General features: G+C 69.1%; 97 protein-coding genes, 1 tRNA gene and 5 pseudogenes. 67 read left to right on the top strand and 36 right to left on the bottom strand.

The features are described 5' to 3' along the window. Positions 1-298 precede the first annotated feature (298 nt). Genes ACWDNY_RS08180 through queC form a run of 4 tightly spaced genes read right to left on the bottom strand, consistent with a single transcriptional unit; the run spans position 299 to position 2763 of the window. Complete coding sequence (locus ACWDNY_RS08180) at positions 299-1072, bottom strand: GTP cyclohydrolase, FolE2/MptA family (RefSeq protein ID WP_451644900.1); 774 nt, start codon at positions 1070-1072, stop codon at positions 299-301. Between the two features lie 4 nt (positions 1073-1076). Continuing rightward, complete coding sequence (queD, locus tag ACWDNY_RS08175) at positions 1077-1433, bottom strand: 6-carboxytetrahydropterin synthase QueD (protein ID WP_451644899.1); 357 nt, start codon at positions 1431-1433, stop codon at positions 1077-1079. Then, entirely contained in the window at positions 1433-2068 is a 636-nt protein-coding gene (queE, locus tag ACWDNY_RS08170) for a 7-carboxy-7-deazaguanine synthase (RefSeq protein ID WP_451644898.1), read from the bottom strand. The genes queD and queE overlap by 1 nt, the downstream gene beginning before the upstream one ends. Then, entirely contained in the window at positions 2068-2763 is a 696-nt protein-coding gene (gene queC, locus ACWDNY_RS08165; RefSeq protein WP_451644897.1) for a 7-cyano-7-deazaguanine synthase QueC, read from the bottom strand. Before queC ends, queE begins: the two co-directional genes overlap by 1 nt. A gap of 123 nt (positions 2764-2886) precedes the next feature. Between queC and ACWDNY_RS08160 the strand changes: the two genes are divergently transcribed. From ACWDNY_RS08160 to dpdD, 12 genes are all read left to right on the top strand, one after another. Beyond that, on the top strand, positions 2887-3783 hold the full coding sequence (locus tag ACWDNY_RS08160) for a hypothetical protein (protein ID WP_451644896.1): 897 nt from the start codon (positions 2887-2889) through the stop codon (positions 3781-3783). Continuing rightward, entirely contained in the window at positions 3780-4913 is a 1134-nt protein-coding gene (dbpB, locus tag ACWDNY_RS08155) for a DGQHR domain-containing protein DpdB (protein WP_451644895.1), read from the top strand. Before ACWDNY_RS08160 ends, dbpB (ACWDNY_RS08155) begins: the two co-directional genes overlap by 4 nt. After that, a complete protein-coding gene (dpdA, locus tag ACWDNY_RS08150) occupies positions 4910-6130 on the top strand; it encodes a tRNA-guanine transglycosylase DpdA (RefSeq protein WP_451644894.1) in 1221 nt (406 codons plus the stop codon). The genes dbpB (ACWDNY_RS08155) and dpdA overlap by 4 nt, the downstream gene beginning before the upstream one ends. Before the next feature lie 22 nt (positions 6131-6152). Then, entirely contained in the window at positions 6153-7271 is a 1119-nt protein-coding gene (gene dbpB, locus ACWDNY_RS08145) for a DGQHR domain-containing protein DpdB (protein ID WP_451644893.1), read from the top strand. Between the two features lie 1084 nt (positions 7272-8355). Further along, a complete protein-coding gene (gene dpdE / locus ACWDNY_RS08140) occupies positions 8356-11814 on the top strand; it encodes a protein DpdE (RefSeq protein ID WP_451644892.1) in 3459 nt (1152 codons plus the stop codon). Continuing rightward, the gene (gene dpdF, locus ACWDNY_RS08135; RefSeq protein WP_451644891.1) at positions 11811-14417 is read left to right on the top strand and encodes a protein DpdF; all 2607 of its coding nucleotides are present in this window, start codon (positions 11811-11813) and stop codon (positions 14415-14417) included. The genes dpdE and dpdF overlap by 4 nt, the downstream gene beginning before the upstream one ends. Beyond that, positions 14417-15340 carry a protein DpdG gene (dpdG, locus tag ACWDNY_RS08130; protein WP_451644890.1) on the top strand — a complete coding sequence of 308 codons (924 nt, stop codon included), beginning with the start codon at positions 14417-14419 and terminating at the stop codon, positions 15338-15340. Before dpdF ends, dpdG begins: the two co-directional genes overlap by 1 nt. Next, positions 15337-18414 (top strand): protein DpdH, encoded by a 3078-nt coding sequence (gene dpdH, locus ACWDNY_RS08125; protein WP_451644889.1) that lies wholly within the window; start codon positions 15337-15339, stop codon positions 18412-18414. The genes dpdG and dpdH overlap by 4 nt, the downstream gene beginning before the upstream one ends. Further along, complete coding sequence (locus tag ACWDNY_RS08120) at positions 18411-19121, top strand: hypothetical protein (RefSeq protein WP_451644888.1); 711 nt, start codon at positions 18411-18413, stop codon at positions 19119-19121. The genes dpdH and ACWDNY_RS08120 overlap by 4 nt, the downstream gene beginning before the upstream one ends. Further along, positions 19118-23599, top strand: a complete 4482-nt coding sequence (dpdJ, locus tag ACWDNY_RS08115) for a protein DpdJ (protein WP_451644887.1) — start codon at positions 19118-19120, stop codon at positions 23597-23599. The genes ACWDNY_RS08120 and dpdJ overlap by 4 nt, the downstream gene beginning before the upstream one ends. After that, positions 23596-24108 carry a phospholipase D-like domain-containing protein DpdK gene (gene dpdK, locus ACWDNY_RS08110; RefSeq protein ID WP_451644886.1) on the top strand — a complete coding sequence of 171 codons (513 nt, stop codon included), beginning with the start codon at positions 23596-23598 and terminating at the stop codon, positions 24106-24108. Before dpdJ ends, dpdK begins: the two co-directional genes overlap by 4 nt. After that, positions 24105-26324 carry a protein DpdD gene (dpdD, locus tag ACWDNY_RS08105; RefSeq protein WP_451644885.1) on the top strand — a complete coding sequence of 740 codons (2220 nt, stop codon included), beginning with the start codon at positions 24105-24107 and terminating at the stop codon, positions 26322-26324. Before dpdK ends, dpdD begins: the two co-directional genes overlap by 4 nt. 389 nt (positions 26325-26713) lie before the next feature. Here the strand turns inward: dpdD and ACWDNY_RS08100 are convergent, their stop codons facing one another. Together ACWDNY_RS08100 and ACWDNY_RS08095 are read right to left on the bottom strand one after the other, a co-directional pair. Beyond that, entirely contained in the window at positions 26714-27259 is a 546-nt protein-coding gene (locus tag ACWDNY_RS08100; RefSeq protein WP_451644884.1) for a hypothetical protein, read from the bottom strand. A gap of 24 nt (positions 27260-27283) precedes the next feature. Next, entirely contained in the window at positions 27284-28537 is a 1254-nt protein-coding gene (locus ACWDNY_RS08095; RefSeq protein WP_451644883.1) for a HEPN-associated N-terminal domain-containing protein, read from the bottom strand. A gap of 763 nt (positions 28538-29300) precedes the next feature. On the opposite strand from ACWDNY_RS08095, the gene ACWDNY_RS08090 reads away from it, so the two are divergent. The 4 genes from ACWDNY_RS08090 to ACWDNY_RS08075 all read left to right on the top strand — a co-directional run bounded on the left by ACWDNY_RS08090 (position 29301) and on the right by ACWDNY_RS08075 (position 32702). Continuing rightward, positions 29301-30539, top strand: a complete 1239-nt coding sequence (locus ACWDNY_RS08090) for an IS30 family transposase (RefSeq protein WP_451644882.1) — start codon at positions 29301-29303, stop codon at positions 30537-30539. 64 nt (positions 30540-30603) lie between these two features. After that, positions 30604-30906 carry a hypothetical protein gene (locus ACWDNY_RS08085; protein ID WP_451644881.1) on the top strand — a complete coding sequence of 101 codons (303 nt, stop codon included), beginning with the start codon at positions 30604-30606 and terminating at the stop codon, positions 30904-30906. Positions 30907-30924: 18 nt separating this feature from the next. Beyond that, the gene (locus tag ACWDNY_RS08080; protein WP_451644880.1) at positions 30925-31143 is read left to right on the top strand and encodes a hypothetical protein; all 219 of its coding nucleotides are present in this window, start codon (positions 30925-30927) and stop codon (positions 31141-31143) included. A 356-nt stretch (positions 31144-31499) separates the two neighbouring features. Further along, positions 31500-32702, top strand: a complete 1203-nt coding sequence (locus tag ACWDNY_RS08075; protein ID WP_451644879.1) for a PIN domain-containing protein — start codon at positions 31500-31502, stop codon at positions 32700-32702. Positions 32703-32759: 57 nt separating this feature from the next. On the opposite strand, the pseudogene ACWDNY_RS08070 reads toward ACWDNY_RS08075, so the two are convergent. Next, positions 32760-33988 (bottom strand): annotated as a pseudogene (locus ACWDNY_RS08070) (IS256 family transposase). Between the two features lie 270 nt (positions 33989-34258). On the opposite strand from ACWDNY_RS08070, the gene ACWDNY_RS08065 reads away from it, so the two are divergent. Continuing rightward, positions 34259-34624, top strand: a complete 366-nt coding sequence (locus ACWDNY_RS08065) for a hypothetical protein (RefSeq protein ID WP_451644878.1) — start codon at positions 34259-34261, stop codon at positions 34622-34624. Between the two features lie 324 nt (positions 34625-34948). Here the strand turns inward: ACWDNY_RS08065 and ACWDNY_RS08060 are convergent, their stop codons facing one another. The 3 genes from ACWDNY_RS08060 to ACWDNY_RS08050 form a co-directional block, all read right to left on the bottom strand. Continuing rightward, positions 34949-35272, bottom strand: coding sequence for a hypothetical protein (locus ACWDNY_RS08060; RefSeq protein WP_451644877.1), 324 nt, complete (start codon positions 35270-35272; stop codon positions 34949-34951). Positions 35273-36694: 1422 nt separating this feature from the next. Further along, complete coding sequence (locus ACWDNY_RS08055; RefSeq protein WP_451644876.1) at positions 36695-37357, bottom strand: hypothetical protein; 663 nt, start codon at positions 37355-37357, stop codon at positions 36695-36697. 628 nt (positions 37358-37985) lie between these two features. Continuing rightward, positions 37986-38294 carry a hypothetical protein gene (locus ACWDNY_RS08050; RefSeq protein ID WP_451644875.1) on the bottom strand — a complete coding sequence of 103 codons (309 nt, stop codon included), beginning with the start codon at positions 38292-38294 and terminating at the stop codon, positions 37986-37988. Positions 38295-38387: 93 nt separating this feature from the next. Here ACWDNY_RS08050 and ACWDNY_RS08045 point away from each other — a divergent pair, with 93 nt between their 5' ends. Then, complete coding sequence (locus ACWDNY_RS08045) at positions 38388-38741, top strand: hypothetical protein (RefSeq protein ID WP_451644874.1); 354 nt, start codon at positions 38388-38390, stop codon at positions 38739-38741. 1499 nt (positions 38742-40240) lie between these two features. Here the strand turns inward: ACWDNY_RS08045 and ACWDNY_RS08040 are convergent. Continuing rightward, on the bottom strand, positions 40241-40414 hold the full coding sequence (locus tag ACWDNY_RS08040) for a hypothetical protein (RefSeq protein WP_451644873.1): 174 nt from the start codon (positions 40412-40414) through the stop codon (positions 40241-40243). 357 nt (positions 40415-40771) lie between these two features. After that, positions 40772-41275, bottom strand: coding sequence for a hypothetical protein (locus ACWDNY_RS08035; RefSeq protein ID WP_451644872.1), 504 nt, complete (start codon positions 41273-41275; stop codon positions 40772-40774). A gap of 627 nt (positions 41276-41902) precedes the next feature. On the opposite strand from ACWDNY_RS08035, the gene ACWDNY_RS08030 reads away from it, so the two are divergent. Then, the gene (locus tag ACWDNY_RS08030; protein WP_451644871.1) at positions 41903-42193 is read left to right on the top strand and encodes a hypothetical protein; all 291 of its coding nucleotides are present in this window, start codon (positions 41903-41905) and stop codon (positions 42191-42193) included. A 330-nt stretch (positions 42194-42523) separates the two neighbouring features. Here ACWDNY_RS08030 and ACWDNY_RS08025 read toward each other — a convergent pair whose 3' ends face one another. Beyond that, a complete protein-coding gene (locus ACWDNY_RS08025) occupies positions 42524-43237 on the bottom strand; it encodes a GNAT family N-acetyltransferase (protein WP_451644870.1) in 714 nt (237 codons plus the stop codon). An 83-nt stretch (positions 43238-43320) separates the two neighbouring features. Between ACWDNY_RS08025 and ACWDNY_RS08020 the strand changes: the two genes are divergently transcribed. The 4 genes and pseudogenes from ACWDNY_RS08020 (at position 43321) to ACWDNY_RS08005 (ending at position 45942) form a co-directional block, all read left to right on the top strand. Then, the gene (locus tag ACWDNY_RS08020; protein WP_451644869.1) at positions 43321-43905 is read left to right on the top strand and encodes a replication initiator; all 585 of its coding nucleotides are present in this window, start codon (positions 43321-43323) and stop codon (positions 43903-43905) included. Next, positions 43905-44075 carry a helix-turn-helix transcriptional regulator gene (locus tag ACWDNY_RS08015; protein ID WP_006134823.1) on the top strand — a complete coding sequence of 57 codons (171 nt, stop codon included), beginning with the start codon at positions 43905-43907 and terminating at the stop codon, positions 44073-44075. Before ACWDNY_RS08020 ends, ACWDNY_RS08015 begins: the two co-directional genes overlap by 1 nt. Continuing rightward, a pseudogene (locus tag ACWDNY_RS08010) lies at positions 44072-45445 on the top strand (tyrosine-type recombinase/integrase). The gene ACWDNY_RS08015 and the pseudogene ACWDNY_RS08010 overlap by 4 nt, the downstream one beginning before the upstream one ends. A gap of 74 nt (positions 45446-45519) precedes the next feature. Further along, positions 45520-45942 carry a hypothetical protein gene (locus ACWDNY_RS08005; RefSeq protein WP_451644868.1) on the top strand — a complete coding sequence of 141 codons (423 nt, stop codon included), beginning with the start codon at positions 45520-45522 and terminating at the stop codon, positions 45940-45942. Between the two features lie 98 nt (positions 45943-46040). Here ACWDNY_RS08005 and ACWDNY_RS08000 read toward each other — a convergent pair whose 3' ends face one another. Together ACWDNY_RS08000 and ACWDNY_RS07995 are read right to left on the bottom strand one after the other, a co-directional pair. Then, a complete protein-coding gene (locus ACWDNY_RS08000; RefSeq protein WP_451644867.1) occupies positions 46041-46511 on the bottom strand; it encodes a GNAT family N-acetyltransferase in 471 nt (156 codons plus the stop codon). An 855-nt stretch (positions 46512-47366) separates the two neighbouring features. Then, positions 47367-47438 (bottom strand) — tRNA-Arg (locus ACWDNY_RS07995). 207 nt (positions 47439-47645) lie between these two features. Here ACWDNY_RS07995 and ACWDNY_RS07990 point away from each other — a divergent pair. From ACWDNY_RS07990 to ACWDNY_RS07870, 25 genes are all read left to right on the top strand, one after another. Continuing rightward, complete coding sequence (locus ACWDNY_RS07990) at positions 47646-48137, top strand: response regulator (protein WP_451644866.1); 492 nt, start codon at positions 47646-47648, stop codon at positions 48135-48137. Positions 48138-48495: 358 nt separating this feature from the next. Beyond that, complete coding sequence (gene nrtL, locus ACWDNY_RS07985; protein WP_451644865.1) at positions 48496-49647, top strand: ArgS-related anticodon-binding protein NrtL; 1152 nt, start codon at positions 48496-48498, stop codon at positions 49645-49647. A 19-nt stretch (positions 49648-49666) separates the two neighbouring features. Further along, entirely contained in the window at positions 49667-51058 is a 1392-nt protein-coding gene (lysA, locus tag ACWDNY_RS07980) for a diaminopimelate decarboxylase (protein ID WP_451644864.1), read from the top strand. Positions 51059-51409: 351 nt separating this feature from the next. After that, on the top strand, positions 51410-52735 hold the full coding sequence (locus ACWDNY_RS07975; protein ID WP_451644863.1) for a homoserine dehydrogenase: 1326 nt from the start codon (positions 51410-51412) through the stop codon (positions 52733-52735). Positions 52736-52741: 6 nt separating this feature from the next. After that, positions 52742-53800, top strand: coding sequence for a threonine synthase (gene thrC, locus ACWDNY_RS07970; RefSeq protein WP_451644862.1), 1059 nt, complete (start codon positions 52742-52744; stop codon positions 53798-53800). Positions 53801-54579: 779 nt separating this feature from the next. Further along, positions 54580-55497, top strand: coding sequence for a homoserine kinase (gene thrB, locus ACWDNY_RS07965; RefSeq protein ID WP_451644861.1), 918 nt, complete (start codon positions 54580-54582; stop codon positions 55495-55497). A 424-nt stretch (positions 55498-55921) separates the two neighbouring features. Then, positions 55922-57946, top strand: a complete 2025-nt coding sequence (gene rho, locus ACWDNY_RS07960; RefSeq protein WP_451644860.1) for a transcription termination factor Rho — start codon at positions 55922-55924, stop codon at positions 57944-57946. Between the two features lie 449 nt (positions 57947-58395). Then, the gene (locus ACWDNY_RS07955) at positions 58396-59538 is read left to right on the top strand and encodes an LCP family protein (RefSeq protein WP_451644859.1); all 1143 of its coding nucleotides are present in this window, start codon (positions 58396-58398) and stop codon (positions 59536-59538) included. A 248-nt stretch (positions 59539-59786) separates the two neighbouring features. Then, complete coding sequence (gene rpmE, locus ACWDNY_RS07950) at positions 59787-60011, top strand: 50S ribosomal protein L31 (protein ID WP_018571447.1); 225 nt, start codon at positions 59787-59789, stop codon at positions 60009-60011. 108 nt (positions 60012-60119) lie between these two features. Then, positions 60120-61187 carry a peptide chain release factor 1 gene (gene prfA, locus ACWDNY_RS07945; protein ID WP_451644858.1) on the top strand — a complete coding sequence of 356 codons (1068 nt, stop codon included), beginning with the start codon at positions 60120-60122 and terminating at the stop codon, positions 61185-61187. An 84-nt stretch (positions 61188-61271) separates the two neighbouring features. Then, positions 61272-62111: a peptide chain release factor N(5)-glutamine methyltransferase gene (prmC, locus tag ACWDNY_RS07940; RefSeq protein WP_451644902.1), complete on the top strand. Its 840-nt coding sequence runs from the start codon at positions 61272-61274 to the stop codon at positions 62109-62111. A gap of 52 nt (positions 62112-62163) precedes the next feature. After that, positions 62164-62811: an L-threonylcarbamoyladenylate synthase gene (locus ACWDNY_RS07935; protein ID WP_451644857.1), complete on the top strand. Its 648-nt coding sequence runs from the start codon at positions 62164-62166 to the stop codon at positions 62809-62811. Next, positions 62808-63485 (top strand): arsenate reductase/protein-tyrosine-phosphatase family protein, encoded by a 678-nt coding sequence (locus ACWDNY_RS07930; protein WP_451644856.1) that lies wholly within the window; start codon positions 62808-62810, stop codon positions 63483-63485. The genes ACWDNY_RS07935 and ACWDNY_RS07930 overlap by 4 nt, the downstream gene beginning before the upstream one ends. 397 nt (positions 63486-63882) lie before the next feature. Further along, positions 63883-65130, top strand: coding sequence for a serine hydroxymethyltransferase (locus ACWDNY_RS07925; protein ID WP_451644855.1), 1248 nt, complete (start codon positions 63883-63885; stop codon positions 65128-65130). Positions 65131-65250: 120 nt separating this feature from the next. Beyond that, positions 65251-66678, top strand: coding sequence for an undecaprenyl/decaprenyl-phosphate alpha-N-acetylglucosaminyl 1-phosphate transferase (locus tag ACWDNY_RS07920; RefSeq protein ID WP_451644854.1), 1428 nt, complete (start codon positions 65251-65253; stop codon positions 66676-66678). 300 nt (positions 66679-66978) lie between these two features. Continuing rightward, complete coding sequence (locus ACWDNY_RS07915; protein ID WP_451644853.1) at positions 66979-67413, top strand: hypothetical protein; 435 nt, start codon at positions 66979-66981, stop codon at positions 67411-67413. A 225-nt stretch (positions 67414-67638) separates the two neighbouring features. After that, positions 67639-68460, top strand: coding sequence for a F0F1 ATP synthase subunit A (atpB, locus tag ACWDNY_RS07910; protein WP_451644852.1), 822 nt, complete (start codon positions 67639-67641; stop codon positions 68458-68460). A gap of 74 nt (positions 68461-68534) precedes the next feature. After that, positions 68535-68765, top strand: a complete 231-nt coding sequence (gene atpE / locus ACWDNY_RS07905; RefSeq protein WP_451644851.1) for an ATP synthase F0 subunit C — start codon at positions 68535-68537, stop codon at positions 68763-68765. 42 nt (positions 68766-68807) lie between these two features. Further along, a complete protein-coding gene (locus tag ACWDNY_RS07900; RefSeq protein ID WP_451644850.1) occupies positions 68808-69353 on the top strand; it encodes a F0F1 ATP synthase subunit B in 546 nt (181 codons plus the stop codon). After that, entirely contained in the window at positions 69350-70165 is an 816-nt protein-coding gene (locus ACWDNY_RS07895; RefSeq protein WP_451644849.1) for a F0F1 ATP synthase subunit delta, read from the top strand. The genes ACWDNY_RS07900 and ACWDNY_RS07895 overlap by 4 nt, the downstream gene beginning before the upstream one ends. Positions 70166-70306: 141 nt before the next feature. Continuing rightward, a complete protein-coding gene (atpA, locus tag ACWDNY_RS07890; RefSeq protein ID WP_451644848.1) occupies positions 70307-71899 on the top strand; it encodes a F0F1 ATP synthase subunit alpha in 1593 nt (530 codons plus the stop codon). Between the two features lie 21 nt (positions 71900-71920). Next, positions 71921-72838, top strand: a complete 918-nt coding sequence (locus tag ACWDNY_RS07885; RefSeq protein ID WP_451644847.1) for a F0F1 ATP synthase subunit gamma — start codon at positions 71921-71923, stop codon at positions 72836-72838. Next, on the top strand, positions 72838-74274 hold the full coding sequence (gene atpD / locus ACWDNY_RS07880; protein ID WP_451644846.1) for a F0F1 ATP synthase subunit beta: 1437 nt from the start codon (positions 72838-72840) through the stop codon (positions 74272-74274). The genes ACWDNY_RS07885 and atpD overlap by 1 nt, the downstream gene beginning before the upstream one ends. A gap of 111 nt (positions 74275-74385) precedes the next feature. Beyond that, a complete protein-coding gene (locus ACWDNY_RS07875) occupies positions 74386-74763 on the top strand; it encodes a F0F1 ATP synthase subunit epsilon (RefSeq protein ID WP_451644845.1) in 378 nt (125 codons plus the stop codon). A 155-nt stretch (positions 74764-74918) separates the two neighbouring features. Then, the gene (locus tag ACWDNY_RS07870; RefSeq protein ID WP_451644844.1) at positions 74919-75365 is read left to right on the top strand and encodes a DUF2550 domain-containing protein; all 447 of its coding nucleotides are present in this window, start codon (positions 74919-74921) and stop codon (positions 75363-75365) included. A gap of 86 nt (positions 75366-75451) precedes the next feature. Here the strand turns inward: ACWDNY_RS07870 and ACWDNY_RS07865 are convergent, their stop codons facing one another. The 3 genes and pseudogenes from ACWDNY_RS07865 to ACWDNY_RS07855 form a co-directional block, all read right to left on the bottom strand. Further along, positions 75452-77290, bottom strand: coding sequence for a glycosyl hydrolase family 18 protein (locus tag ACWDNY_RS07865; RefSeq protein ID WP_451644901.1), 1839 nt, complete (start codon positions 77288-77290; stop codon positions 75452-75454). A 171-nt stretch (positions 77291-77461) separates the two neighbouring features. Next, positions 77462-77775 (bottom strand): annotated as a pseudogene (locus ACWDNY_RS07860) (response regulator transcription factor); the annotation flags it as partial. After that, positions 77772-78134 (bottom strand): annotated as a pseudogene (locus ACWDNY_RS07855) (hypothetical protein); the annotation flags it as partial. The pseudogenes ACWDNY_RS07855 and ACWDNY_RS07860, both read right to left, overlap by 4 nt. Here ACWDNY_RS07855 and ACWDNY_RS07850 point away from each other — a divergent pair. Beyond that, positions 78080-78259: pseudogene (locus ACWDNY_RS07850) on the top strand (hypothetical protein); the annotation flags it as partial. The pseudogenes ACWDNY_RS07855 and ACWDNY_RS07850 sit on opposite strands and share 55 nt — an antisense overlap. On the opposite strand, the gene ACWDNY_RS07845 reads toward ACWDNY_RS07850, so the two are convergent. Genes ACWDNY_RS07845 through ACWDNY_RS07835 form a run of 3 tightly spaced genes read right to left on the bottom strand, consistent with a single transcriptional unit; the run spans position 78256 to position 80387 of the window. Then, positions 78256-78828, bottom strand: a complete 573-nt coding sequence (locus ACWDNY_RS07845; RefSeq protein WP_451644843.1) for a cob(I)yrinic acid a,c-diamide adenosyltransferase — start codon at positions 78826-78828, stop codon at positions 78256-78258. The pseudogene ACWDNY_RS07850 and the gene ACWDNY_RS07845 overlap by 4 nt on opposite strands. Positions 78829-78841: 13 nt before the next feature. Then, positions 78842-79591 (bottom strand): ABC transporter permease, encoded by a 750-nt coding sequence (locus ACWDNY_RS07840; RefSeq protein WP_451644842.1) that lies wholly within the window; start codon positions 79589-79591, stop codon positions 78842-78844. A 10-nt stretch (positions 79592-79601) separates the two neighbouring features. Then, positions 79602-80387 (bottom strand): ABC transporter ATP-binding protein, encoded by a 786-nt coding sequence (locus ACWDNY_RS07835; protein WP_451644841.1) that lies wholly within the window; start codon positions 80385-80387, stop codon positions 79602-79604. A gap of 79 nt (positions 80388-80466) precedes the next feature. Between ACWDNY_RS07835 and ACWDNY_RS07830 the strand changes: the two genes are divergently transcribed. The 4 genes from ACWDNY_RS07830 (at position 80467) to ACWDNY_RS07815 (ending at position 85449) form a co-directional block, all read left to right on the top strand. Next, complete coding sequence (locus ACWDNY_RS07830; RefSeq protein WP_451644840.1) at positions 80467-81108, top strand: TetR/AcrR family transcriptional regulator; 642 nt, start codon at positions 80467-80469, stop codon at positions 81106-81108. Between the two features lie 174 nt (positions 81109-81282). Further along, positions 81283-82131, top strand: coding sequence for a 3-hydroxyacyl-CoA dehydrogenase family protein (locus tag ACWDNY_RS07825; protein ID WP_451644839.1), 849 nt, complete (start codon positions 81283-81285; stop codon positions 82129-82131). Between the two features lie 147 nt (positions 82132-82278). Further along, a complete protein-coding gene (locus ACWDNY_RS07820; RefSeq protein WP_451644838.1) occupies positions 82279-82602 on the top strand; it encodes an STAS domain-containing protein in 324 nt (107 codons plus the stop codon). Between the two features lie 279 nt (positions 82603-82881). Beyond that, positions 82882-85449: an ATP-binding protein gene (locus ACWDNY_RS07815; protein ID WP_451644837.1), complete on the top strand. Its 2568-nt coding sequence runs from the start codon at positions 82882-82884 to the stop codon at positions 85447-85449. Positions 85450-85635: 186 nt separating this feature from the next. Here ACWDNY_RS07815 and nucS read toward each other — a convergent pair whose 3' ends face one another. Continuing rightward, on the bottom strand, positions 85636-86307 hold the full coding sequence (nucS, locus tag ACWDNY_RS07810) for an endonuclease NucS (RefSeq protein WP_451644836.1): 672 nt from the start codon (positions 86305-86307) through the stop codon (positions 85636-85638). Positions 86308-86623: 316 nt separating this feature from the next. Here nucS and ACWDNY_RS07805 point away from each other — a divergent pair, with 316 nt between their 5' ends. After that, positions 86624-87016 (top strand): SCO5389 family protein, encoded by a 393-nt coding sequence (locus tag ACWDNY_RS07805; RefSeq protein WP_317445441.1) that lies wholly within the window; start codon positions 86624-86626, stop codon positions 87014-87016. Positions 87017-87116: 100 nt separating this feature from the next. On the opposite strand, the gene ACWDNY_RS07800 is transcribed toward ACWDNY_RS07805, so the two are convergent. Continuing rightward, positions 87117-88145, bottom strand: coding sequence for an LLM class flavin-dependent oxidoreductase (locus ACWDNY_RS07800; RefSeq protein WP_451644835.1), 1029 nt, complete (start codon positions 88143-88145; stop codon positions 87117-87119). Between the two features lie 221 nt (positions 88146-88366). Here ACWDNY_RS07800 and ACWDNY_RS07795 point away from each other — a divergent pair, with 221 nt between their 5' ends. Beyond that, positions 88367-88699, top strand: coding sequence for an ATP/GTP-binding protein (locus ACWDNY_RS07795; RefSeq protein ID WP_451644834.1), 333 nt, complete (start codon positions 88367-88369; stop codon positions 88697-88699). Between the two features lie 6 nt (positions 88700-88705). Here the strand turns inward: ACWDNY_RS07795 and ACWDNY_RS07790 are convergent, their stop codons facing one another. From ACWDNY_RS07790 to mce, 7 genes are all read right to left on the bottom strand, one after another. Beyond that, a complete protein-coding gene (locus ACWDNY_RS07790; RefSeq protein ID WP_451644833.1) occupies positions 88706-89578 on the bottom strand; it encodes an ABC transporter permease subunit in 873 nt (290 codons plus the stop codon). Next, positions 89575-90846, bottom strand: a complete 1272-nt coding sequence (locus tag ACWDNY_RS07785) for an ABC transporter ATP-binding protein (RefSeq protein ID WP_451644832.1) — start codon at positions 90844-90846, stop codon at positions 89575-89577. Before ACWDNY_RS07785 ends, ACWDNY_RS07790 begins: the two co-directional genes overlap by 4 nt. 112 nt (positions 90847-90958) lie before the next feature. After that, positions 90959-91729, bottom strand: coding sequence for an ABC transporter permease (locus ACWDNY_RS07780; RefSeq protein ID WP_451644831.1), 771 nt, complete (start codon positions 91727-91729; stop codon positions 90959-90961). A gap of 5 nt (positions 91730-91734) precedes the next feature. Then, on the bottom strand, positions 91735-92685 hold the full coding sequence (locus ACWDNY_RS07775) for an ABC transporter ATP-binding protein (RefSeq protein ID WP_451644830.1): 951 nt from the start codon (positions 92683-92685) through the stop codon (positions 91735-91737). A 107-nt stretch (positions 92686-92792) separates the two neighbouring features. Next, positions 92793-93728 carry a cellulose-binding protein gene (locus ACWDNY_RS07770; protein WP_451644829.1) on the bottom strand — a complete coding sequence of 312 codons (936 nt, stop codon included), beginning with the start codon at positions 93726-93728 and terminating at the stop codon, positions 92793-92795. A 182-nt stretch (positions 93729-93910) separates the two neighbouring features. Continuing rightward, positions 93911-97759 carry a polarized growth protein Scy gene (gene scy, locus ACWDNY_RS07765; RefSeq protein WP_451644828.1) on the bottom strand — a complete coding sequence of 1283 codons (3849 nt, stop codon included), beginning with the start codon at positions 97757-97759 and terminating at the stop codon, positions 93911-93913. Positions 97760-98004: 245 nt separating this feature from the next. Beyond that, on the bottom strand, positions 98005-98445 hold the full coding sequence (gene mce / locus ACWDNY_RS07760; protein WP_451644827.1) for a methylmalonyl-CoA epimerase: 441 nt from the start codon (positions 98443-98445) through the stop codon (positions 98005-98007). A 148-nt stretch (positions 98446-98593) separates the two neighbouring features. Here mce and ACWDNY_RS07755 point away from each other — a divergent pair, with 148 nt between their 5' ends. Then, on the top strand, positions 98594-99793 hold the full coding sequence (locus tag ACWDNY_RS07755; RefSeq protein WP_451644826.1) for an acetyl-CoA C-acetyltransferase: 1200 nt from the start codon (positions 98594-98596) through the stop codon (positions 99791-99793). Between the two features lie 91 nt (positions 99794-99884). Further along, positions 99885-100841 (top strand): methylmalonyl Co-A mutase-associated GTPase MeaB, encoded by a 957-nt coding sequence (meaB, locus tag ACWDNY_RS07750; RefSeq protein ID WP_451644825.1) that lies wholly within the window; start codon positions 99885-99887, stop codon positions 100839-100841. A 131-nt stretch (positions 100842-100972) separates the two neighbouring features. Here the strand turns inward: meaB and ACWDNY_RS07745 are convergent, their stop codons facing one another. The 4 genes from ACWDNY_RS07745 to ACWDNY_RS07730 all read right to left on the bottom strand — a co-directional run bounded on the left by ACWDNY_RS07745 (position 100973) and on the right by ACWDNY_RS07730 (position 103629). Further along, positions 100973-101449: a MarR family winged helix-turn-helix transcriptional regulator gene (locus ACWDNY_RS07745; RefSeq protein ID WP_451644824.1), complete on the bottom strand. Its 477-nt coding sequence runs from the start codon at positions 101447-101449 to the stop codon at positions 100973-100975. Positions 101450-101544: 95 nt separating this feature from the next. Further along, the gene (locus ACWDNY_RS07740; RefSeq protein ID WP_451644823.1) at positions 101545-102342 is read right to left on the bottom strand and encodes an AIM24 family protein; all 798 of its coding nucleotides are present in this window, start codon (positions 102340-102342) and stop codon (positions 101545-101547) included. Then, positions 102339-102989, bottom strand: coding sequence for an AIM24 family protein (locus tag ACWDNY_RS07735; RefSeq protein ID WP_451644822.1), 651 nt, complete (start codon positions 102987-102989; stop codon positions 102339-102341). The genes ACWDNY_RS07740 and ACWDNY_RS07735 overlap by 4 nt, the downstream gene beginning before the upstream one ends. Position 102990: 1 nt before the next feature. Next, positions 102991-103629: an AIM24 family protein gene (locus ACWDNY_RS07730; protein WP_451644821.1), complete on the bottom strand. Its 639-nt coding sequence runs from the start codon at positions 103627-103629 to the stop codon at positions 102991-102993. Positions 103630-103829: 200 nt separating this feature from the next. Here ACWDNY_RS07730 and ACWDNY_RS07725 point away from each other — a divergent pair, with 200 nt between their 5' ends. Then, the gene (locus tag ACWDNY_RS07725; protein ID WP_451644820.1) at positions 103830-104174 is read left to right on the top strand and encodes a DUF3817 domain-containing protein; all 345 of its coding nucleotides are present in this window, start codon (positions 103830-103832) and stop codon (positions 104172-104174) included. Further along, positions 104171-104464, top strand: a complete 294-nt coding sequence (locus ACWDNY_RS07720) for an MTH1187 family thiamine-binding protein (RefSeq protein WP_451644819.1) — start codon at positions 104171-104173, stop codon at positions 104462-104464. Before ACWDNY_RS07725 ends, ACWDNY_RS07720 begins: the two co-directional genes overlap by 4 nt. Before the next feature lie 112 nt (positions 104465-104576). On the opposite strand, the gene ACWDNY_RS07715 is transcribed toward ACWDNY_RS07720, so the two are convergent. After that, positions 104577-105566 (bottom strand): DUF5937 family protein, encoded by a 990-nt coding sequence (locus ACWDNY_RS07715; RefSeq protein ID WP_451644818.1) that lies wholly within the window; start codon positions 105564-105566, stop codon positions 104577-104579. 74 nt (positions 105567-105640) lie between these two features. Here ACWDNY_RS07715 and ACWDNY_RS07710 point away from each other — a divergent pair, with 74 nt between their 5' ends. The 4 genes from ACWDNY_RS07710 (at position 105641) to ACWDNY_RS07695 (ending at position 109738) form a co-directional block, all read left to right on the top strand. Further along, the gene (locus ACWDNY_RS07710; RefSeq protein WP_451644817.1) at positions 105641-106939 is read left to right on the top strand and encodes an MFS transporter; all 1299 of its coding nucleotides are present in this window, start codon (positions 105641-105643) and stop codon (positions 106937-106939) included. A 22-nt stretch (positions 106940-106961) separates the two neighbouring features. Next, positions 106962-107471 (top strand): MarR family winged helix-turn-helix transcriptional regulator, encoded by a 510-nt coding sequence (locus ACWDNY_RS07705; RefSeq protein ID WP_451644816.1) that lies wholly within the window; start codon positions 106962-106964, stop codon positions 107469-107471. A gap of 131 nt (positions 107472-107602) precedes the next feature. Next, positions 107603-107941, top strand: a complete 339-nt coding sequence (locus ACWDNY_RS07700) for a DUF3817 domain-containing protein (protein WP_451644815.1) — start codon at positions 107603-107605, stop codon at positions 107939-107941. 96 nt (positions 107942-108037) lie between these two features. After that, on the top strand, positions 108038-109738 hold the full coding sequence (locus ACWDNY_RS07695) for an acyl-CoA mutase large subunit family protein (protein ID WP_451644814.1): 1701 nt from the start codon (positions 108038-108040) through the stop codon (positions 109736-109738). A gap of 58 nt (positions 109739-109796) precedes the next feature. Here ACWDNY_RS07695 and ACWDNY_RS07690 read toward each other — a convergent pair whose 3' ends face one another. Continuing rightward, entirely contained in the window at positions 109797-110444 is a 648-nt protein-coding gene (locus tag ACWDNY_RS07690) for a TetR/AcrR family transcriptional regulator (RefSeq protein WP_451644813.1), read from the bottom strand. A 402-nt stretch (positions 110445-110846) separates the two neighbouring features. Between ACWDNY_RS07690 and ACWDNY_RS07685 the strand changes: the two genes are divergently transcribed. From ACWDNY_RS07685 to ACWDNY_RS07670, 4 genes are all read left to right on the top strand, one after another. Further along, positions 110847-111818: a tetratricopeptide repeat protein gene (locus tag ACWDNY_RS07685; protein WP_451644812.1), complete on the top strand. Its 972-nt coding sequence runs from the start codon at positions 110847-110849 to the stop codon at positions 111816-111818. Positions 111819-112462: 644 nt separating this feature from the next. Further along, complete coding sequence (locus tag ACWDNY_RS07680) at positions 112463-113107, top strand: DUF6230 family protein (protein ID WP_451644811.1); 645 nt, start codon at positions 112463-112465, stop codon at positions 113105-113107. A gap of 193 nt (positions 113108-113300) precedes the next feature. Continuing rightward, positions 113301-113879 (top strand): DUF6114 domain-containing protein, encoded by a 579-nt coding sequence (locus ACWDNY_RS07675; RefSeq protein ID WP_451644810.1) that lies wholly within the window; start codon positions 113301-113303, stop codon positions 113877-113879. Next, a complete protein-coding gene (locus tag ACWDNY_RS07670; RefSeq protein WP_451644809.1) occupies positions 113869-115224 on the top strand; it encodes a hypothetical protein in 1356 nt (451 codons plus the stop codon). The genes ACWDNY_RS07675 and ACWDNY_RS07670 overlap by 11 nt, the downstream gene beginning before the upstream one ends. The last annotated feature ends 113 nt before the right edge of the window (positions 115225-115337 follow it).

The raw sequence follows: 115337 nt of genomic DNA, 5'->3' as shown, positions 1-115337 counted from the left end.
AACGCGATCCCCGTAACTACCTGGCCTTTCTCGGCCTCGCCGCCGCCCTGTGTTGCTACAAGCGACTGCTCCGCCTCACCACATAGGACACGGTCTAAGCCACGCGGGTGGGTCCCTCAACGGCGGGCGCGCCAGACAGCGTCGCGGGTGCCGGCCTGCTGTACGGGCCGGTGGGCGTGCGCATAACCGGCAGTCGACGCCGCGCGGGCTCAGGCGGAACGAGGCGCCTTGCCGCCGCAGGCATGGGGTAGGGAGGGGGATGGCATCCCCCTTCCCAGCCTGGGGCGCGTGCGTGGGCTCAACTGGTGTAGGTCAGGCTGGCGATGGCGTCGTGGCTGTGAATACTTTCCAGGTTCTTCGCCTGGATCGCATGATTCAGCCCCTTTTCGCGGCATGCGAGGCTTATATCACGGATGATGTCTTCGGCGAAAACAGGATGGTCGTAAGCCTGCATGGTGACGACTCGCTCGTCGGGCCGCTTGATGAGCGGGAAGACAGGGGCGGAGCCGACGTTGCGCAGCAGGTCGACGATTTCGTGGATCGCCAGGGGGTAGGGCGCGTCGGTGGTCCCGGTGACCGTGAGGGTGATCTCGCTGCGCTGGTTGTGGGCGCCGTAGTCGGAGATGGCCTTGGAGCACGGGCACAGGCTGGTGACGCCGGTGGTCACCGTGGTGGCGACGGTGCAGGTGTCGGCGGTGATGCGGCCGGTAATGGTGACGTCGTGGGTTTGCCACGACTGTCGCTTACTGGCGGGTGCGGTAACGGTCGTGGCGATGGGCAGGGACAGCGTCAGTGCCAGGGTGGGGGCTTCGAGCAGTTCGAGCCCTCGTTTGAGGGCGATGGGCAACTCCTGCGGGGCGAGGGTGGCCACTTGCTCGTGCACCAGGGCGATCATGCGGCTCATGTGGGTGCCGCGCCGGTCGGCTTGCAGGCCGACGGTGACGCTGATGTCGGCGATGCCGTTCTGGCGCGTGTGGCCGTCATCGAAGGTGACGGGGTAGCGCAGGCCGCTGATCCCTACTTCGTCGATGGCGATGCCGCGGGGGTCGGCCTCGTTTTGGATGTCGTGCATGCTGCTACTCGCCTCGGTAGGTGCAACCGGAGGTGCAGGTCTCGCGCACGGTGATCGCTGACAGGGCGGGGAGTTCGGCGATCATCCGGTCCCAGATCCAGCGGGCCAGGTTCTCGCTGGTGGGGTTTTCCAAGCCTTCGATGTCGTTCAGGTAGTAGTGGTCTAGTTGTGCGTCGATGGGCTTGAATGCACGCTTGACGTCGCCGAAGTCCATCACCCAGCCTGCTTCCGCATCCACTGGCGCTTCGACCTGTACGGTGATCTTGTAGGAGTGGCCATGGAGGCGGGCGCATTTGTGTCCTTCGGGGACACGTGGCAGGCGGTGGGCTGCTTCGAAGGTGAACTCGCGAAAGATTTCCATTACTGAATTCCCAGATACTTGTGCGTCTGGAGGGAAAGTGTCCAGCGCGGGTTCTCCATGCAGTACTCGACGGCGGCGCGAGTGTGGGCCTCGCGATGAGCGTCGTCCAGGGGTTGCAGTCTGAAGTGGCGGAAGTTGAGGTCTTCGAACTGGGCGGGGTCGCCGCCGGCCTGGGGATACACCAGCTTGAGTTCGTCGCCGTGAGTGAGGACCAGTGTGGAGCCGATCTTGGGGCTTACGCACAGCCAGTCGATACCCCGGGGTGCCGGGCGGGTGCCGTTGGTTTCCACTGCGACTTCGAAGCCGCGGTCGTGGATGGCGTTGATGGCCTTCTCGTCCAACTGCAGTAGGGGTTCTCCTCCGGTACACACCACGAACCGGTGTGCGCGATCGGCAGTGGGCCAGGCAGCTTCCACGGCGGCGGCCAGGTCGTCGGCGGTGGTGAAGCGGCCGCCGCCTTCGCCGTCGGTGCCGACAAAGTCGGTGTCGCAGAACTGGCAGATGGCGCGGGCGCGGTCGCGTTCGCGGCCGGTCCACAGGTTGCAGCGAGAGAAGCGGCAGAAAACTGCAGGGCGGCCTGCGTGACTGCCTTCCCCTTGGAGGGTGTAGAAAATTTCCTTGATCAGGTAGGTCATCAGGCGCTCTGGTACTGGACCGGGTCCTTCACGCCGGCCTCGGCGAAGCCTTTCAGGCGCAGCAGGCACGTCTCGCACTTGCCGCAGGCCCGTCCCTGTTCGTCGGGGTCGTAGCAGGAGGAAGTCAGGGAGTAGTCCACACCCAGACGCAGGCCCTCGCGGACGATGTCGGCCTTGGACAGTGCGATCAGGGGAGAATGCAGTGTGATCTTGGAGGTGCCTTCGACGCCGGCTCGGGTGGCCAGGTTGGCCATCGTGGCAAAGGCCTCCATGTACTCGGGGCGGCAGTCGGGGTAGCCGCTGTAATCCACGGCCGTGACCCCGGTGAAGATGTCGCTGGCGCCGACAGTCTCGGCGAAGGCCAGTGCGAACGACAGGAAGATCGTGTTGCGGGCCGGCACGTACGTGATCGGCACCCCGGACTGGGGCGTGTCCTGGAGCGACTCGTGCTTGGGCACCTCAATGTCGGCGGTCAGGGCAGAGCCGCCGAAGACCCGCAGATCGATGTCGGCGATGACGTGCCGGGCCACCCCCTGTGCCTGGGCGACCCGATGGGCTGCCTCCAGTTCGATGGAGTGGCGCTGACCGTAGCGAAAGCTGAGCGCGTAGGGAGTGAATCCCTGGTCCTTCGCGATGGCCAGCACCGTGGTCGAGTCCAGGCCGCCGCTCAGCAACACGATCGCGGGACGATCCATGCTGTCACTCCCTTGTCTGATGTCCAGTTTCCTCAGTTGAGGCAGGCGAAGCCTACCCCGGTAACTACCGGCTACAGTAATCACGACAAGAGACGAGTTAGAGAAGCCAGAGGTCGATCCGCAGTGAACGAGTTGCCCATCGTGGTCACGTGCACGGACCGGAAGGCTTCACCACCCGTGACCGCCCTGCGGGCCCGCTATCTGCCCGCCGCGGATCTGCCCGAGAGGGCCGCGGAATGGGAACGCCGCCTTCGAACCGCCTCCGAGGCGCGGGTGGAGTTGGCGCATCTCTACCAAGGGGACCAGTGGCGGCGTGCTCAAGCCCTGGCTGCCGTTGCTACCCATGCCGGGTTCGCGCCCCGCCTGTATGTGGCCTCGGCCGGACTGGGTCTGCGATCAGTCTCCAGTCTCGCCCCCTCCTACGCGGCCACTTTCACGTCCCGACACGCAGATTCCGTGGCTTCCTCCACATCCCAGGCGGCCGACTGGTGGGATCGCCTGCAGTGCATGGACGAAAGTCACAACTTGTCCGAGATTGCGGCTTCTGTCGGACGAATCCTTGTGGTGCTGTCCGAGACGTACGCCCAAGCCATGCACCGCGACCTGCTCGCCCTGGCGGCCAGTGGAGCCGACACAGTGCTCATCGGAGGCGCCTGCGACCTGGACGGCGTGCTGCGCATCCCAGCCAACGCCGCCCTGCGCAACGCCCTGGGCGGCACCCTCACCAGCCTCAACGCCCGCATGGCGGCAGCCTGGCTGCAGCACTGCACACCCGGCCGCCTCATCACCCCTGCCGCTAAAGAGCGTTGGACGGCCTGGGTCGGCCAGGCGGCCTGCCCAGAACGCTACGCCCGCACCCCGATGTCGGACGCTGCAGTGATCGACTTCATCAAAGACATGAAAAGCCGCTACCCAGACTCGTCCCGCACGCGCCTGCTACGCCTACTGAGAGACAAGGGGATGGCCTGCGAACAAAAGCGCTTCGCAGGCCTGTACTCGTCAACGATTGGCCAACGATGACCTCCACTGTGCTTAAGCGTCGGGCTCTGCGGATCGATCAGCACCCCACGATCCCGCTGTATGTGTTCACCTTGGCGGCGGAAGAGGTCCACCAGGTCGCCGACGTCGCCCGAATCTCCCGAGACGAAGCGGGCAAACTGATCGGCTACCAACGCCCCGAGAAGAAGCAGCACGTGAAGCAGATCCTCGAGTACCTCGACGGCGAGGAAGTCCTGTTTCCCAACGGGCTGATCATGGCGCTGCCCTCCAGCGTGCGGTTCAAGTCCAGCCCGGGCCCGGGCAGCAGCGACGGCCTGTGCACCTCGGGCACGCTGGAGATCACCCTGCCCGATGCCCCCGACGCCCCCCGGCCGGCCTGGATCGTCGACGGTCAGCAGCGCAGCCTCGCCCTGGCTCGCACCCGCAACACCCGCCTGGCTGTGACCATCGCCGGCTTCGTTGCCGAAGACCTGGAGACCCAGCGCGACCAGTTCTTGCGTGTGAACACGGTGTCCCCGCTGCCCACCAATCTCGTGACCGAACTCCTCCCGGAAGTCGGCACCCTGCTGCCGACCAAGCTCTCCGCCCGCAAACTCCCCGCCGTGCTGGTCGAGGCCCTCAACCACGACAAGGACTCACCCTTTCGGGGCCTGGTGCGCCGCCCGTCCACCGCGGCCGAGCAGAAGACGGACGCCGTCGTCACGGACAACAGCCTCACCACGGCCATCCAGGAATCCCTCAACTCCCCGTCAGGCGCCTTCTTTCCCTACAAAAATCTGTCCAATGGCACGGTCGACACGGCCACCATCCGCCAGATCCTCGTCGTCTACTGGACCGCGGTGCGCGACACCTTCCCCGACGCGTGGGGGTTGCCAGCGACCAAGAGTCGGCTGATGCACGGCGTCGGCATCCGCTCCATGGGACGCTTGATGGATCGCGTCATGATGGCCATCGACCCCGCCTCACCCCATGCCGTGGAGTTGGCGCGGGACGAACTTGCCTTGATCGCACCGCACTGCCGCTGGACCCAGGGACGCTGGCCCGACCTGAACACCCCCTGGAACGAACTCCAGAACAACCCCCGCCACATCAGCACCCTGTCGAACTACCTCCTCCGTATCTATGTGCAGGAAAAGGCAAAGGCCGCGTGAAATTCTATTTCCCTGACAGTCAGGACCTGGTGAGCCCCACGTACGACTTCATTAACGATGAGTACTCGCCCTACCGAGTCCGTCAGCGCGATGACGTCTACGCCCACCAGGCCGTGACGCCGATCCCCTACGACGGGATCCTTGTCAGCAAGGCGGTTGTCGACGGATCCATGAAGGGGGCAGGTAAATACTCTGCCCCCCAGCGCGAGCGCTTTTACCGCCTGGGCGTGAGGAACTTCTTCCGTCTCCCCGACGAATGCTCCACCATCGGAGACTGCGGCGCCTTCAACTATATCGACGAAGAGCGCCCACCCTACGAAGTCGACGAAGTCCTTGACTTCTACGGCCGATGCGGTTTCGACGCTGGCATCAGCATCGACCACATCATCTTCGGCTACATCCCTCAAGAATCCAACACGGAACCAGAAGCGGCGTGGGTGGAACGCCAGCAGATCTCTCTGGAACTCGCTGAGAATTTTCTCGTCGCGACCAAAAAGCGCGGCGCCCGCTTTGAACCCGTCGGCGCCGCCCAAGGTTGGGGACCCGACAGTTACGCCCACTCCGTCGCGCAACTGCAGAAAATGGGATACCGGCGTATCGCCCTCGGCGGCATGGTCCCCCTCAAGTCCCACGAGATCCTGGCCTGCCTGCGAGCCATCGACGAAGTACGCAAACACGACACCGAACTACACCTGCTCGGCATCAATCGCGTCGACAGCATGGAGCAGTTCGCCCGCCACGGCGTGACCAGCTTCGACAGCACCTCCGCCTTCCGTCAGGCCTTCATGGACGACCGCAACAACTACCACACCGCTACCGGTGCCTATACCGCCATCAGGGTCCCCCAAGTCGACGGCAACCCCGCACTCAAACGTCTCATCCTGTCCGGAAGTGTCTCCCAGGCTCAGGCCATCACCGCAGAGCGGGCCTGCCTGCGCGCACTGCGGGAATTCGACAGCGGAGAGAACTCGCTCGAAGAAGTACTCGACGCCCTCGCTGCCTATGAGTCGCTCGTCCTCGGCCCGAAGAAGAAGAGCTACCTCGCATACTACGAGCGCATCCTCAGCGACGCTCCCTGGCGCGCCTGCCCCTGCGCCCTGTGCAAGAAACACGGCGTCGAGATCGCAATATTCCGGGGAACCGAGCGGAACAAGCGCCGAGGGTTCCACAATCTGACCGTGCTCGAGGCCAAGATGCGCTCCCTCACCTTCGGGTGAACCCCACTTTTCTTCTTTTGACATGTCTGGAGATGCAATGGCCGACCGATACGAACTCAGGCTCCCGGCGCTCGAGATCCGCCAGGGTGGTAGAAAGATCTACTGCTTCGCCGTAGACGGCAAGAAGGTTCACAGCTTCGCCGCGGTTTCCCGCGTACGCCGCGACGACGACAGCAACCTCCAGGGCTACCAGCGCCCCGAGGTCCTTAGCCACATTCGCGGCATCCGCCGCTACCTCGAGTCCGACAACGCCATGCTCCCCAACGCCCTGGTCCTGGCCTTCGACGAAAGTGTCAGGTTCGAGAGCGGGGCGCGGCGGGTCGCCGGCGTCAACTACTCCGTCCCCGGCGAGTTGGTGATTCCCGTCGATGAGTCCCTTTCCGACGAGGACAAGCCCGCCCTGATCGTCGACGGCCAGCAGCGCAGCGCCGCCATCCGCGACGCCGACCTGGTCGAATTCCCCGTCGCCGCCGTCGGGTTCATCGCCGACAACCACGACGATCAGCGCTCCCAGTTCATTCTGGTCAACTCCACCAAGCCGCTACCCAAGGGCCTGATCCACGAACTCCTGCCCGAGACCAGTGGCCACCTCCCGCCCACCTACGCCCGCAAGCGTTTGCCCGCCCAGTTGATGACCCGTCTCAACACCGACGGCCAGGGCCCCTTCTACGGTCGCATCGCCAGCCCCACCTCACCCGACGGCAACATCAAAGACACTGCCGTTCTCCGCATGCTGGAGCACAGCCTCTTCGAGGGCGCTCTCTACCAGTACCGCAACCCCGAAGACGGCTCCGGCGACATCGACCGCATGCTGCTGCACCTGCGCTCCTTCTGGGCCATCGTCAAGGACACCTTCAGTGACGCCTGGAAACTCCCGCCCCGCCAGTCCCGCCTCACCCACGGCGCCGGCATCCAGGCCATGGGCTTCGTCATGGACAGCCTCACCGATGGCATGCCTGCCGAAGACGTCGACTGCGACGCGGTGCGCAACGCTGTTCTGGGCCTGATGCCGATCACTGCCTGGACCTCCGGCATGTGGCGCTTCGCCGACGGCGAGCAGCGCCGCTGGAACGGTCTGCAGAACACCCCCAACGACGTTCGCCTCCTGACCGACCTGCTGGTCCGCGCCGTACACAGCTGATCTGACCGTTCCTCGGGCCCTGCCTCCGGGGCACGGCAAATGACGATAATTCGCCCGCCGCCGGCATCCGGTGGCGGGCGAATCCGTTTTCGGGGTCGCAGTAGCCGGCCGCTTGCGCGGTGCTGCTGCCAGCGCGTGTCGGCCCGGGCCGCTGACGGGACCGAGGCCCTGGTCGCTGGTGTTGATAGACCTGCAGCAGTACCCGGTAGCAGTCGTCAACGCGATGATGAGCAGCGGGCTCACTCGAACGTAGCCGCTGGCGGGTTCACGTCCCGTCCGCCACACTTGCATCCGTCCGTGCGGCAACTTTTGCGCCGCACCTTCTCCTTCCGGTCCCGTCAGGCGGGGCAGGTTGGATCTCTTCTTCGGCCCGGAGTGCCTGCAGCGTCCCGAAGCCGTGGGCATCGCTATGTTCCTGCAGCGTCAGGTACTGATCGGTTGCGCTCAGTATTGACCGGCCTGACTGCATGGGTTATGAAACTAGATGATCATCCTTATCGTGATCTCATCCCCGATGTCTGTGCGGGGTGGCGCGAAAGGATGGCGGGGTGGCTGCAGGACGGCGCTGGACGGGGCGGCGGTGAACCGGCCCGAGTTACGACTTCGGTGCGGTGGCCTAGCGTCATTGAATCGTGATCACCCAAGATCCCCACCCGGCGGGGGGCGTTGTCGGTGGCACGGTTTACGCTTCAACCGGCTGGATGTGTGCATCTTGTGAAGGAAGTGCGATGTCGGGGCTGAGGGTGGGGGATTTCGTCCGTTTCGCCAGCTGTTTGGTGTTCGGGTGCAACGCAATGCCCGAGGGAGGGAAGGGCATATTCATCCACTTTGAGGTGATGGCGGAATATCTGAGGCGGTGGCGGCGCGCGCTTCTCCATGGGGGATTGGCGATGCAGAGCTGCCACATGCCGCTGTCCCCGAAGGGGCCGCCGTGCGCCGCGTCAGGCGGCAGGCTGCACGCCGGGGTCGGCCCGTGCTCAACGGCCCTGCTGTCGCGGTCCGCAGGCAGCACCTTGAGCCTCTGGGGTCGAGCTCACCTGCCGGTACTGTCGCTCTGCACCGCCGGCCGACAGGGGGGTGCAGCATGACGGACGAACCAGCCGCGTGCCCTCGGTGCGGCGCCAAAATGGTCCTGCAGTTCGCCTCGCGGGGATCCAATGCAGGCAACTGCTTTTGGGGCTGTTCGCGGTTCCCGCAATGCCGCGGTTCACGGGCCATCGATGGCAGCGTCGGCAAGGAGGCGTCGACCCGGCCCCGCACGCCGAAAGCTAGCCGTCCGGCGCGCAGCAGTGACACCTCCCGCGGCCTGTCGCTGCGCCGGGGCGACCTGCTGGTATCCAGCGCCAACACGCTCGGGGCCGGGAAACTCGTCGGCAAGGACGGTGGCGGCCTGGTCCTCGAGTACTTCGACACCCCCGGACAGAAACCGGGCGAGCGCCCTCGTCACACCGTCCCCAGGGACGGTCTCCGGCGGCTCACCCTGTCACCCGAGATGCGGGTGTTCTGGCTTGCGGGCACCACCTGGCGTTCAGGACGCGTCATCGAGACCACCGCTCAGCGGGACATCTATGTGCGGGCGCGCAACTGGGAGGGACACCTCCCTGAAAAGGATCTGTATGTCCGCTGGGACCAGCCGCTGACCGACCCCGTCGGCTTCGCCAGCGCCGGACTGATGGAATCGCCTCTGCTGGCAGACATGCGGCGCCCCTTCCTGCAGAGCACCCTGACGCAGCGCTCGGCGGCACATGGCATGCGCGGTGCACTCTCGAGCGGTATCGAGTTGTATGAGCACCAGGTCGAGACCGTGTGGCGCGTGCTGCAGGACCCGGTGCAGCGCTACCTCCTGGCCGATGAAGTCGGTCTCGGCAAGACGATCGAGGCCGGCCTTGTCATCCGGGAGCTCCTGCTGGACCAGCCCGACCTCACCGTGCAACTGATTCTCCCGCCGTTCCTCCTGGAGCAGTGGCGCCGCGAACTGTCGGGCAAATTCCGCACCGGTGACTTTCCGGGCGCCCGCATCGCGTACTCCCGCGACGACGCACCCGACACGTGGGAACCGGCTGATCTCGTCGTGGTCGACGAGGCACACCATCTGGCCCGCCTGGCGCACAGCGAGCAGCCCGAACTGTCCAGCCGCTACGCGCGCCTTGCCGAGGTTGCGACAGCCAGTCCGCGTCTGCTGCTGCTGTCGGCGACCCCAGCGCTGCACAACGAACAAGCCTTCCTGGCCATGCTCAAACTGCTCGACCCGGCCGTGTACCGGGATACGACGGCCGAGGACCTGCGCCAGCGCATGGAGGCACGTTCCGCGCTGGGCCGGCTGTTCCTCGGACTCCAACCCCACTTTCCCGGCGTCCTGCTGAACAAGCGCCTCACGGAGATCGGCGCCGCGTTTCCTGAAGACGCCGAAGTCGCCGCCCTGATCAGTGAGGTCCGGCAGGCAGTCGGAGGACCGGACCGGCAGGCGTTGACCGTGGCGATCGGCGCGCTGCGCACCTATGTCTCCGAGGTGTACCGGGTCCACCGCCGGATGCTGCGCACCCGCCGTACCGCTGCGCTGCACCAGTCGTACCGGGTCACCGGGCGCCTGCGCCCCCAGCAGGTTGTTCTTCCCTCGTCCGCTTTTGCCGGCCTTGCCTCCCTTTTGGACAACTGGCGCCAGGAGGCCCTTGCCGCGTGCGAGTTCGACGAGGAGGCCCGCCGCGAGGCAGCCTCCGCCTTCGCGACGGCCGTGGCGTTGTCTTTGGACCCGGACTCCCTGCGCGCGTGGACGCAGTCCCGAGCGGCTGCCACGCCGGGCGAGCAGGAAGCGCTCGATCGCATCGAGAGCGACCTGCGGTTCGTCGACCGTCGCCGCGACGTGGCACGCCCGCTGGCCGATGTACTGACCTATCTGTTCAAAGCACGTGAGCGTGTGGTTGTCTTCTGCCCGACACCGCAGTTGGCAGCGGAGTTGGCCGGCGTATTCAAGGAGCTGCTGCCGGGGGCGGTCTACCAGCACCTGGCGAGTGACTCGCCCGCAGTGTCCGAGCAGGCAGTCCGATCTTTTGAGCAGAGCCGGACAGCAGCCGTCCTCGTTGCTGACCACTCAGCGGAAGAAGGACGCAACCTTCAGTTCGCCGATCTCCTCATTCACGTGGGCCTGCCCCCCAGGGCAAACCGCCTCGAGCAGCGGATCGGCCGATGTGACCGGTGGGACGCGCATCGCGAAGGCGGCGCTTGGCGCTCCTACTCGGTGGCGGAGACGACCGACACGCAGTCGTTTGCCGCAGCATGGATGCGGATCCTCAGCGAAGGGTTCGCCGTCTTCGACAAGTCCGTAGCCAGCCTGCAGCACGCGGTGGACGCCGCCACAGACGCCGCCTGGGACCAGCTGTTCGAGCACGGTGCCGCGGCGGCACCCGATGCCATCCGCATGGTCCACACCATGCTCGAGGACGAGGTCAAGCGCGTACAGGAACAGGACGCCCTGGACAGCATCGAAGCACCTGCCGACGAGCGCTCCGTGTACGGCCGGATGATGGCCTCGGAGGGCGAGGCAGACTCGTTTGCTGACGTCACAGATGCGCTGCTGTCCGCGCGGCGGGGGGCGGGGAACCTGCGGTTCGCGCCGGTCGGCGACCCCGCCCATGCGATCGGCGGCTACGAACCCGTCAGCCGGTCGTCAGGTGGAGGCGGACAGGCCCAAATCCCGCTGATACCCGCTGCGAGACTGCAGCGTGACTTTGTGCCGCTTGCAGGACATCGCGGCACCTTCGTGCGCAAAGTGGCCGTCGAGCACGAAGACGTCCGCCTCTACCGCTACGGCGATCAGTTCATCGATGCCGTGTCCGACTTCCTGTGGAACGACGACCGAGGCAGAGCCTTCGGCATGTGGCGGTGGATCCCCACCTGGCCCTACGCAGAGCGCCTCGCCTACCGCTTCGACTACGCCATCGAAGCGCAACCGCTCCAGGTCAGCACGGAAAGCGACCTACTCGACCAGTTGACTGCAGCCTGGACCAGCGACCTGGTGGACCTGCCGTCCCTGCGACGCCGGGCCGACGGGCTTTTCCCGCCGCTCATCGTGACCGTGTGGACCGACGCAAACGGCACCCCCATCACCGACGAGCGTCATCTCGACGCCCTGCAAGCACGCTACGCAAAGCCCGCACCCGGACAGCCCGGAGGCGACTACTCACTCAACTCAGAGCGCATCACACACGCATACGAACTCATCCCGGCCGCCCAATGGGGGACGCGCTGGCGTGCTGCTGAGCATAGTGCCCAGCGCCTGGCCCACAGCGACGACGCCGTAAGCGAGACCCGCACACGAGCCCTGGCCCTCGCCGAGACTGACATAGCCACCCGACTGCGGCAGTTGCGACTGCGGGCCGCACGCTCGGAGGGGAACGAGCGCGCTGAACTGGAGGAAGAAGTGGAAACGGAAGCGCTGGCGGGCCAGGAGTTGCTGACGGCCCTCCAAACGCCTTCGCTCCGCCTGGACAGCACCGGTGTGGTCGTGGTCTCAGGCCGCAGCCTTGAGCAGGACGGGTGCGCGTGACCGCTCAACTCGACATCGTTCAGCGCATAATCCTGGGCAAGGAGGCATCGGCAGAACAGCTCACCGGCCCGCACCGGCGGTTCGTCGATGCCTGGCGCTCCGGCCTTGCCGGGCCCGCCCTCAGCGGCGACATCGCCGCTCTCCTGGCTCAGATGCTTCGCCATCAAGCTGGCGTGACGGGCCAGCGCCACCACGAACTGGAGATCAACCTCCACGAACGCGGAATCGACCTGCAGGCGCTCGAGCGAGCGCACCTGCGTGTGGAACGGTTCGGCGCCACACGGCACACCGTGCGCCTTGGCGACGCCTGGACGCCTGACTGGCTCCACGGCGACCCCCGCTGGATCGATCTCGCCTGCGCAAGCCCCGGTCCGTTCGTCTTCGCCGACAACACGACGGTGGAGACCAGCGCTCGCCCGAACAGTCCGGTGCCCGTCGATCCAGCCCTGCACGCGATCGCTCCCGACATCGACCACTACCGCTCACGCAGCCAAGCCAGCGCAGTGCGGACCGCCTCCCTGGCCGATCCAGCCTCCACCCTGCACGTCGTCCTGCCCACCGGCACGGGCAAATCCCTCGTCGGTCTGGCCCCTGGGCTGCTCCGGCAGCGCGGAACCACCATCGTGGTGCTGCCCACCATCGCCCTGGCGCTCGACCAGGAACGCCACCTGCACAAACGATTCCCGACGTCCGTGCTCCCTCGCGAACTGGCCTATCACAGCGACCGCGTCAGCGAGGAACGCGCAGCCATCAAGGAACGCCTGCGCGAGGGAACTCAGCGGATCCTTCTCACCTCACCCGAAGCCCTCGTACGCGGATTCACCGCGACGCTGCGCGCCCTTGCGACATCTGGCCAACTCACCAGCCTGGTCATCGACGAGGCGCACCTGGTGCGTCTGTGGGGCTTGAGCTTCCGTCCGGAGTTTCAGATCGTCGCCTCACTCGTAGGGGAACTGCGAGAACTCGCCACCGGGGCCGGGTACCCCCCGCCACGCATCACACTCCTGTCTGCAACGCTGTCGGCACCCAGCCTCCAACTCAACGATCGACTCTTCGCAGGCAGCGCCGAGTCACTGTTCGTCGGATCGACCTTCCTGCGCTCCGAACTGCGCTACCTCCTGGGCGCCACCACATCAGCCGACGTCCGGTTGGACCGTCTTACCGAGGCGATGTACCACCTTCCGCGGCCTGCGATCATCTACACCACCAAGAAGGAGCCCGCCAGGATCATCGCTGAGCGCCTGCGGGCTGCCGGGTTTGCACGCACCGCCGTCTTCCACGGAGACCTCGGTCCTGCCGAGCGTCTGGGCATCATGCGCGGATGGTCCGGCGACGACGGACCGACCACGACCGACATCGTGGTTGGCACCAGCGCCTTCGGTCTGGGGGTAGACCAGAGCGACGTCCGGACCGTGGTGCATGCCTGCGTCCCGGCCTCGGTCGACCGCTTCTACCAAGAAGTCGGCCGCGCGGGACGCGACGGCCACGCGGCGCTGTCGGTCTGGCTTCCCGCCGTGCCTGACGCGGCCGAAGGCCAGCAAGTCGAAAACGCGACCGTGATCGGGGACGTCAAGGCGTGGAACCGGTGGGAAGCCATGCGGGATCAGAACCTGTCCCCGAAGCAGGCGGGTAACGGCCTGGTCCTGGACACCACAGTGGTACCCGGGCACGGCGACGAGCCCTCGGACGCCAACGAACTGTGGAACCGCAACACGCTCGTCCTCATGGAACGCGCTAACCTCATCACCATCGAGAGGCTGGATCCCCCGGTGGTCGAACGCATACCCGGTGAGCCCGAGCAGGCCTGGCAGGCACGGTTCAGCAAGGAGTGGACGGCCTTCGTAAGCCACGTCCCGATACGGCTCAGACCGCACGTGGCCAACCTCGACCGGCAGACCCTCGAGGCCGCCCTGCAGCGCACCCGCGCAGAGATCAAAAGCGCCGAAGCCGCCTCAACGGCGCGCATCACCCGCCTGCTGGCAAGAAGAGAATGCTGGGGGCGCGTACTGAGCGAGGAGTACACCTACACGGACATAGGCGCCATGCGGGCCAGCCAGAACGTGGCGCCCGCGTGCTCCGGATGCCCTGCAGAGGGGCACATGCACCAGCCCGCCTTGCACACCGCGCGTCCCCTCGTCGCAGAAGCGCTCATGCCCGATCTCGGCAGAAGCCCCAGCGCAGCCCTGGCGAACCTGGCCGCCGGCCACCGCAGCATCGTGGTCACCTACCCCAGCGGACGCCTCAGAACCGCCCTGAGCAACCTCATCCAGTCATGCATCACCAACGGCGTACGCGGCATCGTCGCCCCGGCCGCGCTGCTCGGCCTCCCAGCCATCCGTGCAGCCTCACGGTTCGCCGACGAGGGCATGGTGGCCGTGGACCCTCTGCGGACCCGCGGGGTACCTGCGCGCCTCTCGGTGCCGAGTCTGGTCCTGATGGACCACGGGCAGACGCCGCCCCTCTCATGGCTCGCCCCCACCAGCGGACCGCTGCGCGTCGTAGTCGTCCCGGAAGACATGCCCGACCCGGCCTATCCAGATGCCCTCATCAAGAGCATCCGCAGCCCTCACTGGACCATTGACGACTTCCTCAGGAGACTCTGATGGCTGTCCTGAACCCACCGCGAAGCCTTCCGGCCCTTGGCCGCTCCATCGTCAACTTCCTCGCCGGGTCCCGACGGGCCTGGACCGAGGAAGAATTGATCGAGGCGTTCAGACCGCCAGGCCTGAACGAAGACAGTTCCTCCTTCGAAGGCGTCGCGCACACCGTGTACACCTTCCGGGCGATCGGGATGCTCTGCAGCGACACGGACGGCGTGATCACCGTGAGCGACACCGTCGCTGCCACGGGAGACACCCTGTCGCCGACGGCGTTCCGCCGGGCACTTCAAAAACATGCCCTCGATCTGGACCGTGACGGCGACCCGTGGCAGACCGGCCCGGGAGAGAGCCTCACCGGCGGGGCGCGTGATCTACTGAGAGCGATGTCGTGGTTCCTCGCGCAGGATGCGCTCGGACGTCCCCTGTCGTGGATCAGCGGCGTTCAGGCCCTCCAGCACGCGCAGTTCCCGGACGCGGACAATGACACCTGGGCCATCACCAACGACACCCGCTGGGGTGCCGTCACCCGATGGGGACCGGCACTTGGCCTCACGGCGCCCTCACTCGTACAAGCCAAATCGGGGTTGATGCCCCTCCCCGTCGTGGCGATCAACGACGTCTTGGACGAACTGCCTGCCGGACAGGTACCCATCGGCGACTTCCTGGGCCAGTTGGCGGCCAAACTGCCTGTACTGCACGGCGGTCTCGTCCGCGCCTCCCTCGTGGCCTCCCTTCCCGACGGAGACCCCGATCCGGGCATCGCACAAGACTGCGCCGACAGTTCGGTAGGCCAGGCACTGCGCATCCTCCAGGACCGCGGCCGGCTCGTCTTCGACACCCTTCCGGACGCCGACGGCATCCGGCTGTCGCGATTCGACAGCCAACGCCAAACGCATGTCACCCTGGTTCAAGGAGGAAAGCGATGACCTGGCGGGGCACTCTTCCTGCTGCATGCTGGGAGGCCCGTGAGGCCCCGGCCATCATTCCGGTCGAGGCAGAGAGCACCTCTAACGGGGTCTTCCTCGCCACGCATACGTCGATCCCGATTCTCCTGCGCGACCGGGTGGAAAGCGCTGTCGGCGGCACCGTCGTCGACGAACACAGCCTCCGGCGCGCCGTTGAAGAACTGCCGGCGGACCAGCCCATTATCCCCATCCTCGGGAAGTCGGGCACAGGCAAGTCGCACCTGATCCGCTGGCTTCGCATCAACCTGAAGCCCAATGACGCGACCCGGCTGATCTTTGTCCCCAAACACCGCATGTCGCTGCGCGGGATCCTCGAACTCATCCTGGAACACGCCACCAGCGAACGCGCCGCAGAGTTGCGCGCCAAGGTTGCTGCTGCTTCGGATGCTGCTGCGGACGAGACCACAGCGCAACTCCGCCTGCGCAACGAGTTGGCTGTCCTGGTCGAGACCCGAGGCGCAGACAAGGACGGCCCGGCCGAGGAGAACGATTACCGCGCCTTCCTTGCCTCTGCGGAGGGTCTGCCCGCATTGCTGGGGGACCCCGTCTTTCGCAGGCGGTTGCTCGCCGACAACGGCCCCATCGCGCGTCTGGTCCGGGAAAAGCTCTCCGGCAAGGGGTCGGAGGACAAGGAGGACGCGTTCGGTTTCACCGCGGCAGACCTGGACCTTTCGGTCGACGATGTCAGCAAGGCTGGCGCCGACGCCGCCAGCGTCGCCAGCGCACTCGTCAGCGATGCTTCCCTGCGGGACCTGGCAGCGAAGATGCTCAACGAGCAACTCGGGCCGGCGGTCAGCGAGGTCTTCGGGGTCGGGGGAGACGACCTCAAGCAACTCCTCGTCGAACTACGCCTCGACCTGCATAGGCAGGGACTGGAGCTTCTCCTCCTGATCGAGGACTTCTCGATCTTCCAAGGCATCCAGGGCGGCCTCATCGACGCAATCACCCTGCTGCCCACCGAGACGCTCGACCTGTGCCCGATGCGTGTCGTCATGGCCGTCACCACTGGTTACTTCGTCAACCAGATGCCGGAGACGGTGTACACGCGGACCTATAAGGTCTTCGATCTCGAACTTCCCGCGGACAAGACAGCACCGTTCGACCCCGCACGGTTCGCCGCCCGGTACCTCAACGCGGTACGCGTCGGTTCCAAAGAGATCGACAAGCACCGCACGGACGAGCGCCCGGCGCCCAACCACTGTCTGCGATGCCCCGTCCGGGACACGTGCCACCAGGCATTCGGGGAGGTTGAAGGCGTCGGTCTGTTCCCGTTCAGCAGGACGGCACTCGACCGGGCCATCCGCAGCCAGTCCAAAGGCGATGCCTTCGTCGCCCGCGACGTGCTGACCCGCGTCCTGCGCCCCGTTCTGCACCGCGACCAGACCGAACTCGACGAAGGTCGCTTCCCCAGCACCGGATTCGAGAACGACTTCCACAGCGGTGCGCTCGACATCCTCGACAACGTCGAGGACCAGGTCCGGCTGCGCACGCCAGGTGACCCCGCACTCTCCGAGCGTCGGGTCCGGATGGTGCGTTTCTGGGGGCAGGGCAACGGGCCGCAGAACCTTCACCCGACGATTCACGAGGCATTCGCCATCCCGCCCCTGCCTGACCTCGTCACCGAGCAGCAGACCCTCCCGCATCAGCCGTCAGTGCAAGAGCCCGTCCGGCCCTTGGACACTACGCAGACACCCCTTGTGGTGGATCCGCTGACGCCGCCCCTGCTCAGGCCACCACCCGCGCGTCCGGCCCCGGCGGCTTCGAAGCCGCCTCTGGTTCAGGCGGTCGACGAATGGCACCAGACCGGCCAGCTTGTGCAGAGCCACCGCAACGAGCTCCGGAAGATCGTGCACACCGCCGTCATAGGTTGTCTGGGGCTCGAAGACGGATTCGGAGGTGACAGCGGAGACTGGGTCAGGGGAAGAGCGGAACTTGCGCCGAGCTTTGATGCCAACACCTCGATCGCGCTGGACGGCAGCGGCCTGCAGACCGCGCTGATCTCGATCGACCACCGCAACGTGGAGGACGTCCGCGTTCTTCGTGCCCTCGCCTGGGTGAACGCGAAGGAGTCCTGGGAGAACGTGGAGCAGGGCGACGCCCTGCAGAGCCTGTGCGTTAACAAGGTCCAGGAATGGGCGGACAGCGTGTCCGCTTCCCTCCTTCCTGCGCAAGGTGACGACGCCGAACTGGCCCTGCTTGTGCACGCCCTTCTGTCCGTCAGCAGAGCCCTGGGGATCGCCGACTCGTACAAGAGCGACGCACTCAGCCGGGTCAAGGCGCTCTTTGCCAAGCCGTCGAAGCTGGCCAATCCCGAGCAACGGCCCCACACGCGACGACTGCAGGACCGCTTCACCAGCGCTGAGCCGAAGGCGGATCGCAACCTCCTTCAGCGGCGACTGCTCCGCTTGACGTCCTACCGCCAGGGCACCGGCAAGCCGCTGGCCATTGACCTACCGCGCCTTGTGCGCGCAATGCGCGACGACGCGGCTGAGGTGCCCTGGCCCGAGCACGTCCCCGAACAGATCAGAAAAGTGGTGGACGACATCAAGAAGCGAACCACCATGCTGGATCCGATGCGCGACGAAACCCGCCGGCTGGTACCCGACGTGAGCGATCTCGGCGGTGACGTTGCGGATGTGGCTCACGCCCTCAACACCCTGCTCTCCGACCTGGCGGCGCTTGGCCAGTCAGCCAACTCGATCAACCCGTCCGCCCTCTACGGCGCGGCGAAGTCGGTGAAAGCCAGTGATCTGAAGAAGGTGACGGACCTGAACGTGGGCCTCGACGCCTGGCCCACCCTCACCGCCGACCAGCGCCTGCGCCTGATGACTCTGGACGAGGGGCCGGCTCTGCGTATCCGTGCCTGGCTCGACCCTGCACTGGAAGCCGTGGAGGTGCTGGAGCAAAAGCTTCAGGCCGGACCCGCCTCGGAAGCTCAGCGTGAGTACGACGAGACCCTCCAGCGGCTCGTGACCGGGCTGGAGATCTTGAGCCGCGAGGTCATGGACGTGGCCGGACCCGAGGGGGGCGCATGACGCTCATCGAACAAGTTCAGCGTCTGCGTGTGGCAGCGGTCGCTGCCCACGACGAGGACAAGATCAACCGCCGCACCGGCGAGTTGGCCGGACAGGCCGAGAACGTCGAGACCCTCATCAAGACGATCCAGCGCCTCAGCCGGGGCGTCGCTGAACTGCGCGCAGCTCATGCTGCCTTGGACACGAACCTCGGTCCGCAGGCCGCCCAACTGGCCGCAGACCTGCACGCGCTCGCCGAAATGCTCCCCAGCCAGGACGCCGATGCCCCACTGCAAGCACTGAAGGCTCAGGTCAAGGCAGCCGATGGCTTCGTGAAGGGCCTTCGTAAGTCCGTTGAGCAGGCATGGACTGCTGAACGCAACCGTGAAGTGCCGGTGATCAATGAGGATCTCGTCGCTACGCTGAGCAAGAGCGGGATTGACGTGGAAGAGATCCGCATCAAGATCGAGAAGGCGCAAGGCGTGCTCAATGTCCTGAACAACCGCGCCGTCCCCGAGTCGGGTGACGTCGCCAGGCTGACCGCGGCGCTGGAGAGCCTCCAGGCATGCGGCAAGCAAATCTCCGTACTCGTTGACCCTGTTCTCGCCCGAGTGATCACGGGCGCCCAGGAAGCCACCGGGGCGCCCTTGAACTCCTTCACCCCCGAGGTCCTCGCCGGGCTGTCGAGGCTGGGAATCCTGGACCGCTTCTGGGTGAGGCTGCGGTGACTCCTGAGACCGAGAGTGAAATCGTCGGCGTCCTCGAAGCACATGAGGACCCCCTGCTGTCCTGGGGCGTTGTCGACGGCGGATTCACCCAAGATGAACTGCACACCCACGTCGATGACGTCCTCATGGAGCGCGGCGAACTCGACACTGCCCAGGAAGCCATCGAGGCCCTCGAGGACAAGGGCCTGATCATCCGCGATGATGCGGTCTCGCCGTCACGGTGGCGTACCCGCAACGGCGAGACGCTGCGTCTGCTGGCCCGGCTGCGCCAGATCTTCCCCTCCAACGACCCCGCGGCGTGGCGCCAAGGCGCCGCGCTCGTCTCGGACTTCCGCTACGCGCGGCGCCCGCGTGCCTACCCCCGGCGCGACCAGTCCAGACACGCAGTCATCGACGGCACCGATGCGCTCCACGATCTCTACCGCCAGGTCATCGATGCCATGACGCGCCGGGGACCCCAACACGCAGACCTCAGCGGGTTCCAGGTCCGTGCCAGCCGCCAGATCTTCACGGCCCTGCAGTCCAACATCACCACCGCCACCGTCGTGGGTGCCGGCACCGGTAGCGGCAAGACACTTGCCTTCTACCTGCCAGCCTTCGCCTACCTGACGGGACTCCAGGACAAGTCGGCATGGACGCGTGCGCTGGCCGTCTACCCGCGCAACGAACTCCTCAAGGACCAACTCAACACCGCTTTCGCGAACGCCAGGCGACTCGACCACCTGTGGACGAAGACCAACGGCCGGCCCATGACCATCGGAGTACTCAACAAGGACACCCCAACCAGCACGAAGAGCCTGACGGCCTCCTATTCCGCATGGACGAAACGGGCCGAAGGCTTTCAGTGCCCTCACTTCACCTGTCCCGGCGACGGATACACCGTGTGCGGGGGCACACTTTTCTGGTCCGAGCAGGACGCCAGGGCCAGAACGGAACGCCTGACCTGCAGTACCTGCAAGCGCGTGTTCGACGACTCCATGCTGGTCCTGACCCGGAACCGGATGAGCCAGCGGCCTCCGGACGTGCTGTTCACCACCACCGAGATGCTCAACCGCGGTCTGTCCGACCTGTCCCTGGGCACACTCTTCGGCGTCGGCGCGGTCAAGAAGCCCCGCTTGATGCTGCTCGACGAGATCCACACCTACAGCGGCACTACCGGCGCCCAGGCAGCCCTCGTCCTGCGACGCTGGCGCCACTCGCTGCGCAGTCCGGTCACCTTCGCCGGCTTGTCCGCGACGCTGTCGAACGCCGTTCGCCACATGGCCGATCTGACGGGTGTTGACGACGGACTCGTCACCAACATCGAACCGGGCGCGGACGAGATGGAGTACGAGGGCGCCGAATACATGGTCGCCGTGCGCAGCGACCCCACCGGCGGTGCCTCTGTGCTGTCCACCACCATCCAGACGGCAATGCTCCTCCCGCGCGTCCTCGACCACCCGGCAGGGCGCACATCCCAAGGACTTCTGGGCACCAAGGCGTTCGTCTTCACGGACGACCTCGACGTCACCAACCGGCTCTTCTTCTACCTCCTCGACGCGGAAGGCCAGCGCTACCGCGCCCCCCGTACCCAGCAGTTCAAAGACCCCTTGGCATCCCTGCGACGTCCCGTACAAGACGGCGTCATCGACCAGCGGCGCGCTGGCCAGGTCTGGGACCTGCCGGTGAAACTGGGCCACAAGCTCGACCGCCCAGGCCTCAACGTGAGCCGGACCACCTCGCAAGACGCGGGAGTCGACGCCGCCTCCCAACTCGTCGTCGCAACTGCCTCGCTCGAGGTCGGCTTCGACGATCCGGACGTCGGTGCCGTGCTGCAGCACAAGGCGCCCCGAGGGGTCGCCGCATTCCTGCAGCGCAAGGGCCGAGCCGGGCGAAGCCGTCGCATGCGCCCGTACACCGTGGTGGTGCTCTCCGACTACGGACGCGACCGTGCCACCTACGAGGCCTGGGATGCACTGTTCGATCCCGTCCTGCCCGAACTGGTGCTTCCTATCCGCAACCGGGCGGTTCTGCGCATTCAAGCCACCCTGGCGATGCTTGACTGGCTGGCAGTACAACTGCAGTCCGATCACCGGTACGCAAAGCTGTGGCGTGATTTGCAGGGTCTCGCAGATCCGGAGTACCCGGACAACCGCAAGGTCCAGAAGACTGCCGTCGCCGTTCTGCGCGACCTGCTGCGCGATCCCGGCCGTCAGCGCAGCCTCCGTCTGTGGATCGAAGGCGCACTCCAGGTCTCTGAGGAGTTGGCCGCCGAGATCCTGTGGCACCCCCCTCGCCCGCTCATCCTGGCGGCCGTGCCCACGCTGGCCCGACGGCTGGACAGCGAGTGGGCCGTTGCGGAGGACCACACGTACGTCAAGGGCAAGGATTTGATGGGCAAGAACCCGCTGCCCGACTTCTTCCCCGAGAACCTCTTCAGCGAGCTCGCGCTTCCCGAAGGGTACGTGGTCATACCCCCGCAGCAGCCGTGGGAGAAGGAACCTGAACTGCAGGCCATGGGCCTGGCTCAGATGCTGCGCGAGTACGCGCCAGGACGAGTGTCACGGCGCTTTGCCACCCGCAACCTCGAGCACCGGCACTGGATCTCCGTTCCCTACGGGGAGCGCGATACTGTCATGGATCTCGCCCCTGTCCTGCAGGCGCACCATAGGGAGGAGACCGCCACCGTTGAAGTCGGCGGAGTCCCCACCCTCATTCCCATCGTGCGCCCCGACAGGGTGGAACTCCAACTCGCACCGCCAGAACTCAAGGATGCTTCCAACGCGGCCCTGGTCTGGCGATCCCAGTTCCTGGAGAGGGGCCTCGGCCTGGTCGCCCGCCTTCCCCTGTCGGACCTCATCGGCGGCCTCATCGATGAAGCACGCTTCTTCCTGCACGCTCAAAACGCCCACATCGAGGTCCGCCGTCTTGCCGTCCAGAGCGAGGCCAGTTTGGTCTTCGCCCGCGGCGGTGAAGCCCGGGTCAAAGCGCAGTTCTCGCTCGATGACGAGCGGGTCGGTCTCGGAGCCACCTACGACGTCGACGGCCTGCGCCTGACCGTCACGGTGCCGGACGTGATTGCTCCATCCGGCGACCTCGACCCGGCCCTGCGCAGCGCCTGGTTCCAGCACGTTCTTACAAGCGACCCCGAACTGCTTGAACAGATGAACAAGTTCCAGTTGGAATGGCTGCACCAGACGATCGAATGCATGCTGCTGATGTCCGCCGTGAGTGACGGCACGTCGCTTCCCCACGCCTACCAGACGGTGCGGGAAAGCTTCGCCGACCGGTTGACGGACACACTGAGGGCAATGTTCCGCAGTTCTGACGTCGAGGAGAGCGAAAGCGCCACACTCGGCCGAGTGGGTGAGCGACTGCGCCAACTTCTTGCCGACAAGGACATCATTGCTCGCTTGGACCACCTGACGGACCAGGTCTGGAACCCTGACTCGGCACAATTCCAAGCCTGGCTGCGCCAGCGTGTCCTTGCCACCCTTGGACAGGCGGCCCTGTGGGCTGCCCGGGAGATCTGCCCCGAGCACGACCCCGAAGGCGTCATCGTCGACATAGAACCCGGCTACGCCCTCGACGGCACATGGCGTCGTGGCCAGGTCTGGCTCACTGAAGCCTCTATCGGCGGCGGCGGCTTCATCGAGGCGCTGGCGACGCGCGTACGTCCCGACCCGCGGCGGTTCTTGCGGCTGATCATGAGAGCCGTCCAGCCCTCCACCAGTGAACTGGTCGACGCGCACATGCGGCGGATCGTGCGCTACACCACCGAGCGCAGCGACTGGCTCGACCTCGTTGCTGAATACCGGGGCTCGGCGACACAGGCGGACCGGGTGAAAAACCTTGACCGCATACGAGCACAGTTGCGTGACTCAGGCATCCACGGCGCGGAGCAATCCGTCGTCTCGAGCCTGGCGAACCGCCTGCTCCGGCCCGGATCGACCGCACAGACGGACCAGGCACTACGTACCCTTATTGACGAGTGGGAGATCCAAGAGCAACGCCTGGGTCTTGAAATCTCGCCGCGTACCTGGGCTTACCTGATGCGTCAGAGGCACGACCTGGACGCCGGACTGAACCTGTCCGCGAACTCCTCGGACCGCCAGCGCATCGACGCCATCCAAAGCGCACTCTGGCCACGCGGATGGGCCATACGCGCCGGAGCACTGCAGTCGTGGAACCCCTACTGCGACAATCCGCCGGCCGCACCCGAGCTCATCCGGGGGCTGTTCACGTCCACAGACGACCTCATCAGCGTGACAGATCTCGACGCAGACAACCTGGTGCGCACGCGCCTGGCCCAACAGGGATCCGCCCAGCTCATCGCGCCTCCCGAGGACGTACCCGCCCTGGCAGACATGCTGGTGGACCTGTCGATCCGCGCCATCGAAACGGACTTCCTCCAAGTGTTCCCACGAGTCGTCGAGATCGACCACCGCACCGAGGGCAGCGTCGTGGCCACCCTCGAACTTGCCGAGGTGTCCGCATGAGAAGGATCACCACCGTCGGGGCCGGTGAGACCCGGCAACTCACCGATCTGCTGCAGAACCTCCTGGTGTCCGAGTTGCTGGCCCCGTCAAGTCGCCTGTGGGTACTGTCCCCGTGGATCTCCGACATTGTCGTCATCGACAATGCATCCGGACAGTTCAAGAGCGTGCTCCCCGCCTTGCCGGCCCGGCCCATCCGGCTGACCGAAGTACTCATCGAACTCGCCCGCCGTGGCTCGGACGTCCGAGTGATCATGCGAGATGAGCCGCGCAACGCCGTCACAGGGCAACGCCTTACCGACCTCGCCCCGGTGGGGCCACGGCCGACCCTGCTCATCCGGAACACCCTGCACGACAAGGGCATGGTGAGTGACAGATTCCACGTTCACGGTTCGATGAACTTCACCTTCTTCGGCCAGAGAGTGAATGAGGAAGGCGTCACCGTCGTATCCGACCCCGACCAGATCGCCCGCGCTTGGGTCGAATACCAGAACAGGTACCAATTGCCATGAGCGTTGACTTCAAGGAATTCTTCGGTCCAGGCAACGACATCACGCCCACGCGGGTAGAACCGAACCTGCAACTCATCCTCGAGAACTTCATGGCAGGCATCCAGCAACGCCAGGTCGGATTCCTGCCGCGAAGTTCCGGCGGCCGTCTGTGGTGGTACGGCTTCGCTCCCACCCCGCGCCAACGGCGCGAGACACTCGCCATCCTCGACAGTTGGATCGGCCCCACCTTCAGCGACCTGCCCCGCCACCGTGGTGCCCTCAACCCGGCTGATCCCTTCGACGCCGCACTGGCACAGGCACCTGTCAAGCCACTGCGCTTTGAGGTGCTGCCCCGTCCGTCAGCAGGTTCGAAGGCTGCGGGACACGCGCGAGGCCAGGTACGCGACGCCCTGTTGGTGCTCAGCAAACTGCTCAACGGCCGGCCGCCCTCGGAGTTCGACGCCCCCCGGACCACCGTCGAGGTCCTCGACGACCTCGGACACGCCATCGCTGCCCGCGACCGTACTGTCGCCTTGGCCTGCCTGCGCGAACTTGAGGCCACCGCTGATCTCGACCAGGCGAACCTGGCCTTCCTGCGGCTGCGGCTCTTCGCCGGGCTTGAGGATTGGAAGGCCGTTCTCGGGGACCGGGATCTCGACCACGTCCTCGCCATGCGTCGCCCCTTGAGCGTCACTCAAGTGATCCAGCAGGCGGTCTACGCCAGATGGTTCGCCCGGCAGGACGCAGCAGGCAAAGAGGAAGAACTGCTCGGTGCCGTTGCCGCGCTCCCTGCGGCGTTCCGGCCGCTGTTCTCGGGCACACCGACAACGAGTCGGGCGCAGGCCGTCGTGGAATTCCTCATTGCGGTCGAAGACGACGCGGGAGACGACACACTCAACCGACTCCTCGACGAAGCCGGAACGATTGAACCCGGCCTCCCCGCCCACCTGCGCAACGTGCTCCACCTGCACCGGGAACAAACTCCTCAGCCCACCGCCCCGTCGGAGCCGCCCGCCCCCCTGGATCAACTCGGCTCCGCGAGCGAATCGCCCCTCGAGCGCGCGACCGGGATGATGGCCCGGGGCGAACTTCAGGCAGCCATCGACCTCGTACTGACGCTCGAACCGAGCCTGCACGCGGTATACCTGCTCCTGACCTGTACACGCGACCTGCAGTCACCACAGCAAGCAGCGTTGGCACTTGAGTACATCTCCACGCATCACCTGCGTAACTTGATCGACGGAGCGAGTGCACGCCTGCGCGATGATTTTGCGTGGCTGGAGCAGTTCACCCAGGATGGAGTCCGCCTGGACTGGCACACTTGGCTGGACGCTCTGGACGGAGACCAGGGCAGTGCAGCGTTGGCTGCCAGCCCCGAAATCACTGATACCTGGACGCCACTGAGCAGCAAAGCACTGACCACATGGCTTCACGATGCCTCCGACGAGGTACTCGGCAGACTCGGTGAGAGCGGAGGCCAGTTCATGGCGGCGCACCGCGATATCTTCACTGAAGATGGAGCGGCCGAACTCAGTGAACGTGTCCTAGCCGGTCTCGCGCTCAGCGGCAAGAATTCGGCCGGCGTTCGAGTGCAGACCCAAGCCCTACTGGACTATCTGCTGTCCGCCAACCCCACATCCGAAGTGTTCGCCTCAGCACTCGAGTGGATCGATCTCATCATCTCCGCGAACGTCTCGGCCGTGACCACGACGTGGGCGATCGACGTACTACAGACGGCGACAGCTACATCGGCAGCGGCAACGAGCCCCGCCACTGTCGAGTTCTTCTACAAGATCACCAATACGGTAAGGCCGTTCAAGACGGCACTGGACCCAACCGACCTTGAGGCCATCAAACTCATAGCCGGCGAACTGGGAATCGGTGTCCCGGAAGACCTGCTTGCCGAGCAGGTAGAGGACTCTGACCCCGGAGCGCCGTACCGGTACCTGCAGGACTCAAAGGTGGTGCTGTACTCCCTCACCGAGTCGGCCACCACCCGGGCTGCACAGATACTGCGCATCCTGGTACCCAAGATCGACATCGAGACCAGCGCCGAACACGACGGCAGCAGCAAACTTGCCGCACAGGCAGCCAACGCTGACGTCTTTGTCGTGGTAACCGCATCGGCAAAGCATGCCGCCACTGACTTCATCACTGCCAAGCGTGGGACACGACCAGTCGTGCTCGTCAACTCGCGTGGCTCATCGGCGATTTTGCGTGAACTGGCGGAAGGATGACGTCCACAATGCAGCAGGCTAACGCTTCTCTCGCAATGATCAAGGGCTGAAAAGATGCGGCAAGCCGTGGTGAGCCGGTCCGATTGCCCTATGGCAGCACTGTGTCGGGTCGCGGAGTGCCGCTGCCGTCCGCGGTCGTTGCCGTCAGCAGTGAAGTCACTGCCGTCGGCGACGCCGGAGTGTGACCACCGCATTAGGAGTTCGGTCTGTTTGGGGGCTCCTCCTCGTGAGGATTCATGTGGATCCAGCGTCCCGCCACCCTCGTGTCGCATGTTCATGCCCGCATAGGCTGCCGGGGTCTTGCTGGGCTGACGGGAGCCGTGCTGATCTCTCTCAGCGCTACTGCGCTGAAGATCAGATGACCAGCCGGGAATCCCGTCATGGTAGCTCTACGGAACAATTCCTAGGTCGTGTCGCATTACCGTTCGCATCGCGGACAACAGATCCCAAGTTTGCACGCGCATCTCTGCGGCTACCCCAACGGTCTCTCCCGGCTCGGGGGCCCCGAGGTCGAGTCGCCGCAAGACCCCATACAGGTTGCTCAGATGACTGTTCACCGCACCGGCTGCAGTCAACACAGCGTCGGGAACGAGCATCTGAGCCTCCGCGTGACGAGCTCTGTGATCTCGCCGCATGTCGTCTACGTCGGTGCGTATCTCATCGGTCACGACACCGGCGCGAATGGCAACAAGGTAGTTGGTCAGTGCTGTCTGGTATAAGCGAGCGGCTATGTTGAGGGCGACATAGCAGGTGCGTCGGGTCTCGATAGCCGCTTTTTCGGTTTGGTAAGCGCGATCTTCTTTTCGTTGCTGATCGGCCCGTTCAAGTTCTCGTATCTTGCTGTTGTTAGCGCTGCGTTGAGTTAGAAGCCCCGAAGCGAGCGTCCCCGCAATACCCACCAGGGCAATGACCAGAGCACTTGTGGATGAGCTCATATTTCTTCCTCGAAGTTCAAGCGGCTATGCGAACGGATCGCCGCCGGCCGGCGGCAATGGCACGTACTCTCGCTTGATCTTGAATGTGGATAGTGATGAAGCGTCCATCCTCAAGTGAAGCTTGTCACCTGCCAAGCGATAGATCTCGTCATCCCGATCAATACATCGAGTGTTAGGTACGTCAAGCACTACGCAGGTCTTGCCCGTCACGGCAGAGGTGTACATCAAGCCACCGATGTCACCTTGCTCACCTTGGTGCACCTTTAGGAGGTGCTCAGTCAGTATCTGAGTCGGCACGTAATCGATCTGCTCGTAGGTTTCTCGGATTGGTTTAGTTAGATCCTTGATGAAGTCTCTCAGGAACAAAATGCGATGCCGCTCGGAAAACCGTTCTGTGTCGAATTCTGAGGGCACTGTCGGGATATTGCTTCCAGTTAGGTCCACTACAGTGAATCGTTGTGTTGCCTGGAATGCAGCAACACTGACGTGGGTGTCGGAGGTTCGGACGAGACTCTCTCTGACCGCAGTGTCTGAATCTTCGGCACCGTAGAACATGGGGATACCGGCAGGGCTCATGCGATTCGCTTGCTTAGCATGCTCCCGTCCGGCTGTTCCCACGTCCTTTGCCCCCCAGGAGACTTCAGGACTTGTATGTGTGCGGGCTCGCCAGAAGGTATCGCCTACTTCGAAGGTGTGGTACAAGTCGTGCTTGTCGACGTACTCACTCACGGCTTGCAGGACCTTAGCCGGATGAACACCATCGGCATCTTGGTCCCGATCCTGCCAATCTTTACGCAGCCAGAAAACGTACCGAGACTCGTACATAACGGCTTCGCGGAATCGCTCCCAGCCAGCGCCAAGCGCTTCGCTTGGCGAGTGATACCAGTAATGATTATCGGTCCATATTTTAAAAACAACGGATTCTCGTACTGCCTCAACTAGTCCAGGGCCAACGAAAATTTCTCCGTATTCATCGCTAATGAGATCCCATGTGTCGAAGGTGCGACCCAGATAACCTATCTCTGAGTCATAGCGGTGTTCGATATCGGCATCCTCGTATCGAAGTTGAACCCCGTCCATAAACGCCTCGATGAGCACGTCGAGTTCAGCCGCCGGGCTTTGGCTGCAGAAAGTGCAAGCTTCTTGAGGATCGGATGCCTCATCCACCTTCTTTGCAAGGAAAGGCTCGTTAATACACTGCTCACACACCCACTTGTCACCGGTAGGACGCCAGCCTTGTGCTTCTACTTCTTCCATGTATCGCTTGGCCAACCCCACGCTTTCCCCCGGTGATCTGCAAGTATGTGTGTTATTTCGCGGTGTCTTCGGCCTCTGGAGCAGCGAGCCCGCACACTAGCTCTGCTGGTGGGGCCGACGAGCCTTCCGGCTCCACAACGATTCATGGTGGCTAATCCGAACACGGTCAACAGGGCTGCGTGACCCTGTCTCCGCATCCACGTTCTGTTGAGCAGCCGGGGACGGCCCAGAGACGGCCCAGCTGGTCACGCCTGAGGCTTGGCGGCGTCGAAGCTTCGCAGTCTCCGAAGACTTCGACGTGACGTCGTGGGCCCAGAGAGTGCCGACCGATGACACCGGTGGCTTGCCAGTCGATACCCAGCGCTTTCGGCGCTTGGCCACCAACCTTGGTGGCACCGGATCGCGGGGCGGCTGGGGTCTCACAGCTTTCAGACAGAGAAGACACCACCCCTTGCCTGCGATGGCGCTGGTGGCACCCTCCTCGCACCCGATGCCCCTTGCGGCCCCGGTGGCGTTGGTTGCACTGGCACTTCCAGCCCCCAACCCTCGCGGCTGATAGCCACAACGGAAGCTCCCTTGTACCACCGACCGGACTCGCATGGAATGAGATCGGTGGAGTCTCAGCGGCCGAGTCAAGCGATCGACGACCTTGAAAACCGTCGTGGCAGCGATGTCACCGTGGGTTCAAATCCCACCGCCTCCGCACGATGAGCAGTGAGAACGGCCCCTGACCTGGTAACTTCCGTTCTAGTGGTCGTCGCAACACCCCAGCTCGGGGAGTGCGATGGAATTCAAGATCCGGGAGGACCGGGGGCAGGCGCCAGGCCGAAAGGCCCTGGTCCGTGAGCGGGAGGAATACTTCCGGCTCATGGACCAGGGCGTCAGCAGCATGGAGGCTTGCCGGATCGTCGGCATCAACCGGCGTACCGGGAAGCGGTGGCGCAACGGCCGCCAGGCCACGGGAAGCACACGTGGTGCGCCGCCGGTCCGCCGGCCGCTCAGCTCTGCCGGCCCGGCGCGGTATCTGCGCGAGGCCGACCGCATCCACATCGCCGACCGTCTGCGGGAGAAGACGTCGATCCGGCAGATAGCCTCCGAGCTGGGCCGGAGCCCTTCCACCATCAGCCGGGAGATACGCCGCAACGGCATGCCACTGCGCGGGGACGCCTCCCGCTGGGCCTACCGCCCGCACGCCGCCCAGTCCCGCGCCGATGCCCGCCGGCCCCGGCCGAAGCCGGGAAAGATCGGCCAGGACCCGGAACTGCGGGACTTCATCCAGCACCACCTCACGATGCGGTGGAGCCCCGAGCAGATCTGCCAGGCTCTGCGGACACGCTTCCCCGACCGGCCGGAGATGAACGTGACCCACGAGACCGTCTACCAGGCCCTCTACGTCCAAGGCCGCGGCGAACTGCGCCGGGAGCTGGCCAAGGCACTGCGCACGGGCCGCACGATGCGCAGGCCGCACCGCCAGTCCTACCGGCGCCAGCCCCGCATGGCCAAGGACATGGTGATGATCAGTGACCGGCCCGCCGAGGCCGCCGACCGGGCTGTCCCCGGGCACTGGGAGGGCGACCTCATCATCGGCAAGGTCCACAAGTCGGCCATCGGCACGCTCGTCGAGCGCTCCAGCCGCTTCGTCACCCTGATCCACCTGCCCGATGGCCGCCGTCCCTCACAGATGCGAGACGCGCTCACCCAGACCGTCTCGACCCTGCCCGCCCAGCTCAGACGCTCCCTCACCTGGGACCAGGGCTCCGAGATGCACCTGCACAAGGACTTCAGCACCGCCACCGACATGCCGGTCTTCTTCTGCGACCCCGGAAGCCCCTGGCAGCGCGGCTCGAACGAGAACATCAACGGCCTGCTGCGGCAGTACTTCCCCAAGGGCACCGACCTGGCCCGCTACACCCGCGAGGACCTGGACGCCGTCGCGGCCGAGCTGAACAGCCGACCACGCAAAACGCTCGGCTGGGAAACCCCAGCCGAGCGTCTCGCTAAGCTCCTGGCATCAGCCAGTTGATCAACTTGTGTTGCAACGACCCCTGGAATTCGCCTAACTCGGTCAGGGGCCGTTCTCGTGAGCCTTGTCCGCCAGCGACCGCGGTTCCTCGCTGTTTCCCGACCGAACGGGCACCCGCCCCTTCCTGGCTCAGCGCCTGCGGGAGTGGTCGCTGTGCCGCGCCGTCACGCGCAAGCTGCCCTGGCAGCCGGACGACCTGCTCGCATCATCCAACTGGCTCCAGCTCAAGACCGCCGCCGGAACGAACACCGAGGCCATCGGGATCATCCTCGCCGACGCCGGCCGCACCAAGCGGATCCGCAACACCGCGGGCCACCCTCAGCCACCGAAGCGAGAGCTGAAGAATCGGCTCTCCCATAGCTCTTGACTATTGCTCAGCGCCACATTGGCAGATCAGCTCGTCCTCCTCGACCTGGACTCCGACTTTCCCGGCCTCGTGGCTGACGTGAACGTCTTCGGCGACGGATTGGTGCAGCTCGGGACCGTTCACCCCGAGACGGCCGAACTGCTGGCGATGCTGATCACTGCTGGACTGGACGCGGAGATGCACAGCGAGACGGCTGATGGACTTCCGACTGGTCGGCACCAGGCACCTGCTGCCTGAGCTGCTCCCGGACGGCCGGTCGGCCGCGGTCGAGCATGCTGCCCGAGTCACCCGGCCTGGCCCCGTAAGACAGCGTTTCCCAGCGCTGCCGCACGGGGCTGACTGCTGTCTCGGTGCGCTTGGTTGGCCTGCCGCTCGGCCGGGACCGGCGCCCCAGCGCCGCAGCCCGGACGAAGCGGCAGGTCCACGCGTGACATCAGCTTGGGAAGCTGCGAGCTCCTCGCAGCGGTTGATCCACCGATCGATTAGCCACGGTTACACCGCCTGCCCGTGCTTCAAATTCCCGACGGATGAACCGACTTCCTGGAAGCCTGGGCCCTGCCTACGCAGCGCCGAGGGAGACGGAGCCAGCCGCCTTGATCATCTTGGACACAAACATTCTCCACAGCTTCGCGCTCGACAGCGTCAGCACGGACCTGCTCACGACTATCCGCACGTCCGGCGTTGAGGACGTCGCCGTGCCGTGGGTTGTCCTGGAGGAGCTGACGTCGCATCGGGCAGTGCCGTACCGCAAGAAGTACGAGGCGGCCCAGCAGATCCTACGGAGCGTCAGGAGCTCTACGCCGTGGCCGGTAAGCGCCGAGCTCGTGCCGCTGGACCTGGAGCGCTTCCAGGATCATTGGCGCGAGAAGTACCGTGCGATCGTCGACGTGATCCCGACGAGCGAGAGGGCGCTCGCTGAAGCTGTGGTCCGGGAGGCAAACGCCCTCGCACCTTGCAAGTCCATCGCCATCAACGACGGTGGTGACGAGATGAAGATCGGCGGCCGGGACGCTGCAATCTGGCTGACGGCCATCGAGTACGCACGCGAGCACCCAGGCGAGACGGTCTACTTCGTCAGCCGGAACTGGAAGGACTTCACGAAGGGAGCATCGTATCCGTACCCGATGGACAAGGACCTCGAAGGCATCGAGGACCGGTTCGTGCACCTGACATCCCTGGAAAAGGTCGTTGCGAGGTTCGCGACGCAGACCGAGGTTGATGAGGATCAGGTGCGCGCGATCCTCTCGGCCCCGGAGACCCGCGAGATGGTCAGTCGGGAAGCGTGGAGTGCGATGTCGGCCGTGGCCTCAGACACTCTTCCCTCACGCTTCGAGTGCACGACGACCTCGCTCGGGGACGTCTCGGAAGAGACCTTGACGGCCGGCACCACGTCGACCGCCATCGCACAGGGGTGGCTGATTCGTCCGACTGCGCTGTTCGACTCCATGAGGGAGGTGAAGGCGTACCGTATCGGTGATCACGTGTGGTGCACGGCTACTGTGCGCTGGTTCCTCGGCGGCCCTGCGTTCATCCATATCCACAATCGGGCTGCTCCGGTGGGGTGCGCATGGGACACCCGTGTGCTCGTCAGCCCGACCAATGCGGAGACACCGCCCACCCTGCTCAGGTCTCAAGGAACACAGGCGATCACTGCCACGGCATTTGCCACGCTTCCGGTGCCCAATATTCCGCCCGACCTAGAGATTACCGTGCCTCGCGCGGTGCGCTGGGCCAACCTCCGGGCTGCGTTGGAAGCAACGGCATTGCCACGTTGGAATACTGGGTCAACTTGGTGATGGCAGAGCAGGTGGCCGGGGGTCTGTCAATCGAGTGGTGTAACTGGGGTGGTTGGGTTAGTGGCGGGCTGCTGAGAGCCGGCCGTCGAAGGTGATGTCGAAGGCGTTCAGTGCGGTCTTCCAGCGCATGGTCCAGCGGGCCTGGCCCTTGCCGGTGGGGTCGAGCGACATGATGGCCATGTAGACGCACTTCAGGGCGGCCTGCTCGTTGGGGAAGTGGCCGCGGGCCTTGACCGCTCGCCGGATCCGGGCGTTGACCGACTCGATCGCGTTGGTGGTGCAGACGATGCGGCGGATCTCGGTGTCGAACCACAGGAACGGCGTGAACTCCTCCCAGGCGTTCTCCCAGAGTTTCACGATCGCCGGATACTTCCGGCCCCAGGCGTCGGCGAACTCGGCGAACCGGTCCAGGACGGCCTCCTCGGTCGGTGCGGTGTAGACGGGCTTGAGGAGGCGGGCGATCTTGTCCCAGTCCTGGCGGGCGGCATAGCGGAAAGAATTCCGCAGCAGGTGGACGACGCAGGTCTGCACGATCGTCCTCGGCCAGACCGTCTCCACCGCCTCGGGCAGGCCCTTGAGCCCGTCGCAGACGAGCATCAGCACATCGCCGACACCGCGGTTCTTGACCTCGGTGAGGATGTGCAGCCAGTGCTTGGCGCCCTCACCGCCGTCGCCGGCCCACAAGCCCAGGATCTCGCGCCGGCCTTCGGTGGTGACGGCCAGGGCCACATAGATGGGCCGGTTGGCGACGGCGCCGTCGCGGATCTTCACGTGGATTGCGTCGATGAAGACCACCGGATAGACGGCGTCGAGGGGGCGGCTCTGCCATTCGGCCATGCCCTCGAGGACCTTGTCGGTGATGGTGGAGATGGTCTGGCGGGAGACCTCGGCGCCATAGACCTCGGCCAGGTGGGCCTGGACCTCACCGGTGGTCAGGCCCTTCGCCGCCAGCGAGATCACCATCTCGTCGACGCCGGTCAGGCGCTTCTGCCGCTTCTTGACGATCTTCGGCTCGAAGGAGCCGGCCCGGTCGCGGGGCACGGCTATCTCCACCGGCCCGACCTCGGTCAGGACGGTCTTGGAGCGTTTGCCGTTGCGAGAGTTGCCGCCATCCCAGCCGGATCGTGCTTGTCATAGCCGAGGTGGTCGGTGATCTCGCCCTCCAGGGCGGACTCCAGCAGCCGCTTGGTCAGCTGCTGCAACAGTCCGCCCTCGGCCTGAGCCCGGCTCACCAGCTCGTCGATCAGCTGGTCGTCCACGGCCTTCGCCGACACAGCCGCTGCCAACTCGACAGTCTCCTGCTCGGCTACGTTCTCACTGGTCATCGATGCACCTTCCATGATCGGGAGTTACACCGAACGATTTACAGTCCCGTGGCCGGCCACCAGGATGACGAGCAGGAGTAGCGCCTGGCCGGGCGATGCGTGGCCTGCAACGTTCCCCCGTGCACTGTGGCCGACTTCTGTTCCCCGGGGCTCCCCTGTGTAAGGGCACGCAAGGGGCACGACGCCCGGGCTTCTCCCTGGCATCATCACTGTGAGGCTGAGGGGGGATGGATGCTTGAGCTGCTGTTGTGGTTCACCTGGGCAGGCCTCTGGTTCTGGGCGTTGGAGAACCTGCCGTTTCGGGAGTCCGTACGTCGTGTCTCGTGGGTGATGACGGCTATCGGCATACCCCTTGCCTGGGCTGTGTCGCAGTTGCCCCCGCAAGAGCGTGTGGTCCTCGGGATCTTCGGCGGCATGGCGATGGTGGTCTTCGTGATCATTGCGTGGCTGAGCTCTGATCCGCCAAAGGTTGAGCACCCTGCCGAGACCGTCACTCACAGCCCGCGATCGGCGCCTATCTGCTACAGGGAGCAGGTGCCCGGTCGGTGCTCGTGGGAGATGTGCCGTCAGCGCTGCATGTTCGCTCCGGAAACGTGAGGTCGACGGAGTCTCAACGGGTGAGTCGATCAGTAGCTTGAAGAACTACTTTCAGTCAGTGCCCAAGTCGATCGACGTGGTGGGGCGTTGAGCTGACCTGCGCTGACGTCTCCGCTGCCTGTCGTCGCTTGTCGATGTTGGTCAACGCCGGACGGCCCAGAGACGGCCCAGCCCTCAGGACGGAGCCCTTGGGACCATGGCTGCCAGACAACACCTGCGCCGGCGTTTAGAAGATGCGGGCACGCCCCAGAGGCCTGGCCCAGCACATCCGTGCCACTTCCGCGACAAGCTGCCAGGTGCTGGCGCCGTCCGTGCTCGTTGCCGTCATTCGAGGGTGCGAAGACCGCGCGTCCGAAAGAAGCGACGCCCCGCCCGGAGGGCCAAGATCAGCACCGTGACCGCCAGCACAACGTTGAGAGTGTCCACGATCATGACGACGGAGTGGGGCGCGAGCAACAGGCTCGGCACCTTTCCGCCGATCATCCCCAGGCCCATGAGGAGAGGGAGCCATGCCCGAAAGAAGCGCATGTCCTGATCGGGACTCGCTCCCTTCCGAACCTTGGTCCGATCCCACCACCGGCTGCCGATACTCGCGAGGACCAGCGCGCACCCCATCGCGACTACGGACCAGTCCATGAACCGCAGCATCACATCTCCTTGATCGGCAGACGGATCTTCCTCCCGCGGGTGATCGCGGTCAAGGGGCCGGCGTCCCACCGCAGCCCGGGCCCTTTTGAGTCCTGGAGCTGTGCGCGGCACCCCGGGCACGCTCAGACCCTGTGACACTCGCTTTAGGAGTTCGCTCCGCGTTGGGCCTGATCGGGGTCCACCTCGGGCACTGACGCCACGACTGGCTGCCGCTTGTTGCTGCGGTCCGGGGTCGTTGATGTCAGCGGAACAGTTCCAGTACCGGGCAGACCTCGAAAGGTTCGTCCGGCCGATCAGCCCAGCGCCACCAGACGTGCCGACCGCTGCACCTCCACAGCGTCGGGCAGGTCCGCCGGCCATCGTCCTGCCGCTGAGAGAGAACGAAGCCGCCGGATCTCATGGGCTGGCCGCACTTGGGACAGGCGGCGACGTCGGTCAGTACGACGTGGACTCGGTGGTTCGCCATGAGTCGGGCGGCTTAGCTCACGAGTCCGAGCGTAGCGACCGCAGCTGGTGGAGGCGTCGGCGCTCTCGGAGCACCGCTTTAGGGGAGAGCTGAGGCTGTGAAGGGAGCCACACCGTTTATCTCTCGCCGGGCAGCAGCATGGTCCATCATGGTTAGTAGCAGTATTTCGGGACCGGTGCAGGACGACAGGCGTGGGGGGAAGTAGTGCCACACGTTCGCGGCTATTACCGTGCCGATGGCACCTGGGTTTCACCGCACTGGCGTTCGGGCCTGGCCCAGGACTACGGAGATCTCTCTCTGGAAGGCGATGGGGTTACCGCCCTCGTGTTCTGGATCATCTGCCTCACCCCGCTCACTCTGCTGTCTATCGGTCTCGGGTTAACCGCTCACGACGTTGACTACTACGGTATGGCGCTAATGTTTGGTGCCGTCGACGCTGGCTGCCTTTTCATGGTCTGCAGAAGGTGGCGACTACAGCGCGCGCAGGATGCAGCCCGCATCCGCCAGGAGCTCCAGCAGGCACTGGATGCGGCACGTCAGCGGCGCGAAGGGCCGCCCATCGAAACCCGCTCCGCACCGAACTCTTCGTCGTACCAAATCAATGAGTGGCTACAGTGGCAGACTCTTGACGGCAGACCTGGTCCCTACGCCCCCACAGCCCGCCCGCGCCGGCCTAGCTGCGCCCGCTGCGGCACGCAGAAGTATGGTCACCCTGGAGCGGAAGTCTGCTTCTGGTGCGGAGCATGACATCACCCGGCCGCGTGTGCACTGGTGTTACGGCAGGATTCGAACCTGCATGAGCTGCAACCAGCGTGTCTCTTGTTCGCACGCATAAAGCCGTTGACCTGCTCGGTTATGTGGCTTGACGAAGCCCTGCATGCCGACTTTGACACGTTTCGACACAGGGCGTGCGAACGTCCCACAGCGGCCGCCTCCCAGGATGACCAACCGGGCGGCTAGCTTGGAGGAGCCGGCGGCTGGGGAACTAGTGACTGGCCGTTCAGCTCGTGGCCGGCCATGAAGCGTCCAAGCAATGCCCACACGACGGCACAGCTCTCCACGTACTCCAAGGCTGAGATGCCAGACACGTCATGTGAGTGAGCCGCTCGATTCCGGAGACTGACAAGCTCCGCGATGATTTCTGCGACGTCTGCATCCAGACCCGCGGCGACGAGGTCTTCCGTCCACCGGCGGGGAGTGATAGGGAAGACGCGACGGGCCGCCACGTTGTTCCATGAGGTCCCTCGCACCAGACAGTGCGCTTCAGAAAGTCTTAACTCTACGCGCCGCCATGCGGCCATGATTGCCGCGTCTGGTGCTGACGCCGCGACATCGCGTAGAGCGTCAAATGCGCCGAGATCTTGTCCGTCGTACCGAACACCTGAACGTGAGTCACCCGGATTCTGGCTAGAGTTCTGTTCACTCACGGCCTCGACAACCGCATTGTGGACCTGGTTCACGTCGGCGGCAAATTCAAGATCTCCGGCGGGTGTGCTGATCATGCTGAGTCTTCCGATGAGCCCCGCTAGGTGGGTCCGCAATAGATAGACCAGGCCCACAACCATGACGGGCCACGTTAGTGCCTCCACGTACGCAAGCACGATCTTGGCAGTCTCCACTCTCATATAATGCGCAAAGTTGTAGATCGCTACGCGCGGCGTTGAATGGAAGTGGTCGCATACCTCTTGCGTCTCCTGCGGGGTCCCTGTCGGAGTGCAGGAGGCCAGCAGAGTCGCAATGGCTGAGTCAAGGCCCTTCTTCTTGCCCTGGGTCTTGCCGGGGATCTTGGTGACCTGCGCTTTCGCTGCTCAGAGACGGTAGGCCCGTGCGCCTGGTGGTCGTCGTTGGTCGTCATTGGCCACTGTCGAGCGCCCTCGGACGGCCCAGCTTTGTCTCGCTCGGCCGACGGGCGGCATCTTCGATGCGCCCCTGTCTGAACCTCAGCCCGATGACAGTCCGCCACGACGGCGGGTGTGCCAACCGATCACGCGCGCGTGTGCCTCGCTGCGCCCCCACTAGCCTCAGCCATGCGGCCTGTGCCGTCGACCAGAGCAGGTGCCCACGGCCAGCGCCTGACGACGACGGCCGGCCGAGCCCTCAGCTTGGGAAGCTGCGGGCATTCGCTGCCGGTTTTGGCACTGACCTGGGCGAACAGCTTCGCTGGGGCCTCGCCCGACCCGATGGCTTTCACCCGTGGTTCCCCGCTACTCCCCGCTCGTTCTGGTGCGCTTGTGGTGCGGCGGTCGCTTACGGGCGTTCTAGATGCTTCCCTACGACACGGCCGCCGTGCTCGACGGCGTCCCGGCCGATGTCCGACCAGGCGAGCGTCTCGTCCCCGGCCCGGCTCTGTGTAGCCGTTCGGGTTGCGCAGGTACTCGCTGCGGACTTCAGGGTGAGCGTGTTCACCAGGCGGGGCGCGGTGTCCTCGGGCCAGTCGCGGCCGTAGGTGGCCGCGAAATCCGAAGCGTCGTCCAGCGCCCCCACCGCGATGCGCAGCTCGTTGTCGAGATTCCAGTCGAGGCGGCCCTTCAGCTCGTCGAGAGTGGCATAAGGCACGCAGTCTCCTTCCTGTAGCGGGGCCGATGAACCGTGATCGCAGATCCTTCAACCCACCTGACAGGGTGCTGATCTTCCTGAACGATGACGGCCATGAGCCACAACGTGTTCAGTCGGGAAGTGCAGCGGCGTACCAGTGAGGGGATGAGCTATGACCAGATGGAGGCCATGACACGGAAGATAGGAGGTAAGGAGGGAACCTTGACAGCGGCATGGTGGAACAAGGTGGCCCTTGGCGAGTCGGCCCCTCCACCTGAGCCGAAGTGCATTCCTGGCGTCGCCGGGGTGCTGGAAGTTCACGATCGCAACGTGGCCCTTCTCATCTGCCAGCAGTGGTATGAGGTGAGTCCAGAAGATTTCATCCGAGAACTGTTGGAACGGGCCGTGGACAAGGCGGGGTCCTGGCTGAGAAGCAGTCTCTCTTCGCTGCTCGAACGCCACCGATAGTCGGCGAACGGAGCGGAGGGCTAACGGACGGGGGCCCGGGCTCGCTAGCACCTTCGCTGTTGAAGGGACAGGCATGGCATTGGTCCGCAAGGGATCACGACAGATCGTTGTCGACGGCACGGCCTACCGCTGGCGGCTGCGAGGCGGGCCGACGTACATCCAGGGCTTGGCCTGGTCGCCGTGCAAGGCTTTCGAGTGCCCGAGGGCGCTGCTGGCGGGCTCCTGGATGATCAGCGCATGGCACACGGCCCCCGGGACGCCCCGGGCCCTTCTCCGCCTCCCGACGTGGCCACGGGTGGCGGACTTAGTATGTATCTCCACAACTGATCACCGGCGGCCGTGACCTGCGGCCGTCGTATCGATCAACGTCTTGACCTGCGGCCGAGCTGTTGGCGCCTGTCGAGGTTGGTCACTATTGAGCGCCCTTCCACGGCCCGAGGACGGCCCGGGAGGGCGCTCATGCGTGAGCACCGCTTTAGGAGTTCGATCTAACCTTGGCCCAGATGACGCCGGCCTTGTGCATCGGTGCCACACGTGGGTGCTGTGTGACGCCGCCGTCCGGGGTCGTTGATGTCAGCGTTGGATGTCAGCGGAACAGCTCCGGCACTGGGGAGGATCCCAGGCGCAAACACATAACTAGCGTCTCAGGCTCGTCATCCCTGCCGGAACGTGCCATGAGTTGGCGCGGCTGCTCTTCACCCACCGTCCGGTACCTAGGAGAACCGCGGCCCGGCAGGTCAGAGGCTCACCGGGACGGGAGGCGCGGATCGTGTCGATGATCTGCCACATTGACAAGAGCCATGTCTTCGCCTCGCCAGGCTCCAGACGGCAGACGCTCCCCTGCATCGCGAAGTCGACCGCTCGAACGCGAGATGGCGCACCGCCCCAGTAGGAGCGACGTCTGTCGGATATGCATGGCACGCGTACGCTCACGGGTCCACGCCCAGTGTTGCGTACGACCACACTGAATGCGTCATGCACGTACGATTCGAACTCTGCGCCATGGACGCGTTGAAGGTCCGTTGTAGTGCGATCGACAACCTCCGAGACGATGGACGGGACAGGATCCCCACCGTCATGGATCGCGATCGACAGTTCGCAGCGCACCCGGGCACCGCTCAAGAAGTGGCTAGCGACTTGCCAACTGAGTGAGACCGTAGACACGGCCAAGCTGAGAGCAGCGACAGCGAACGCCCCGAACATGTCGGTCATTCGAGGATGATACGGGCGTCGGGGTCGAGACGGGAGACGTTTTCCCCGGCTAGTGTCACCTCGCTGAGAATGGCGGGGGCGCCAGGCACCACAGGTGCGGGACGCCTTGTCACCCGTATCCATCCGAACGGCCTTGAACGGCGCTGAATGAGACGGTAAGGAGACGGACGGCGATGCCGGGCTCGCCAGCATCGTTGCGATCGAGGGGCGCCACGCACCGGCTCGGCCACTCGAACGCGGGCGGGCGACCCACAAACGCCCCCCGGCAGCAGCCCGCCGGGGGTCTGTCAGATTTCCAGCTCGTACGAGTCCGGAACTTCGATCAGGCGCAGCGCGAACTTCCCGTCGGGTCTTGCCGTTACGGAGACCTGGAAGATGCCCCGGGCGTCGGTGTCCACCACGATCTCGCCCGCCTCGTCGTCCCACTGGAACTCGATCGTCGAACCGAAGCGGCGCCGCATCTACCATCCGTGACGAGACGTGCCGAGTGAGCGATGCTCGTCCAGCCCGGTCTTCACGTACATCGTTCCCGGCTCGTCACTCCTCCCGGAGTCCTCGCACGCCTGCACGTACTCCTCTACGGCTCTTTCGACATCCGCGCGCCAATCGTCCGCAGCCATCAGCTCTCCTTCTTGGGTCGCAGCGCAACAGCTCGCGGCCGTCGGCGAGCAGCTGCTGGTCGCGTACATGAACCAGGAAACGTACGCGCCGGAACGTTGACGTACGCGCCGTGGCGGCTCGGGACGACGACCAGGCTCAGCAGCTAACCGACGACGGCCCGGCCGCCAGCCTGCTCGGTGTCGACGACCGCCAGGCCTTCACTTGCTGAGTGCCTCCAGTACGTCTAGGCCTTGGTTGCAGCAGTCGCCACAATGAAAGCGATAGCGGCCGTCCTCACCTAGGAGCCGGTAAGCATTGCGGCCCGGCTCCCGCAGGTCGGCTCCGCAGTCGGCGCACATCAGTCCCATGCGCCGGGCCTGCTTCTCCGTCCACCAGCGCCATTGCGCAGCGAAAACCCCCGTACAGAGGGCCATGCCCTCCGGCCGGGGCTCCCAGTAGAAGAACTCGAAGACCTTGGGGGCGTCCTCCGTGATCTGCTCCATGCGCTCCCGTAGCGACGGCATCCAGTGCACCAGCGTCACCAACTCCGACCACGACACACGGACCTCACGACCCTTCCGGAGGCTCCGCTCATACGACCGCGGAGGCATGTACCGGACGGCCATCTCACTGCGGACGCCCAGCAGCTCCAGGTCGGCCGTCACCGCGTCCGCGTCGGCACTGCCGTAATCGTCGTCATCGTCCGGCCGCCACAGCGCCATGCCTCCGCGGTTCAGGACGCTGTTTGCCCTGGCGATGGCAACGACACGGCGCTGCGCGTCCCGCTGCTCTGCCGTGGCGGGGGTTGGCCTCCTACGCTCCATAGCTCCCTGCTCTCCTCATTGTTCGGTCGGCTGTACTGCGGCCCGTCGCTTCCGGTCGGCCACCCGCTCCACAACCAGGCGCGCCCGGTGCCGCTCGGTGAAGTCTTGTCCCTGGCGTTCCAACGCGCTGGACAATGCCGCAACCACGGCCGCGCCGTCGTTGACGCACCGGAACCCCACGCCCCTGGAGCGCGCGAGATGGCGTAGCGTGCTGCAAGCCGTTCGCCGTGGGCGCGGCTCAGAAGTCGGTCTACTGATCACCGGTCCGGCTGACCAGCGGGACTGACGAAGCCCACGGCTCTGACCAGCCCAGATGCCGTGGGCTTCTGTCGTTGTCGGTCGGCGTCGGCCGGCTTCGTACGGCCCAGAGACGGCCCAGCCTCGGAGCGGTGCTTCTGGCGCGGTGGTTGCTGGACTTGGCTGCGGCGCACCGCCGCCGGCACTTGGCCGCGGCCCACACGCGGCTGGGCCTTGGCGATGCTGCGCCTCTTCACCGCTCCGCGTGCGAACCATCAGACTGTGCCTATGGATGACCGACCAACGCCCGGTGCCCTTGCACCCAATCGTCACTCATTCCTGGAAGACGCCTTGGCACGGTTTGAGGCGGACCTGAACGCTGACGATCCGGTTCGTCGTCGAGCGGCGCAACTCGCGAACCTGTGCGTGCAAGTCTTCGGCGAGTACGCCGCACTCATGCAGGAGGCGGACAGGCATCTCCCCAGAGAAGCGCGAGATCGAATCATCCCCGTACACGTGGAGCGATCCCTTGAAGGACTTTCTCGCCTCGCGGAAATACTGGATATCGATCTTGAGTGAGAGCAGAGCCGAGCCAAGCCGGGCCGCCCCACCCTGCCGGCGCCAGCGTCGGTCTTCGCACCTGTCTCCGGAGGCCGAGTGGGCTTACGGCATACTCGCTGGTCGCGGCCTTCGTCCACGTGTAGTAGTTGCACCGAGTCCACAGATGGTCCACGACCAGCGATCATGCGATCGTCTCGGATAGCGGTGGACGAGGTGGGAACTCCCCGCGCACGCCACTGTGGACCCGCGGTCGAAGCGGCGCCCCCACCCTCCCGGTGCCGGCCGCTCTCCCGCTGACCATCGGCCAGGCATCACTGCTTGGGGTTGCAGGCACAAAGAACGGGCTGGTCAGAGGGGTAGAACTCCAACGATCACCCCACCAGGTACCGGAACGGGAGTCTGTCCCTGTCCTTGGGCTAGTAGACCTGGCTGGGCAGTCACCGCGCTGCTCAGTGCCTTCCATGAAGTGCGACAATCAGTGTGGGGAGGTCGCTGGAAAATGGTCCCCTTCGGCAATCCTACGTAGAGGAACTGGCCCTCTGGCAGGACGGTGAACCCTGCCTTGGTGTAGTACTGAGCGAGGTGGGGACGTGAAAGTATGAAGTCGGCGATCAACAAGCGGCAGCCTGATGCACGCAGATGTTCTTCAGCGTGTTTGAGGAGAAGACAGCCGAGCCGCATCCCACGCGCTTGGGGTGCGATTGCGAGAGCCTCGACGGTGGCTACCGATCTGGCCAGGGCATTTTTGGTCAACCAATCGATATCGGGGTCTTGAAGCCAGTCGAACGGTGAAACGGCGGAAAGGGCTCCCAGTAGCTTTCCATCTTTGTTCTCGATGACGAGGTTGAGGTACAACCCGGCCGAGTGTGTCGAGTCGACTCCCGTGTCAATTGTATTTATCACGTTATGGAAGGACTCGGGATGATCGGGGTCAACTAGTCGCACCAGGTCGTAGACCAGCCTCCCTTCACCTGGGCGAGCTTCACGGATACTGACACCTTCGCTAGCTAGCTTCCGCCGTATGGAGAGGGCTGCGGCCCGTTCTCTCGACTTACGTCCCATAGAGGGATGTTCGCATACGGCGCCCGCTGACCCCACCGGCTTGATCGAGCATCGAAGCCCGAACCGCCTAGTTTCGATCGTCCATGAGCCACTGTCAGCTTGTCGACGACGGGGAAGTTATGTCTCTGCGGCGGATGTCGCCGGTCAGGGCGGGCATCGCCAGCTACGCGAGGAGGTCAAGTGCGTGCGAGGAAGACGATCTCCAGCCAGATGCGGTTCCGGACGGCTTCGTGCAGGGGCACGTTGCGCAGGCAGGTGTGGCGGGCGGCTTGTGGTACTTCGAGGCCGTACCCGGCCGCGACGAGTTGATAGCTATCAAGGAAGCCGAGCTGACTTCGGCCGGCCGACTGCGCCTGCGCAAGTGGGCCCACATGCTCGGCTTCCGCGGCCACTTCTCCACCAAGTCCCGCGCCTACTCCGTCACCCTCGGCGCCCTCCGCCAGGAACGCGCCGACCACAACGAGGCCCTGGCCCGCGAACGCGCGGCTGAGGGCGGCCACCCGCTGCCCGACCCGGACACCGTCCTCGTCCTCTCCCATTGGGTCTTCGCCGGGACAGGCCTGACCGCTGCAGAACACCTGATCACTCACGGCATTCCCTCGCCTGCAGCCTCGGCAGACGACGACACGGAAGGAGCACCGACGTGGACCACCGGCGCGACGAACTGATGACCGTCCCGCAGATCCTCGCTGAGCTGGGCGGGGTGTCTCGCCGGACTTTCTACCGGTGGCGCGAGCTGGGGCAGGGCCCCGCTGCGTTCAAGCTCCCCAACGGGGAGCTCCGGGTATGGCGGAGTGACTTCACCGCATGGTTGCGCCAGTTGGAGGCAGCGGCATGAAGTCTCTCGACGTGAAGGTGTGGGGCGTCCGGAAGAGGAACACCAAGAAGTCGTCCTATGACGTCCGGTGGACTGTCGCCGGGATTGTGTTCTCTGAACAGTTCCGCACCAAAGGGTTAGCGGACCACTACCGGTCCAAGTTGCTCCGCGCCACCCATGCCGGCGAAGAGTTCGACATGGTGACGGGGCTGCCCGAATCGATGGTCGAGAAAGCGGCCTCGATGACCTGGTACGCCTTCGCCCTGAAGTACCTCGCCATGAAGTGGCCCCACGCGGCTCCCAACACGCGCAACGGCATCAATGAGGCGCTGACCGCGGTGACGATGGCCCTTCTCGACGATCGCACGGGGCAGCCGTCCGAGGAACTGATCAGGAAGGCGCTTCGCAACTGGGCCTTCGTCCTTCCCGGTCCGGACGAGCGTGAACTGCCGACCGAGATCGCGAACACCTTGCACTGGGTGGCCAAGGCGTCACGCCCGCTCTCGGACCTCGGTGACGCCGCGATCGGCAGGGCCGTCCTGGACTCGCTCAAGCTGAAGCTCGACGGGACGGCGGCGGCTGCGGAGACCGTTCGCCGCAAGCGTCGGACACTCGTCAACGCGCTGCACTACGCGGTGGACCTCGGCGAGTTCAAAGAGAACCCGATCACGGGCATCCGATGGAAGAAGCCGAAGGTCGCCGGGGAGGTCGATCCCCGGGTGGTCGCCAATCCTGAGCAGGCTCGTTCCCTGCTGACCGCGGTCTCGTACGTCGGCGGGTACGGCCGCGCACGTGGCCGACGACTCGTCGGCCTTTTCGCCTGCATGTACTACGGGGCCCTACGCCCGGCTGAGGCCGTCGGCCTCACCAGTGCGGACCTGAAGCTCCCCGAGGTCGGCTGGGGGACGGCACTGCTGAATCGGACGCGCCCCAGTGTCGGCAAGCAATGGACGGACTCCGGCGAGACCCACGATGACCGGGGCCTGAAGAACCGGCCGGCGGAGGAGGTGCGGCTCGTACCGATCCCGCCCCAGCTCGTCGCCATCCTCCGGCAACACCTCGACACCTTCGGTAGCGCCGAGGACGGGCGGCTGTTCGCCAACGAGCGCGGGGGAGTGGTCGGCTCCTCGACGTACTACCGCGTCTGGCAGGAAGCCCGTGCGCTGGCGCTTCCGCCGGCCGCAGTCGCGTCCCCGCTCGCGGCTCGCCCGTATGACCTCTGACACTCGGCCCTGTCGACCTGGCTCAACTCCGGGGTGGACCCGACCGAGGTCGCCGAGCGAGCAGGCAACAGCGTCGAGGTCCTGCTGAGCCGCTACGCCAAGTGCATCGACGGACGGCAGGAGATCGCCAACCGCAAGATCGAGGAACTGCTGCGCGAGTACGAGTGATCGGACGGTGCGCTGTCAGTGCCGTCCTTTACGCTGCGCCTTCGATTGAAGAGCTCAGGTGGGGAGGGACAGAGGTGGGCGGCAACGCATGGCGCGACACTCGTCCGTATCAGCGTGATCTGGAGGCCGCATTCCGGCAGGCCCAGGAAGAGGAGCTGGCGCGGGACAACCACGGTTTCGAGGGCCGGTCCGTCGAGGAGCTGTGGCGCGACCCGGACTGGCAGGAATACATCCTGACCGGCGGCACGGGCACCGTGCTGGACTTTCCCTGCATGATCGAGGGCACGGACACCGACAACGGCCCGTTCATGCGCCTGCTGACCGATGATGAGGTCCGTGCGTGGGCTCCTCACGGCCGGCCCACCTACGCGGAGTGGGACGCCGCCCTCCACTCCGAGCGGTTGGGCTTCCCGGGCCGCGCCGAGGGGAACTGCACGGTGCTCTACCGCGACGGCCGGCCCGCGCAGATCGCCTACTGGGGGGTCACTGCCGACTAGCGGGGCGGCGTCGTGATCGGGCTCAGTGGAGGAGACACATCGGTGGCCCCCGGACTCCTCCGGGGGCCACCAACGTTTCCGCGCTTCCGTAAAACCGCTCATCGAGCGGGCAAGGTGAGTCGCAGAACGATCTCGCCGTCGTCGATCTCCCCAGTGGGCTCGAACCCGAACTTCTGGTAGAAGGGCCACGGCTCGCCGTTGCCGGGCTCGTAGCTGGTCAGCAGCTCGGCGGCGCCGTCCGCGCGCACCAGGGTGGCGACCTGCGTGAGCGCTTCTCGGCCGATCCCTCGGCCCTGGTAGCGCTTGTCGACGAGGAGGCGCCAGAGGAAGTGGCGCCCTTCGTAGGGACCGGCCGGCGGTTTCCACGACAGCATCACGAAGCCGACTGGCTCATCGCCGCGGTACACGGCGCGGTACCAGGGATTGGCCTCAGGTTTCTTCGCCGCCTCCTTGAGCGAATGGGACACGGAGGCGACGAACTGCTTCTGGTCACGTCGGACGCGGAGGGCACGGACGGCATCCCGGTCTTCGTCGGTGATCTCCCGTAGGTGCACGCTCGGGGATCGCATGCCGCACCCCTGCCCCTTCCGTATCCGGCAGCTGCGCCGTCCCGGCCTACGTGGAGAGCCGCCACCGGGCGGCATTCCCGCGCATCCGCGTTGTCGAGGCCGCCAGGTCGGACGTCTTCGGAGCGTATTCGACACAGGCGATCTGGAGCGGGACTGGCACGCCGGTTTCTGTGACCGCGTCCAAGGCAGCTCCCGGGAGAGCAACCCGGCCTGACGCGGCGATGCGCATGCGCAGGCCCTTCGTCGGTTAGATGGGCTGACCTGGGTAATCGCTTGGCCGCGACCGGCTCCCCGTCGACCCGCGGACGAGCCGGATGTCGCAGTCGCAGGTGATCGCGAGAGATTTTCTTCGAGACTTGCCGAAAGACTATTGACTTACGGCGTCTGGCGTGGATCGTTGTTAGTAGGCCATAACACCGAAAGAGTTGCTGCAGAGTCGACAAGGACGTCTAGTCGGCGTAGTGACTTGGACAGGATGTGGTTAAGGCCCCCAGCAAGCCGGCGCGATACCGAGACGACAGTGACGACTGGAGTTTCAGGACACGCGCAGACTACTGGGGACTGTTTTTTGCCCTCAGGACGCGGCCACTGCACTGTGCTCTACCGCGACGGTCAGCCGACCGAGATGGGCTACTAGGGTCACCGCCGATCAACCGACCCTCAGGCTCCTGCACTTGTCCGGGGGCCTTGCTGTTTGCCGGGGCTGACCTGGGCAGACGTCTCAAGATCCTGTCCACGAATAGTCCACGGACGCCGACATACGGCCGCTTCGGGCGGCACACGCCTGCACAGACACGAAGACCCCGCCTTCAGCGTTTTCGCTGGTGACGGGGTCTTTTGGCACCTTCTTCGAGGTGCCCCCGGCAGGATTCGAACCTGCGCACACGGCTCCGGAGGCCGTTGCTCTATCCCCTGAGCTACGGGGGCGTGTCCTGCGCGTTCAGTGCGCGGTGACGGGTAGAACACTACCAGCTCTGTCGGGGTGGTCATGAACGTTTTCCCTGGCGTGGCCGTCGGCGCGGTCTTCGGCCGCCCGGGCGAGCGCTCCCCCGCACGGGGGTGGAAGTGGGGAAAGCCCGGACGCGATGGCCGGTCCCGACCTACTCTCGAGTTGTGCCAGGGGCGTCGGGCCGGGTGCTTGTTGTGGACGACAACAAGGTCATCCGGCAGTTGATCAGGGTCAACCTCGAGCTTGAGGGTCTCGAGGTGGTGACCGCGGCCGATGGTGCCGAGTGTCTGGATGTCGTGCATGAGGTGCGGCCCGACGTCGTGACCCTCGATGTCGTCATGCCGCGGCTCGACGGGCTCCGGACCGCCGCGCGGCTCCGCGCGGACCCGCGGACGCACCATCTGCCTCTCGCGATCGTGAGCGCCTGTAGCCAGTACGAGGTCGATGCCGGCCTCGACGTCGGTGTGGACGCCTTCCTCGCCAAGCCCTTCGAGCCCGCGGAGCTCGTGCGCCTGGTGCGGCAGTTGCTGGAGGGGCAGGCGGCGCGTGGCGGGTGCGAGGGGCAGGGGAGTGGGGGCGGTTCTGGGCGGGCGGCCGCAGGGTCGCAGGACTTCCTCAGGTCTCAGGGCTCCCTCAGTGCCGGAGAGGCCGAGCCGGCTGGGAGTGCTGGTAGCTGATCACGGGCGGCCGACTCGATGGCCGTGCCGTGCCTGACTCATCGGGGCTGGGTCTTCGGTGCGCGATATCCCAGGGGAGTGAGCCGGTCAGTCGGCTTGTGTGTCGGCTGACTGGTGCTGGTGGGTTCCCTTCGTCACACATGTCGCCAGTGGTGCGGCGGGAAGGGGAGCGGCTGCTGGTGCGCCCCGCCGCCTCTCCGCCGTCCTCAGCCAGGTCGCGTGACCTGTGCAGGGGGCGCCGCCCCGGGTCAGTGTCCGGGACGGGAGTCGGCTTCGCTCGTCCCCTCTCTGTCCACATCCCGGACCCTCACCGAACTCGTTCGCCTACCCACCCCCCTCCTCCCCTACGCTGGTCGGCGTGAATCCCGTCGAGCTGTCCCGCACCGTGCTGCGCGCGGTGCGTCATGCTGTCGACGAGGGGCAGCTGAGCGTGGCCGTGCCGGAGCGGGCCGTGGTGACCGCCCCGGGGCCCGGCGGCTGCGGTGACTACGCCACCAACATCGCCCTCCAGCTCGCCCGTCCCGCCGGGCAGCCGCCCCTACGCGTCGCCGAGATCCTCCGGCCGCACCTCGCCGGCGCCGATGGCGTCGGCGACGTCGCTGTCACCGGGCCCGGGTTCCTCAACATCAGCCTGCGCCCGGCCGCCTCCGCCCACCTTGTGGAGGAGATCCTGCGGCGGGGGACGCGCTACGGCTTCGTGGACAGCAACAGCAACAGCAACAGCAACACCAACAGCAACACCAACAGCGGCAGTGGCTGCGGTGACGGCGGCAGCCGTGTCGGCCGGTCCGGAGCCTCCGCCGTCCGGTTGCACTGTCCTCTTGAAGTGCGTGCTCTCGTCGTCATGGACGTCGTCGCACGGCTGCTTCGGTCGCAGGGCGCCGTCGTGCGTACGAGCTGTGACGCGCCGCCTCCGCCCGAGTGGGAGGCCGTGCTCGGCGTGCATGTCGACGCAGGTGGGGCAGCCGAGACGCAGGCCGTCGTCCGTCCCGCCCCCGCCCCCGGCCGCACCACCCCCCTCCGCCCCGTCCCCGCCCCCGCCGACCCCCTGTCCCTCGGGCGCGACGCCGCTCGCTGGGCGCTGCTTCACCCCGCCGTGCACGACCGGCCCCGTATCGGTGACGAACATCTGGTCCAGCGGGAGAGCAACCCTCTGTTCCGCGTGCGGTACGCCCACGCCCGCACCCGGGCTCTCCGGCGCAACGCCGCCGACCTGGGGTTTCACGCCCGGCCCGGGGCCGTGATCGGCGCCGAGGGGCTGCTCGCCTGCCTCGCCGACCACCCCCGTGTCCTCGCCCGGGCCGCGGGGCACCGTGCTCCCGACCGGCTCGCCCGGCATCTCGTCGACGTCGCCGACGCCGTGCTGCCCCTGATGGCCGGGGTGCTGCCGCGCGGGGAGGAGAAACCCTCGGCCGCCCACCGTGCCCGGCTCGCCCTCGCCGAAGCCGCCGGGACGGTGCTGGCCGGCGGCCTGTCCCTGCTCGGCATCGACGCACCCGACCATCTCTGAGGAAGCGCACGACACGACCATGAGCCGTTCCGCCCACCCCGCCGGGCCCCGTCACGCCGATGTCCTGCCCGAGGGGCACTACTCCGCCCCGCCCGCCGACCTCAACGCCCTCGACCCGAAGGTCTGGGCCGAGACCGTCACCCGCGACGCCGACGGCGCCGTCACCGTCGGCGGTGTCCCCGTCGGCCGGATCGCCGAGGAGTTCGGCACCCCCGCCTACGTCCTCGACGAGGCCGACTTCCGTTCCCGGGCCCGTGCCTGGCGCAGCGCGTTCGGTGACGGCGCCGACGTCTTCTACGCCGGCAAGGCGTTCCTGTCGCGTGCGGTCGTGCGGTGGCTGGACGAGGAGGGGCTGAACCTCGACGTCTGCTCGGGCGGCGAGCTGGCCACCGCGCTGTCCGGCGGGATGCCCGCCGAGCGCATCGCCTTCCACGGCAACAACAAGTCCACGGCAGAGATCCGCCGGGCCGTCGAGGGCGGCGTCGGGCGCATCGTGCTCGACTCCTTCCAGGAGATCGTCCGCGTCGCCCACATCGCGCAGTCCCTCGGGAAGCGGCAGCGGGTGCAGATCCGCGTCACCGTCGGTGTCGAGGCTCACACCCACGAGTTCATCGCCACCGCGCACGAGGACCAGAAGTTCGGCATCCCGCTCGCCGGGGGGCAGGCCACCGAGGCCGTGCGCCGCGCCCTCCAGCTCGACGGGATCGAACTGGTCGGCATCCACAGCCACATCGGGTCGCAGATCTTCGACATGTCCGGCTTCGAGGTGGCCGCGCACCGGGTCGTGGGACTGCTCAGGGACATCCGCGACGAGCACGGCGTCGAGCTCCCCGAGATCGACCTGGGCGGCGGGCTCGGCATCGCGTACACGAGCGGTGACGACCCGCGTGAGCCGCACGAGATCGCCAAGGCGCTCACCGACATCGTCACGCGCGAGTGCGAGGCGGCCCGGCTGCGCACGCCCCGCATCTCCGTCGAGCCGGGGCGCGCCATCGCCGGCCCCACCGCCTTCACGCTCTACGAGGTCGGCACGGTCAAGCCGCTGGAGGGGCTGCGCACCTACGTCTCGGTCGACGGGGGCATGTCCGACAACATCCGGACGGCCCTGTACGACGCCGAGTACAGCGTCGCGCTGGTCTCGCGCAGCTCGGAGGCGGAGCCGATGCTGGTCCGCGTGGTCGGCAAGCACTGTGAGAGCGGTGACATCGTGGTGAAGGACGCGTTCCTGCCCGCCGACCTGGCCCCGGGCGACCTCATCGCCGTGCCGGCCACCGGCGCGTACTGCCGTTCCATGGCGAGCAACTACAACCACGTGCTGCGTCCGCCGGTCGTCGCCGTCCGCGACGGCGCGGCCCGGGTCATCGTCCGGCGGGAGACGGAGGAGGACCTGCTGCGCCTCGACGTGGGATGAGGCCCGGCGCGGGGCGGCCCGTCGGCACGGGGTGGTGCCCTCTCACGCCGCGGGGTCGCGCCTCGGCGCGCGGGCTCCTCGGCCGCGGGCGGCCCTTTGGCCACAGGTGTCCCTTCGGCCGCGGGCGGCCCTCCGACGCTGTGGTGGCGCCTTGACGGGGAGGTGGCGCCTCCGACGTGGCGGTGGCGCCTTGACGCGGAGTGACGCGTGCGCTGCGGGGGCGGGACATCTTCCGGTCCCCCGCGGTGCGAAAACGAAATAAACGTCTCACGATCCGGACGAAGGGACAGAAAGTGTCGTCCGGTGAGTGAGACTGGTTCAGCCGTAGACGGTATGAGGAAACGAGGTCGGATGATGCGTACGCGTCCGCTGAAGGTGGCGCTGCTGGGCTGTGGGGTCGTCGGCTCCGAGGTGGCGCGCATCATGACGACGCACGCCGACGACCTCGCCGCCCGGATCGGCGCCCCCGTGGAGCTTGCGGGCGTGGCCGTGCGGCGGCCCTCCAGGGTGCGCGAGGGCATCGATCCGGCCCTGGTCACCACGGACGCGACCGCGCTCGTCAAACGGGGCGACATCGACGTGGTCGTCGAGGTCATCGGCGGCATCGAGCCCGCCCGGACCCTCATCACGACCGCCTTCGAGCACGGCGCCTCCGTCGTCTCCGCCAACAAGGCCCTCCTCGCCCAGGACGGCGCCGCCCTGCACGCGGCGGCGGAGGAGCACGGCAGGGACCTCTACTACGAGGCCGCCGTCGCCGGTGCGATCCCGCTGATCCGGCCGCTGCGCGAGTCCCTCGCCGGGGACAAGGTCAACCGCGTGCTCGGCATCGTCAACGGGACGACCAACTTCATCCTCGACAAGATGGACTCCTCCGGCGCCGGCTACCAGGAGGCGCTCGACGAGGCCACCGCCCTGGGGTACGCCGAGGCCGACCCGACCGCCGACGTCGAGGGCTTCGACGCCGCCGCCAAGGCGGCCATCCTCGCCGGCATGGCCTTCCACACCCGCGTACGGCTCGACGACGTCCACCGCGAGGGCATGACCGAGGTCACCGCCGCCGACTTCGTCTCCGCCAAGGAGATGGGCTGCACGATCAAGTTGCTCGCCATCTGCGAGCGGGCCGCGGACGGCGGGTCCGTCACCGCGCGCGTGCACCCGGCGATGATCCCGCTCAGCCATCCGCTGGCCTCCGTGCGCGGCGCCTACAACGCGGTCTTCGTCGAGTCGGACGCCGCCGGGCAGCTCATGTTCTACGGCCCCGGCGCCGGTGGCGCGCCCACCGCCTCCGCCGTGCTCGGCGACCTCGTCGCGGTCTGCCGCAACCGGCTGAGCGGCACCACCGGCCCCGGCGAGTCCGCGTACGCGGCGCTGCCCGTCTCGCCCATGGGCGACGTCGTCACGCGCTACCACATCAGCCTCGACGTGGCCGACAAGCCCGGCGTCCTCGCCCAGGTCGCCACCGTGTTCGCCGAGCACGGCGTGTCCATCGACACGGTCCGCCAGCAGGGCAAGGAGGGGGCCTCCTACTCCGGCGAATTCGGCGGTACGGGAGAGGCCTCCCTCGTCGTCGTCACCCACCGTGCGTCCGACGCCTCCCTGAACGGGACCGTCGAGGCGCTGCGCAACCTCGACACCGTGCGGGGTGTCGCCAGCATCATGCGGGTTGAAGGAGAGTAACCAGCAATGACCCACCAGTGGCGCGGAATCATCGAGGAGTACCGGGACCGGCTGCCGGTGTCCGGCAGCACGCCGGTCGTGACGCTCCGTGAGGGCGGTACGCCCCTCGTGCCCGCGCAGGTGCTCTCCGAGCGCACCGGCTGCGAGGTGCACCTCAAGGTCGAGGGCGCGAACCCGACCGGGTCCTTCAAGGACCGCGGCATGACGATGGCCATCACCCGGGCGAAGGAGGAGGGCGCGAAGGCCGTCATCTGCGCCTCCACGGGCAACACGTCGGCCTCCGCGGCCGCGTACGCCGTGCGCGCCGGCATGGTGTGCGCCGTCCTCGTCCCGCAGGGCAAGATCGCGCTCGGCAAGATGGGCCAGGCCCTCGTGCACGGCGCGAAGATCCTCCAGGTCGAGGGCAACTTCGACGACTGCCTCACCCTCGCCCGGTCGCTCAGCGACAACTACCCGGTGGCGCTGGTGAATTCGGTCAACCCGGTGCGCATCGAGGGGCAGAAGACGGCTGCCTTCGAGATCGTCGACATGCTCGGCGACGCGCCCGACATCCATGTCCTTCCGGTCGGCAACGCGGGCAACATCACGGCCTACTGGAAGGGTTACAAGGAGTACGCCGCCGACGGTGTCGCCCGGCGCACCCCGCGGATGTGGGGCTTCCAGGCGTCCGGCAGCGCCCCGATCGTGCGCGGCGAGGTCGTCAAGGACCCGTCGACCATCGCCACCGCGATCCGTATCGGCAACCCGGCTTCGTGGCATTTCGCGCTGGCGGCGCGGGACGAGTCCGGCGGCCTCATCGACGAGGTGACGGACCGTGAGATCCTGCGCGCCTACCGGCTGTTGGCCGCGCAGGAGGGTGTGTTCGTCGAGCCGGCGTCCGCCGCGTCCGTCGCCGGTCTGCTGAAGGCCGCCGAGCAGGGCAGGGTCGACCCGGGCCAGCGGATCGTGTGCACCGTCACCGGCAACGGCCTGAAGGACCCCGACTGGGCCGTCGCGGGTGCGCCGCAGCCGGTGACCGTGCCCGTGGACGCGGTGACGGCGGCGCAGCGGCTGGGCCTGGCTTGAGACGGACGGCGGCCGGCGCGGGGCCCGGGAGCGGGCCGGTCACCGGCCGCCGCGTCCGGTCCCCGCTCGGCCGGCACGCCCGGCCGCCGTTCGCAGCCGCTGCGTCCGGCGCGGCGTGCGTGGCCACTGCCTCCGGCCACCGTCCGCCCGCGGTTTGCGGCTAGTGCGTCCGGCCGGGCGTGCGTGGCCACTGCGACCGGCCACCGTCCGTCCGCCGTTCGCGACCACCGCGGCCGCCCGGCCTGCACGGCCACCGCGACCGGCCCCCGCCGGGCCATCGTTCGCGACCACCGCGGACGACCACCGCGGACGGCCACGGCCGGTCACCGCATCCGCCCGGCATGCCCGGCACGCCCGCCCGCCGTCCGGGGCCGCCCCGTCCGGCCGCCCCTTCCGTCCGGCATACCCTCCCGTTCGCGTCCGTCGCGTCCGTCGCGTCCGGCCGGGTCGGCGCGCGGGGCGGTGCGGCGGCTGCGGCGCCCGTGCGGACGGGTGGACGGCGCGTCCGTGTACGACGGACCCGGGGTGGGAACATCCCAGGTGGGTGCACACAGGGCCGGCGACACGCATCGTGCGCCTCCCGTGCGCCCTGTGTCGCCACAGAACCTTCCTTCGATAGGCTGTACCGAACCCACCGCCGCATATGCCGCGGGTCCGCGCCGTCTCCGCGGCCCGGACCCGGCAGGCCGCTCGGCCCGACGCGGCCCCGAGGGTTCTCGTACGTCGTCGAATGTCCTCGGCAGTCGACAGTCACGCAGCTCAAGGAGAGTCAACGAGCGATGGCCGGTCCAGCGTTCCGCGCCGCCGCCGTCCGGGTGCGCGTCCCCGCCACCAGCGCCAACCTCGGTCCGGGCTTCGACGCCCTGGGCCTCGCGCTGGGGCTCTACGACGACGTGGTCGTCCGGGTGGCCGACTCCGGGTTGCACGTCGACATCGCGGGCGAGGGCGGCGAGACCCTCCCACGCGACGAGAGGCACCTGCTCGTACGCTCCCTGCGCACCGCCTTCGACGTCCTCGGCGGCCAGCCGCGCGGCCTGGAGATCGTCTGCGCCAACCGCATCCCGCACGGCCGCGGCCTCGGCTCCTCCTCCGCAGCCATCTGCGCCGGCATCGTCGCCGCCCGCGCGGTGACGATAGGCGGCGAGGCGAAGCTCGACGACGCCGCGCTGCTCGACCTCGCCACCGAGATCGAGGGCCACCCCGACAACGTCGCGGCCTGTCTGCGCGGCGGCTTCACCCTGGCCTGGATGGAGGCCGGCGGCGCACGGGCGATCAGGATGGATCCCGCCGATTCCATCGTTCCGGTGGTTTTCGTGCCCGGGAAGCCAGTCCTGACCGAGACCGCGCGCGGTCTGCTGCCGCGCACCGTGCCGCACGTCGACGCCGCCGTCAACGCGGGCCGCGCCGCCCTGCTCGTCGAGGCGCTGACCAGGCGCCCCGAGCTGCTGCTGCCGGCCACCGAGGACCGGCTGCACCAGGAGTACCGCGCCCCGGCCATGCCGGAGAGCGCCGCGCTGGTGGCGCGGCTGCGGGCCGACGGCATCCCCGCGGTGATCTCCGGCGCCGGTCCGACGGTCATGGCACTGGCCGACGCGGGCACCGCCGACAAGGTGGAACAACTGGCGGGCCACGACTGGGCCGCCAACCGGCTGAGCCTCGATCTGCAGGGAGCGAGCGTGCTTCCGCTCGCTCCCTGACACGCGGTTGCCGGATTTCGGAAGGGGGAATGTTTGTTGGATCCGGTAGTGTTAACCTCAAGTCAGCACCCGACCCCACCATGGCGAGGTGCTTCGTGTCCCCGTCCGGGACAGACATTCTTCCGGGAGCTCCCCAAGCCGCACTGTGTGGTGTACGCCGTACCTGGGCTGGTACGTCGTCCACGGACACTGAGCGGCCCGCTGGTGGGGGTACCCCCTCTGGGGGAGCTTCGGAACCGGTGCGACCACGCCACGTGACACTCGCTGCCACGGTTCGTCGAGGAAGCGCCATCACCAGAAATCTCTTCCGCCGCTCAGGCGGATTACCGCCCCGGCACGGTCCGCACAGCAAGGACCGAAGCCGGACAGCACAACCGGTCGCCGAGCCAGACAGGCCGACGTCCGCTCCAGGGAAGGACCCTTCGTGAGCGACACCACCGATCTGATGGGCGCACGTGTCGAGGAGACCGCTGCCGCGCCCTCCACGGACGCCTCCGCGCCTGCCACCGGTGCCGGCTCCCGGCGGCGCCGCGGTACCGGCCTCGAGGGCATGGTGCTGGCCGAGCTGCAGCAGGTCGCATCCGGCCTCGGCATCAGAGGCACCGCGCGTATGCGCAAGAGCCAGCTGATCGAGGTCATCAAGGAGGCGCAGGCGAACGGCTCCGCTCCGGCCAAGGCCGCGGCGTCCGCCGAGACCGCCACCGAGAAGCCGAAGCGCCGCGCCACCTCCCGCGCCCGCACGGATGACGAAGCCGAGAAGGGCGTGAAGAACGCCGCCCCGGCCGAGACCCCTGCCGAGAGCGCCGCCGCGCAGCAGATCGAGATCCCCGGCCAGCCGGCCGGCGGCCCCTCCCGCGCGGGCGAGGGCGAGCGCGGCGGGGACGACGCCCCCGCCGAGCGCCGTCGGCGTCGTGCCACCGCCGAGGCGGGCAGCCCCGAGACGGCCGCCGCCGAGGTGAAGAACGAGTCGAAGGCCGAGACGTCGGCCCAGCAGCAGGGCGACGGCCGGTCCGACTCCGCCGACGGCGGCGAGGGCCGCCGCCGTGACCGCCGCGAGCGCGGCCGTGACCGCGAGCGGGACCGTGACCGCGACCGCGATCGCGACCGCCGTGGCAAGGGCGACGACCAGCAGGGCGGCCAGCGCCAGCAGCAGAACCAGCAGCAGCAGGGCGGCGGCCGGCAGGACCGCCAGCGGGTCGACGAGGACGACGACTTCGAGGGCGGCCGCCGGGGCCGTCGCGGCCGCTACCGCGACCGCCGTGGCCGTCGCGGGCGTGACGACGTGCAGGAGCCGCAGATCGCCGAGGACGACGTCCTCATCCCGGTCGCGGGCATCCTGGACATCCTCGACAACTACGCCTTCATCCGGACCTCCGGCTACCTGCCGGGCCCGAACGACGTGTACGTCTCCCTCGCCCAGGTCCGCAAGAACGGCCTGCGCAAGGGCGACCACCTCACCGGCGCGGTCCGCCAGCCGAAGGAGGGCGAGCGCCGCGAGAAGTTCAACGCGCTGGTCCGCCTCGACTCCGTCAACGGCATGGCGCCCGAACACGGCCGCGGGCGGCCGGAGTTCAACAAGCTGACGCCGCTGTACCCGCAGGACCGGCTGCGCCTGGAGACCGACCCGGGCGTGCTGACCACCCGGATCATCGACCTCGTGTCGCCGATCGGCAAGGGCCAGCGCGGTCTGATCGTGGCCCCGCCGAAGACCGGCAAGACCATGATCATGCAGGCGGTCGCCAACGCGATCACGCACAACAACCCCGAGTGCCACCTGATGGTCGTCCTCGTCGACGAGCGTCCGGAAGAGGTCACCGACATGCAGCGGTCGGTCAAGGGCGAGGTCATCTCCTCGACCTTCGACCGCCCGGCCGAGGACCACACCACGGTCGCCGAACTCGCCATCGAGCGGGCCAAGCGCCTGGTGGAGCTGGGCCACGACGTGGTCGTCCTGCTGGACTCGATCACCCGTCTGGGCCGTGCGTACAACCTCGCCGCCCCGGCCTCCGGCCGCATCCTGTCCGGTGGTGTCGACTCGACCGCCCTGTACCCGCCGAAGCGCTTCTTCGGCGCGGCCCGCAACATCGAGGACGGCGGCTCGCTGACCATCCTCGCCACCGCCCTGGTGGACACCGGGTCCCGCATGGACGAGGTGATCTTCGAGGAGTTCAAGGGCACCGGCAACATGGAGCTCAAGCTCGACCGGAAGCTCGCCGACAAGCGCATCTTCCCCGCGGTGGACGTCGACGCGTCCGGCACCCGCAAGGAGGAGATCCTGCTCGGCGCCGAGGAGCTGGGCATCGTCTGGAAGCTGCGCCGGGTGCTGCACGCCCTCGACTCGCAGCAGGCGATCGAGCTGCTCCTCGACAAGATGAAGCAGACGAAGTCGAACGCCGAGTTCCTGATGCAGATCCAGAAGACGACCCCGACGCCGGGCAACGGCGACTGAGGTACGTGCTTCACCCGAAAGGGCCGCTCCCGTCACGGGGGCGGCCCTTTCGCCGTGCGGGACCCTCCGCGACAGCGGGCCGTCGCGCCGGCGCGACCGTCCGACCGGGGGACGCTCCCGGTGCGAGGGCTGCCCCGGCCGTGGACAGCGCAGGTCAGAGCGGGGAGCCGGGCGTCGTCCCGCCGGTGTGCCGGTCCGGGCGCCGGGCGGACCCGCCGCGTCGCCACCCGTTCGAGTTCACCCGTCCGACCGTGCGGGGCGACGATGGAGGGACGGGCACGGCCCCGGCTCACGGACGCCCCCGCCCACGGAACGCGCTCGCGTGGGACCGGAGCGGGGGAGCCGGCAGCACCAGGGACGCACGCGGTGCCGGAGGTGAGTGACGCGGACCCGGGTCTGACCCCGCGATCAGGGGGTAGCCGTCCGTCCCGAGCAGAGTTGAGGAGCGCATGACTGCCGACAGCACGCCGGACCCCGGCATACCGGGGGGAAGAGCCGGGACGTACCGCCGCCGCACGCGGCACCCCGGGCGGCGCAGGGCCCTCGTGGCGGCCGCGTGGACCGCCGTGGGAGTCGTCGTGCTCGGCGGCACCGGCGCCGGCTACCTGTACTCCAGGTTCAACGGAAACCTCAGGACGGTCGACATCGACCAGATCCTCGGCGGCGACCGGCCCGCGAAGGCCGGCAACGGCTCCGAGAACATCCTCGTCCTCGGTTCCGACACCCGTTCCGGCAGCAACAGGAAACTCGGCGGCGGCAGCGACGACGGCACCGCCCGCTCCGACACGGCGATGATCGTGCACCTCCACGAGGGCCACCGGAGGGCGAGCGTGGTGTCCATTCCGCGCGACACCCTCGTCGACCGGCCCGAATGCACCAGCCCCGACGGGGCGGCGCACGGCGCCGCGCGCGGTGTGATGTTCAACTCCGCGTACACCACCGGCGGCGCCACCTGCGCGGTGAAGACCGTCGAGTCCATGACCGGCCTCCGCATGGACCACTACCTGGAGGTCGACTTCAGCGGCTTCCAGCGGCTGATCGACGAGCTCGGCGGCGTCCGCGTCACCACCACCCGGGCCATCGACGACCCCGACAGCCACCTGAGACTCCCGGCCGGCACGCACACGCTCGACGGCGCCCAGGCCCTCGGCCTGGTGCGCACCCGGCACGGCGTCGGCGACGGCTCCGACCTCGGCCGCATCCAGCTCCAGCAGGCCTTCGTCGGGGCACTGGCCGACCGGATCGACCGGATCGGCGTGCTCACCAACCCCAAGAAGCTCTACAAGCTCGCCGACACCGCCACCAAGGCCATGACGACCGACTCCGGGCTCGGCTCGGTGAACTCCCTGATGTCCTTCGCGGACGGTGCCAAGGGCATCGACTCGTCGAACATGACGATGGTGACGCTGCCGGTGCGCTACGACCCCGGGAACGCCAACCGGGTCGTCATCGAGGAGGCCAAGGCGAAGCAGGTGTGGACCGCCCTGCGCGCGGACCGGCCCGTCCCGGCGAGCGCGACCCGGGACACGGCCACGGGCGAGGCGAACGGCGTGGTGACCTCCGCACGGGCGGCGACGACGCGGCCGTGGTAAGGCGGCCCGGGGACGGCCGGAGGCGGCGGTACGGGGCGGTCGCCCCGGCTCGGAGGGCGCGCCACGAACCACGGAAGCGCGGGTGGCGAGGGCGGCGTACAGGGGCGGGGGAGCGGCGGGGAATACCTCGGCGTGTCCCCCGGTTTTGGGGGATGCGCCCAGTCCTGGCAGACTGGTACGTCGGCTCCGGTTCACGCGTCCGCATCCCGCGTCCGCGACCCGGCGCCCTCCCGATCCTAGGAGACACCTTGAAGCGCGACATCCACCCCGAGTACGTCGAGACGCAGGTCAGCTGCACCTGCGGCGCGTCGTTCACCACCCGCAGCACGATCGATTCCGGCACCATCCGGGCCGAGGTCTGCTCCGAGTGCCACCCGTTCTACACGGGCAAGCAGAAGATCCTCGACACCGGTGGCCGTGTGGCCCGCTTCGAGGCCCGCTTCGGCAAGGCTGCCGCCGGCTCCAAGAAGTAGCGAGCCCCTCTTCGCCGGTCCACGGCCTCGCCCCCATGCCGGGGTGGGCCGGGACCGGCGTTTTTGGTCGCACGCCTTCCCTTCCCCCGCAGTATCAGGAGCCGAAAGATGTTCGAGGCCGTCGAGGAACTCGTCGCCGAGCACGCCGACCTGGAGAAGCAGCTCGCCGACCCGTCGGTCCACGCAGACCAGGCCAACGCGCGCAGGCTGAACAAGCGCTACGCCGAGCTCACCCCGATCGTCGCCACGTACCGCTCCTGGAAGCAGACCGGCGACGACGTGGAGACCGCGCGGGAACTGGCGGCCGACGACCCGGACTTCGCCGCCGAGGCCAAGGTGCTCGACAAGCAGCGCGAGGAACTGACCGAGAAGCTGCGCCTCCTGCTCGTCCCGCGCGACCCCAGCGACGACAAGGACGTCATCCTCGAGATCAAGGCGGGCGCGGGCGGCGACGAGTCCGCCCTGTTCGCCGGCGACCTGCTGCGCATGTACCTGCGCTACGCCGAACGCGTCGGCTGGAAGACCGAGATCATCGACGCCACCGAGTCCGAGCTTGGCGGCTACAAGGACGTCCAGGTCGCCGTGAAGACGCGCGGGCAGATCGAGCCCGGCCAGGGCGTGTGGGCCCGCCTGAAGTACGAGGGCGGCGTGCACCGCGTGCAGCGCGTGCCGGCCACCGAGTCGCAGGGCCGCATCCACACCTCCGCCGCCGGTGTCCTGGTGACCCCGGAGGCCGAGGAGGTCGACGTCGAGATCAACCCGAACGACCTGCGGATCGACGTGTACCGCTCGTCCGGCCCGGGCGGCCAGTCCGTCAACACCACCGACTCCGCGGTGCGCATCACGCACCTGCCCACCGGAGTCGTCGCCTCCTGCCAGAACGAGAAGAGCCAGCTGCAGAACAAGGAGCAGGCGATGCGTATCCTGCGCTCGAGGCTGCTCGCCATGGCGCAGGAGGAGGCGGAGAAGGAGGCGGCCGACGCCCGGCGCAGCCAGGTCCGCACCGTCGACCGCTCCGAGAAGATCCGCACCTACAACTTCCCGGAGAACCGCATCTCGGACCACCGCGTCGGTTTCAAGGCGTACAACCTGGACCAGGTCCTGGACGGCGACCTCGACGCCGTGATCCAGGCCTGCGTCGACGCGGACTCGGCCGCCAAGCTCGCGGCCGCCTGAGAACCAGCAACAGGACGACAGCTCAGCCCCGGAGGACGCAGCGTGCAGCAAGGATTTGGGAGGCGCCCGGCAGGCCCCCGCAGCGTGCTGCTCGCGGAGGTGGCACAGGCCACCCAGCGGCTGGCCGTCGCCGGCGTGCCCTCGCCGCGCAACGACGCGGAGGAGCTCGCCGCGTTCGTGCACGGCGTCAAGCGGGGTCAGCTGCACACCGTGAAGGACGCCGACTTCGACGCCCGCTACTGGGAGGTCGTCGCCCGCCGCGAGCAGCGCGAGCCGCTCCAGCACATCACCGGACGCGCCTACTTCCGCTACCTGGAGCTCCAGGTCGGCCCCGGCGTGTTCGTGCCCCGGCCGGAGACGGAGTCGGTCGTCGGCTGGGCCATAGACGCCGTGCGGGCCATGGACGTCGTCGAGCCGTGCATCGTCGACCTGTGCACCGGCTCGGGCGCCATCGCCCTGGCCCTCGCCCAGGAGGTGCCGCGCAGCAGGGTGCACGCCGTGGAGCTGAGCGAGGACGCGCTGCGCTGGACCCGCAAGAACGTGGAGGGCTCCCGGGTCGACCTGCGCCGGGGCGACGCCCTGACCGCCTTCCCCGACCTGGACGGCCAGGTCGACCTGGTCATCTCCAACCCGCCGTACATCCCGCTCACGGAGTGGGAGTACGTCGCCCCGGAGGCACGGGACTACGACCCGGAGATGGCCCTGTTCTCCGGCGAGGACGGCCTCGACCTCATCCGCGGCATCGAACGCACCGCGCACCGGCTGCTGCGCCCCGGCGGGGTGGTGGTGATCGAGCACGCGGACACCCAGGGCGGCCAGGTGCCGTGGATCTTCGCCGACGAGCGGGGCTGGGCCGACGCCGCCGACCATCCCGATCTCAACAACAGGCCACGGTTCGCCACCGCGCGTAAGGCGCTGCCGTGACCCCCACCCAGACCTCATGTCAGCAGTACGTGTACGAGGAGGCCCGCTGACCATGGCACGGCGATACGACACCAACGACGCGACCGACCGCGTGACGGGTCTGCGCGAGGCCGCCTCAGCCGTCCGCCGGGGCGAACTGGTGGTGCTGCCGACCGACACGGTGTACGGCATCGGCGCCGACGCGTTCTCCGCGGAGGCCGTCGCCGACCTCCTCGACGCCAAGGGCCGGGGCCGCAACATGCCCACGCCCGTCCTCATCGGCTCCCCGAACACGCTGCACGGACTCGTCACGGACTTCTCCGAGACGGCCTGGGAGCTCGTCGACGCGTTCTGGCCGGGCGCGCTGACACTGGTCGCCCGGCACCAGCCGTCCCTGCAGTGGGACCTCGGCGACACCCGCGGCACGGTCGCAGTGCGCATGCCGCTGCACCCGGTCGCCATCGAGCTGCTCACCGAGGTCGGCCCGATGGCCGTGTCCTCCGCCAACCTCACCGGCCACCCCGCGCCGGAGACCTGCGACGCCGCGCGGGAGATGCTCGGCGACTCCGTGTCCGTCTACCTCGACGGCGGCCCGACCCCGGGCAACGTCCCGTCCTCCATCGTCGACGTCACCGGCAGGGTCCCCGTGCTGCTGCGCGAGGGCGCGCTGTCGCCGGAGGAGCTGCGGAAGGTCGTACCCGACCTCGAGGTGGCCAATTGACGGCCCCTGACCCGGGGCGTGGCATAGGCGACGGGGACGTGACGGGGCTCCCGGTGCGGCCGGGCCACCCCCCCGACACCTTCCGCATCCTTCACGTCAGCACCGGCAACGTGTGCCGCTCACCCATCACCGAACGCCTGACCCGCCACTTCCTGGCGGACCGGCTCGGCGGCCGGGCGGGCGGCGGGCTGATCGTGGAGAGCGCGGGCACCTGGGGGCACGAGGGCGCGCCGATGGAGGCGCACGCGGAGACCGTGCTGGCCGAGTTCGGCGCGGACGCCTCCGGCTTCACCGGCCGGGAGCTGCTGGACGAGCACGTCATCCGCGCCGACCTGGTGCTCACGGCGACCCGCGACCACCGCGCCCAGGTCATCTCCATGGGCCACTCGGCGGGCCTGCGCACCTTCACGCTGAAGGAGTTCACCCGGCTGGTGCGGGCGATAGACACGGCGACCCTGCCGCCGCTGGAGGACGGTCTGGTCGGACGCGCCCGCGCCCTGGTGCGCGCCGCCGCGGCTCTACGCGGGTGGCTCCTCGCGCCGACGGCGGAGGCGGACGAGGTGTACGACCCGTACGGGGCGCCGCTGACGTTCTTCCGGTCGATCGGCGACGAGATACACCAGGCCCTGGACCCGGTCGTCACGGCCCTCACGGGCGTCCCGGCCCGCACCTGACGCCCGCGCGGCCGCGGTCGCGCGGCCCCGCCCGTGCCCGACGTCGGCATCCGACACGGCCGCTCTGGCCTGACGCCGGTGCCTCACGTGGCCGCTCGGCCCGGCCCGCACCTGACGTCGGCGCCCGGCACCGGCTCCCAGCCCGGTTCCAGCCTGACGCGGGCGCTCGGCGCCGGCCCGTGCCCGGGGCCGCGCCGTGGCACCACCACCGGCGACGATGTGCCGCCGGGACCCGGGGATCCCTCCGGACACCTTCCCGGGGCAGCGCACGGCGCCCAGGCGCGCTCCCGGGGCCGTCCGGGGCGCCCCCGCACCCTCGCGGGTGGCGTGATCGCGCGGGGTGCCGGGGGCGGGCCTACATTGGACGTACGCCGTCGTCGACCGCCCGGAGTGCGCCATGCCGGTCACCCACGCTCCCGAGGCCGATGTCCTGCGACGGCAGGACCCCGAACTGGCCGACATCCTGGCCGGGGAACTCGCACGGCAGTCGACGACGCTGCAGCTGATCGCGGCGGAGAACTTCACCTCGCCGGCCGTGCTGGCCGCGCTCGGCTCGCCGCTCGCCAACAAGTACGCCGAGGGCTACCCGGGGGCCCGGCACCACGGCGGCTGCGAGATGGTGGACGTCGCCGAGCGCCTGGCCGTCGAGCGGGCCCGGCGGCTCTTCGGCGCCGAGCACGCCAACGTCCAGCCGCACTCGGGATCCTCCGCCGTCCTGGCCGCCTACGCGGCGCTGCTGCGCCCGGGCGACACCGTCCTCGCCCTGGGCCTGGCGTACGGCGGTCACCTCACACACGGCTCGCCGTCGAACTTCTCCGGCCGCTGGTTCGACTTCGTCGGGTACGGCGTCGACGCCGAGACCGGGCTCATGGATTACGAGCAGGTGCGCACGCTGGCCCGTACGCACCGCCCCAAGGCCATCGTGTGCGGGTCCATCGCCTACCCGCGCCACCTCGACTACGCCTTCTTCCGCGAGGTGGCCGACGAGGTCGGCGCCTATCTCATCGCCGACGCCGCCCACCCCATCGGGCTGGTCGCCGGGGGCGCGGCGCCCAGCCCGGTGCCGTACGCGGACGTGGTGTGCGCCACCACGCACAAGGTGCTGCGCGGGCCGCGCGGCGGGATGATCCTGTGCGGGCACGAGCTGGCCGACCGCGTCGACCGCGCCGTCTTCCCCTTCACGCAGGCCGGGGCGCAGATGCACGCCGTCGCCGCGAAGGCCGTCGCGTTCGGCGAGGCGGCGACGCCGGCGTTCACCGCGTACGCCCGGCAGGTCGTGCTGAACGCGCAGGTCCTCGCGGCACGACTGGCCGCCGAGGGCCTCGCCGTCACCACCGGCGGCACCGACACCCACCTGATCACCGCGGACCCGTCCCCGCTCGGCGCCGACGGGCGCACCGCCAGCGGACTGCTCGCCGCCGCCGGGATGGTGCTGGACTGCTGCGCCCTGCCGCACGCCGACGCCCGCGGGCTGCGCCTGGGCACCGCCGCGGTGACCACGCAGGGGATGGAGCAGGAGGAGATGGAGTGGATCGCGGTGCTGTGCGGGAAGGTGCTGCGCGGCGAGATCGACGCCGTGCGGGCGCGTGCCGATGTGCGGGAGCTCACGAGGAGATTTCCGCCGTATCGGGCGGAGGCGGGGTAGGCCCCTCCGCCGTGCACGGCTGTGCGTGCAACCATGGTCGTTACCCGGAAGTCCCCATTGATATGCCCGCGTCGCTAGGGTGTGGGGCTGTGATGGCCAGCGAGACCTGTGGGGAAGCCCGTGCGTGAATACCTGCTGACGCTCTGCGTCACGGCGGCGGTGACCTACCTGCTGACCGGGCCGGTACGGAAGTTCGCCATCGTGGCGGGGGCGATGCCGGAGATCCGGGCGCGTGACGTGCACCGGGAACCCACTCCGCGGCTCGGCGGGATCGCGATGTTCTTCGGTCTGTGCGCCGGGCTGCTGGTCGCGGACCACCTCACCAACCTCAACGAGGTCTTCGCCAAGTCCAACGAGCCGCGGGCGCTGCTGTCCGGGGCCGCGCTGATCTGGCTGATCGGCGTGCTGGACGACAAGTTCGAGATCGACGCGCTGATCAAGCTGGGCGCGCAGATGATCGCGGCCGGCGTGATGGTCATGCAGGGTTTGACGATCCTGTGGCTGCCGGTGCCCGGTGTCGGCACGGTCGCGCTGACCCAGTGGCAGGGCACGCTGCTGACCGTGGCGCTGGTGGTGGTCACCATCAACGCCGTGAACTTCGTGGACGGTCTGGACGGTCTCGCGGCCGGCATGGTGTGCATCGCGTCGGCGGTGTTCTTCATGTACGCCTATCGCATCTGGTATTCGTACGGAATCGAAGCCGCCGCCCCGGCGACGCTGTTCGCCGCCATCCTCATGGGCATGTGTCTCGGCTTCCTGCCGCACAACATCCACCCCGCGCGCATCTTCATGGGTGACTCGGGCTCGATGCTGATCGGCCTGGTACTGGCCGCGGGCGCTATTTCCGTCACGGGGCAGGTCGACCCGGACAACCTGTTCGGCGGGTCCGAGCGCAACGCGGTGCACCAGATGGTGCCGATCTACATCCCGCTGCTGATGCCGCTGACGATCATCGCGATCCCGGCCGCCGACCTGGTGCTGGCCATCGTGCGGCGCACCTGGCGCGGCCAGTCGCCGTTCGCGGCCGACCGGGGGCACCTGCACCACCGGCTGCTGGAGATCGGTCACTCGCACAGCCGCGCCGTGCTGATCATGTACTTCTGGTCGGCGCTGATCGCGTTCGGCGCGCTCGCCTACTCGGTCAACTCCGCCTCCATGTGGATCGTGCTGGGGGTGGTGTTCCTCTGCGCGATCGGTCTGGTGCTGCTTCTGCTGCCCCGCTTCACGCCCCGCGCACCGCGCTGGGCGGAGCACTTCGTGCCGCCGCGCTACCGCCGCCGGGCAGACACGCCGGACGGCTCGACGCCGGACACCTCGGAGCCGGACGACCCGGCGCCGGCGGCCGTATCCGGAACGGCGCCGGCGTCCGCCTCCGAGGGCTCCGCGCCCGCCCCGCAGTCGGCCGAGCCGGGTGGGTCCCCTGTGTCACGGGAGCGCCGTGAGCCCCAGGAGCCGGTGGCGGCGGGAGTGTCCGGAGTCAACGGCGCGACCGCCCTCGGCGCCCGTGCGCGGCTCCGGGACGGGGGCAAAGCGGAAACGTCACGCTGACGCTCAAGGTAAGAATCTGACTAAAGCGTTGCCAACTCGTGGGGGAGTAAAGCACCCCAATACCAGACAAGTCGGCTCCGTTTCTGCACAGACGCGCAGTGTCATTCTCATGTGTGACAGTAAGCACACCCTTCAGGTAAAGACCTCATCAAATAGTTTGTGATACGGTTCACGAGAAGCCCGGATGGAGCTGAAGGGCCCGCAAGCGACGGCCCTCGGTGTCGAGGTTCCTCTCTCGAAGCCGGGACTACGCTCGTCCATGACGACACCCCTGTCCCCTGCGAAAGCGGAGTTGCCGCCATGCCCTCCAGTGACGCCCGGATCCTCCTCCAGGCCGCTGTGCCCACGGCTGCCGTCGGCGCGATCGCCGCCGTTGTCAGCGCCGTGGTCGCCGGCGGCGAGGGGGCGCTCGGGGCGGTCGTCGGGGCGCTGGTGGTGATCGTGTTCATGGGGATCGGCCTCTTCGTGCTGCAGCGCACCGCCGCGTCACTCCCGCACCTGTTCCAGGCGATGGGTCTGATGCTGTACGCGGCGCAGCTCCTGCTGCTGTTCGTCTTCGTCGCGCTCTTCAAGGACACGACACTGTTCAACCCCCGGGCCTTCGCGCTCACGCTCGTCGCCGGCACCCTCACCTGGATCGCCGCGCAGACGCGCGCCCACATGAAGTCCAAGATTCTTTACGTCGAGCCGGATTCGGCCGGCGACAACCCCCACAAGACGGGCTCGTCGTCGTGAGGGGTAGGGCCGGGATAAAGACGCTTGAGAGATCCTGCTATCGTCCGGTGCCAACTGCGGCATCGCGGGCGCGGGCATCTGAGCTGACGCCTGCTCAATCGCGAGGCTTGATGCCCCCCAGCCGCCACCACATCCGTAACACCAGTCCCGTGCCGAACCGCGGCCTCAGGTCGCGCCGACACAACGAGGTTGCCGTACCTATGCGCCACGCTGAAGGAGCCCGCGGTGAGTGCTGACCCGACGCAGGTGCTCGCCTTCGAGACCGACTGCCACATCTTCGCCGGCTGTGGCTTCCCGGCCCCCGGCCTGCACTCGTTCCTGTTCAAGCCCCTCTGGGGCGACGCGGACAGCGGCCTGTACTTCAACAAGACGATGCTGCTGGCCCTGCTCGGCTCGATCATCGTCGTCGGCTTCTTCTGGGCTGCCTTCCGCAAGCCGAAGGTGGTGCCCGGCAAGCTGCAGATGGTCGCGGAGGCGGGGTACGACTTCATCCGTCGCGGTGTCGTCTACGAGACCATCGGCAAGAAGGAGGGCGAGAAGTTCGTACCGCTGGTCGTCTCGCTGTTCTTCTTCATCTGGATGATGAACCTCTGGTCGATCGTCCCGGTCGCCCAGTTCCCGGTGACGGCGATCATCGCGTACCCCGCGGTGCTGGCGGCCATCGTCTACGTCCTCTGGGTCTCGCTGACCTTCAAGCGTCACGGCTTCGTCGGCTTCTTCAAGAACGTCACCGGCTACGACAAGTCGCTCGGCCCGGTGCTGCCGCTGGCCATGCTGATCGAGTTCTTCTCGAACCTGCTGGTCCGCCCGTTCACGCACGCGGTGCGACTGTTCGCCAACATGTTCGCGGGGCACACCCTGCTGCTGCTGTTCACCATCGCCACCTGGTACCTGCTGAACGGGATCGGCATCGCGTACGCCGGCGTCAGTTTCATCATGACGATCGTCATGACCGCCTTCGAGCTCTTCATCCAGGCCTTGCAGGCGTACGTCTTCGTCCTCCTGACGTGCACCTACATCCAGGGCGCGCTCGCCGAGCACCACTGAGCGCCCCGCACCACACTCCGTGATCGTCCGGTGGCCAACCCCCACCGGTCCGTAAAGAAGAAGGAAGAACTGGCATGTCCCAGACCCTTGCCGCTGTCTCCGGCTCGCTCGGCTCCCTCGGTTACGGCCTTGCCGCCATCGGCCCCGGCGTCGGCGTCGGCATCATCTTCGGTAACGGCACGCAGGCCCTCGCCCGCCAGCCCGAGGCGGCCGGCCTGATCCGCGCCAACCAGATCCTCGGCTTCGCCTTCTGTGAGGCGCTGGCCCTGATCGGCCTGGTCATGCCGTTCGTCTACGGCAAGTGATCAGCTGATCCTCTACCAGCCGACTAGGCGAAAGGCACTTCCATGAGCCAGCTGCTCACGATCGCGGCCGAGGAGATGGAGAATCCCCTCATCCCGCCGATCCCCGAGCTTGTCATCGGCCTGATCGCCTTCGTCATCGTCTTCGGCTTCCTCGCCAAGAAGCTCCTCCCGAACATCAACAAGGTTCTGGAGCAGCGCCGCGAGGCCATCGAGGGCGGTATCGAGAAGGCCGAGGCCGCGCAGATCGAGGCCCAGAGCGTCCTCGAGCAGTACAAGGCGCAGCTCGCCGAGGCCCGGCACGAAGCCGCGCGTCTGCGCCAGGAGGCGCAGGAGCAGGGTGCCGCCCTCATCGCCGAGATGCGGGCCGAGGGCCAGCGGCAGCGTGAGGAGATCGTCGCCGCCGGTCACGCCCAGATCGAAGCCGACCGCAAGGCCGCCGCGTCCGCGCTGCGTCAGGAGGTCGGCAGGCTCGCTGTCGAGCTGGCCGGCAAGCTCGTCGGTGAGTCCCTCGAGGACCACGCCCGGCAGAGCCGTGTGATCGACCGCTTCCTCGACGAACTCGACCAGAAGGCCGAGGCCGCACGATGAACGGGGCGAGCCGCGAGGCCCTGGCAGCCGCACGTGAGCGTCTCGACGCGCTGACGGACTCCACGTCCGTGGACCCCGCTCAGCTCGCCGACGAGCTGGCGGCCGTCACCGCGCTGCTCGACCGCGAGGTGTCGCTGCGCCGGGTCCTCACCGACCCGGCGCAGGCCGGCGACGCCAAGGCCGAGCTGGTCCAGCGCCTGCTCGGCGCCCAGATCAGCGGTCCCGCCGTCGACCTGGTGTCCGGCATGGTGCGCTCGCGCTGGTCGCAGCCCCGCGACCTGGTGGACGCGCTGGAGGAACTGGCGAACATCGCCGACCTCATCGCGGCCGAGCGGGAGGACGCGCTCGACGATGTCGAGGACGAGCTGTTCCGCTTCTCGCGGATCGTCACCTCGAACGCCGAGCTGCGCGCCGCGCTGACCGACCGGGCCGTGCCCGCCGCGGCCAAGGCCGAGCTGCTGCACCGGCTGCTCGGCGGCCGGGCCCACGTGACCACCGAGCGTCTGGTGACGCGCCTGGTGATCGCGCCGCGGGGACGTAGCCTGGAAGCGGGACTGGAGTCCCTGTCCAAGCTGGCCGCGGAGCGCCGGGACCGGTTGGTCGCCGTCGTCACCTCGGCGGTGCCGCTGAGCGACACGCAGAAGCAGCGCCTGGGCGCCGCCCTCGCGAAGCTCTACGGCCGCCGGATGCACCTCAACCTCGACGTGGACCCCGAGGTCCTCGGCGGGATCCGGGTGAAGGTCGGTGACGAGGTCATCAACGGCTCCCTCGCGGACCGCATCGACGACGCAGCCCGCCGCATGGCGAGCTAGCAGCAATTCAATAGGCAGTACGTACACCGACGGCCCTGGTTGGGCCGTGCAGAGGATTCACCTCTTGTTGGGGGGAGTCCCCGACTCGTGGAAACCCCCCAAGTGAAACTTCGGGCCCAACAAGGAGAGCAGGGAACCCAGATGGCGGAGCTCACGATCCGGCCGGAGGAGATCCGGGACGCGCTGGAGAACTTCGTCCAGTCGTACAAGCCGGACGCGGCCTCGCGCGAGGAGGTCGGTACGGTCACCGTCGCCGGCGACGGTATCGCCAAGATCGAGGGTCTGCCCTCGACCATGGCGAACGAGCTGCTGAAGTTCGAGGACGGCTCCCTCGGTCTCGCGCTGAACCTGGAAGAGCGCGAGATCGGTGCGGTCGTCCTGGGCGAGTTCAGCGGCATCGAGGAGGGCCAGCCGGTCACCCGCACCGGCGAGGTCCTGTCCGTCGCGGTCGGCGAGGGCTACCTCGGCCGCGTGGTCGACCCCCTCGGCAACCCGATCGACGGCCTCGGCGAGATCGAGACGTCCGGTCGCCGCGCCCTCGAGCTGCAGGCTCCCACGGTCATGCAGCGCAAGTCGGTGCACGAGCCGATGGAGACCGGCTACAAGGCCGTCGACGCCATGACCCCGATCGGCCGCGGTCAGCGTCAGCTGATCATCGGCGACCGCCAGACCGGCAAGACCGCCCTGGCCGTCGACACGATCATCAACCAGCGCGACAACTGGCGCACCGGCGACCCGAAGAAGCAGGTCCGCTGCATCTACGTCGCCGTCGGCCAGAAGGGCTCCACCATCGCGTCGGTCCGCCGCGCGCTGGAGGAGAACGGCGCGCTGGAGTACACGACCATCGTCGCCGCCCCGGCGTCCGACCCGGCCGGCTTCAAGTACCTGGCGCCTTACACCGGTTCGGCCATCGGCCAGCAGTGGATGTACGAGGGCAAGCACGTCCTCATCGTCTTCGACGACCTCTCGAAGCAGGCCGACGCCTACCGCGCCGTGTCCCTGCTGCTGCGCCGCCCGCCGGGCCGCGAGGCCTACCCGGGCGACGTCTTCTACCTGCACTCCCGGCTGCTGGAGCGCTGCGCGAAGCTCTCCGACGAGATGGGTGCGGGTTCGATGACCGGTCTGCCGATCGTCGAGACCAAGGCCAACGACGTCTCGGCGTTCATCCCGACCAACGTCATCTCCATCACCGACGGCCAGTGCTTCCTGGAGTCGGACCTGTTCAACGCTGGTCAGCGCCCCGCGCTGAACGTCGGTATCTCCGTCTCCCGAGTCGGTGGTTCCGCCCAGCACAAGGCGATGAAGCAGGTCTCCGGCCGTCTGCGTGTCGACCTCGCCCAGTTCCGTGAGCTGGAGGCGTTCGCCGCCTTCGGTTCCGACCTGGACGCGGCGTCGAAGGCGCAGCTGGAGCGCGGTCAGCGCATGGTGGAGCTGCTGAAGCAGGATCAGTACCAGCCGATGCCCACCGAGGACCAGGTCGTCTCCATCTGGGCCGGCACCACCGGCAAGATGGACGACGTGCCGGTCTCCGATGTCCGTCGCTTTGAGCGCGAGCTCCTGGAGTTCCTGCACCGCAAGCACCAGGGCCTCATGACCTCCATCAGGGAGGGCGGCAAGATGTCCGACGACACCCTGCAGGCCATCGCTGACGCGATCGCGGAGTTCAAGAAGCAGTTCGAGACCTCCGACGGCAAGCTGCTCGGCGAGGACGTCCCGGCCGCTGCCGCCAAGTGACGTAAGGAAGGGACCTGACTCATGGGAGCCCAGCTCCGGGTCTACAAGCGTCGCATCCGATCCGTCACCGCGACCAAGAAGATCACCAAGGCGATGGAGATGATCGCCGCCTCGCGCGTCGTCAAGGCGCAGCGCAAGGTGGCGGCCTCCACGCCGTACGCGCAGGAACTGACCCGCGCGGTCACGGCGGTCGGCATCGGGTCCAACACCAAGCACCCGCTGACCACCCAGGCCGAGACGGTCACCCGGTCCGCGGTGCTGCTGCTGACCAGCGACCGTGGTCTGGCCGGCGCGTTCAACTCCAACGCCATCAAGCAGGCGGAGCAGCTGACCGAGCGGCTGGAGCGCGAGGGCAAGCAGGTCGACGTGTACATCGTCGGCCGGCGCGGTGTGGCCCACTACAACTTCCGTGAGCGCAAGGTCGCGGAGTCGTGGACGGGCTTCACCGACGATCCCTCGTACGCGGACGCCAAGAGGGTCGCCGCACCGCTCATCGAGGCCATCGAGAAGGACACGGCGGACGGCGGAGTGGACGAAATCCACATCGTCTACACCGAGTTCGTCTCGATGATGACGCAGCAGGCGCTCGACGAACGCCTGCTCCCGCTCAGCCTCGAAGAGGTCGCGCAGGAGGCGGAGCCGCAGGGCGAGATCCTCCCGCTCTACGACTTCGAGCCCTCGGCGGAGGACGTCCTCGACGCCCTGCTGCCGCGCTATGTGGAAAGCCGCATCTACAACGCGCTGCTTCAGTCGGCCGCTTCGAAGCACGCTGCCACCCGGCGTGCGATGAAGTCGGCCACCGACAACGCCGGAGAGCTCATCGAGACGCTGTCCCGGCTTGCCAACGCGGCCCGCCAGGCCGAAATCACCCAGGAAATCAGCGAGATCGTCGGTGGCGCGAGCGCCCTCGCCGACGCGACCGCGGGGAGTGACCGCTAATGACCACCACTGTTGAGACCGCGACGGCTACGGGCCGCGTCGCCCGGGTCATCGGCCCGGTCGTCGACGTGGAGTTCCCCGTCGACGCGATCCCGGAGATCTACAACGCCCTGCACGTCGGGGTCAGCGACCCGGCGAAGGCGGGCGAGAGGAAGACGCTGACCCTGGAGGTCGCCCAGCACCTGGGTGACGGCGTGGTCCGCGCCATCTCCATGCAGCCCACCGACGGTCTGGTCCGCCAGTCCCCGGTGACCGACACCGGCGCGCCGATCTCGGTGCCGGTCGGCGACTTCACCAAGGGCAAGGTGTTCAACACCCTCGGTGAGGTGCTGAACGTCGACGCGCAGTACGAGGGCGAGCGCTGGCCCATCCACCGCAAGGCCCCGAACTTCGACGAGCTCGAGTCGAAGACCGAGATGTTCGAGACCGGCATCAAGGTCATCGACCTGCTGACCCCGTACGTCAAGGGCGGCAAGATCGGTCTGTTCGGTGGTGCCGGTGTCGGCAAGACCGTTCTGATCCAGGAGATGATCTACCGCGTCGCCAACAACCACGACGGTGTGTCGGTGTTCGCGGGCGTCGGTGAGCGCACCCGTGAGGGCAACGACCTCATCGAGGAGATGACCGACTCGGGCGTCATCGACAAGACCGCCCTCGTCTTCGGTCAGATGGACGAGCCCCCGGGCACCCGTCTGCGCGTCGCGCTGGCCGGCCTGACCATGGCCGAGTACTTCCGCGACGTCCAGAAGCAGGACGTGCTGTTCTTCATCGACAACATCTTCCGCTTCACGCAGGCCGGTTCCGAGGTCTCCACCCTGCTCGGCCGTATGCCGTCCGCGGTGGGTTACCAGCCGAACCTGGCCGACGAGATGGGCCTCCTCCAGGAGCGCATCACCTCGACCCGCGGTCACTCGATCACCTCGATGCAGGCGATCTACGTCCCCGCCGACGACCTGACCGACCCGGCCCCGGCGACCACCTTCGCCCACCTCGACGCGACGACGGTTCTGTCCCGTCCGATCTCGGAGAAGGGCATCTACCCGGCCGTGGACCCGCTGGACTCCACGTCCCGGATCCTGGACCCGCGGTACATCTCGCAGGACCACTACAACACCGCCATGCGCGTGAAGAACATCCTGCAGAAGTACAAGGACCTCCAGGACATCATCGCGATCCTCGGCATCGACGAGCTCGGCGAGGAGGACAAGCTCGTCGTCCACCGTGCCCGTCGCGTGGAGCGCTTCCTGTCCCAGAACACCCACGTCGCCAAGCAGTTCACCGGCGTGGACGGTTCGGACGTGCCGCTGGACGAGACGATCGCCGCGTTCAACGCGATCTGCGACGGCGAGTACGACCACTTCCCGGAGCAGGCGTTCTTCATGTGCGGTGGTCTCGAGGACCTGAAGAAGAACGCGAAGGAGCTGGGCGTCTCCTGAGCCCGCGAGCTCGTGTGAGGGGGCGGGTGCGTCCCGCCCCCTCACTCACGCCCACTAGAATTGACCCCAACACCCGGCAGACCCGCCGGGTGGTGACCCGAGGAGCCACCCTTGGCTGCTGAGCTGCACGTCGAGCTGGTCGCCGCGGACCGCCAGGTCTGGTCCGGCGAGGCCACCCTGGTCGTCGCGCGCACCACGTCCGGCGACATCGGCGTCATGGCCGGTCACCAGCCGCTGCTCGGTGTGCTGGAGTCAGGCCCGGTGACCATCCGTACGAGTGATGGTGGAACGGTCGTCGCCGCGGTGCACGGCGGTTTCATCTCGTTCGCGGACAACAAGCTGTCGCTGCTGGCCGAGATCGCCGAGCTGTCTGACGAGATCGACGTCCAGCGCGCGGAGCGGGAACTGGAGCGCGCGAAGGCGGAGGGCGACGCCTCGGCCCAGCGTCGCGCGGACGTCCGACTGCGCGCGGCCACGGCGGCGCGCTGACCCCAGGCGCCCCCGGCCCCTGGGGCACGGGGATCGCCGTCGATGACGTGACTCAGCCGCGGTCGGCACCGGAGCAATCCGGTGCCGACCGCGGCTGAGGGCGATACAGGCGTTTTTTACGTTTCATTACCTAGGAGACGAGGAGGTCGGTGCCGATGGTCCTCGCTCTGACTGTGTGCGGGCTCGTGGTCGTGCTCGTGGTGGTGGGACTGTTCGTCTTCGGACTGCGGCGCAGACTGATCCAGCGTTCCGGCGGCACCTTCGACTGCAGTCTGCGGTGGGACGTGCCCGAGAAACCCGACACCGGCGGCAAGGGCTGGAGCTACGGCGTGGCCCGCTACAACGGCGACCGCTTGGAGTGGTTCCGTGTCTTCTCCTACGCGCCGCGTCCGCGCCGGGTCCTGGAGCGTGCGTCGATCGAGGTGGCCGGCCGCCGTCCTCCCGAGGGGGAGGAGGAGATGGCGCTGCTCTCCGACTCGGTCATCCTCACCTGTCTGCACCGGGGCACTCGCCTCGAACTCGCCCTGAGCGAGGACGCACTGACCGGCTTCCTCGCCTGGCTGGAGGCGGCCCCGCCCGGCCAGCGGGTGAACGTCGCGTAGAGCGGCGTCCAGGTCGCCTAGGCGGAACGCCGGCCTCTCCCGGACACCTCGGGGAGAGGCCGGCGTCGCGCCGGGGCCGTCCGCGGCTACGACAGGCCGCTGCTGATGGCGCTCACCAGTTCACCGCCCGTGGTGTCGCCGCTGAACTCCCAGAAGAACGCGCCGCCCAGACCCTGGTTCCTGGCCCAGCTCATCTTGCCGGCGATCGTGGCGGGTGTGTCGTAGGACCACCAGTTGCCGCCGCAGTGCGCGTACGCCGTGCCGGCGACGGTGCCGGTGACCGGGCAGGACGTCTTGAGCACCTTGTAGTCCTCGATGCCCTGCTCGTAGGTGCCGGCCGCCGGTCCGGTGGCCGTCCCGCCCGGGGCGTCCTGGGTGACGCCGGTCCAGCCGCGGCCGTAGAAGCCGATGCCGATGAGCAGCTTGCTCGCGGGCACACCGACCGCCCTGAACTTGGCCATCGCGTCGGCCGTGGTGTAGCCGGCCTTCGGGATGCCGCTGTAGGAGGTGAGCGGCGAGTGCGGGGCGGTCGGTCCCTTCGCGTCCCAGGCGCCGAAGAAGTCGTACGTCATCACGTTGTACCAGTCGACGTACTGCGCGGCGCCCGCGTAGTCCGCGGCCTCGATCTTGCCGCCGGCGGAGCCGTCGGCCGTGGTCGCGGCGGTGACCAGGTTGGCGGAGCCGAACTTGGCGCGCAGCGCGGCCATCAGGTTGCGGAAGGCGGCGGCGCCGCTGGTGTCGCAGGTCAGACCGCAGGCGTTCGGGTACTCCCAGTCGATGTCGATGCCGTCGAAGACGTCGGCCCAGCGCGGGTCCTCGACGAGGTCGTAGCAGGACTGTGCGAAGGCCGCCGGGTTCCGGGCCGCGTCGGCGAAGCCGCCGGACCAGGTCCAGCCGCCGAAGGACCACAGCACCTTGATGTTCGGGTACTTCGCCTTGAGCTGGCGCAGCTGGTTGAAGTTGCCGCGCAGCGGCTGGTCCCAGGTGTCGGCGGCGCCGCTGACGGACTGGTCGGCGGTGAAGGCCTTGTCGTAGTCGGCGTAGGAGTCGCCGATCGCGCACTTGCCGCCGGTGACGTTGCCGAAGGCGTAGTTGATGTGCGTGATCTTCGAGGCGGAGCCGGACGTCACCAGGTTCTTCACGTTGTAGTTGCGGCCGTAGATGCCCCACTCCGTGAAGTAGCCGAGCTTGACCTTGCCGCCGGGCCCGGGCGGCGGGGTGGTGGTGCCGCCGGTGGTGTGCACGGCGACCGCACCGCTGGCCGGACCGGTCTGGTCGGCGGTGTCGCGGGCCCGGACGGTGTAGGAGTAGTCGGTGCCGGCGCTCAGGCCGGTGTCGGTGTACGACGTGGAGGTCACCGTCGCGACCGGCCTGCCGTCGCGCAGGACGTCGTAGTTGCGGACGCCCTTGTCGTCGGTGGCGGCCGGCCAGCTCAGCTTCACCGACGTGTCGGTGATGCCCGAGGCGGTCGGGGTGCCGGGGGCGGAGGGCGGGTTGTCGCCGGGGACGGACGGGCCGCCGTCGCAGCTGCCGCCGTTGAGCGAGCAGTTGCCGGGGAGGCCGCCGCCGGAGCCGTTGAAGCCGAAGGAGACGGAGGCGCCGGGGGCGATGGTGCCGTTGTAGGACTTGTTCCTGGCGGTCCAGTGGGTGCCGGAGGAGGTGACGTCGGCGTCCCAGGCGGAGGTGACGGACGTGCCCGAGGGGAAGTCCCACTCGATCGTCCAGGAGCTGATCGCCGAGGTGCCGGTGTTCTTCACCGTCCACTTGCCTTCGAAGCCGCTGCCCCAGTCCTGGGTCTTGGCGAAGGTCGCGGTGGCCGACGTGGCGTTCGCGGCCGCCTGGGCGGGGCTGGAGAGACCGGCCAGACCGGCCAGCGGGAGCAGCAGGGTCGCGAGTCCTGCCGCCGCTCTGTGTCTGAAGCGCACGCTGCGCCTCCTCTGTGAGGTGTGCCGTCGGGGCGCCGCGGGCCCCCACGGCGGTGTGGGGTGTCGGGGGCATGACTGAGCCATCACGCCCACAGTGCCGCGAGGATAGAAAGGTCTGTACCAGCGGTCAATAGGTCTGGACCAGTCGTCGTCAGGTTGCCCTGGATCCCGCAACTCCTGCGCCAGCACTGCGGCTTGAACCCGGCTGCGTAGCTCCAGCTTTCCCAGCAGGCGGCTGACGTGGGTCTTCACCGTCCCCTCGGCCACTTCCAGCCGCGCCGCGATCTGGGCGTTGGACAGCCCCTCGCCGACGCACGCCAGCACCTGGCGCTCGCCAGGTCCGGCCTGAGCTCCCGGGCCGGCGCCACCGCCTGGTGCCCGTCCGCGGCCTCCCCGACCACCTCGATGTCGGGCGCGCTGCCCAGGATGAGCACCAGTCCGGAGCGGACGGCCGACTGGTCCTCGGCGACCAGGACACGGATCACGCGGGGTCTTCTTCGGTCAGGGGGAGGGCGGCGCGTACGGTCCACAGCGCGCCGTCGGGTCCGGCGTCGAAGCTGCCGCCCAGCAGCGCGGCGCGCTCCCGCATGCCGACGAGACCGGCGCCGGAGCCGGGGGCGCGGGGCCCGTCGGCGTCGGCGTACGGGCTGGTCACCCGGACCCGGAGGGCGCCGTCGGCCTGCTTCAGCACCACGTGGACGCGACCGTGCGGATGGCCCGCGACCAGGTCGTGCAGCTCCCGCGCCATCCGCGCCCGCTCGGCGGTGACCGCCTGGACCCGGTCCATCCCGGCGAGCAGGGCGGTCTGCTCGGCACGCAATCGTCCTGTTGCAGGCCGCGGTCTGGTACATCGGCGGCGACGGCGGGACCGGCTCGCTGGGGGTGTGGCAGCAGCGCATGCTGTGGCCGATCGGCATCAACGTGGCCATCGCCGGCAGCTACACGCTGTTCCCCAGGCGCGGGCGCTAACGCTCCCCGCCCGGCACCCACAGCACGTCCCCCGCCTCCTTGTTCGCCGTGCGGGCCAGGATGAACAGCAGGTCCGAGAGGCGGTTGAGATAGGTGGCCGTGAGTGGGTTCATCACCTCGCCGTGCACCTCCAGGGCGGCCCACGTCGAGCGCTCGGCCCTGCGCACGACCGTGCACGCCTGGTGGAGCAGGGCCGCGCCGGGCGTGCCGCCGGGCAGGATGAACGACCGCAGCTTCTCCAGCTTCTCGTTGAAGTGGTCGCAGTCCGCCTCGAGTCGGTCGATGTAGAACTGCTCGACCCGCAGGGGCGGGAACTCGGGGTTCTCCACCACCGGCGTCGACAGGTCCGCACCCACGTCGAACAGGTCGTTCTGCACGCGGGTGAGGACCTTGACGATCTCCTGGTCAAGGTTCCCCAGCGCGATCGCCGTGCCGATCACCGCGTTCGCCTCGTTGGCGTCCGCGTACGCGGAGATCCTGAGGTCGGTCTTGGCGACCCGGCTCATGTCGCCGAGGGCGGTGGTGCCCTGGTCGCCGGTCCTGGTGTAGATGCGCGTCAGATTGACCATGAGGTCAGCGTAATTACCTCCCGGACGTGCGGAACACACGTGTGCCCACCGTCACGGCCGGCGCGGCGAAGGCGACGGTCACCACCGCGCCGTACAGCATGTGGGCGGTCGCGTACGAGCCCACGTACGCGTCCCGCACCGCGTCCACCAGATAGCGGAACGGGACGAAGTGGGAGAGCACGTCCAGCCATGCCGGAGCCAGGGTCATGGGCAGCATCAGGCCGGACAGCAGCATGGACGGCATGGTCAGCGCGTTGATCGTCGGCCCGAACTCCGCCGGGGTCCGGAGCCTCATCGCCAGCGCGTACGACAGCGACGCCAGTGAGATCGTCAGCAGCGCGACGAAAGCGAAGCCGATGAGGACGCCGGGCAGCGGTGCGCGCAGGCCCATGACCACGGCGGCGAGCACGAGCAGCACGGCCTGGAGGACGAAGACGGTCGCGTCGCGCAGCACGCGTCCCAGGAGCAGCGCCAGCCGGCTGACCGGCGTGACCCGCATCCGCTCCACCACCCCCTGCCCGTTCTCGATGATGATCGAGAAGCCCGCGAAGGCGGCCCCGAACAGACCGAGTTGGAGCAGCAGTCCGGGCACCAGCATCTGCCAGGAGCTGCCTCGCCCGCCGAGCGGCAGGTCCGTCAGCAGCGGGCCGAAGAAGAGGAGGTAGAGGAGCGGCATCAGGACGCCGAAGAGCAGTGCGAAGCGGGACCGCAGGGACTGGCGGAGGTAGCGGCCGTAGATCAGAGCGGTGTCGTGGAGAAGCATCCTGGCGGTCCTATACGGCTACGGGGGCGGCGTCGGCCGGGGCCGGGCCACGGCCGGTGACGGCGAGGAAGGTGTCCTGAAGCGAGGCGTCGATCGAACCGCCGTACTCGAGCTTGAGCGCGCTCGGCGTGCCCTCGGCCACGACCACGCCCCTGTCGACGATCACCAGCCGGTCGGCGAGGGCGTCCGCCTCGTCGAGGTAGTGGGTGGTGAGGAAGACGGTTGTGCCGTGTTCGTCGCGGAGGCGGCGGATCAGGTCCCAGAGGTCGGCGCGGCTGCCGGGGTCGAGACCCGTGGTCGGTTCGTCGAGGAAGAGGATCTTCGGGCGGTGGGTGAGGCCCATCGCGATGTCCAGACGGCGCCGCTGACCGCCGGAGAGGGTGCCCGCCTTGCGGTCGAGCAGTTCGTTCAGGTCCAGGTCGTGCGCCAACTCCTCCGCCCGCCATGCCGCCTGCTCCTTCGTGAGGCGGTAGAGGCGGCCCTGGGTGACCAGCTCCTCGCGTAACGAGATCTGCGGGTCGACGCCGCCGGACTGGGCGACGTATCCGCACGCCTGCCGTACGCCGACCGGATCGGTGGCGAGGTCGCGGCCCGCGACCGTGGCGGTGCCGCCGGTGGGGGCCAGCAGGGTGGTGAGCATCCGGAGCGTGGTCGTCTTGCCGGCGCCGTTGGGGCCGAGGAAGCCGAGGATCTCGCCCTCGCGGACGGTGAGGTCGATGCCGCGCACGGCCTCCACCGGGCCGCGCTTGGTCTGGAAGGTGCGGGCCAGTCCGGCCGCGCTGATGACTGCTGTCATGGCAGTAGAAAAACAGAGACACTGAAAATTTGCAATGACCCCAAATTTTCAACGGACCCAAGGAAGCTAGGATTCGGACATGGCTGAGGGGCTCAGGGAGCGGAAGAAGCGGCAGACCCGGCAGTACATCTCGGATGTCGCCACGGGGCTGTTCGTGGAGCGCGGCTTCGACGCGGTGACGGTGGCGGAGATCGCCGAAGCCGCCGACGTCTCCGTCAACACCGTCTACAACTACTTTCCGGCCAAGGAGGACCTCTTCTTCGACCGCTCCAGCGGCATGGCCGACCGGCTCGCCCGCTGGGTCCGGGGCCGCGGCAAGGGTGAGTCGGCCGCCGCGGCCGTCCTGCGTGAACTGCGCGAGGAGGTCGAGGCGGTCTCGCCGCGGATTGGCCTGATGCCCGAATACGCCCGCTTCATGAGGGTCATCGAGGAGGCCCCCGTGCTGCGCTCACGGCTGTGGGCCCTCGCGCAGGAGGTCCAGGCGAACCTGGAGGCGGTCCTGCGCGAGGAGACCGGTGCGACGGACGACGACGAGGAGCCGTATCTGATGGCCGGTCAGATCGGCTGGGTGCACGGTACGGTCATGGCGGTCATCGGCCGTGAGATGGTCAAGGGGCGCAAACCGAACCAAGTGTCTCGAGAGGTACTGGACCTCCTCGACGACATGGAGGAGCTGTTGGGCGAGAAGGTACTCAACTACGCCGTCCGTGGCGTGGAGTAGCCGCTGCCGGTGTGATGTCCGTCAATTGAGACGTGACGCGCGTTACTTACCGGTCACACAGCGCCTCCGGAGCGCTAGTGTCCGGCCGAGAGGATCCCCCTGCCCGCAGATTCGCGTCGGCGGGGAGTCCGCGTCAGCGCGCACACTCGTGCAGTCGTTCAAAGGGGAGTCGGAGTGGCACGGAAGCTCGCCGTCATCGGGGCCGGACTCATGGGATCCGGTATCGCCCAGGTCTCCGCGCAGGCGGGCTGGGACGTCGTCCTGCGGGACGTCACCGACGAGGCACTGAAGCGTGGCACCGACGGCATCAAGGCCTCGTACGACAGGTTCGTCGGCAAGGGCAAGCTCGAGGCGCACGACGCCGACGCGGCCCTCGCCCGCATCACCGCGACCACCGACCTGGACGCGGCCGCCGACGCGGACGTCGTCGTCGAGGCCGTCTTCGAGAAGCTGGAGGTCAAGCACGAGATCTTCCGCACGCTCGACAAGATCGTGCGCGAGGACGCCGTGCTCGCCTCCAACACCTCCGCCATCCCGATCACCAAGATCGCGGCCGTGACGGAGCGCCCGGAGCGTGTGGTCGGCACACACTTCTTCTCGCCGGTCCCGATGATGCAGCTGTGCGAACTCGTCCGCGGCTACAAGACCAGTGACGAAACTCTCGCCAGGGCGCGGGAGTTCGCCGAGTCCGTCGGCAAGACCTGCATCGTCGTCAACCGGGACGTCGCCGGCTTCGTGACCACCCGGCTCATCTCCGCCCTCGTCGTCGAGGCGACGAAGCTGTACGAGTCGGGCGTTGCCACCGCGGAGGACATCGACCTCGCCTGCAAGCTGGGGTTCGGCCACGCCATGGGTCCGCTCGCCACCGCGGACCTGACCGGCGTCGACATCCTGCTGCACGCCACCGGCAACATCTACACCGAGACCCAGGACGAGAAGTTCGCCCCGCCGGAGGTGATGCGCCGGATGGTTGACGCCGGTGACATCGGCCGCAAGAGCGGGCAGGGCTTCTACAAGCACTGAATTGACGCCCGCACCCCCGAAGTACCACTCGTCGGGGTGAATTCGGTATCGATTCGTGCACAAGCAGCAACCGCACCGCCACTCAGGCAGTCAGAGGTTGCACAGCCACCGCCATGGAGTCCGCCACCGCACGCACGGGGAGCGCATATGCACATCAGGGGCGACCACGCCGAGCTGGTCGTCGGGGGCCGCCTCGACGTGCACAGCGCGGCGGACGCCCGCACGGTCCTGCACTCGGCCGTCGACGACGGCATCGGCGACCTGGTGCTCGACCTGTCCGAACTCGACTCCTGGGACGCCACCGGACTCGGCGTCATCATGGGTGTCCACCGGCGGGCCGGCCGCTGCGGGCGGCGGCTCGTGCTGCGCGGCGTACCGCCGCAGATGCAGCGCCTGCTGGTGGCCACCCGGCTGCACCGGATCCTGGCGATCGAAGGCGGCATCGGACTGGAGTCCCTGCCCCGCGTGTGACGCCCCGCGAGGTCCCCCGCAGGTGTGAACCGGGCGACGCGGGATACCCGGACGCAGGCCGCCGAAACGCACGTCAAGCGCAATCCTCATGAGACCGTGACGTCTCGGACGGCGCAGTACCCCGGGCTGTCGTAGATACTGTGCGAAGGTTTAGGGTTCGGCTGCCCGCTGCCACGCAACCCTCGAGCGGGCCCGGACCAGAGGCGACAGCGCGGTGTGCGGCAAGGCCGGGAGGGGCTTGACGAGCACACGACGCCTTTTTTGGGGGGCTTGGAACCTATGGACCCGAACAGCCGGGGGCCCGAGGGCATGAGCCAGGACGACGACGGCCAGGGGCCGCGCCAGCGCCCGCCCAGGGACTCCCTCACACCCGACTTCGCCCAGCACGCGCCCGCACTGGCCCGCACCGTACAGCTCGTCACGGGCGACTTCCTGCTCACCGTCAACCCGGTCGACGGCAGCGAGATAGAGGTCTGCCCGCCCGCGGAACGGCCGGGCAGGCCCCGCAAGCGCACCGCGGACGAGCGCGCCGACGTCGAGCGCGCCGCCGCGCCCCCCGTACCGCCCGGCCCCGGGCAGAACGCGCGGCCGCCCCTGGAGCGCCAGGACGAACGCGAGCAACTGGTACGGCTGCTGGCCCGCGGCCGCTCGGTGCGGCTCACCGGCCCCGCGGGGTCGGGCCGCACCAGCCTCCTCGCCCTCGTCGCCGACGACTGCGCGGACCTCGCCCCCGACGGCGTCGTACGCCTCAGCGGGTTCCGCCGCACCTCCGCCGACCTGCTCCACGAGCTCTTCCACGCCGTCCACGCCGCCCCCCTGCACCGGCCCGGACACGACGAACTCCTCGACTACGTCCGCGAGATCGGCGCGGTCGTCGTCGTCGACGACATCGAGTTCGGCGGCAGCGCGCTCGACGAACTGCTCGACGCGACCCCCGAGTGCGCCTTCCTGCTCGGCGCGACCCCCGACGTGCCGGAACCGTCGGCGGAGTCGGGCGTCGAGGAGGTCGTCCTGTCCGGGCTGGACCGGGCCGGCGGCGTCGAAATCATCGAACGTGCCGCCGGCCGCGTCCTCACCGAGGAGGAGGCGAACTGGGCGGGCGACCTCTGGTTCGAGTCCGAAGGCCTGCCGCTGCGCTTCGTCCAGGCGGGCGGCCTGCTGCGCCAGCACGACCAGCTGCGGGCCAGCGCGGACGCCGTCGACGAGTTCGGTGTGTTCGAGGACGCCCCGCCCGCCGACCTGCCCCCCGAGACGAGCGCCCGCGACGACGTGCCCCTGCCTCCCCTCGGCGAGGCCGCGGCGCCCGCCCCGCTGCTCGCCTCCCGGCTGAGTGCCTCGGCCCGCACCACGCTGCGGTTCGCCGTGGCCCTCGGCGGCGAGGTGCCGCACCAGGCCCACCTGCCCGCCCTGGTCGGCGACACCCACGCCGACGCCGCGCTCGGTGAACTGGCGGCCTGCGGCCTGGTGTCACCGGTGGGCGCCCGCTACCGGCTCGCCGCCGGAGTGCTGACCCAGCTGGAGGCCGCCGGATACGGCGACGACGCCGAGGAGCGCGCCCGCGCCGCCGCGCAGCACTACGCCTGGTGGGCCGGCCACCCGTCGGTCACGCCCGAGCGGGTGTGCGGCGAGGCGGACGCCCTGCTCGCGTCGCTCGGCGCCCTGGTCCAGGCCGCCCGGCCCGGCGGGCAGGACGGCGAGAGCCCCGCCGTGCGCCTCGCCCGCACGGCCGCGCCCGCGTTCGCCGCCGGGCTGCACTGGAGTGCCTGGGAACGGGCGCTGCGCTCGGGCGCCGAGGCGTCCCGGCTCGCCGGGGACGTGGCCGAGCAGGCCTACTTCCACCACGAGTTGGGCATCCTGGCGCTCTGCGGAGGCGCGCTCGACCGGGCGCGCGCCGAGCTGGAGGCCTCCATCGGCCTGCGCGGCGCGCTCGCCGACAAGCGCGGCACCGTCGCCGGCCGGCGTGCCCTCGCCCTGGTCGCCGACCGCTCCGGCGTGGCGCAGGGCTTCGGCGCGATGGCCGGCCTCGGCCTGACGGCGGGCGACGAGGACCCCGACGCGCGCGGCGAGGAGCCGGCGGCGCAGGCCGGCGGCGCCCCCACGCCCTTTCCCACCCTCCAGCCGCCTGTCGCCGGCCCCTCCACGCTGGTCACGTACCAGACCCCGGGCACGCCCGGGCCGGGGTCGTCCGGCCCGGCGGCGGCCGCGCCGAAGCAGCGCCTCGGCGTGAAGAACCTGGCCCGGCGCAACCTCGTGGCGGCCGGCGCCGGCGCCCTCCTGGTGGCCGTCCTCGGCACCGTCGTGACGCTCGGCGCCAGTGGCCACAACGACGCCGACGACCCCTCGCACAAGGCCGACGTCAACCCCTCTGCCAGCCAGGAAGTGGACGACGGTGGCCTGGGCGCCGACGTGCCCGCACAGGGCGGCGACGGCCGGGGCGGCGACACCGGCGTGGCGACCAGCCGGCCGACGGACCCGGGCCCCGACGGCACCTACGGCACGCCCGACGACCCGACTCCGGCGGCGCAGACGGCACAGCCGTCGGCCGAGCCGACCGGGACGCGGCGGCCGGGCGGCGGGGGTTCGGCGGGCGAGTCGCCGTCCCGGCCGGCGCCGTCCAGGCCGGTGACGCCGACGCCCACCCGTACGCCGTCGTCGCCTCCGCCCTCCGAGAGCACGACGCCGCCGTCGTCGACCCCGTCGGACACGGCACCGCCCAGTCCGGGGACGCCGAGCACGTCCGACACGGCCGGGGGCCCGTCGTCGGCGACCGCGACCTCGACGTCGAGCAGTTCCGCGGGCGCGCCGGAGACCGGCGGGAGTTCGCCCGGGTCCGGCCAGATCATCTGACCCGGCGGCACCGGGGGCCGGGACCGCGTCGCGCGATCCGGCCCCCGGAACCGGGCAGTCGGGCGGGTGACACTCAGCTGTCCGGCGGCGGGGAGGCACTCCGGGCCGGGCGGGACCCGGGTCGGCCGGCGGTGCCGGGACCCGGTCCGGCGCGTGGGGGACGGGACCCGGCGTGGCAGGGCCGGCTCAGAACAGCCGCAGCTTGTCGTCCTCGATGCCGCGCAGGGCGTTGTAGTCCAGCACCTGGCAGCCGATGCCGCGGTCGGTCGCGAGGACGCGGGCCTGCGGCTTGATCTCCTGGGCCGCGAAGATGCCGCGCACCGGGGCCAGATGGGGATCGCGGTTCAGCAGCTCCAGGTAGCGGGTCAGTTGCTCCACACCGTCGATCTCGCCGCGCCGTTTGATCTCCACCGCCACCGTCCGGCCCTCGGCGTCCCGGCAGAGGATGTCGACGGGGCCGATGGCCGTCATGTACTCGCGCCGGATGAGGGTGTAGCCCTCGCCGAGCGTCTCGATGCGGTCGGCGAGCAGCTCCTGCAGGTGCGCCTCCACGCCGTCCTTGATCAGTCCGGGGTCCACGCCGAGCTCATGGCTGGAGTCGTGGAGGATCTCCTCCATCGTGATGATGAGCTTCTCGCCCGCCTTGTTGATGACGGTCCAGACGCCCTCCTCGTCGCCCGCGCCCTCCTTCAGGGTGCAGGGGGGCGACATCCAGTTGAGGGGCTTGTAGGCGCGGTCGTCCGCGTGGATCGAGACGCTGCCGTCCGCCTTGACCAGGATCAGGCGGGGCGCGGACGGGAGGTGGGCGGTGAGCCGGCCCGCGTAGTCGACGGAGCACCGGGCGATGACGAGACGCATGGTCCGCAACGCTACTCGACGCCTCCCGGTGCGCGCGATTCGCCCTCGTCGGGGCCCCCGGCCGGGGTACCGCGGGCGGGACCCGCCGACGGTGGCCCGCGGCCGCCCCATTTCTACCGTGATCACCCGTGTTCACTTGTGGCCGATTGTGTACCCAACTCGACTGGTCTGTGCGCGCATTCGCCTGGTGGGGCCTCGTTCCGTTGCCTAACGTAGGAACGGGAGGTCGCGATGTGCGTACGCAGCGTGTCCGGTGTCGCGCACTCCCTGACCTGTCCGGCAACCCCTGCTGTTCGGGGGTGCGAGAGGAGAACCCATGTCGCTCGACGTCTCACCGGCCCTACTCGAACAGGCCGAGCGAGGCGAGGTCGACGAAGCCGCCTTCGTCGACTGCGTCCGGACCTCCCTGCCCTACGCATGGGAGATGATCAGCTCCCTGGTGGCCCAGCTGAAGGTGGACGGCGGAAGCTTCGCCGACAACCAGACGCCCCCGCCGGACGAGCAGGCGCGCGGCCAGTTGCTGCGTGCGCTCGCCAGCGACGCCATCCGCGGGGCGCTCCAGCGGCACTTCGGTGTGCGGCTGGCTTTCCAGAACTGCCACCGTGTGGCGGTGTTCCCGCTGGACGCCTCGGTCGACGAGACGCTGGCCCGGTTCACGTCGGTACGCAGCCAACTGCTCAACCAGTCGCCGGAGCTCAGGGACTGCTGACGCGGTAGACCGCTTGCTTGCCGCTCCGTCCGCGGGAGGTGCATGGAGTGGGGCGGCAAGCTTCCGTGCGGCGCTTTCCGTGTGGCACCGGCGCCACGGCTCAGCCGAGGTGGGGCAGTACCTCGGCGCCGAGCCGCCGTACGTTCTCCTCCGTCGCCGCGAGGTCCCCGGAGCCCTCGACGAGCAGGGCGAAGCGGGTGATGCCGGTGCGTTCGGAGGTCGCCGCGAGCCGGTCGGCGCACAGGCGGGGGGTGCCCACCGGGTGCAGGCCGCACAGCAGTTCCGTGTAGCCCAGCGGGTCGCGTGGCTGCCGGGTGCGGCCGTCGACCGTGACGTGCGCCTGCAGGCCGTGCCTCAGCCAGCCCGGCATCGCCTTCAGCAGCGTCTCCTCCGCGTCCGTGCGCCGGTCCGCGATCTGGCAGACGCCCGCCGAGACGTGCCCGGCGTCCCGGACCTCCTCCGCCGGCCGCCCGGCCGCCCGCGCGCACCGCTGCCAGAGGCCCACCATCTCGGCCTTCTCCTCGTCCCCGACGTGCATCCCGAGGAGCATCGGCAGCCCGCGCTCGGCGGCCAGCCGCACGCTCGCCGGCGAGGTGCAGGCGACGACGACCTCGGGCCCCGGGACCTCCGTGAGCGCCTCCGAGGGGCGGGGGACCACGGGCACCTCACGGAAGGCGAATCGTTCCCCCGAGGCGCCCACCGACGCCTCGCGCAGCCAGCGCACCAGCAGATCGAGTGATTCGGGGAACCCCTTCTCGTACGCCTCCAGGCCCGTCCCGAAGACCTCCAGGTCGACCCACGGTCCGCCGCGGCCCACACCCAGCGAGAACCGCCCGCCGCTCGTGACGTGCAGCAGCGCGGCCTGCTCGCCGAGCGCGACCGGGTGCACGGTGGGCAGTACGCTGACCGCCGTACCCACCCGGATGCGGCGGGTGCGGCCGAGCAGCAGCGCGGCCAGCGTGACCGCCGACGGGCACGTGCCGTACGGCACGAAGTGATGTTCGGCCAGCCAGACCGAGTCGAGCCCCGCCTCCTCGGCCACCTCGGCCGAGCGGACCGCGCGGTGCAGCGCCTCACCCTGGCCCTGGCCGGGGAACTGGGCCGCCACCACGAAACTTCCTACGCGCATCGCACTTCCTGCTTCCTAGGCTCCGACACGGAGCTCCCCCACCGGGCATAACCGGACGACACGTGCCGAGGACACGGCTTGGCGGAGGGATTTGCGGATTGTCTGTGAAATGGGGTGCGCCGGAGCCGGAGTGGGGCGGCCGGCACCGTCCGCGTACCACCGCGTGCGCCCCGTAGGCTGGACGCGGCCCGTCGATTCCGCAGATCCCGGTGAGGTGTCCTGTGTCCCCGCGTCGCAACCGACCCAACGTTTCCGGCTCGTTCGCCCGGAGCGCCGAGGAGGACCGCGTCGGCCGTTACGGCGGCTGGCAGTCCACGGAGAGCTGGCAGGGCGAGGACTGGAGCGTGCGGCACGTGGCGGGCGCGAGCGCGGTGGGCAAGACGTACCGCTGCCCGGGCTGCGACCAGATGATCGCCTCCGGGGTGCCGCACGTGGTGGCCTGGCCCGAGTACGCGGGCGTCGACGACCGCCGGCACTGGCACAAGGCGTGCTGGAACGCGAAGGACCGCCGCACCACGCGGGTGCGGCGGTCCCGTGACGCGCCGAGGTTCTGAGCGGGACTACACGTCGCGCCGGTCCAGCAGGAGCCAGGCGCCGGCGAAGGCGGCGGCCGTCACGCCCAGCATGATCCACAGCGGATCCCAGCCGGACGGGCCCGAGCGGCTGAGGGAGTTGGCGTAGAACACGCTGAGCTGGTTCGGGATGGAGTACTCCAGCAGCGCCGTGCGGACCTTGTCCAGTGACTCGGCGAACATGAACAGCGCGATGACCAGCGGGGCCAGCACCGCGCCGATCATGATGGTGATGGCGCCCGCCGAGTGCCGCACGATCGAGCCGACGAGAAGCGAGAGCAGGCCGAGCAGCGCCAGGTAGAGGCTGACGCCGACGGTCGCCTTGAACCACTCCCCGCCGGACGGATCCCGGCCGCCGCTGCCCTCCAGCATGGCCACCTGCGCCACGGCGACGAGGGCGGCCGACACCAGCGTGACCGTGAAGGCGACGAGGAAGAACACGATCGCCTTCGCCGCGAGCACCCGCCCGCGGGTCGGGCAGGCCGTCATCGTGGTCCGGATCATGCCGGTCCCGTACTCGGAGGCCGTGGTCAGCACGCCGAGCGTCATGACGCAGATGCTGCCGAGGAGCAGCCCGAAGAAGCCCAGGGACAGCGGGTTCTCCGTGCTCGACAGCTCGCTCGAGGAATGGGCGACCACCCAGCCGGTCAGCAGGCCGATCCCGACCACGAGCAGGACGAACACGCCGAGCGTCCACATCGTGGAGCGCACCGACTTGATCTTCGTCCACTCGGAGGCGACGGCGTGCCCGAGGTGCGTGCGGACGACGGGGATCGGCGAGGTGTAGCCGGGGTACGGAGAACCGGCCGGGGCCTGCCAGGCGGGCGCGGCCTGCGGCGTCGGAGTCTGGGGCGAGCTCATCGGGCGTCCTCGGGCTTGGTCGGGTCGGCGTCGGTGGAGGGGGCGGGGGCCGGCGCGGGCGGCTGCGGCTGCCCGGGGGCCGCGGGCTGGGCGGGGGAGTGGCCCTGCGGGGCGGCCGCGCTCCCCGCCGGCTGGGCGTGGGGGTCGGGCTGCCCGGCACCGGCCGGGGCGCCCGCGCCGTAGTGGCCCGGCGCCGCCGACTGGCCCGGCAGTCCCTGCTGCGCCGCGAACGGCTGTCCGCCCTGCTGGGGCGGCGGCGGGGCGTACCAGCCCGGCTGGCCCTGTCCCGGCACCGGCACCGGCGGCTGCGCGCCCGGCGGCAGCGGCTGCATCAGCCCGGCCTTCTGGTCGGTCGTCGAGCGGTAGTCGACGACCGCCTGCGTCATCCGCATGTACGCCTCCTCCAGCGACGCCTGGTGCGGCGACAGCTCCCACAGGCGGACGTCGGTGTCGTGCGCGATGTCGCTGATGCGCGGCAGCGGCAGTCCGGTCACGCGCAGCGCGCCGTCCTGCTCCGGCAGCACGTGCCCGCCGGCCTCGGTGAGCGCGGACGTCAGCTTCTCGCGCTGCTGCGGCTCGGTGTCGGGCGTGCGGACGCGGGCGAAGTCCGCGGAGTTCGCGGAGATGAACTCCCCGATGCTCATGTCGGCCAGCAGCTGTCCGCGCCCGATCACGATCAGGTGGTCGGCGGTGAGGGCCATCTCGCTCATCAGGTGACTGGAGACGAACACGGTCCGGCCCTCCGCCGCCAGGGCCTTCATCAGGTTCCGCACCCAGAGGATGCCCTCGGGGTCCAGACCGTTCACCGGCTCGTCGAACAGCAGCACCTGCGGGTCGCCGAGCAGCGCCGCGGCGATGCCGAGCCGCTGGCCCATGCCGAGGGAGAAGCCCTTGGAGCGCCTGCGGGCCACGTCCTGCAGGCCGACGACACCGAGCACCTCGTCCACGCGCCGGGCGGGGATGCCGGAGAGCTGCGCCAGGCTCAGCAGGTGGCTGCGGGCGGATCGGCCGCCGTGCACGGCCTTGGCGTCCAGCAGGGCCCCGACCTGGCGGGGGGCGTTCGGCAGCCTGCGGTAGGGGTGACCGCCGATCGTCACCGTGCCCGAGGTGGGGTTGTCCAGGCCGAGAATCATGCGCATGGTCGTCGACTTGCCGGAGCCGTTCGGCCCCAGGAAGCCGGTGACGGCACCTGGCCGTACCTGGAAGGAGAGGTTGTGCACGGCGGTCTTGTCGCCATAGCGCTTGGTCAGGCCGACTGCCTCGATCATGCTCCGCACCCATCGGAAGGTTCAGGTCAGCGGGGCACACGCCCCCCGTAAGGGTTAGGAGGATATCCGGGCGCTGACGGTTCCGTTCAAGGGAGAGTAAAAGCAGGCAGGCTCAGGCGTCGCGCCGCGACATCACCGCGTAGCCGCCGGCGAGGGCCGCGATCACCCACAGCGCCATGATCGCGAGGCCGCCCCAGGGCCCGTACGGGGTGTCGTCGCCGGCCTGCGGGACCACCTGCATGATCCGGCCGCCGGCCTGGTCGGGCAGGAACCGGCCGGCCTTCTTCGTCGCCGCGACGTTGCCGAGGACGTTGGAGACGATGAAGAAGAACGGCATCAGGATGCCCAGCGACAGCAGCGGCGAGCGCAGCATCGCGGCGACCCCCATCGAGAACACCGCGATGAGGGTCATGTAGAGGCCGCCGCCGACGACCGCCCGCAGCACGCCCGGGTCGCCGAGCGAGGTGCGCAGCGGGCCGAGCACGGCCTGCCCGCAGAAGAACGCGGCGAAGCTGGTGGCCATGCCGACCACGAGGGCGACGCCGGCGGCGACCGCGACCTTGCCGGCGTAGAAGACGCCGCGCCGCGGAACGGCGGCCAGCGAGCTGCGGATCGTGCCGCTGCTGTACTCGGTGGACACCACGAGCACCCCGAAGACGATCATCGCCAGCTGCCCGAGCGCCATTCCGGCGAAGCTGACGAGGGTCGGATCGAAGGTGAGCGTCCGCCGCGGGCCCGGCCTGCCGGGCTCACCGGGGGACAGCGCCGAGACCAGCATGCCGAGGGCGACGGTGACGACCACGGCGGCGGAGAGCGTCCACACGGTGGACGCGACCGACCGGACCTTCGTCCACTCCGACCGGATGACCTGGGTCGCCGTCATGTCCCTCAGCTCTCCTTCTGCGGGTCGGCGCCCCGGGTCCGGCCGGGTGCCTCCGCGTGCGCGTGGTACTCCACCGACTCGGCGGTCAGCCGCATGAACGCCTCCTCCAGGGAGGACTGGCGGGTGCTCAGCTCGTGCAGGACGACCTGGTGCCGCGCGGCGAGTTCACCGATCTGCTCGGGCTTTCCGCCGTCGGCCTCCAGCAGCCCGCCGCCGGCCTCCACGACCGTGATGCCGGCCTCGGCGAGCACGTCGAGCAGCCGTTCGCGTTGCGGGGTGCGGATGCGCACGCACGTGCGGGAGTTGCGGGCGATGAAGTCGGTCATGGAGGTGTTGGCGAGCAGCCGGCCCTGGCCGATGACGACGAGGTGGTCGGCGGTGAGGGCCATCTCACTCATCAGGTGCGAGGAGACGAAGACCGTGCGGCCCTGGGCCGCCAGGGACTTCATCAGGCCGCGGATCCAGTGGATGCCCTCCGGGTCCAGGCCGTTGACCGGCTCGTCGAACATGAGGACGCGTGGGTCGCCGAGCAGCGCGGCGGCGATGCCGAGCCGCTGGCTCATGCCGAGCGAGAAGCCCTTCGCCTTCTTGCGCGCGACCGCGGTGAGGCCGACGGTGTCGAGGACCTCGTGCACCCGGCTCGTGGCGATGCCGTTGCTCCGGGCGAGGCACAGCAGGTGGGCGAAGGCGGTCCGCCCGCCGTGCACGGCCTGGGCGTCGAGCAGGGCGCCGATGCACGTCAGCGGGTCCCGGAGCCCGCGGTAGGGCCTGCCGTCGACGCGGACGGCTCCGCAGGTGGGGCGGTCGAGGCCCAGGATCATCCGCATCGTCGTGGACTTGCCCGCGCCGTTCGGGCCGAGGAAGCCCGTGACGGTGCCCGGCCGGACGGTGAACGTGAGGTCGTCGACCGCCAGTTTCTCGCCGTACCGCTTCGTCAGCCCCTCGAGCTCGATCATGCGGCCACGCTAGGACGGCACGAAGCCCCCCGCCACTCCAGTGTGGCAAGGGGGCTTCGGTGCCGTTCAGCCGACGTCCGTCCGGTGCCACCGGACGGGCCGGGTTGTCACCGGGACTGCTGGGCCGGGACCCCGCGGGAGACGGAGTCGTCCTCGGCGGGCGTGCCCGCGGCGGCCACCGCGGCACCGGTGAGGGTCGCCAGCATCTCGCGCACGTTCGTCAGCTGGGCGTTGATCGAGTCGCGGCGGTTGGTGAGGGCGGCCAGCTCACGCTCGGACTCCGAACGGATCCGGTCGGCCTTGGCGTTGGCGTCGGCCACGATGTCCTCGGCCTGGCGCTGCGCCGTCTCCACGGTCTGGCGGGCGCGGCGCTCGGCGTCGGTGCGCAGCTTCTCCGCCTCCAGGCGCAGCTGCTCGGCGCGGTGCTCGATCTCCGCGAGGCGCTTCTCCGCCTTGGCCTGACGGGACGCCAGGTCGCGCTCGGACTGCTCGCGGCGCTTGGCGAGGTTCGTCTCGAAGTCGGCCGCGGCCTGCGCGGCCTTGGCACGGGTCTCCTCGAAGAGGGCGTCGGCCTCCTCGCGCTTGGACTGCGCGTCCTTCTGCGCGTCGGCGCGCAGCTGCGCGGCCTCACTCTGGGCCTTCTCGACGATCCGGACGCCCTCGTCCTCGGCCTTGGACTTGCGCTCAACGGCGTAGGCCTCGGCGTCGTTGCGGACCTGCTGGGCCGCCGACTCGGCGAGGTCGCGGTGCTGCTCGGCCGCGCGGCGGGCCTCATCACGCAGCTCCTTGGCCTCTTCCTCGGCCAGCCGGAGGATCTTCTCGACCCGCGCGCCGAGACCCGCGTACGACGGCTCGGCGTCGGTGATCTGGGCCTGGGCGTTCTGCGTCTCGAGGTGGAGCTCCTCGATGCGCTTCTCCAGAGCGGTGATGCGGGCGAGAGCGCTGTCACGGTCGGAGACGAGCTTGGAGATACGTTCGTCCACCTGAGCGCGGTCGTACCCACGCCGCACAAGCTCGAAGCCGTAGGGGGAAGTGTCGCTCATGGGGTTCCTGTCGAATGAGACCGGTGAGGTGATAGGTCGATCCTAGGGGCCAGGACGGCGTGTCATCGAGCGGATACGTGTTTGATCTGGAGAATGACACCTCTTTCGGGTGGCTGCGCCCCGCAGGGCTTGCCAATGAGTTGGCCAAAGCCCCCAGAACACACCTGAACACACCCACCAGGCTAGCCCTCTGGCGACTTGCCACCCGATCGGGGGGCGCCCACCGTCGCCCCCGCCTTGACGCCGGGGTCCTTCCCCGACGACGGCGCCTCGAAGGACTCCAGGGCCTCCAGGACGTCCTGGACGCGGGAGATCTCGGCGTTGATGTCCTCACGCCGCCGCACCAGGACCTCCAGCTCCCGCTTGCCCTCCTCGACGGTGCGCCGGGCCTCGCGGATCGCCTCCGCCTTGAGCTCCTCGGCCTCCCTGACGAGCGTCGCCTTCTTCTGCTCGGCCTCCTTCAGCAGGCCCTCGGCCTTCTTGACCGCGGCGATGCGGACCTTGCCCGCCTCGGAGTTGGCCTCCGAGACGATCTCCTTCGCCTTCGCCTGCGCCTTGGCCAGCTGCTCCTCGGCCGCCTTGACGAGGGCGTCGCAGCGGTCGCCGGCCGACTTCATCGTCTCGGCGGCCTCACGACGGGCCCGCTCGTGCAGCTCCTCGATCTCGGCCGTGAGGCGCTCACGCAGCTCCTCCGCGCGCTCGCGGATCGCGGTGGCGTCCCGGCGGGCCCCGACGAGCAGCTCGTCGGCGTCCGTACGGGCCTTCTCCACCAGCCCGTTGCCCTCGATCGTGGCCTCGGAGACCAGCCGTTCGGCCTCCTGGCGGGCCGCGCCCACCATGGTGTCCGCCTGCGACTCCGCGTCCGCCTTGGTCTTGACCGCGCTCGCCTGCGCCTCGGTGAGCAGCTTGTCGGCCTCCGCCGCGGTCTCGGTGATGAGCGTGTCGACCTGCTCGGCCGCCTCCGAACGCCGCTTGTTGGCCTCCTTGCGGGCCTCGTCCAGCGCCCGCTCGGCCTCCTCGCGCGCCGAGGTCACCAGGCGCTCCGCCTCCGCCTCCGCCTCGGCCCTGAGCCGCTCGGAGTCGGTGCGGATCCGCTCGGCGCGCTGCTGCGCCGAACCGACCGTCTGGGCGGCCTCGGCCCGCAGCCGCTCCGCGTCGCCGGTGGCGTCCGCGATCAGCTTCTCGGCCTTGGCGACCGACTCGGCACGGACCCGGTCGGCCTGAGCGACCGTCTCCGTCTGCAGGCGCTCGGCCTCGGCCCGCGCCTCGGAGATGAGGGTGTCCGCCTGGGTGGCGGCGTCGGACCGGATGCGGTTGGCGTCCTCGCGGGCCTCCGCGCGGGTCCGGGTGGCGTCCTGCTCGGCCTGCGCGATGGCGTCGGACGCCTCGGTGCGCACCCGCTGGGAGTGCTCGGCGACGTCCGCGCGGATCCGGTCGGCCTCCGCGATCGCCTCGGAGACCGTGCGCTCCGCCAGCGACCTGGCGGCCTCGTTCTCCTCGCTCGCCTCGCGGCGCAGCCGGCTCGCGTCCTCGCTGGCCCGCTCCCGCTCGGCGTAGGCGTCCGCGCGGACCCGGCCGGCCTCCTCCTCGGCCTCGCGCCGGGTACGGTCCGCCGCGTGCTCCGCGGCGGAGCGCAGGCCGGCGATCTCCTCCTGCGCCTGCTCGTGCAGCCCGGCGACGGAGTCCCGCACCTGCTGCGCGTGCTGCTCGGCCGCCGACACCATCTCGGTGGCGCGCCGGTCGGCCTCCTCCACCAGACGGGTGGCCTCGGCCTGCGCCTCCTCCACGCGCCTGCGCGCGGAGGCCAGCAGCTCCTCGCTCTGCTCGCGGGCCCGCTCCCGCTCCCGGTCGGCCTCCTCACGGGCCGCGCCGAGCAGTTCCTCGGCCTCGCGGCGGCGCCGGGCCGCCTCCTCCTGGGCGGCGGCCAGCGCCTCGGACGCCTCGGCGCCCAGCCGCTCGGCGGCGGCCTGTGCCTCCGCGCGCACCCGGTCGGCGGTGTCCTGGGCCTCGACCTTCAGGCGCTCGGCCTCCGCCGCCGCCTCCGACCGCAGCCGGACGGCGACGGCCTCGCCCTCGGCGCGGGAGACGGACGCGTCGGAGGCGGCCTCCGTGCGCAGCCGCTCGGCCTCCGCCTCGGCCTGCTGCTGGAGGGTACGGATGCGCTCCGCGGCCTCCGCGCGCAGCCGCTCGGTCTCGTCGGCGGCCTCGCGGCGGATCCGCGCGGCCTCCTCCCGGGCGTCGCCGAGCGCCTGCTCCGCGGAGGCGAGGCGCTGCTCGGCCTCCGTGTGCAGCCGCGTCAGCCCCTCGGCGGCCTCCGCCTGCCGGGCCGCCACGGCACGCTCGGTCTCCTCGCGCAGCTCGCCCGCGGCGCGCTCGGCGTCCGCCCGGACGGACTCCGCCTGCTCGGTGGCCTCCGCACGGTGCCGCTCGGCCTCCTTGCGGGTGCGCTCCAGGGTCTCCTCGGCCTGCCGGCGCAGCGTGGTGGCGCGTTCGATGGCCTCGGTGCGGACCTTCTCGCTGTCCGCCGTCGCGGTCTGGCGCAGCTCGTCGGCGTCCGCCTTGGCCTTGGCCAGCAGCTCCTCGGCGGACTTCGCCGCCTCCTCGATCTGCGCGACGGCCTCGCGCCGCGCCTCCGCGCGGATCGTCTCGCCCTCGGCGACCGCCGCGGCGCGCAGCTGCTCGGCCTCGCCGCGCAGGCGGCGGGCCTCCTCCTGGAGCTCGACCGTCTTGGCGCGGTACTCCTTGGTGTCGTCCTTGGCGGCGCCCTTGAGCTGCTCGGCGATGTCGTGCGCCTCGGCCCGCAGCCGGTCCGCCTCGGCCTCCGCCTCCCGGCGGATCCGCTCGGCCTCCTCGGCGGCGGCCCTGGTGGTCTTCTTGGCGTCCTCGGACGCCCTGTTCAGCACGTCCTCGGCGGTCCTGGCCGCCTTGGACAGCTGGGTGGCAGCCTCCTCCGCGGTGACCGCGCGGGCCTTCTCCGCGGCCTCCGCGACGATCTTCTCGGCCTCCGCGCGGGCGTCCGCGACCAGCTGCTCGGCCTCGGTCCTGGTGGACTCGGCCTCCTTGGTGGCCTCGCTGACCAGGCGGGCGACCTGTTCCTTCGCCGTCCGCGTGCGCGTCTCGTTGGCCGCCTCCGCGCTCGCGAGCGCCTTGGCCGCGGCCTCCCTGGCCTCCGTGACGACCTTCTCCGCCTCGGCACGCGCCTCGCGCAGCGCCGTCTCGGCCTCCGCCATGCGCTGCTCGGCGGCGCGGGCCAGCTCGGCCGCCTGACGGCGCGCGGTGTCCGACTCGGTGGCCGTGGAGCTGCGCAGCTGCTCGGCGTGGTCGGTGGCCTCCTGGGCCTGCGTGGAGGCGGCGTTGAGCAGCCGCTCGGCGTCGGTCCGGGCCCGCCGCAGGATCTGCTCGGCCTCCGCGCGGGCGGTCTCGGCCTCGTTCTGCAGCCGCTGCCGGGCCTCGGCGGTCACCCGTTCGGCCTCCGCGCGGGCGGCCGCCATCGCCTGCTCGGCCTCGGCGCGGGACTCGTCGAGCAGGCGGCGGGCCTGCTGCTCCGTCCGGGCGCGCAGCTGCTCCGCCCAGGCCACGTTCTCGTTGACGTGGGACTCGACGGTCTGCCGTCGCTCGGCGAGCTCCTGGTCCAGCTGCTGGCGGCGGGTGACCGCCTCCTGGTGCAGCTCGGCCTGCAGGCGGGCGGCCTGCTCGGCGTGCTCCTGGAGGATGCGCTGGGTCTGCGCCCGGGCCTGGCTGAGCTCGCGCTCGGCGTCGGCCCTGAGCTGGTCGGCCTGCATCTGCGCGTTGCGCAGCAACTGCTCGGCCTGGTAGCCGAGGTCGGCACTGTCGTAGGCGGGCCGGGACATGAGGGTGCGGCGCGCCTCGTGCAGCTTGGCGCGCAGCACCTCGACCTGGTAGCCGAGGTCCTCGGCGTGCTGGATCGCCTTTTCCCGCTCGGTCTTCAGCCGCTCCATCTCGGCCTCGAACCGAGAGAGGTGGTCGACGTCAGCCGCCGGCTCTCGCTCCTGGCGTTCGTAGCCCCGCACTGCGCGGTCCCATCCGTCCCCTGGTCGCAAGCTTGTCCAAACGAGCTCCGTCCATCCGACGGACGGGGCCCCCGGGGGAATGGTGTCAGATCGACGGCGGAGCACGGGCTGCCGCCCAGACGCTCGTCCCCCGAAACCCGGACCCCGGCTGGGCCCGGCCGCAGGCGACGGCGGGCCCCCGGTCGTCCCGAGGTTCGCGATGCGGGACGACCGCCCCCAACCCTACCGGCCCTTATGTACGTCGGTCAGTGGTCGGACGACTCAACAGCCGCCGAAGTGACCAGTTCTGTCAGCACCCCGTGGCAGTCCTTGGGGTGCAGGAAGGTGATCCGCGACCCCATGGAGCCCCGTCGGGGCTCGTCGTACAGGACGCGGACGCCCTTGTCGCGGATGCCGGCGGCGTCCGCGTCGACGTCCGCGGTGCCGAAGGCGATGTGGTGGACGCCCTCCCCGTTCTTCGCCAGCCACTTGGCGACGGTGGAGTCCTCGCGGGTGGGTTCGAGCAGCTGGAGGTAGGACGATCCGCCGTCGGAGGTGTCGTTGATCTTGAGCATGGCCTCCCGCACGCCCTGCTCCTCGTTGACCTCGGTGTGGAACACTTCGAAGCCGTAGGTGGCACGGTAGAACTCGACGGTGGCGTCGAGGTCGTGGCAGGCGATTCCGATGTGGTCGATGCGCGTCAGCATGGAATCAGTGCAGCGCTCCTGCGGTGGTTACGCAACGTGCGCGCGATCACACCGACGGCCCGATGACGCGACGGACCGGCCCTCAGTACATTCGCAGTAAACCCTCGTTCACTCCTCGGCTGTGCAAGCCGGAAGGGGATCGCGAATCATGTCTTCTGCAACGAACAGCTCAGTGATCGTCGCGGGCGCCCGGACGCCCATGGGGCGGCTGCTGGGCTCGCTGAAGTCCTTCTCGGGAGCCGACCTCGGCGGCTTCGCGATCAAGGCCGCCCTCGACCGTGCGGGGATCGGGGGCGACCAGGTGCAGTACGTCATCATGGGCCAGGTCCTCCAGGCCGGGGCGGGACAGATCCCGGCACGTCAGGCCGCGGTCAAGGCCGGCATCCCGATGAGCGTCCCGGCGCTCACCATCAACAAGGTCTGCCTCTCCGGCCTCGACGCGATCGCGCTGGCCGACCAGTTGATCCGAGCGGGTGAGTTCGACATCGTGGTCGCGGGCGGCCAGGAGTCCATGACCAACGCCCCGCACCTGCTGCCGAAGTCCCGCGAGGGCTTCAAGTACGGCGCGGTCGCCATGCTCGACGCCATGGCCCACGACGGCCTGACCGACTCCTTCGAGGAAATCGCCATGGGCGAGTCCACGGAGAAGCACAACACGCGCCTCGGCATCGGCCGCCAGGAGCAGGACGAGATCGCGGCGCTGTCCCACCAGCGGGCCGCCGCCGCGCAGAAGAACGGCGTCTTCGAGGCCGAGATCACCCCGGTGGAGATCCCGCAGCGCAAGGGCGACCCGGTCCTGTTCAGCAAGGACGAGGGCATCCGGGGCGACACCACCGCCGAGTCGCTGGGCAAACTGCGCCCGGCCTTCGCCAAGGACGGCACCATCACGGCCGGCTCGTCCTCGCAGATCTCCGACGGCGCCGCCGCCGTCGTGGTGATGAGCAAGGCCAAGGCCCAGGAACTCGGCCTGGACTGGATCGCGGAGATCGGCGCCCACGGAAATGTCGCGGGTCCGGACAACTCGCTGCAGTCGCAGCCGTCCAACGCGATCATGCACGCTCTGAAGAAGGAGGGGCTGGACGTCTCCGACCTCGACCTCATCGAGATCAACGAGGCGTTCGCCGCCGTCGCCGTGCAGTCAATGAAGGACCTCGGCGTGTCCACGGAAAAGGTGAACGTCAACGGCGGCGCCATCGCCCTGGGTCACCCGATCGGCATGTCCGGTGCCCGTCTCGTGCTGCACCTGGCGCTGGAGCTGAAGCGCCGGGGCGGCGGGGTCGGCGCGGCCGCGCTGTGCGGTGGCGGCGGCCAGGGCGACGCGCTGATCCTCCGGGTGCCCAGGGCCTGACCCCCGGGCATCTCCCGACCCATCTCCTCCCGGTGGGCCCAGCCGGCCCGAGCGCCGCGCGGCGCACCGATCGACGCAGAACGGAGCAGTGATGCAGGACGTCTCCTCTCTGGTGGCCCAGGCCAGGGAAGGCCGGCCGCGGGCCGTGGCCCGGCTGATCTCCCTGGTGGAGGGGGCGTCCCCGCAGCTGAGGGAGGTCATGGCGGCGCTGGCGCCGCTGACCGGCAACGCCTACGTCGTCGGCCTGACCGGCTCGCCGGGCGTCGGCAAGTCGACGTCCACGTCGGCGCTGGTGACCGCGTACCGCAAGCAGGGCAGGCGGGTCGGCGTCCTGGCCGTCGACCCGTCCTCGCCCTTCTCCGGCGGTGCCCTGCTCGGTGACCGGGTGCGGATGTCGGAGCACTCCTCCGACCCCGCCGTCTACATCCGCTCCATGGCCACGCGCGGTCACCTCGGCGGCCTCGCGTGGGCCGCGCCGCAGGCCATCCGGGTGCTGGACGCGGCCGGCTGCGACGTGATCCTGGTCGAGACGGTCGGCGTCGGCCAGTCGGAGGTGGAGATCGCCTCCCAGGCGGACACCTCGGTCGTCCTGCTGGCCCCAGGCATGGGCGACGGCATCCAGGCGGCCAAGGCCGGCATCCTGGAGATCGGCGACGTGTACGTCGTCAACAAGGCGGACCGGGACGGCGCCGACGCGACCGCCCGGGAGCTGAACCACATGCTGGGCTTGGGCGAGGCCCGCAGTCCGGGCGACTGGCGCCCGCCCATCGTCAAGACGGTCGCCGCGCGTGCGGAGGGCGTCGACGAGGTCGTCGAGGCGCTGGAGAAGCACCGCGCCTGGATGGAGGAGCGGGGCGTGCTGGCCGAGCGCCGCAGGTCCCGGGCGGCACGCGAGGTGGAGACGATCGCGGTCACCGCCCTGCGCGAGCGCATCGGCGATCTGCACGGCGACCGCCGCCTGAGCGCGCTGGCCGAGCGCATCGTCGCCGGTGAGCTGGACCCGTACCGGGCGGCGGACGAACTGGTGGCGGGCCTGACGCAGGGCTGAGCAGCGCCTGGGACGGGCTCAGGCGGTGCTCGGACGGGCCGGGTGGCCGTTCCGTCATACGAACGGCGGAGGCCGGAACCCCGGGTGTGGGGTTCCGGCCTCCGCCGTACGCGTGTCCATGCCTGGCGCCGCTACGGACGGCCCCGCTGCCCCCGCAGGTGCTCCGCGATGGGCCTGAGGGCCTTGTCGAGCTCGATCAGGGCGTCGGAGGACAGCAGGTCGATGAAGTGCCGGCGCACGGACGACACATGGTGCGGCGCGACCTTCCGCATCGTCTCCAGGCCGTGCTCGGTGAGGACCGCGTACAGGCCTCTGCGGTCGGACTCGCAGTTCTCACGCCGCACCAGGTTCGCGTTCTCCATGCGCGTGATCTGGTGCGAGAGCCGGCTCTTGGACTGGAGGGTGGCGGAGGCGAGGTCGCTCATCCGCATCCGTACGTCCTCGGACTCGGAGAGGTTCACCAGGATCTCGTAGTCGTTCATCGTCAGGCCGAACGGCTGCAGGTCCTTTTCGAGCTGGTACGTCAACAGCCTGTTGACCTCCAGCTGGGTGCGCCAGGCGCACTGCTCCGCATCGGTCAGCCAGCGCGTGGCCGTGTCGGTCTCCATGAATGAAGTCTACCTAAAAAGTTGAAAGGCGAACTAGCGAGGGGTGTCGTGACGGTGCGCACGCGTTCGAGCCGTCACACTCCGCAGACTACCGCTCACAGCCCGAAGCGACGCTGGAGGTCCCCCAGCTGTCCGGGAAGGCGCGGTGTCCCCGGCTGCTGTCCGTGCCCTCCGGGTACCCCGCCGCCGCCCGGTACGCCGGGCTCGTTCGGCACCCCTCCGGCGGCCTGCTCGGCCATCAGGGTCTCCGTCGACTGCAGCAGCACCGTACCGGCCCCCACGAACTCGAACTGGTGCTCCTCCCCGGAGGCCCCGCCGAGGCCCGTCATCGCACGTAGACCGCCCATTACCCCGGTCAGATAGCCGTGGTCGTAGTGGTGGCAGGGCGACGGGCAGTCGGCCCACCCCACAAGCGCTTGCGGGTCCACCCGGATCGGTGGCTCCATGAAGACGACCGGACCGTTGGACGCGGCCACGAACCTTCCGGTTCCGATCAGGGTCAGGAAGCCCGGCACGATCGACTGCTTCAGGGAAAGAGTTGGCTGAAAAGCGAGGAGGTTGCCGGAGCGAATGGTCAGGTTGCCGTCGTCCAGATCGTAGGAATTGACGTCGAAGGCCCGGTCGGCGAGCAGCATCCTGCCCGAGCCCTCCGCCACGACCCAGTCGCTCGCGTGCAGAGGCGAATGGAAGGACGTGCGCACCAGACGGTCCAGCCGTCCGTGCCCGACGCCGTTGAACTCGATCGCCCCGTAGTAGGCGATCATCTTCCCCTTCTGCAGGAACCACTGGCTCCCCGCGAGCGCGACGCAGAAGGTGTAGGCGTTGACGTTGTCGTCGGCCGGCAGGGTCGTGGGGTCGTACACCACGGGCCCGGCGCCCCCGTATGCGCTCACAGCTTCTCCTCCGAGGCCTGGACGTAGACGGCACCGCTCCCGCTGAGCTCCAGCTGGAACGCCTCGCCGGAGCCGCGGCCCACCATGTCGCGCCAGCCGAGCGCCGTCGACAGCTTGTTGCGGACGTCGCCGTGGTGGGCCACGTACGCCTGCGGGTCGACATGCACCGGCCGCTGCGGGATGACCGGGACCTCGAAGACCCCGCCGTGCGCCATCACGGCGACGGCCCCCTGGCCCTGCAGGGTGGTGGTGAACAGCCCCTGGCCCGTCACCTGGCCGCGGACCATGCCCATGACCCCGCCCTGCGAGCCCAGGAACATCGTGCCCTGCCGCAGCGTGCCCTCGAAGGCGAGCAGCCGGTCCGCCTCCACGTAGAGGGTGTCACCGGTGAGGTGGATGACGTGAACGTGGTGGCCACCGTGCCCGAAGAGCACGGTGCCGCTGCCCTCCACGGTCATCAGCGGCGTGGCCTCGTTCGCCAGCCGGCGCCCGATCATCGACATCACGCCGCCCTGGCCGCCCTGGACGTTGGGGGTGAAGGAGACCTCGCCCCGGTAGGCGAGCATGGCGCCGCGCTGGCTGAACAGCCGCTGCCCGGGCGTCACCGTCGCCTCCACCACCTTCGAGTTGAGCTCCCGGAAGGCCATGTCACACATCCCCCGCGATCGTGTTGCGCTCACTGGGCTGGACGTACACGAGTCCGTCGCCCTCGAAGCGGATCTGGAAGGCCTCGCCGCCGCCCTCGCCGAGGAGCGTGCGGAACGTCACGCCGGACTGGAACGACTGCCGCACGTTGCCCTGATGGGCGACGTACGCGCCCGGGTCGACGATCAGCGGGTACTGCGGGCTGACCCGCAGCACCACCGCCGGCCCGTCCGACAGGATCGCCGCCTGCCCGTGCCCCTCGACCGTCGTCGTGAACAGCCCGTTGCCCTGCGAGGCCCCGCGCAGTCCGGTGAACGTCGTGCCGGTGCGCAGCCCGGCGTCCGTGGCGAGCAGGTTGCTCGACTCCACGTACAGCCGGTCCCCCCGCAGGCCGACGAGGTTGATCTCGGAGGCCCGGTCGGCGAACCAGCAGGTCCCCTGTCCGCGCACCTCCATCACGGTCATCTGCTCGCCGGTGAGCCGCCGGGTCACCATGCCCCGCAGGCCCTCGCCGCCGCCGCTGAGTTTCTTGAAGGCCATCTGCCCGTCGTACGCGACCATCGAGCCGTTCTTCGCCTTGACGGCGTCCCCGGTCATGTCGACGGCGAGCACCTTGCTTCCCTGAAGCCGGAACGTCGCCACGCTGTGAAGGTAGCGGGCGACCGGCCGGCCCGGACAGGTACCCCCGGAGGAGACGGACCCCGAGCGGACCCCGGCACGCCGGCGCCGCGGCCCCCTGGCCCCGACGGACCGCCGGAGGTTTGCCACAATGGACGGGCGTTTGTGCTTGCGTTCACAAGCCGCCCGCGTCCTTTAGCGTCTCTCCCCTCCGAAGGTGACCCGTGGACCTCAAGACCGCCACCGCCCTCCGCCGCCTCCGCCTCGTCTCGGCCCCCGAGGCCGTGTCCTTCCTCCTGCTGCTGGTCTGCTCGGTGCTGAAGCGGACCACGGACTTCAACGCGGTGCCCGTGATGGGCGCGATCCACGGCGTCCTGTTCATCCTGTACGTGCTGTTCTGGGCGGACGCCTGGAACCGGGCCAGGTGGAGCCTGGGGACCGCCGCCCTGTACTTCGTGCTGTCGGTGCTGCCGACCGGCGGCTTCTTCGCCGAGCGCAGGCTCAAGCGGGCCGCCGAGGACGAGGTCATCGCCTCCCGGGCCCGCCGCGAGGGGGTCGTGAACGCATGATCGTCGCCTTCTCCGTGACGCCGCTGGGCGTAGGCGAGGACGTCGGCGAGTACGTGGCCGACGCCGTCCGGGTGGTCCGCGCGTCCGGCCTGCCCCACCGCACGGACGCCATGTTCACCTCGATCGAGGGGGACTGGGACGAGGTGATGGACGTGGTGAGGCGGGCGGTCGCGGCCGTCGAGGCGCGCGCCCCGCGGGTCTCCCTGGTCCTCAAGGCCGACCTCCGCCCCGGCGTGACCGACGGTCTCACCCGCAAGGTCGAGACGGTGGAGCGCCACCTGGCCCGTTAGGTGTACGCGGTCACGCCGCCCCGGCGGCACGACCGCGCCCGGTGTTCCGCCCTCGGCGTCCCCGCGCCGGTCGCCCGGGCGTCCCGGGGCGGGGGCCGGGACCTCGTGGGCGTCACCCCCCGCCCGACGCCAGGGCGAAGCCCAGCGGAGTGCGTTCGTACAGCACCTGGTGGCCGTAGCGGCGGGAGGTGAGCAGGCCCGCGTCGCGCAGGGCCGCCAGGTGGGCGGAGACCGAGGACGGCGCCAGGCCGAGGCGGTGGGCCAGGGCGGAGGTGGTGGCCGGGTCCTCAAGGGCCGTCAGCACGGCGGCCCGGCCCCGTCCCAGCAGCCGGGCCAGCGCCTCGGGCGCACGCTCGACCGGCTCGACCCACAGACCGCCGATGCCGCGCGCCGGGTAGACCAGGGTCGGCTGCCACGGCGGGTCGAAGCTGCTGACCACGTCCGGCCAGGAGAAGACGCTCGGCATCAGCATCAGGCCCCGGCCGTCGAGGTGCCGCTCGTGCACGCCCCTCCACTCGACGGTGAGCGTGCGGGCGTCCCAGGCGAGACGGGGGCTGATCTCCGGCAGCAGGCCGCCGAGACCCACGTCGGCCAGCCGCCGCGAGTGGAACGCCACGTCCGCCTCCAGCAGCGCCCGCAGCCGTGGCCAGTCCGGCTCGACGAGGGTGTGCCAGGCCGCCGTCATCAGGTCGGTCAGCTTTTCGACCGCGCGGACGGGGTCGGCCAGCAGGGCACGTCCGGCCGGGGAGTCCAGCGCGCCGGGGGTGTCCGCCAGCGAGCGGGCCGTGTCGTGCCGGACGAGTTCCGGGTCGGCCGTGCGGACCGCCGCGATCTCCTCCTCGAAGGTGGCCGCCGTGCCGATGGGCGGCGGCATCAGCCAGTCGGCGCTGTGCCCCCGGCGCGGCATCAGCAGCCACAGCGGGGTCAGGTCGAGACCGGCGGAGGCCGCACGGGCGCGGGCGCGGCGCAGCCAGGCCGGGTGGTAGCCGTGCCGCTGCGGGCGGATCAGCGTGCGCACCGCCTCGTGCGTCTCCCACAGCGGTGAGACGGCGAACCGGCACCTGAGCAGGTCGTCGTCCCCGAAGTGCAGCAGCGACGGCACGGCGTCCCCTCCGGAAGATTCGGCTGGAGCCGAAACTCTACGGGTGGCGGCATCCGCACGTGCACCCTCCGCGTATGCCCGAAACGTCACAGGAGAGCCGTGCGCCGGTCGCCGCCCCGGCCGGGACGCCCGCCCGCTCCGCCGGCTACGGCCGCGTCCTCGCCGTCCGCGAGTTCCGCGCCGTCTTCGCCGCCCACCTGCTGTCCATGCTCGGCGTGATCGTCAGCGAGATCGCGCTGTCCGTCCTCGTCTACGACCTCACCGGCTCGCCGCTGATGAGCGCGCTGGCCTTCGCGCTCGGCTTCCTGCCCTACCTGGTGGGCGGGACGCTGCTCGCGGGCGTCGCCGACCGCTTCCCCGCCCGGCGCGTCCTGGTGGTGTGCGACCTGGTGTGCGCGGCCTGCGTCGCGCCGATGGCGGCGCCGGGCACCTCCATCGGCTTGCTGCTCACCCTGCGCTGCTGCCTCGCCGTCGTCTCGCCCGTCTTCGCCGGGACCCGGATGGCCACGCTCGCCGACATCCTCGGGGACGGCGAGCTGTTCGTCCTCGGCCGCTCCCTGCTGCGGATCACCGCGCAGAGCGCGCTGCTCGTCGGCTACGGGCTCGGCGGCCTGCTGCTCACCGCCGTCTCCCCGCGCCACGCCCTGCTGGTCACGGTGGGCACGTTCCTCGCCTCGGCCGCACTGCTGCGCCTCGGGACGCGGCGCCGGCCGGCCCGGGCCGGCAGCGGGGGCGCCCTGGTGACCCAGTCGCTGCGGGGCTCCCGGCGGGTCCTGGCCGACCGGCGGGTCCGCTCGCTGCTCCTGCTCTTCTGGGTGCCGCCGATGTTCTCCGTGGTGCCCGAGGCGCTGGCGGCCCCGTACGCCGACGCCCTGGGCGCCGGGTCCGTCGGGCTCGGCCTGCTGATGTGCGCGCTGCCGGTGGGCACGGTCGCCGGCGAGCTGTACGCGGGCGCGCGGCTGCGGCCGGCCGTCCGGGAGCGTGCCGTCCTGCCGCTGCTCTGCCTCGGTCTGCTGCCGTACCTCGGCTACGCCCTCCGCCCGGGCCTGGCCGTCTCGCTGCTCCTGCTGCTGGTCTCCGGCGCGGGGGCCGCCTACACCCTGGGCCTGGACCAGATGCTCGTGCGGGCCGTGCCCGAGGAGCTGCGCGGCCGGGCCATGACCCTGCTGACGGCCGGGCTGATGACGGTCCAGGGCGTCGGCATGGCGCTGGCGGGCGTCGCGGCCGAGATCGCCGGGGTACGTGCCACGGTGGCGGGCGCCGGCGCGGTGGGCACGGTGTGCTGCCTGCTGCTGGCCGTGGGGGCGCGGCGTGTGGAGCGCGGAGCGGGCGGCGGGGGACCGAAGGGCGAGACAGGGCCGGCCCCGGTGTGACCGCCCGGTAGGGTCTGATGACGTGCCGAAGCCCCTCAGTCTTCCCTTCGACCCCATCGCCCGCGCCGACGAGCTCTGGAAGCAGCGCTGGGGAAACGTGCCGCCGATGGCCGCGATCACCTCGATCATGCGCGCGCACCAGATCCTGCTGGCCGAGGTCGACGCGGTGGTCAAACCGTACGGGCTGACGTTCGCTCGCTACGAGGCCCTGGTCCTGCTCACCTTCTCCAAGGCGGGTGAGCTGCCGATGTCCAAGATCGGCGAGCGTCTCATGGTGCACCCCACCTCCGTGACGAACACCGTGGACCGGCTGGTCAGGTCCGGCCTGGTGGACAAGCGGCCCAACCCCAACGACGGGCGCGGCACGCTCGCCGTCATCACCGGCAAGGGCCGCGAGGTCGTCGAGGCCGCCACCCGCGACCTGATGGCGATGGACTTCGGGCTCGGGGCCTACGACGCCGAGGAGTGCGCGGAGATCTTCGCGATGCTGCGGCCGCTGCGGATCGCCGCGCACGACTTCGACGACGAGTAGGGCGTTTCCGCCGGTGGGGTGCCGCTCCCCGGCGGTGCGGGGCGGCCCGGCGGTCGTCCCGCGGCACCGGCCGGCGGGGCATGGTGCTCCCCGGCGAAGCCGGGATCTTTCGGGCGGTTACGCTCGTGTCCATGAAACGAAGCGTGCTGACCCGCTACCGGGTCATGGCCTACGTCACCGGCGTCCTGCTGGTCCTGCTGACCCTCGGCGTGATCGCCAAGTACCTGCTCGACATCGACGGCGCGGCGGACTTCACGCGCGTCGTCGGCATCGCGCACGGCTGGCTGTACGTGGTCTACCTGGTCTTCGCCTTCGACCTGGGCTCCAAGGCGAAGTGGCCGGTCGGCAAGCAGCTGTGGGTGCTGATCGCCGGGACGATCCCGACGGCCGCCTTCTTCGTGGAGCGCAGGGTCAGCCACCAGCTGGAGTCCCGCCTCGCCGAGGATTCCCCCGCGGTGGCCAAGGCGTAGCGCCACCGTCCCCGGGAGCCGCCCGACCGCCGTACGGACACGCGTACGGCGGTCAGCCGTCGACATTTACTAGGACGTCCAAGTAAATTCGTAGGTATGGACGCTGACGCCATCGAGGAGGGCCGCCGTCGCTGGCAGGCCCGGTACGACGCCGCACGCAAGCGCGACGCTGACTTCACCACGCTCTCCGGCGACCCCGTGGAGCCGGTGTACGGCCCCCGGCCCGGGGACACCTACGACGGGTTCGAGCGGATCGGCTGGCCCGGGGAGTACCCCTTCACCCGCGGGCTCCACCCGACCGGCTACCGCGGGCGCACCTGGACGATCCGGCAGTTCGCCGGGTTCGGCAACGCCGAGCAGACCAACGAGCGCTACAGGATGATCCTCGTGGCGGGCGGCGGTGGCCTCTCCGTCGCCTTCGACATGCCCACGCTCATGGGCCGCGACTCCGACGATCCGCGCTCGCTCGGCGAGGTGGGGCACTGCGGTGTCGCCATCGACTCCGCGGCCGACATGGAGGTGCTGTTCCGGGACATCCCGCTCGGCGACGTCACGACGTCGATGACCATCAGCGGCCCCGCCGTCCCGGTGTTCTGCATGTACCTGGTCGCCGCCGAGCGCCAGGGCGTCGACCCCGCCGTCCTGAACGGCACGCTGCAGACCGACATCTTCAAGGAGTACATCGCCCAGAAGGAGTGGCTGTTCCAGCCCGAGCCCCATCTGCGCCTGATCGGCGACCTGATGGAGCACTGCGCGCGGCGCATCCCCGCGTACAAGCCCCTGTCGGTCTCCGGCTACCACATCCGCGAGGCCGGCTCGACGGCGGCGCAGGAGCTGGCCTACACGCTCGCGGACGGCTTCGGGTACGTCGAACTGGGCCTCAGCCGCGGCCTGGACGTCGACGTCTTCGCCCCCGGCCTGTCCTTCTTCTTCGACGCGCACGTCGACTTCTTCGAGGAGATCGCCAAGTTCCGTGCCGCGCGCCGCATCTGGGCGCGCTGGATGCGGGACGTCTACGGCGCGCGGTCCGAGAAGGCCCAGTGGCTGCGCTTCCACACGCAGACCGCCGGTGTCTCGCTGACCGCGCAGCAGCCGTACAACAACGTGGTGCGCACGGCCGTGGAGGCGCTGGCGGCGGTGCTGGGCGGCACCAACTCGCTGCACACCAACGCCCTCGACGAGACCCTCGCGCTGCCCTCCGAGCAGGCGGCGGAGATCGCCCTGCGCACGCAGCAGGTGCTGATGGAGGAGACCGGCGTGGCCAACGTGGCCGACCCGCTGGGCGGTTCGTGGTACGTCGAGCAGCTGACGGACCGGATCGAGGCGGACGCCGAGAAGATCTTCGACCAGATCAAGGAGCGTGGCCTGCGGGCCCACCCCGACGGCCGGCACCCCGTCGGACCGGTCACGTCCGGCATCCTGCGCGGCATCGAGGACGGCTGGTTCACGGGCGAGATCGCCGAGTCGGCCTTCCGCTACCAGCAGGCGCTGGAGAAGGGCGACAAGAAGGTCGTCGGCGTCAACGTCCACACCGGTTCCGTCACCGGGGACCTGGAGATCCTGCGGGTCAGCCACGAGGTCGAGCGGGAGCAGGTCCGGGTGCTCGGGGCGCGCAAGGCCGCACGGGACGACGCCCGGGTGCGCTCCGCGCTGGACGCGCTGCTCGCCGCCGCACGCGACGGCTCCAACATGGTCGAGCCGATGCTGGACGCGGTCCGGGCGGAGGCCACGCTGGGGGAGATCTGCGGCGTGCTGCGCGACGAGTGGGGGGTGTACACCGAGCCCGCCGGATTCTGAACGTGCCGGCCGCGACGGGCCTCACGGGTCACCCGGCCCGCGCGAGCGGGCGTCGCGGTCAGCCGGTCTGCGCGGGGGCGTCGCGGTCATCCTGCTGCGTCGCCCCCGACAGCCCCAGCAGCAGCACTCTGGTGAAGCCGCGCACCCACTCCTCGTCCGCCGGTTCGGCGCTGAAGAGGGTGCGGTGCACCACCGCGCCCGCCACCACGTCGAAGATGAGGTCGACCGTGCGGGCGGCCTCCTCCGGTCCCCGCTCCGGCGGAAGCTCGCCCCGCGCCTGGGCGCGGGCCCTGCCCTCCAGTACGAGCCGTTTCTGCCGCTCCACGATCGAGGTGCGGATCCGCTCCCGCAGCGCGCTGTCGCGCGTCGACTCCGCGACCACCGCCATCAGCCCACTGCGCGCCTCGGGACGCGCCAGGATCGCGGCGAACTGCAGGACCACGCCCTCGATGTCGGCGGCGAGGCTGCCGAGGTCGGGCAGCCGCAGCTCGTCGAAGAGTTCGGCCACCGCGTCCACGACGAGTTCGTTCTTGCCCGCCCAGCGGCGGTAGAGGGTCGTCTTCGCCACTCCGGCCCGCGTGGCGACGTCCTGGAGGGTGAGCCCCGACCAGCCCAGCTCGACCAGGGCCGAGCGGGTCGCGGCCAGGATCGCGGCGTCCGCGGCGGCGCTGCGCGGCCGGCCGCGCGCGGGGGTGCTGCTCTGCATGCCATGACCCTAAGGGCTGTCCCGTCGTCCCTGGTGGAGCAGGCTCGCGGCGTCCGATGCGGGTCGTGCCGGACCCCGGTCGACCGCTGCACCGGGATTGCTCACCTCGATCCACCGGACGGCCCCCGAGCGGCCGGTTCCGGGCGGTCGTGAGGGAGATCACCGGGTAGTGGTTTCGCGGAGGCACCCCGTGCCATTACGCTACGGGTCGTATCGAAACCACGTGCGCAGGCACGTGGTTCGGGCGACGACCACAGCACGGCAACACGCACATCACGCGACAGCACCACGCGGTGGAACCGCCGCACGGCGTCCGGTGGGGACCGGCGCCGGGCGGCACACGCGGCCGCGGCTTTCCCGGCCGTTTTCACACGCGCGCGCAGTAGGGGGGAGGATAGACGCATGCAGCCACGGAACATGTCCATGAGCGGGGTCGTCGACCTCGCCGCGGTGAAGGCGGCCCAGGAGGCCAAGGCGAAGGCGGAGCAGGCGCGCGCCCAAGCGGCACAGCAGGGCGGGCCGGGGGCGGTCTCCCCCGCCGACCTCGTCATCGACGTCGACGAGGCGACCTTCGAACGCGACGTCCTGCAGCGCTCCGCCGAGGTGCCGGTCGTCATCGACTTCTGGGCCGAGTGGTGCCAGCCCTGCAAGCAGCTCAGCCCGGTCCTGGAGCGACTGGCCGTCGAGTACAACGGGCGCTTCCTCCTCGCCAAGATCGACGTCGACGCCAACCAGCTGCTCATGCAGCAGTTCGGCATCCAGGGCATCCCGGCCGTCTTCGCGGTCGTCGCGGGGCAGGCCCTGCCCCTCTTCCAGGGGGCCGCCGGCGAGACGCAGATCCGGCAGACCCTGGACCAGCTGGTGCAGGTGGCCGAGGAGCGCTTCGGGCTCACCGGCCTGGCCGTCGATTCCGACGCCGAGCCGGGCGCGGAGCAGCCGGCCGCCCCGCCGGCGGGCCCGCACGAGGCCGCCCTGAACGCGGCCGCGCAGGCTCTGGACGCCGGTGACCTGGGCGGCGCCATCCAGGCCTACAAGAACGTGCTCGCCGACGAACCGGCCAACGCCGAGGCCAAACTCGGGCTCGTCCAGGCGGAGTTGCTCCAGCGCGTACAGGGCCTGGATCCGCAGCGGGTGCGCCAGGAGGCGGCCGAGAAGCCGGCCGACGTGGCGGCGCAGATCGCCGCCGCCGACCTCGACCTGGTGGGCGGGCACGTGGAGGACGCGTTCGGCCGGCTCATCGAGACCGTGCGGCGCACGGCCGGCGAGGACCGGGACGCGGCACGGCTGCGACTGCTGGAGCTCTTCGAGGTGGTCGGGGCGGAGGACCCCCGCGTGACGGGCGCGCGCCGGGCGCTGGCGCGGGCGTTGTTCTGATGCGGGGCGGGCGCCCGGTTCCGACCAGTCACTAAACGCGCGGGCCTGTGGGGCCCGGGTGAAAGTTCCGCTGAAACGGCTCGCAGCGGCCGCGTTTTGCCAAAACTTGGCAATCGCGGCCGCTGTTACTGCCAGTAAGCCAGGAGCTGTGGTCTGTCTGGTTCCGTCCAACGATCAATAGTTTTGTCCTGGCCCCGACTGCCACCGTGTGTCGTCGAGCACGCTCACTGTGTCGTTTCCCGGTTATCCGTTCGTTACTAGCCAGTAACGAACCCCCTTGTGTCGACGGCGAGAATGCACCACGATCGGCCACGCTCGGTCCGTTCCCGTACCCCGGCAGCCGGTTGGGTGACGGGGAGTCCGGTTCCCCACCGAGCAGAGCGGGCGGTAGTGACGCCGGCTCTTGGACAGGGGGGTCTTCGCCGATCCGGTGAAGCCTGTCCGCAAGGTTGTGCGTGATGCGTGTCAGGCGCGACCAGTGGTTGTCGCTCGGGGGTGATCGCCGGTGATTCGGGCGCTGTTCGCGCCACCGAGCGCGGGCGCTCTCCTTCCCGAGGACGTAGCACTTCTCCCATCCCTGCCCGGCTGAGCCGCCGACCGCGGCGAGTCGAGGCCAGGAGATGTACGTCCGAGAAGGAGGAAATATGGAGTCCCAGGTGCGTGGCGGGACCAGATGGAAGCGGTTCGCCGTCGTCATGGTGCCCAGCGTGGCCGCCGCGGCGTGTGTGGGTGTCGGCCTGGCGCAGGGTGCCCTCGCGGCGTCCTTCAGCGTCTCCGGCCAGGAGTTCAAGGTCAGCGCCGGGCATCTGCACGGTGAGGGCTTCGCCCAGTACGGCGGCATCGACAGCGGTTACACGTCGACCGACGGCAAGACCAAGACGGTCCACCCCGTCGCGATCTCGTCGTTCGACACCGCGACGATCACGAAGATGTGCCAGTCGGTCAAGACGGACATCCCGCTCATCGGGAAGACCGTCTACCTCCGTCTGGACGCCGGGCCCAACGACCAGAAGAAGGTCGAGGCCTCGAACCTCTACATCGACGTCGCCCAGCTCGACGCCGACGCGACGTTCAACAACATCGACATCGGCGTCGCGGTCAAGGACAAGACCCGTGGCCCCGCCATCAGGCAGGGCGAGAACGCGCTGCCGGGTGGCTTCGCCCAGCAGGCGGAGTCGGCCGACCTCTACGGCGTGAAGCAGACGGCGTGGGCGACCACGGCCGGCACGTTCAAGCTGAGCGGTCTGTCGATGCGTCTCGGCATGGACCCGAAGATGGAGTGCTACTGACGGCTCCCGTCACCGGGTGAGGCGGGGCGGCTGAGCCGCCCCCAGGGGGCGGGGGAGCCGTCGCTTCCCCGCCCCGCAGGCCCGGCCCGGCGCATTGAGCCGGGCCGGCTTCACAGACTCAGACCCTTCCGGCTTCTCCACGCCCACGGCCGAGCCGGTACGTACTTCCACCGGACCCAGGGAGCTGTTTTCCATGAGTGCCGAGACTCCGGTCCAGAGCGCCGGGAACCTTACCCGGCTGCGTCTGCGATTCCGTGACTGGCGGGGCACCCGGCCGTTCTGGGCAGGCTTGCTCACCCTGCTCGGCGGGGTGCCGATCGCCTATTTCCCGTATGCCACGCTCAAGCTGGGCACCATGTCGGTCGCCATGGCGACCACCGCCGGTGCCGGCTCGCTGATCATCGGCGTCCTGCTGATCACGCTCGGCCTGACCATGTGGTTCCAGCAGGCCACCCGGGTCTTCGCCGGTGTGGCGGCGATCGTCCTGGCCCTGGTGTCGCTGGTGGTCTCCAACATAGGCGGCTTCCTGCTGGGCTTCCTGCTGTCGATGGTCGGCGGCGCGCTCGCCGTCTCCTGGGCGCCCGGCAGGGGGAAGGCGGCGCGGACCGCAGAGCAGGACGACGAGCCCCAGCCCACCGCCCAGGGCGCGGGCCCCGTTCCCGGGGCCACCCACGCCGAGCCGGGCGTCCCGGGCCCCTCGTACGAGCCGGGCACCGGCGCGTACGACGGGGTGCGCGCCGAAGGACCGGACGGGGGGCACCGTGTCGGCTGACGAGGTCTTCGGCGCGGGCGTGGCGGCTGCGGCGCAGGGGAGCACGGGACCGCGCCACGCGGCCCCGAGGAAGCCGCTGTTCACCCGGTTCCACGTGCCCCCGGGCAAGGCGATCGCCATGGCGGCGATGCCCACGGCCGTCCTCATGGCGATGGGGTTCACCCCGACGCTGGCCCTCGCCGACAACAACCCGTCGGCCTCGTCGTCCAACAGCCTGACCGCCGAGGAGTACAAGGCCTGCGTGGCGGCGCTGGAGGGCTCCGGTGACGAGGCCTCGGCCTCCCCCTCGCCGTCCGCCTCCGCGAGCGCCACCGGCGAGGACGACGGCAAGGACACGGCGGAGCCCGCGCCGTCGGCGACCTCCTCCACCGGGAAGCCGTCCGCCGGCGGGGCGTCCGGAACCTCTTCGTCGGATTCAGGTTCCGACGACAAGGCCTCCCGGGCGTCCACCCCCGGCTCCGGCACGCCGGCCGGCTCGGACTCCACCGCGGACACCTCCGGCGGCGAGACCGCCTCGCCGAGCCCGTCGCCGTCCCGGAGCGGGAGCGGCGGGCTGCTGGGCACCGTCGGCGACGCGCTCACGGACATCGTCACCGGTGGCCACAACCCCGATGCGCAGTCCGGCACTTCGGCGCCCGCCGCTCCGGCGCCGTCCGCCTCGCCCTCCGCGACCGCCACCGCTGACGCCCCGTCGGACTCCCCGGACCGGTCCGCGACCGACCCGGCCGGCGACACCGCGGACAAGGCCGCCGGCACGGCGAAGGACACGGCGAAGGACACCGCCGGCAAGGCGGCCGGGGCGGCCGAGGACGCTGCGGACGGGGCCACCGCCTCGCCGAGCCCGTCCGCGAGCGCCACCGTGAACGCGGAGGACTGCAAGGCGGCCACCGACGCCGAGGGCGGCGTCGACAACCGCATCCTGGTGCCGGACGACCCGTGGGAGCTGCAGGCCAGCTCGCTGCTGCTGAAGGGCGCCCAGTACAAGGGCGTCGTCGAGGTCAGAACGGCGAGCGGTGCCACCAAGAAGGTGCTGAAGTACGTCGTCACGGACGGCACCGACATCGGTGATCTGCACCAGCTCGTCAGGGACAAGAACTCCGGCAAGACCTACCACGTGCAGGCGGCCAGGGGCTCGACGTCCACCATCCGCGAGGGCGACACCGTGATGTACACCGAGAGCATCTCCGGCAACCTGCTCGGACTGATCCCGGTCACGTTCAGCCCCGACAGCCCGCCGCCGCTGGACATCCCGCTGATCTACTTCACCAAGGTCAAGGTGGTCCAGGCCGGCCAGTTCGGCGGCAGCCTGCACATCCCCGGACTGCACCAGTTCACCACTGACTGAGCCGCCTGGAGTTGGTCCTGGAGCCGCAGCCGTGGCCCGGCGCCCCCCCGGGGGGGGGGGGGCCCGGGGGGCCCCGGTAATGGGGGCGGGGCCCCTCCCGTGGCGCGTGGTGG

It is taken from the genome of Streptomyces sp. NPDC003697, assembly GCF_053587115.1.
The sequence above is the reverse complement of the archived record's forward strand: the minus strand, read 5'-3'. Positions and strand labels throughout refer to the sequence as shown.

Bases quoted from the DNA above. Each gene is read 5' to 3' on its own strand.
- ACWDNY_RS08180 (WP_451644900.1), bottom strand. From the start codon at position 1,072: ATGCACGACATCCAAAACGAGGCCGACCCCCGCGGCATCGCCATCGAC.
- queD (WP_451644899.1), bottom strand. From the start codon at position 1,433: ATGGAAATCTTTCGCGAGTTCACCTTCGAAGCAGCCCACCGCCTGCCA.
- queE (WP_451644898.1), bottom strand. From the start codon at position 2,068: ATGACCTACCTGATCAAGGAAATTTTCTACACCCTCCAAGGGGAAGGC.
- queC (WP_451644897.1), bottom strand. From the start codon at position 2,763: ATGGATCGTCCCGCGATCGTGTTGCTGAGCGGCGGCCTGGACTCGACC.
- dbpB (WP_451644895.1), top strand. From the start codon at position 3,780: ATGACCTCCACTGTGCTTAAGCGTCGGGCTCTGCGGATCGATCAGCAC.
- dbpB (WP_451644893.1), top strand. From the start codon at position 6,153: ATGTCTGGAGATGCAATGGCCGACCGATACGAACTCAGGCTCCCGGCG.
- dpdE (WP_451644892.1), top strand. From the start codon at position 8,356: ATGACGGACGAACCAGCCGCGTGCCCTCGGTGCGGCGCCAAAATGGTC.
- dpdG (WP_451644890.1), top strand. From the start codon at position 14,417: ATGGCTGTCCTGAACCCACCGCGAAGCCTTCCGGCCCTTGGCCGCTCC.
- dpdH (WP_451644889.1), top strand. From the start codon at position 15,337: ATGACCTGGCGGGGCACTCTTCCTGCTGCATGCTGGGAGGCCCGTGAG.
- ACWDNY_RS08120 (WP_451644888.1), top strand. From the start codon at position 18,411: ATGACGCTCATCGAACAAGTTCAGCGTCTGCGTGTGGCAGCGGTCGCT.
- dpdK (WP_451644886.1), top strand. From the start codon at position 23,596: ATGAGAAGGATCACCACCGTCGGGGCCGGTGAGACCCGGCAACTCACC.
- dpdD (WP_451644885.1), top strand. From the start codon at position 24,105: ATGAGCGTTGACTTCAAGGAATTCTTCGGTCCAGGCAACGACATCACG.
- ACWDNY_RS08100 (WP_451644884.1), bottom strand. From the start codon at position 27,259: ATGAGCTCATCCACAAGTGCTCTGGTCATTGCCCTGGTGGGTATTGCG.
- ACWDNY_RS08090 (WP_451644882.1), top strand. From the start codon at position 29,301: ATGGAATTCAAGATCCGGGAGGACCGGGGGCAGGCGCCAGGCCGAAAG.
- ACWDNY_RS08065 (WP_451644878.1), top strand. From the start codon at position 34,259: ATGCTTGAGCTGCTGTTGTGGTTCACCTGGGCAGGCCTCTGGTTCTGG.
- ACWDNY_RS08060 (WP_451644877.1), bottom strand. From the start codon at position 35,272: ATGCTGCGGTTCATGGACTGGTCCGTAGTCGCGATGGGGTGCGCGCTG.
- ACWDNY_RS08045 (WP_451644874.1), top strand. From the start codon at position 38,388: ATGAGCCACAACGTGTTCAGTCGGGAAGTGCAGCGGCGTACCAGTGAG.
- ACWDNY_RS08040 (WP_451644873.1), bottom strand. From the start codon at position 40,414: ATGCGGCGCCGCTTCGGTTCGACGATCGAGTTCCAGTGGGACGACGAG.
- ACWDNY_RS08035 (WP_451644872.1), bottom strand. From the start codon at position 41,275: ATGGCGCTGTGGCGGCCGGACGATGACGACGATTACGGCAGTGCCGAC.
- ACWDNY_RS08030 (WP_451644871.1), top strand. From the start codon at position 41,903: ATGGATGACCGACCAACGCCCGGTGCCCTTGCACCCAATCGTCACTCA.
- ACWDNY_RS08025 (WP_451644870.1), bottom strand. From the start codon at position 43,237: ATGGGACGTAAGTCGAGAGAACGGGCCGCAGCCCTCTCCATACGGCGG.
- ACWDNY_RS08020 (WP_451644869.1), top strand. From the start codon at position 43,321: ATGAGCCACTGTCAGCTTGTCGACGACGGGGAAGTTATGTCTCTGCGG.
- ACWDNY_RS08015 (WP_006134823.1), top strand. From the start codon at position 43,905: ATGACCGTCCCGCAGATCCTCGCTGAGCTGGGCGGGGTGTCTCGCCGG.
- ACWDNY_RS08000 (WP_451644867.1), bottom strand. From the start codon at position 46,511: ATGCGATCCCCGAGCGTGCACCTACGGGAGATCACCGACGAAGACCGG.
- lysA (WP_451644864.1), top strand. From the start codon at position 49,667: ATGAGCCGTTCCGCCCACCCCGCCGGGCCCCGTCACGCCGATGTCCTG.
- ACWDNY_RS07975 (WP_451644863.1), top strand. From the start codon at position 51,410: ATGATGCGTACGCGTCCGCTGAAGGTGGCGCTGCTGGGCTGTGGGGTC.
- thrC (WP_451644862.1), top strand. From the start codon at position 52,742: ATGACCCACCAGTGGCGCGGAATCATCGAGGAGTACCGGGACCGGCTG.
- thrB (WP_451644861.1), top strand. From the start codon at position 54,580: ATGGCCGGTCCAGCGTTCCGCGCCGCCGCCGTCCGGGTGCGCGTCCCC.
- ACWDNY_RS07955 (WP_451644859.1), top strand. From the start codon at position 58,396: ATGACTGCCGACAGCACGCCGGACCCCGGCATACCGGGGGGAAGAGCC.
- prfA (WP_451644858.1), top strand. From the start codon at position 60,120: ATGTTCGAGGCCGTCGAGGAACTCGTCGCCGAGCACGCCGACCTGGAG.
- ACWDNY_RS07935 (WP_451644857.1), top strand. From the start codon at position 62,164: ATGGCACGGCGATACGACACCAACGACGCGACCGACCGCGTGACGGGT.
- ACWDNY_RS07925 (WP_451644855.1), top strand. From the start codon at position 63,883: ATGCCGGTCACCCACGCTCCCGAGGCCGATGTCCTGCGACGGCAGGAC.
- ACWDNY_RS07915 (WP_451644853.1), top strand. From the start codon at position 66,979: ATGCCCTCCAGTGACGCCCGGATCCTCCTCCAGGCCGCTGTGCCCACG.
- atpE (WP_451644851.1), top strand. From the start codon at position 68,535: ATGTCCCAGACCCTTGCCGCTGTCTCCGGCTCGCTCGGCTCCCTCGGT.
- ACWDNY_RS07900 (WP_451644850.1), top strand. From the start codon at position 68,808: ATGAGCCAGCTGCTCACGATCGCGGCCGAGGAGATGGAGAATCCCCTC.
- ACWDNY_RS07895 (WP_451644849.1), top strand. From the start codon at position 69,350: ATGAACGGGGCGAGCCGCGAGGCCCTGGCAGCCGCACGTGAGCGTCTC.
- atpA (WP_451644848.1), top strand. From the start codon at position 70,307: ATGGCGGAGCTCACGATCCGGCCGGAGGAGATCCGGGACGCGCTGGAG.
- ACWDNY_RS07885 (WP_451644847.1), top strand. From the start codon at position 71,921: ATGGGAGCCCAGCTCCGGGTCTACAAGCGTCGCATCCGATCCGTCACC.
- atpD (WP_451644846.1), top strand. From the start codon at position 72,838: ATGACCACCACTGTTGAGACCGCGACGGCTACGGGCCGCGTCGCCCGG.
- ACWDNY_RS07870 (WP_451644844.1), top strand. From the start codon at position 74,919: ATGGTCCTCGCTCTGACTGTGTGCGGGCTCGTGGTCGTGCTCGTGGTG.
- ACWDNY_RS07845 (WP_451644843.1), bottom strand. From the start codon at position 78,828: ATGGTCAATCTGACGCGCATCTACACCAGGACCGGCGACCAGGGCACC.
- ACWDNY_RS07840 (WP_451644842.1), bottom strand. From the start codon at position 79,591: ATGCTTCTCCACGACACCGCTCTGATCTACGGCCGCTACCTCCGCCAG.
- ACWDNY_RS07835 (WP_451644841.1), bottom strand. From the start codon at position 80,387: ATGACAGCAGTCATCAGCGCGGCCGGACTGGCCCGCACCTTCCAGACC.
- ACWDNY_RS07830 (WP_451644840.1), top strand. From the start codon at position 80,467: ATGGCTGAGGGGCTCAGGGAGCGGAAGAAGCGGCAGACCCGGCAGTAC.
- ACWDNY_RS07820 (WP_451644838.1), top strand. From the start codon at position 82,279: ATGCACATCAGGGGCGACCACGCCGAGCTGGTCGTCGGGGGCCGCCTC.
- ACWDNY_RS07815 (WP_451644837.1), top strand. From the start codon at position 82,882: ATGGACCCGAACAGCCGGGGGCCCGAGGGCATGAGCCAGGACGACGAC.
- nucS (WP_451644836.1), bottom strand. From the start codon at position 86,307: ATGCGTCTCGTCATCGCCCGGTGCTCCGTCGACTACGCGGGCCGGCTC.
- ACWDNY_RS07805 (WP_317445441.1), top strand. From the start codon at position 86,624: ATGTCGCTCGACGTCTCACCGGCCCTACTCGAACAGGCCGAGCGAGGC.
- ACWDNY_RS07800 (WP_451644835.1), bottom strand. From the start codon at position 88,145: ATGCGCGTAGGAAGTTTCGTGGTGGCGGCCCAGTTCCCCGGCCAGGGC.
- ACWDNY_RS07790 (WP_451644833.1), bottom strand. From the start codon at position 89,578: ATGAGCTCGCCCCAGACTCCGACGCCGCAGGCCGCGCCCGCCTGGCAG.
- ACWDNY_RS07785 (WP_451644832.1), bottom strand. From the start codon at position 90,846: ATGATCGAGGCAGTCGGCCTGACCAAGCGCTATGGCGACAAGACCGCC.
- ACWDNY_RS07780 (WP_451644831.1), bottom strand. From the start codon at position 91,729: ATGACGGCGACCCAGGTCATCCGGTCGGAGTGGACGAAGGTCCGGTCG.
- ACWDNY_RS07775 (WP_451644830.1), bottom strand. From the start codon at position 92,685: ATGATCGAGCTCGAGGGGCTGACGAAGCGGTACGGCGAGAAACTGGCG.
- ACWDNY_RS07770 (WP_451644829.1), bottom strand. From the start codon at position 93,728: ATGAGCGACACTTCCCCCTACGGCTTCGAGCTTGTGCGGCGTGGGTAC.
- mce (WP_451644827.1), bottom strand. From the start codon at position 98,445: ATGCTGACGCGCATCGACCACATCGGAATCGCCTGCCACGACCTCGAC.
- ACWDNY_RS07755 (WP_451644826.1), top strand. From the start codon at position 98,594: ATGTCTTCTGCAACGAACAGCTCAGTGATCGTCGCGGGCGCCCGGACG.
- meaB (WP_451644825.1), top strand. From the start codon at position 99,885: ATGCAGGACGTCTCCTCTCTGGTGGCCCAGGCCAGGGAAGGCCGGCCG.
- ACWDNY_RS07745 (WP_451644824.1), bottom strand. From the start codon at position 101,449: ATGGAGACCGACACGGCCACGCGCTGGCTGACCGATGCGGAGCAGTGC.
- ACWDNY_RS07735 (WP_451644822.1), bottom strand. From the start codon at position 102,989: ATGGCCTTCCGGGAGCTCAACTCGAAGGTGGTGGAGGCGACGGTGACG.
- ACWDNY_RS07720 (WP_451644819.1), top strand. From the start codon at position 104,171: ATGATCGTCGCCTTCTCCGTGACGCCGCTGGGCGTAGGCGAGGACGTC.
- ACWDNY_RS07710 (WP_451644817.1), top strand. From the start codon at position 105,641: ATGCCCGAAACGTCACAGGAGAGCCGTGCGCCGGTCGCCGCCCCGGCC.
- ACWDNY_RS07700 (WP_451644815.1), top strand. From the start codon at position 107,603: ATGAAACGAAGCGTGCTGACCCGCTACCGGGTCATGGCCTACGTCACC.
- ACWDNY_RS07695 (WP_451644814.1), top strand. From the start codon at position 108,038: ATGGACGCTGACGCCATCGAGGAGGGCCGCCGTCGCTGGCAGGCCCGG.
- ACWDNY_RS07690 (WP_451644813.1), bottom strand. From the start codon at position 110,444: ATGCAGAGCAGCACCCCCGCGCGCGGCCGGCCGCGCAGCGCCGCCGCG.
- ACWDNY_RS07685 (WP_451644812.1), top strand. From the start codon at position 110,847: ATGCAGCCACGGAACATGTCCATGAGCGGGGTCGTCGACCTCGCCGCG.
- ACWDNY_RS07680 (WP_451644811.1), top strand. From the start codon at position 112,463: ATGGAGTCCCAGGTGCGTGGCGGGACCAGATGGAAGCGGTTCGCCGTC.
- ACWDNY_RS07675 (WP_451644810.1), top strand. From the start codon at position 113,301: ATGAGTGCCGAGACTCCGGTCCAGAGCGCCGGGAACCTTACCCGGCTG.